The organism is Streptomyces pyxinae (assembly GCF_024756275.1).
In the GTDB taxonomy this organism is placed as follows: domain Bacteria; phylum Actinomycetota; class Actinomycetes; order Streptomycetales; family Streptomycetaceae; genus Streptomyces; species Streptomyces pyxinae.
Window position 1 is genome coordinate 288,014 of sequence record NZ_JANUGQ010000003.1, and the last position, 115,343, is coordinate 403,356.

Here is a 115,343-nt window from a genome sequence, read left to right on the forward strand (position 1 = left end):
CGCCGACGACGACCGGGGTGTCACTGAGCTGCCCCGCCATGGTGTCGCCGCCGTCGACGTCGAGCACATCCGCGATGATCACGGTGATGTTGTCCGGGCCGCCGCCGCGCAAGGCGAGCTGGATGAGGTCCTGCACGGTCTCCTGCGGGCGCTGGTAGCCCGCGAGGGTCTCCTCCATCGTCTGGTGGGAGACCACCCCGGAGAGACCGTCGGAGCAGATCAGATACCGGTCGCCCGGCCGGACCTCGCGGATCGACAGGTCGGGCTCGACATGGTCGCCGCTGCCCAGGGCGCGCATCAGCAGCGAGCGCTGCGGGTGGGTGGTGGCCTCCTCCTCGGTGATCCGGCCCTCGTCCACCAGCCGCTGCACCCAGGTGTGGTCCTGGGTGATCTGGGTGAGCGCGCCGTCACGGAGCAGATAGGCGCGGGAGTCGCCGACGTGCACCAGGCCGAGACGCTGGCCGGTCCAGAGCAGGGCGGTCAGCGTGGTGCCCATGCCCTCCAGCTGCGGGTCCTCCTCGACCATGACCCGGAGTTGCTCGTTGGCGCGCTGCACCGCGGTGCCGAGGGAGGTGAGGAGGTCCGAGCCGGGAACGTCGTCGTCGAGCGTGACCAGGGTGGAGATCACCTCGGACGAGGCCACCTCGCCGGCGGCCTGGCCGCCCATGCCGTCGGCGATGGCGAGCAGGCGCGGACCGGCGTACCCGGAGTCCTCGTTGCCCTCGCGGATCATTCCCTTGTGCGACCCGGCGGCGAAGCGCAGTGACAGACTCATGCGCACCTCGCCCGTCGGCTCGGGGTACAGCCGCTCCTGAGCCACCCTGCCCACCCTCCGGTCGGGAGCCGGCGCGGATCCCCTTGCTGGCCCGCCGCGGCTCGCTCGCTCCGCTCGCTCATTGTCGTACTACTTCCGCAGCTCGATGACGGTCTTGCCGATGCGGATCGGCGCGCCCAGCGGAATCGGTGTCGGGGTGGTGAGCCGGGTCCGGTCGAGATAGGTGCCGTTGGTGGACCCGAGATCCTCGACGATCCACTGGCCGTCACGGTCCGGGTAGATCCTGGCATGCCTGCTGGACGCGTAGTCGTCGTCCAGCACGATCGTGGAGTCGTGCGCCCGGCCCAGCGTGATGGTCTGGCCCTGGAGGGCGACCGTGGTGCCGGTCAGGGAGCCCTCGGAGACGACCAGCTTGGTCGGTGCCCCCCGGCGCTGACGGCCGGACTGCTGGCGCTGCTGCGGTGGCGCCGAGGCCCCCCGGGCGGGCTGCTGGGCACGCGGCGCCTCGCGGCGCGAACCGCGCTGCGTGACCCGCGTCCCGAACAGGTCGCTCCGGATGACCTGGACGGCCACGATGACGAACAGCCACAGTACGGCGAGGAAACCCAACCGCATGACCGTGAGGGTCAGCTCTGACATTGCCCCCGCTTCACCCTTCGGCTTGCCGGTAAACGATGGTGGTACTGCCCACGACGATCCGCGAGCCGTCGCGGAGCGTAGCGCGGGTGGTGTGCTGCCCGTCCACCACGATGCCGTTGGTGGACCCGAGATCCTGGATCGTCGGGGGCGTTCCGGTCCGGATCTCGCAGTGGCGGCGTGATACGCCGGGGTCGTCGATCCGCACATCGGCGTCGGTGCTGCGGCCCAGCACCAGCGTCGGGCGGGAGATCTGGTGGCGGGTGCCGTTGATCTCGATCCAGCGGCGCGTCTGGGCGCCTGGCCCGGGTCCGGGGGCGCCCGGCGGGCGCCCGGCGGCGGGCGGACGGTTCATGCCGGGCGGCGGGGCCGCCGGCATCGGAGGCGCGCCGGCCGGGGCGTACCCGTGCCCGCCGGGGCGGCCGGAGGCCTGTCCCGGGTCGGGCGCCGACTCGGCCGACTGTGACGAACTCGACGCCAGCGTGCGGCTGCGCACCCGGTACAGCCCGGTGTCGAGGTCGTCGGCCTTCTCCAGATGGACCTTGATCGGTCCCATGAAGGTGTACCGCTGCTGCTTCGCGTAGTCGCGGACCAGCCCGGAGAGCTCGTCGCCGAGCTGGCCGGAGTACGGGCTGAGCCGCTCGAAGTCGCCGGTGCTCAGCTCGACGATGAAGTCATTGGGGACGACCGTCCGGTCCCGGTTCCAGATCGTCGCGTTGTTGTCGCACTCCCGCTGGAGGGCGCCCGCGATCTCGACCGGCTGGACCTCGGACTTGAAGACCTTGGCGAAGGTGCCGTTGACCAGACCTTCGAGACGCTGCTCGAAACGCTTCAGGACTCCCATGGGGCACCTCCTCCGTCGCTGCCGTCCTGGTACTGCTTACTGATCGTATCCACGCGTCGGGAAATCGGCTGGTTCCCCTTCTCTGCCCTGTGGACGAGTGTCACCTCTCACAAGGATCGTAGAGGTGGCCTTCTCTTAGTGTCCCGCACCCGGCGGACACCCCGGAGGAGTGGGTGCGAAGGCGTTCCGTTCCCGTTCGGTTCCGGCCGTGACGCGGTGCCGGCCCGGTTCTGGTCCGGTCCCGGTCCGGGTTCCGGTCCGCTTCCGGTTCTGTCGGGGCCTCGCCCGGTCCCGGTTCTGTCGGTCACCCGCCGGTTTCCCGTGGATACGGGGCCCGCGAGGGCCGGGCGGCGGCTCCGGGTTCCCGGGGCGGCCGGGGCAGGGACCGCGGGGGCCGTACGGGCCGGGGGCACGGGGTCCGGGTCGGGCGCGGGACCCGCGCCCGCCGGCCACGGCCGGGACGGGTTCGGGCCCGGGGCGGGCGTGGGCGATGCCGCCGTGCGGGGCGGCGCGCGGTGGCGAAGGCGGGGCGGTGCGCGTGGCGGGAAGCCCGGGCGGCGGCCGGCGCGGGCGGTGGTCCGCGCGGGCCCCCGTGCGGGCGGCGGGTCGACGGGACCGGGGACGCGGTGGGGTGCGACGGAGCGGGGACCGTGTTCCGGGCGGACCGGGTCCGGGCGGGGCCGTGGTCCGTCCCGGGCCCCCGGACGGGCGCGCCGTCTCCCCCGTCCGTCCTCGCGCTCCGTCCCCGGGGGGCGGGACGAAGGGATGTGAAGCCACCCCCGGCGACGTGCTAATCTTCTGATGTCGCCAAGCGAACGCACCGAAAAAGTGCGGGAGACAGCGGCAACACCCAATGCGCGGGTGGCGGAATAGGCAGACGCGCTGGATTCAGGTTCCAGTGCCCGAAAGGGCGTGGGGGTTCAACTCCCCCCTCGCGCACCAGGATCACCTCAGGTGTTCCAACGCACGGAAGAAACGGGCGGATCGTCAAGACGATCCGCCCGTTTCGTCATGTCCGGGTCGGTCGGCTCCCGGCCTCGGACGTGGGCCGGGTCCCGGCCTCGGACATGAGGCGGGCCGAGGCGGCAGCGCGGGAGACCGCCGGTGGCTCGTCGCCCGGGGCTCGTTGCCCGTGGCGGACTCGCTGGTCGGCTGCCTCAGAAAAATGACCCGGCCCGAAATGTGATGAGCCTCTCATGGGCCTCCGAGGGGTGGCCCGGGACCGGGGCCGGCTTCCTGCCCGCAGCGGTCGGACCACGCCTCTCGCGCGCCGGTGGGGAGTCGGGGCCGGGAGCGACCTTCGTCGGTGGGACGCGCGACGAAAGAGAGCCGCGAGGGCCGGTGTGCGGTCCCTAGGGTGCGGGCGTGGATGTTTCTTCGAGGATCAGGGCGGGCCGGCGGTGGCTGGTCGCGCCCGGGCCCCGGTCCCGCCGCGGTGTCGCCGGGGAGGCGGTGCTGGCGCTGGTCGTCGGACTGCTCGCCGCCGGTACGGAGCAGCTGCTGGCGGCCGCCGGTGCGCGGACGGTGCTCGTGGGCGCGGGAGCGGCGCTGCTCGCCCTGCTGCGGCGGCGGCTGCCCGCCGGGGTGCTGGTGCTCGCCGGCGGACTGGCGCCGGTGCTCGGCGGGTTCGGGGTGGTGCTGTGGCTGGCGGGGTGGTCGGCGGGGCGCCGGATCGCGGGCGTGGGGCGGGCGTTGGGGGTGTTCACCCTCTCGTACGCGGTGTTCGTCGGCGGCTCGGTGCTGGACGCGGGGGCGTGGCGCGCACCGCTGGTGCTGGTCCTGTTCACGACGTTGTACTACTTCACCACGACGGTCGTGCCGGGGCTGGCCAGCCGGTACTGGACCCAGCGGCGCACCCTGCTGGACGCCCTGCGGGAGCGCAACGCCCAACTGGTGCGGGAGCACGCGATGGTGGCCGGGCAGGCACGGCTGCGGGAGCGCCAGCGGATCGCGCAGGACATGCACGACAGCCTGGGGCACCGGCTGGCGCTGATCTCGGTGCACACCGGGGCGCTGGAGGTCGACCAGGAACTCACCACCCGGCAGCGGGCGGTGGTCGGAGTGCTCAGGGACGCCTCGGTGACCGCGATGCGGGAGCTGCGCGAGGTGGTGGGCATTCTGCGGGACGGTGTGGAGGCGCCGGTCGCCGGGAAGGCAGGGCGGGCGGCCCGGGGGACGGCGGGCATACCGGAGCTGGTGGCGTCGGCTCCGGCGGGGAATGAGATCGAGCTGTGCTCCAGCGGGGAGGCCCGGGTGCTGGCGCCGGCCGCCGATCACGCCGCCTACCGGATCGTGCAGGAGGCGCTGACCAACGCGTACAAGCACGCCCCGGGGGCGCGGATCACCGTCTCGTTGCGGTACGAGCCGGACTCCCTGGTGGTGGAGGTCGTCAACGGCGCCGGTGGGCCCGTCGGCGGGGAGGTGGTGAGCGGTGGCCAGGGGCTGACCGGACTGCACGAGCGGGCCCGGCTGGTCGGTGGCCTGGTGCACGCCGGTCCGGTGACGGGTGGCGGCTTCCGGGTGGCGGCGATGCTCCCCTACGGCTTCGGAGGCACGGCCGGCGGAGAACCGGGGCAACTCGCGCCTTTCGTCGCTGAGGGGAACGACTTCCGGGTGAAGACACCGGAGCTCGTGCCGGGGGAGGGTGATCCGGTCGCGGTCCGGCAGGTCTGGTCCGCTCCGGAGAGGGAGTGGCCGGACGGTGGAGAGGAGGCGCACAGGTCCGGCAGGTTCGCTCTCGGCTGCGGTATGGCCGTGGCGGCTCTGGTGGTGTTGCTGGTCGCGGCGGGCGTCGGCCTCGTCTACCTGCTGGGAGTGCTGGACCGGGGCATGATCGAACCCTCGCGGTACGAGGCCCTCCGGGTCGGCATCGCCGAGGAGGAGGCCCGGGACCGGCTGCCGAGCGGTGATTCGGTGGCGACTCTGGGGCTGAGCGGCAAGGGGCCCGCGGAGCCCGCGGGCGCGGAGTGCCTGGTGCTGATGTCGTCCGAGACCGGGGGCGACCGGGACACCGAGCCGGTTTTCCGCTTCTGCTTCAGGGACGGCAAGCTGATCGAGAAGAAGTCGTACGACGTGGCGCGGTAGGGCGATGGGCCCGGGTGTCACGGGAACCGGGGGAGGTCCGTGTGGAAGCACGCATCCGGGTGGTCGTCGCGGACGACGAGGCGCTCATCCGGGCCGGTATCCGCCTGATTCTCACCTCCGATCCGGGACTGGAGGTGGTCGCGGAGGCGGCGAACGGACGGGAGGCGATCGAGGCCGCGCGGGCGCACGCCGCCGACGTGGTGCTGCTCGATCTTCAGATGCCGGTCCTGGACGGGCTGGCGGCCCTGCCGGAGCTGCGCCGCGTGGTGCCCGGGGCGCGGGTACTGGTGCTGACGACCTTCGGTGAGCGGGAGAACGTGCTGCGGGCGCTGGAGAGCGGGGGCGCGGGGTTCCTGCTCAAGGACACGGCCCCGGCGGAGCTGATCCAGGCGGTACGGGCGGCCGCCGCGGGAGACGCCTATCTGTCACCGGGCGCCACCAGACATGTGGTGGAGGAGCTGGCGGGAGGCCGGGTGGGGGCCCGTGCGGAGCAGGCCCGGGCGCGGGTGGCGGTGCTCAGCGAGCGGGAGCGGGAGGTGCTGGGGCTGCTGGGCGAGGGGCTGTCCAACGCCGATGCCGGGAAGCGACTGCATATGAGCGAGGCGACGGTGAAGACCTATGTGAGCCGCATTCTGGCGAAGCTCTCCTGCGAGAACCGGGTGCAGGCCGCCCTGCTGGCGCGGGACGCGGGGCTCTGACGGGGAGGTGGGGAAGGAGTGACAGCAGGCCGGAGTGCGGGGCGGAGCCTCGGCGGGATGCGGGGGTGGTGCGCAGCCGGGGCCGTGAAGGAAGGGGGCTGGGGCAGGTGGGGCCGGTCCAGGCAGAGGGTTGGTGCAGAGGTGGGGGCCGGTGCGGGAAGGGGACCGGCCGATGGCGTCGGTGCCGGGCGGTGTCAGTCGGTATCAGCCGTGGGTGCCCGGGGCGTTGTAACGGAGAAGGTAGGCGGCGAAGCGGCCCAGGTCCTCGGTGGACCAGTCGGCCAGGCGCTCCTGGTAGGCGGCGCGGCGACTGGCCTGAGTGGAGGAGAGCAGCGCGGAGCCCTTCTCGGTGGGGTGCAGTACCTGTACCCGGTGGTCGGCGGGGTCCGAGCGGCGCTCGACCAGGCCCAGCTTCTCCAGGGCGGTGATCTGGCGGCTGACCGTCGACTTGTCGAGCAGATAGTGGGCGGCGAGGTCGGTGGCCCGGCAGCCCTGCCGGTCCTCGATGTGGGCCAGGAGGGTGTACGAGACAAGAGGCAGCTCCGGGTGGAGCCGGGCGGCCGCGGCGCGGGCACGTCGGGCGAACGCGGTCAGCTCGCGCTGGATGGTGTCCACGGACTCGTCGCGCGCGGCGGGCATGATGCGGTTCTCCCTTGTGTCCCGTGGCGTGGTGTCCTCGTGGGTCCGGGGACATCCGCCTTCACCGATATCGAGCAGGTTGATTGCGCCATACACGCTATATGGGGTGCGGAGCGACCGTCGGCGGCTTCCCGGTGTTCGTCCGGTCGTCCGTGCCGGCCATGGACCCGGGTACCGCGCGAGCGCCGTGCCATGTGCGGGGCCCCGGCCTGCCGGGGCGACGCGGGGCCGGACCGTGCCGGCGGCGGAGGTGTCCCTGGCTGAAATCCGGCGGGGCGGCGCCGGCCGGTCCGCCCCGGGCTTCGCGGCCGGTGCGGAGCCGCGACCGGGCGGCCGCGTCCTCGCCACCGGGCGGGCGGACCCGCGGGCGGCGCGGGCAGGACGCCGGGCCACCGGCCACCGGGGGAGAGGGGGCGGGAAGTGGATGGCTCCGGTCGCGGGCCGATGGATGAGTGATCCGGGGGTGATCTGGTGCTTTACCGCGATGGCACGGGTTTCCACGGCGGGAGCCAAGGCTGGGTCATGGTTGTCCACAGGGGAAGACGGAAGCGCCGGGGCGGCGGTACGTTCTGCGCACACGCAGGTGGGAGACAAGGGGGGCTCGTGGACGAGCAGCCGGGCGGGACGACGGATTCGGGTGCGGGCGCGGCGGACGGCCGCATTCCGGTGGTGGCCGGATTCGCGTGGTGGTCGGGCGGCCCGGCGGATTCGCCGAAGAAGCGGGGCAAGGCGCTGCGGGAGCGGGTGGCCCGGTCCGCGCACGCGGCGCTGGACATCGGTCCCGGCCGGCCGGACGCGGTACGGGCGGTCGAGGAGTCCAACCTCGGCCGGGTGGAGGCGCTGACGCCGATACGGGTGGGCCGGATGGCGGCCACCCCGTTCGCGTTCCTGCGCGGGTCCGCCGGACTGATGGCGCACGACCTGGCCGGTACCCCGGTCACCGGGGTGACGGCGCAGATATGCGGGGACGCGCACGCGGCCAACTTCGGGCTCTACGGGGACGCCCGTGGCCGGCTCGTCATCGACCTCAACGACTTCGACGAGACCGTCGTCGGCCCCTGGGAGTGGGATCTCAAGCGGCTCGCGACCTCTCTGGTGCTGGCCGGCCGGGAGGCGGGCGCGGACGAGGACATGTGCCGGGAGGCCGCGTACGACGCCGTGGGCGCGTACCGGCGCACCATGCGGCTGCTGGCCCGGATGCCGGTGCTCGACGCCTGGAACGCGATCACGGACGAGGAACTGGTCTCGCACGCCGACGCCAAGGATCTGCTCGGCACCCTGGAGCGGGTGTCGGAGAAGGCGCGCAGCAACACGAGCGCCCGGTTCGCCGCCCGTTCCACCGAGACCTCGGCGGAGGGCGCCGGCCGCCGGTTCGTGGACGCGGCCCCGGTGCTGCGCCGGGTGGAGGACGAGGAGGCCGGCGCCGTGGCCGCCTCGCTCGGTGGCTATCTGCGGACGCTCCAGGAGGACCGGCTGCCGCTGCTCGCCCGGTACGCGATCCACGATGTGGCGTTCCGGGTGGTCGGCACCGGCAGCGTGGGCACCCGGTCGTATGTGGTGCTGCTGGTCGACCACCGGGGCGAGGCGCTGGTGCTCCAGGTGAAGGAGGCCCGGCCGTCCGTGCTGCTGCCCCATCTGCGGACGGCGGGGTTCACGGCGGAGGAGGCGGACCACGAGGGCCGGCGGGTGGTGCTGGGCCAGAAGCGGATGCAGGTGGTGAGCGACAACCTGCTGGGCTGGACCACGGTCGAGGGAAGGCCGTACCAGGTGCGGCAGTTCCGCAACCGCAAGGGCAGCGTGGACGCGGCGGCGCTCCCGGCCGACCAGGTGGACGACTACGGGCGGATGACCGGGGCGCTGCTGGCCCGGGCGCACGCGCACAGCGCCGACCCCCGGCTGATGGCCGGGTACTGCGGGAAGAACGACGAGCTGGACACGGCGGTGGCCGGCTTCGCGATGGCCTACGCGGACCGTACGGAGGCGGACCACGCCGATCTGCTGGCGGCGGTGCGGAGCGGGCGGCTTCCCTCCGAGCCGGGGGTGTGATCGGGGAGGGTGACAACCGGGGGCCGTTCGCCCGTAGGCTGGTCGGGTGACGACTCCGAGCGACGACGTGACCGGCGCCCCGGCACCCGAGACAGGCCCCGCCGGACCCGTCGGCGGCGCGCATTCCGCCGCCGGGCCGGTGTCCGGTGGACCGGGCGCCGGCGGGCCGGAGGCGGAGCGGCCGGAGGCCCGGCTGGAGCGGGCGGTGCGGGCGGCGGAGCAGGCGCTCATCGAGTTCGAGATCGCGGTGGAGACCTTCCGGGTCGAGGTGGACAACTTCTCCCGGCTGCACCACCAGAAGCTGGGCCCGATGTACACGCGGCTGGACGAGCTGGACGCGCTGATCGCGGAGGCCCACGCGGCCCGGACCGGTGACCCGGAGGATGCCGCCCGGGCCCGGGAGGCCCGGGCGATGGTGCTGCCGATGCCGGGTGTGGAGGAGCTCTTCCACGACTGGATGGACGCCGACGGCCTCTCCCCCGAGGCTGAGGCGATGCTGAGCGACCGGTCGGTGCGGCCGCCCAAGCGGGTCCGGCCCAGCGACGAGGTGCGCAAGCTCTACCGCGAGCTGGCCCGTAAGGCCCACCCGGACCTCGCGCGGGACGACGAGGAACTGCGGCGGCGCGAGGAGTTCATCACCCGGGTCAACGCCGCCTACGCGCGCGGCGACGAGGCCCTGCTGCGGGAGCTGCTGGAGGAGTGGGAGGCGGGGCCCGCCCCGGCCGGTGCCGCGCTGAGCGAGAGCGAGGAGCTCTATGCCCGGCTGGACTGGCTGGCCCGCCGCAAGGAACTGCTGACCGTGGTCGCCCAGGACCTGGAGGGCAGCGCGATCGGTGCGATGCTGCGGATGGCGCCGGACGACCCCGACCGGCTGTTGGACGAGATCGCGGAACAACTGCTGGCGCAGGTCGCCGAGCGCGAGGCCCAGCTCGCCGCGCTGATCGCGTAGCGGCTGCCGGCGGGCCGCCGCGGGTGCCGCGGGGCGTCCGGGACCGCTCCGGCGGGACGGCGCCGCGGGCGGCGGCCCGGGCCGTGTCCGGGCGAGCCGACGGGCCGGGGTGTTCCCCGCCCCGATGAAGTCCTGCTTCACCGAAAGAACCGACGAGAGAAGGCGTGACGACCCATGAACTTCGCAGCCCTGCCCACGACGGATGCCGCCTCGGTGCCGGCCGACGGCCTGGTGCTGGACGTCCGGGAGGACGACGAGTGGGCGGCCGGGCATGTCGAGGGCGCGCTGCATGTGCCGATGAGCGACTTCGTGGCCCGCTTCGGTGAAGTGACCGAGGCCGTGGCGGACGGTCGGCGCGCCTATGTGATGTGCCGGGTCGGCGGCCGGTCGGCCCAGGTCACCCAGTACCTGGTGGGGCAGGGCATCGACGCGGTGAACGTCGACGGCGGCATGCTCGCCTGGGAGGGCGCGGGACGCCCCATGGTCACCGACCACGGCGGTCCCGCCGCCGTTCTCTAGGCGTTCCGGGGGCCGGGACCGGCGGGTGGCGGCGCCGGGCGGTCAGCGGTCGAAGTCCAGCTCCACCTCCGGGCTCACCGGGTGCGACTGGCAGGCCAGCACATAACCGGCGTCGGTCTCCTCCGGCTCCAGCGCGTAGTTCCGGTCCATCCGCACCTCGCCGCCGGCCAGGAACGCCCGGCAGGTGCCGCAGACCCCGCCCTTGCAGGCGTACGGAGCGTCGGAGCGGGCCCGCAGCACGGTGTCGAGCAGGGACTCCCCCGGCTGCACCGGCCAGTTGCCCGAGCGGCCGTCCAGCGTCGCCGTCAGCCGGGCCCGCGCCGCCACCGGGGCGGCCGCCGGGCGGTCATCCCCTCCGGTGGTCCGGCCGTCGTCCACATGGAAGATCTCCTGGTGGATACGGCCGCGGTCCACTCCCAGGTCGCGCAGGGCCCGGTCGGCGCCGAGGACCAGCCCGAGCGGACCGCACAGGAACCAGCCGTCCACCTCGCCCACCGGCAGCAGCGCGGGCAGCAGTTCCGTGAGGCGCGGGCGGTCCAGCCGGCCGGACGGCAGCCCGGCCTGCTGTTCCTCCCGGGAGAGCACGGTGACCAGCTGGAAGCGGTCCGGGTACCGGTCCTTGAGGTCCGCCACCTCCTCCAGGAACATCGTGGAGGCCGCCGAGCGGTCGCTGCGGATCAGACAGAACCGCGCCCCCGGCTCGCGCTCCAGCAGGGTCGTCGCCATCGACAGCACCGGTGTGATCCCGCTGCCGCCTACCACCGCCGCGAACCGCCCCGGGCGCGGCGCCAGCAGGAACCGGCCCATGGGTTCCATGACGTCCACCGTGTCCCCGGCCAGCAGCTCCTTGAGCGCGTAGGTGGAGAAGACGCCGCCCTCCACCAGCCGGATGCCCACCCGCAGCACCGGATCCTCCCCCGGGCCGGCGGCCGGGGAGCAGATCGAGTAGGTGCGCCGGATCTCCTCCCCGGACGGCCCGTCCGGGCCGTCCGGGTCGGTGGCCGTCCCCTCGCCGCCGCCGGTGGCCGGCGCGCTCCGGCGCAGCGTGAGGTGCTGGCCCGGGACATGGCGGAAGGCGTCGCGCAGCTCGGGCGGCACGGCGAAGGTGACGGCCACGGAGTCGTCCGTGAGCCGCTCGACCTCGCTCACCCGGAGCGGATGGAACATCTACAACTCCTTGAAGTGGTCGAATGGTTCACGGCAGGCGGTGCAGCGCCGCAGCGCCTTGCACGCGGTGGAGGAGAAGCGGCTCAGCAGCTCCGTCTCCGTGGAGCCGCAGTGCGGGCAGCGGATCGCCAGCGAGACGGACACCGGCCCGCCGCCGGGCCCCTGGGGGCGGGGCGGGGCTATGCCGAACTCGGCCAGCTTCCGCCGTCCCTCCGCGCTGATGTCGTCGGTCGACCAGGCGGGGGAGAGAACGGTGACCACCCGGACCTCGGGCACCCCGCTGCCGCGGAGAACCCGCTCGATGTCGGCCGACATGGTCTCGATCGCCGGGCAGCCGGTGTAGGTCGGGGTCAGCTCGACCACGACCCGGCCCGGTTCGAGCACCCGCACCCCCCGCACCACGCCCAGCTCCTCCAGCGTCAGCACCGGCAGCTCGGGGTCGGGCACCGAACCGGCCAGCCGGAGCAGCTCCTCCTCCACCGGCGTCGTGGTCACCATGTCGCCCCCGGGTGGCTCCGGTGAAGGTGCTGCATCTCGGCGAGCATCCGTCCGAACGGCTCGGTGTGCAGGCCCTGGCGCCCGGCGCCCGCCCGCCACGCCCCGGTGCGCGGGCCCTCCGGGAGGGTGAGCGTCGCCCGCTCCAGCACGCCGGTCACCGAGGCCAGCCAGTCGGCCTCCAGCTCCGCCCAGTCGACGTCCACCCCCTCGACCGGCCGGAACAGCTCGCCGGTGAACCGCCAGAGCGCCTCGCATCCCGCCCGCATCCGGTCATGGCTCTCGGCGGTGCCGTCGCCGAGGCGCAGGGTCCACTGCTCGGCGTGGTCCTGGTGGTAGGCGACCTCCTTGACCGCCTTGGCGGCGAGCCCGGACAGCGGGCTCTCCCCGGCGGCGGCCAGCCGCCCGTACAGCAGCCGCTGGTAGGTGGAGAAGTAGAGCTGACGGGCGATGGTCCGGGCGAAGTCGCCGTTGGGCTGCTCCACCAGCTGGACGTTGCGGAAGGCGCGCTCCTCGCGGAGGAAGGCCAGCTCGTCCTCGTCCCCGGCGAGCGAGAGCAGCACCCGGGCCTGGCCGAGCAGGTCCAGCGCGATATTGGCGAGCGCCACCTCCTCCTCCAGGACCGGGGCGTGCCCCGCCCACTCCCCCAGCCGGTGCGAGAGCACCAGCGCGTCGTCCCCCAGGGCGAGGGCGGCACCGGTGAGCGCGGGTGTCGTGGCGGTCACAGGTGCCGCACCCCCTCCGGGATCTCGTAGAAGGTGGGGTGGCGGTAGGGCTTGTCCCCGGCGGGTTCGAAGAAGGGGTCCTTCTCGTCCGGCGAGGAGGCGGTGATCGCGGCCGACGGCACCACCCAGAGCGAGACGCCCTCGGAGCGGCGGGTGTAGAGGTCCCGGGCGTTCCTCAGGGCCATCTCGGCGTCCGGGGCGTGCAGGCTGCCCGCGTGGGTGTGGGAGAGCCCGCGGCGGGAGCGCACGAACACCTCCCACAGGGGCCAGTCGCTGGTGGTCATCGGGTCGCCTCTCCGTGCTTGGCGGCGTGGGCCGCGGCCGCCTCCCGGACCCAGGCGCCGTCCTCGTGGGCCCGGCGGCGCTGGGTGATCCGCTGTTCGTTGCAGGGGCCGTCGCCCTTGAGGACCTCGCGGAACTCGGCCCAGTCGATGGCACCGAAGTCGTAGTGGCCGCGCTCCTCGTTCCACCGCAGCTCGGGGTCGGGCAGGGTGAGCCCGAGCGCCTCCGCCTGCGGCACGCAGATGTCCACGAACCGCCGGCGCAGCTCGTCGTTGGAGTGGCGCTTGATCTTCCAGGCCATGGACTGCGCCGAGTGGGACGACTCGTCGTCCGGCGGGCCGAACATCATCAGGGACGGCCACCACCAGCGGTCCACCGCGTCCTGCGCCATGGCGTGCTGTTCCGGCGTCCCGCGCGAGAGGGCGAGCAGCGCCTCGTACCCCTGGCGCTGGTGGAAGGACTCCTCCTTGCAGATCCGGACCATCGCGCGGGCGTAGGGGCCGTAGGAGCAGCGGCAGAGCGGCACCTGGTTGGTGATCGCGGCACCGTCCACCAGCCAGCCGATGGCGCCGACGTCGGCCCAGGTGAGGGTCGGGTAGTTGAAGATCGACGAGTACTTCTGGCGGCCGGTGTGGAGCTTGTCCAGCAGCTCGTCGCGGCTGACGCCGAGGGTCTCGGCCGCGCTGTAGAGATACAGGCCGTGTCCCGCCTCGTCCTGCACCTTGGCCATCAGGATCGCCTTGCGGCGCAGCGAGGGGGCGCGGGTGATCCAGTTCGCCTCCGGCTGCATGCCGATGATCTCGGAGTGCGCGTGCTGGGCGATCTGCCGGACGAGTGAGGCGCGGTACGCCTCCGGCATCCAGTCGCGCGGCTCGATGCGCTCGTCGGCGGCGACGGCGGCGTCGAACACCGCCTCGGGCGTCTCCCGTGCGCCCGCCGGTCCTGCCGTCGCTGCCGGGGACGCCGTCGGTGCCGTCGGTGCTGTCGGTGCTGTCGGTGCCGTCGGTACTGTCATCGGGACTCTCCTACCGACCGATCGTTCGGTTGAATGTCTTCAATGGTGGGTCGGCGGCCCGTATGGTGTCAACCCTGTGGATAACCGGGCCGGGCGGCGGCCGGGCCGGGGCAAGGGGCCGGGCCGGGAGATCCCGGACGTCGGCAGGAGAACCCGGACGGCCAGGGACCCCGGACGGTGCCGGGTAGCGCCGGGCGGGTGATGCCGGGTGGCCGAGCGATGAGGGAACGGTGCGATGGACTCGTACGGTGGGGAGGGCCGGCACGCCGGTGCCCCGGTGGACGCGGAGCACGTGGAGCCCGGGGGACCCCGGCCGTCCGCGCAGTCCGGGGATCTCCGGGCGACCGGTGGGCCCGGGCGGTCCGGCGGCGCCGGAATCCAGGCGCTCTCGCTGCCGTACCAGGTGGTCGCCGCCGTCTCGCTCGCCGTCGTCGGGGTGCTGGCCGCCGTCCATCTGGGCATGGTGTTCCTCCATGTCGCCCCGGCCAACACGCTGAGCAAACAGCACGGCGAGGCGGTGGACGACTGGGTGCTGCCGGAGTTCGAGCAGAACTGGAAGCTGTTCGCCCCCAACCCCCTCCAGCAGAACATCGCCGTCCAGGCGCGCGCCGAGCTCACCGTCGCCGGCGGACGCCGGACCACCGGATGGATCGATCTCTCCGCAGAGGACGCCGCGGTGATCCGGGGCAACCCCTTCCCCAGCCATGTGACCCAGAACGAGCTGCGCCGCGCCTGGGACTTCTTCGCCAACTGGCACACCGACGACAACCGGCCCAATGGGGTGCGCGGCGAGCTCTCCGAGCGCTATCTGCGGCGTATCGCGGCGCTCCGGCTCGACGCCCACCGGGAGGGCGGCCGGATCGAGCGGATCCAGCTGCGCTCCGCCACCCGGGCCGTCGTGGCGCCGGTGTGGAGCGACGCCGGCAAGACGGACACCCGGACCTACTACCGGGTGCTGCCCTGGTGGCCGGTGACGGTGGCGGACCTGCCCGGCGGGGCGGACGCGGGCCGGGGCGCGGCGCGGGCGGCCGGCGAGCACCCGGAGGAGGGCCGATGAAGCGCGTGGACCACGGGGTCGTGACCGTGAATCCCCGGGCGGATCTGCCCGGCGGCTCGCACCGGGCCGACTGGGCGGAGCGGGCCGGGCGGGGGCTGGCGGGTGCCATCCAGCGGGTCACCGCGGGCGCCCTCGGGCCGTATCAGAGCGCCGTGGTCCGGATCGGCTTCTCCGGCGCCTGGCTGCTCTTCCTGTTGCGGGAGTTCCCGCACCGGCGCGAGCTGTACGGACCGGACGGCCCCTGGTCCTGGGGGATGGCCCGGGAGCTGATCGCGAACAACCACGCCTTCTCGGCACTGCTGTGGTCGGACTCGGCGGTCTGGTTCGAGTGCGTGTACGCGCTGGCCGCGCTGGCGAGCCTGCTGCTGCTGGTGGGCTGGCGGGTCCGGGCCACCTCGGTGCTGTTCCTGGTGGGTGTGCTCTCGCTCCAGAACCGCTCGGTCTTCATGGGGGACGGCGGTGACAATGTCGTTCATCTGATGGCGTTCTATCTGGTCCTCACCCGCTGCGGACAGGTCTGGTCGCTGGACGCCCGCCGCGCCCGGCGCCGCGCCACCGGGACCGGGCCGGGCGGCCCGGGACCGACGCCGGACGGGGCGGCACCGGCACCGGACACGACGGACAGCGGTCCGGACGAGGCGGAAGCCGGTCCGGGCGGGACGGAAGCCGGTCCGGGCGCGGCGGAGACGGGAGCGGCGGAGACGGGAGCGGGCGGGGCGCACCGGCCGGTGGCGGGGCGAGCCGCCGCCGATCGGGTGGGCCCGGCGCTGTGGGTGGTGCTCGGCTGCGGTCTGCCGGTGGCCACCTCCTTCGCCGGCCGCACCGGTGAGTCCTGGCTGCTGGCGCTGTTCTGGCTGCTCTGGCTGGCGCAGGGGCTCTGGTGGGTGGTCTGCCGGTACGCCCCCGGGCAGCCGCGGGTACTGCTCGACGTGCTGGCCAACCTCGCCCACAACGCGGCCCTCGGGGTGATCATGGCGGAGGTCTGCCTGATCTACGCCACGGCCGGCTGGTACAAGGTGCAGGGCGACCGCTGGCAGGACGGGACGGCGTCCTACTACCCGTTCCGGCTGGACTACTTCACGCCCTGGCCCGCCCTCTCCGGTCTGCTGGCCGGCAGCGGACTGCTGATCATGCTCGCCACCTATGGCACGGTCGTGGTGCAGGTCGCCTTCCCCTTCACGCTCTTCAACCGCAGGGTCAAGAACGTGCTGCTCGCGGTCATGATGCTGGAGCACGCGACCATCGCGGTCCTGCTGGGACTGCCGTTCTTCTCCCTGGCGATGATCGCCGCCGACGCGGTCTTCCTGCCGACGGTCTTCCTGGTGTGGGCCGGCCACCGGCTGGTCCGCGCCCGGGACCGGCTGCGCCCGGCACGGCGGGGGAAGGTGCCGGGCCCCCGGGAGGCCGACGGGGAGCCGGCCGCGCCCCGTACCCTCGTCGGGTGAGCAGCGAGACCCCCGTACCGTCCGCCCCGGAGCGCCCCGCCGGGCCGGAGTCCGCCGAGCCGAGCCAGGGCCGGGCCCTTCGGCCGGCCCAGCCCCTTCAGTACGACGACGGCTACGGGGACGGCATCGGCGTCGGGCCGCACCCGGGCCCCTGGCCGGAGGGCGAGCGGTACGACCCGGAGCTGCTGGCGGCCGGTGACCGGCGCAATGTGGTCGACGGCTACCGCTACTGGACCCGGGAGGCGATCGTCGCCGACCTGGACACGCGGCGCCATGACTTCCACGTGGCCGTGGAGAACTGGGGCCACGACTTCAACATCGGCTCCGTGGTGCGCACCGCCAATGCCTTCCTGGCCAAGGAGGTGCACATCGTCGGCCGGCGTCGCTGGAACCGGCGGGGCGCCATGGTCACCGACCGGTACCAGCACGTCCGCCACCACCCGGACACCGCGTCGCTCACCGCCTGGGCCGCCGCCGAGGGGCTGCCGGTCGTGGGCATCGACAACCTCCCCGGTGCCGTACCCCTGGAGCGCACCGAGCTGCCCCGGCGGTGTGTGCTGCTCTTCGGCCAGGAGGGACCCGGGCTGACCGAGGAGGCGCGGAAGCACGCCGCCATGGTCTGCTCCATCGCGCAGTTCGGCTCCACCCGCTCGATCAACGCCGGGGCCGCGGCGGCGATCGCCATGCACGCCTGGATCCAGCGGTACGCGGAGATCGACGCCCCGTCCCCGGGGGCCTGACCGGCGAGCCGCCGGGGCACCGGGCAGCCGCCGGGCACCGGGAGCCGGCCCCGGAGGCGTACCGGCCCCGGTCTGGAGGCGTACCGGCCCCGCGCCGCCGCTCGTGCGCCCGGGGGCTTGTGCGGTCCGGGGCCCTGGTGTCAGCTGCTCACGCCTGGCGGCGGACCTCGACCATCCGGAAGCGGTTGGCCACGAAGGCTCCGTCGCACAGGGCGGCGTTGGCCGCCGGGTTGCCGCCGGAGCCGTGGAAGTCGGAGAACGCCGCCGTCTGGTTCACATAGACGCCGCCGGTGAGGTTCAGCGACAGCTGGGCGGACTCCTCCAGACAGACCTCCTCCACCGCCCGCTCGGTCTCCGCCGACGTGGTGTAGGCGCCGACCGTCATGGCGCCCTTCTCCCGGACCGTGCGGCGCAGCAGGTCCAGCGCGTCGGCGGTCGAGTCCACCGCCACCGCGAAGGAGACCGGGCCGAAGCACTCGGAGAGGAAGGGCACCTCGTCCTCGCCGCTCTCCCAGACCTTCCGCGCGCCGTCCAGCTTGACGATCACCGGCGTCCGCACCGCGGCGTCCGGGAAGTCGGGGTGGGCCACCTCGCGCGAGGCCAGGGCCACTTCGCCCAGGCCGCCGGCCGCTTCGAGACGGCCCCGGACGTCCGGGTTGACCAGGGCGCCGAGCAGGGCGTTCGCCCGGTCGTCGTCGCCCAGCAGCTTTCCGACAGCGGTGGCGAGATCGGCTACCACCTCGTCGTACGACCGGGGGCCCGCGTCCGTGTCGACGCCGTCGCGCGGGATCAGCAGATTCTGCGGGGTGGTGCACATCTGGCCGCTGTAGAGGGAGAGCGAGAAGGCGAGGTTGCCCAGCATGCCCCGGTAGTCGTCGGTGGAGTCGATCACCACGGTGTTGACGCCGGCCTTCTCGGTGTAGACCTGCGCCTGGCGGGCGTTGGCCTCCAGCCAGTCACCGAAGGCGGTGGAGCCGGTGTAGTCGATGATGCGGATCTCGGGCCGGACGGCCAGCGTCTTGGCGATGCCCTCGCCCGGCCGCTCGGCGGCCAGCGCGACCAGGTTCGGGTCGAAGCCGGCCTCGGTGAGCACCTCGCGGGCGGCCCGGACGGTGAGCGCCAGCGGGAGCACGGCGCGCGGATGCGGTTTGACCAGCACCGCGTTTCCCGTGGCGAGGGAGGCGAAGAGGCCCGGGTAGCCGTTCCAGGTGGGGAAGGTGTTGCAGCCGATCAGCAGGGCGACGCCCCGGCCGACCGGGGTGAACGTCTTCCGCAGTGCCAGCGGGTCCCGCTTGCCCTGCGGCTTGGACCAGTCGGCCGAGCCCGGCACCCGGACCTGCTCGGCGTACGCGTACGCCACGGCCTCCAGGCCCCGGTCCTGGGCGTGCGGGCCGCCCGCCTGGAACGCCATCATGAACGCCTGTCCGCTGGTGTGCATGACGGCGTGCGCGAACTCATGGGTCCGGCCGCTGATCCGGGCCAGGATCTCCAGACAGACCAGTGCCCTGGTCTCCGGGCCCGCGTCCCGCCAGGCGCCGAGCCCGGCGCGCATGGCGGGGAGCAGCACGTCCGGGTCGGCGTGCGGATACTCCACGCCCAGCTCGGGGCCGTATGGCGAGACCTCGCCGCCCACCCAGCCGTCGGTGCCCGGCTGCTCCAGCTCGAAGCGGCCGCCGAGCACCGCCCGGTGCGCGGCGAGGCCGTCGGCGGCGCTCAGCGAGCCGTCCTCGCCGTACGCCTTGGGGTGCTCCGGGTGCGGGGACCAGTAGGCCCGCGTACGGATCGCTTCGAGTGCCTGATCCAGCGTGGCGCGGTGCCTCTCGGTCAGGTGGTCGGTGGTGAGCTGCGCGGCGGCCATGACGGACCAACTCCTCGGCGAGCTGGGCAGGGACGTGCGGACAGGGATAGAGTAACCGAACGGTCGGTCGGGACAAGGGGGTCTCCCGGGCCTGTGGAAAACTCATCGGGGAGGATCACTGCCATGACCGAGACCGAGACCACCGAGCCCAGCCGGCCCGAGGACCTGGGCGGGGCGGGCGGACGGGCCGGAGCCGTCGGGCGTCACCGGACCGTCGCCGTGGTGGGCACCGGCACCATGGGCCGGGGCATCGCCCAGGTCGCGCTGCTCGCGGGCCACCCCGTCCGCCTCCACGACACCGCCCCCGGCCGCGCCGAACAGGCGGCGGCGGACGTGCTGGCGCGGCTGGACCGGCTGGCCGCCAAGGGCCGGCTGACCCCGGCGGAGCGGGACGCGGCCGCCGCCCGGCTGCACGCGGCCGGGGCGCTCACCGAGCTGGCGGACGCGGCCCTGGTGATCGAGGCGGTCGTGGAGGACCTGGCGGTGAAGCAGCGGCTCTTCGCGGAGCTGGAGACGATCGTTCAGGACGATTGTCTGCTCGCCACCAACACCTCCTCCCTCTCCGTCACCGCGATCGCCGGCGCGCTGCGGCTCCCCGGCCGGTTCGCCGGGCTGCACTTCTTCAACCCGGCGCCGCTGCTGCCGCTGGTCGAGGTGGTCAGCGGCTTCGCCACCGACGAGGCCGCCGCCGACCTCGCGTACGCCACCGTCCTGACCTGGGGGAAGACACCGGTGCGCTGCGCCGACACCCCCGGCTTCCTCGTCAACCGCCTCGCCCGGCCGTTCTACGCCGAGGCGCTCCGGCTGTACGAGGAGCGCGCGGCCGACCCGGCCACCATCGACGCCGTCCTGCGGGAGAGCGGCGGCTTCCGGATGGGCCCGTTCGAGCTGACCGACCTGATCGGCCAGGACGTCAACGAGGCCGTCACCCGGTCGGTGTGGGAGGCGTTCCACCAGGACCCCCGCTTCACCCCCTCGCTCGCCCAGCGGCGGCTGGTCGAGTCCGGCCGGCTGGGCCGCAAGTCGGGCCGGGGCTGGTTCGCGTACGCCACCGACGGCACCGGTGACGCCGGGGGCACCGGCGGCACGGCCGGTACGGGCGCCGGGCCGCGCACCGAGGCGCCCGCCGCGCCGCCCGCGTCGGTCACCGTCCACGGCGAGCTGTACCACGCCGCCGTGCTGGCCGACCTGATCGCGGAGGCGGGCATTCCGGTCGAGCGCGGCGACGCGGCGGTGGCCGGCCATCCGGGCTGGATCGAGCTGCCCGGCGGCGTCCGGCTCTTCGCCGCCGACGGCACGGCGGCGGACGACGCCGAGATGCCGGTCGTCCACTTCGATCTGGCCCTGGACTACCGGGCGGCCGGCCGGATCGCCCTCGCCCCGGCCGCGAGCGTCCCGGCGGAGGCCCTGACCGCCGCCGTCGGGCTCTTCCAGGCCCTCGGCAAGCGGGTCAGCGTCATCGCGGACGTGCCCGGCATGATCGTCTGCCGGACGGTGGCGATGCTGGTGGACTTCGCGCTCGACGCCGTGGCGCGGGGCGTGGCGGACCCGGCGGACGTCGACACCGCGATGCGGCTCGGCGTCAACTACCCGCGCGGGCCGCTCGCCTGGGGCGGGGAACTGGGCGCCGAGTGGGTGCTGAACGCCCTGTCGGCGCTGCACGAGGAGTACCCCACCGGGCGGTACGCCCCCTCCCAGGCGCTCCGCCGCCGGGCCGCGGCCGAGGAGGCCGGGCGCGTGGAGCCCGCAGGGGCCGCCGGGGCCGGGGACCGGGACGGGGAGCGGAACGACCGGGAAGGGGCCGGCTCATGACCACCGCCAGGCGCGACACCTACACCCCCGAGACGCTGCTCTCGGTCGCCGTGCAGGTCTTCAACGAACGCGGTTACGACGGCACCTCCATGGAGCATCTCTCCAAGGCGGCGGGGATCTCCAAGTCCTCGATCTACCACCATGTGACCGGCAAGGAGGAGCTGCTGCGGCGGGCGGTGAGCCGGGCGCTCGACGGCCTCTTCGGCATCCTGGACGAGCCCGGGGCGAACCGCGGCCGGGCCATCGAGCGGGTCGAGCACGTCACCCGCCGCACCGTCGCCGTCCTGATGGACGAGCTCCCCTATGTGACGCTGCTGCTGCGGGTCCGGGGCAACACCCGGACCGAGCGGTGGGCCCTGGAGCGCCGCCGCGAGTTCGACCACCGGGTCGCGGACCTGCTGAAGGCGGCGGCGGCCGACGGCGACCTCCGTACGGACGTGGACATACGGCTGGCCACCCGGCTGCTCTTCGGGATGGTCAACTCGCTGGTCGAGTGGTACCGCCCGCTGCCGGGCGGCGCGGGCGACCGCGAGCAGGTGGTGGACACCGTGGTCCGGCTCGCCTTCGACGGGCTGCGCACGGGGCACTGAGGGGCCGCCGGGCCGGGGCGGGGCCGGGCGCTTTCGTGCCCGGCGTACGTACGCGGTCCGCGCTCACGACGCGCCGGACGCGGGCTCCTCGGCGGGCGGCGAGGCGGCCGGGGCCGGCGAGCGCCGGTCGATGTCTGTCTCCTCGAAGACCAGCAGAGTGCGGGTGGACAGCACCTCCGGAATGGCCTGGATCCTGGTCAGCACCAGCTCGCGCAACGTCCGGTTGTCCGGCGTGTGCACCAGCAGCAGTACGTCGAAATCGCCGCTGACCAGCGCGATGTGCGCCGCGCCCGGCAGCGCCTGGAGCTGCTCCCGCACGCTCCGCCAGGAGTTCTGCACGATCTTGAGCGTGATGTACGCGGAGGCGCCCTGCCCCGCCCGCTCATGGTTGATCCGCGCCCCGAAGCCCCGGATCACCCCGTCCTCCACCAGCCGGTTTATCCGGGCGTAGGCGTTGGCCCGGGAGACGTGCACCCGGTCCGCCACCGAGCGGATCGAGGCCCGCCCGTCGGTCCGGAGAATACGGAGGATGTCCCGGTCGACCGCGTCCAGCGGGCGGGGCGCCGGCTCCGGGGTGTCCGCGTCCGGCGGGCGGAGCTCCGGGTCCCGGGCGTCCGCGTCCAGGGGGCGGAGCTCCGGTTCCCGGCCGCTCCCCTCGGGCTCCGGCTCGCGGCTCGCGGCCATTTGTTCAGCTGCCATGTGCCCCCGCCTTTCCGCCATGGACGACCTGTTCTCATCCCATGCTGTGGAGAACCGTTTGTCCACAGGCTGGAGGTGCCTGTAGCCAAATTGCCTCCCTGACCGAACAATCGGTAGGTGAGACGCGCCACACTCGCGCCGTCTCCGGGTCGCGTGCCCGCGTCCCCCGGGCTCCGTGCCCGCGTCGTTCCCGGGCCCCGTGCCCGTCTCGCACGAGGAGGTGCTCCCATGACGGTCCAAGAGCTGCCCGGTGCGGCCTCGTACCGGCCCACCCCGCCCCCGGCGTGGAAGCCGCGCACCGACCCCGCCCCGCTGCTCCCCGACCCCGAGCCGTACCGGGTGCTCGGCACCGGCGCGGTGGACGGGTTCGCGCCGGAGCTGCTCCGCCGGCTCCACGCCGAGCTGGTGCGCGGCCGGCGGTACAACGCGCAGGCCACCGCCCTCACCAAGCAGGGCCGGCTGGCGGTGTACCCGTCCAGCACCGGCCAGGAGGCGTGCCAGGTGGCCGCCGCGCTGGTGCTGGAGGAGCGGGACTGGCTCTTCCCGTCGTACCGGGACACCCTCGCGGCCGTGGTGCGCGGGCTCGATCCGGCGGCGGCGCTCACCCTGCTGCGCGGCGACTGGCACACCGGCTACGACCCGCGCGAGCACCGGATCGCCCCCCTCTGCACGCCCCTCGCCACCCAGCTGCCGCACGCGGTGGGCCTGGCGCACGCCGCCCGGCTCAAGGGCGACGACGTGGTGGCGCTCGCCCTGGTGGGGGACGGCGGCACCAGCGAGGGCGACTTCCACGAGGCGCTGAACTTCGCGGCCGTCTGGCAGGCGCCGGTGGTCTTCCTGGTGCAGAACAACGGCTTCGCCATCTCCGTGCCGCTCGCCAAGCAGACGGCCGCCCCGTCCCTGGCGCACAAGGCCGTCGGGTACGGCATGCCGGGCCGGCTGGTCGACGGCAACGACGCCCCGGCCGTGCACCAGGTGCTCGGCGAGGCGATGGCCCGGGCCCGGCGCGGCGGCGGCCCGACGCTGGTGGAGGCCGTCACCTACCGGATCGACGCCCACACCAACGCCGACGACGCCACCCGGTACCGGGGCGACACCGAGGTGGCGGCCTGGCGCGACCACGACCCGGTCCGGATCCTGGAGCGCGAGCTGACCGGGCGCGGCCTGCTCGACGAGGCCGGGATACGAGCGGCCGCCGAGGAGGCCGAGGCGATGGCCGCGCGGCTGCGCGAGCGGATGAACGCCGACGCCGTCCTCGTCCCCGACGACCTCTTCACCCAGGTGTACGCGGAGCCGACCCCGCAGCTGCGGGCGCAGGCGGAGCAGCTGCGCGCCGAACTGGCGGCGGAAGTGGAAGGGGACACCCGATGAGCGGGGCGACGAGCCGGGCGACGGGCGGGACGACCGCCACGGCGGTGAAGCCGGACCGCGCCGCCAGACCGGCGACCATGGCCCAGGCGCTCCAGCGCGCCATGCGGGACGCCATGGCCGAGGACCCGGCGGTCCATGTCCTCGGGGAGGACGTCGGCACGCTCGGCGGTGTCTTCCGGGTCACCGACGGCCTCGCCAAGGAGTTCGGCGAGGACCGCTGCACGGACACCCCGCTCGCCGAGGCGGGCATCCTGGGCACCGCCGTCGGCATGGCGATGTACGGGCTGCGACCGGTGGTGGAGATGCAGTTCGACGCCTTCGCCTATCCGGCGTTCGAACAGCTCATCAGCCATGTCTCCCGGATGCGCAACCGCACCCGGGGCGCCATGCCGCTGCCGCTGGTCGTCCGGGTGCCGTACGGCGGCGGCATCGGCGGGGTCGAGCACCACAGCGACTCGTCCGAGGCGTACTACATGGCGACTCCGGGGCTCCATGTCGTCACGCCCGCCACCGTCGAGGACGCCTACGGGCTGCTGCGCGCCGCCATCGCCTCCGACGACCCGGTGGTCTTCCTGGAGCCCAAGCGGCTGTACTGGTCGAAGTCCGACTGGTCGCCCGAGGCCCCGGCGGCGGTCGAGCCGATAGGGCGCGCGGTGGTCCGCCGGACCGGCCGCAGCGCCACCCTGATCACCTACGGTCCGTCGGTCCCGGTCTGTCTGGAGGCCGCCGAGGCCGCCCGGGCCGAGGGCTGGGAGCTGGAGGTCGTGGATCTGCGGTCGCTGGTGCCCTTCGACGACGAGACGGTCTGCGCGTCGGTACGGCGCACCGGGCGCGCGGTGGTCGTCCATGAGTCCACCGGCTTCGGCGGCCCGGGCGGGGAGATCGCCGCCCGGATCACCGAGCAGTGCTTCCATCACCTGGAGGCACCGGTGCTGCGGGTCGCCGGCTTCGACATCCCCTACCCGCCGCCGATGCTGGAGCGGCACCATCTGCCCGGTGTCGACCGGGTGCTGGACGCGGTCGCCCGGCTCCAGTGGGAGGCGGAGAACTGATGCCCCAGGTGCTGGAGTTCAAGCTGCCGGACCTCGGTGAGGGCCTGACCGAGGCGGAGATCGTGCGGTGGCTGGTGGCCGTCGGCGACGTGGTGGCCGTGGACCAGCCGGTGGTGGAGGTCGAGACGGCCAAGGCCATGGTGGAGGTGCCCTGCCCGTACGGCGGTGTGGTCACCGCCCGGTTCGGTGAGGAGGGCAGCGAACTCCCGGTCGGTGCCCCGCTGCTGACGGTCGCGGTCGGCGCGGCGGCGGCCCCGGGCGACGCCCCGGGAGCGGACGCGGCCGGCGCCGCCGGAGCCCCCGCCCCGGAGCCGGCCACCGGGGCGGCGCACGAGGGCTCGGGGAATGTGCTCGTCGGGTACGGCACCGCCGCGCCCGCCGCCCGCAGGCGCCGGATCCGCTCCGGCGGCGGTACGGGCCTGCTGGGCACCGCCGCGCCGGACACGGCTCCGCTGGACGGAGCGCCCGCGACCGGCGCCCCGGGCACCGGTGGCGGGGACGCTTCCGGGCCGAACGCCCGGATACCGGCGGACCGGCCGCCCGCGGTGACCGGGCCGGACGCCGTGGCGGGGCCGTACTCCGACGCGGGGCCGGGTGCGCTGCCGGAGGCGGACGCCACGGCCGGGACCGGCGCCGGGCCGGGGACGACCGGGGGCGGTACGGCCCTGCCGGACGGACCGGTTCCGGTGATCTCGCCGCTGGTGCGGAAGCTGGCCCGGGAGGGCGGGATCGATCTGCGCCGGCTGCGCGGCTCGGGGCGGGACGGCCTGATCCTGCGCGCGGACGTGGAGCGGGCGGTTGCCGTCGGGGCCGTCGCCGCCGGGGCGGTCGCCGCGCCGGAGACCCGGGCGGCTCCCCGCGCCCGGCCGGCCCCGGAGACCGGCGCCCGGCCCGCCGTGGCGGCCACCGCCGCCGGAGAGCGGGTGCCGCTGCGGGGCGTACGGGGTGCGGTGGCGGACAAGCTCTCCCGCAGCCGGCGCGAGATCCCCGACGCCACCTGCTGGGTCGACGCCGACGCCACCGAGCTGATGGCCGCCCGTGCCGCCATGAACGCGGCCGGCGGCCCGAAGATCTCGGTGCTGGCGCTGCTGGCCCGGGTCTGCACGGCGGGTCTGGCCCGCTTCCCCGAGCTCAACGCCACGGTGGACACCGAGGCGCGGGAGATCGTGCGGCTGCCCGGGGTGCATCTCGGGTTCGCCGCCCAGACCGACCGGGGCCTGGTGGTACCGGTGGTGAAGGACGCGCACGGGCGCTCGGCCGAGTCGCTGACGGCCGAGTTCGCCCGGCTGACCGAGGCGGCGCGCACCGGGGCCCTCACCCCGGCGGACCTCACCGGCGGGACGTTCACGCTCAACAACTACGGGGTGTTCGGGGTGGACGGCTCCACGCCGATCATCAACCACCCGGAGGCGGCGATGCTCGGGGTGGGGCGGATCGTCCCCAAGCCGTGGGTGCACCGGGGCGAACTGGCGGTACGTCAGGTCGTCCAGCTGTCACTGACCTTCGACCACCGGGTCTGCGACGGCGGCACGGCGGGCGGCTTCCTGCGGTATGTGGCGGACTGTGTGGAGCAACCCGCGGTACTGCTGCGGACCCTGTAGCCGGGCGTCCGGCCGGCGGAGCGTCCGCCGCCCGGGCGGCGCGGGCCGCGACCGGCCGGCGCCGGGCGCCCGCCGGTCCGCTCGGCGCCGGTGAACGGCTTCGCGGTGGGGGCCCGCCGGTCCGCCGACTGGTCGGCCGGCGGCCGCTCGGGCCCGCCGGGCCACTGGCCGGGCTCTTTCGTTACGGGGCCCACGGGCCCGGTGGCCCGCCGGCCCTTCGCCGGACGGCGGCTCCGGGGACCGGGACGGGTCGACGGGCCCGCCGCCGGGGCCGGTTGGCGTGCGGCGGCGGATGTCCGTGCCGTGCCGTCGGCAGCGCGCCATCGGCGGCCGGCGACTCGTTACCGGCGAGCGGCGGGGACGGCCTGGGGCTGCCCGCCGGACGATGCGCTTCGGGCCGGGTGGCTGCCGGCCCGGCCCGGGTGGCTGCCGGGCCGCCTGCCTCTCGCGGGGCGGGAGTTCCGCCGGCCGGGGGGCCGGGCGGGGCTCGCGGGGGCGGCTCGGCGGAGTGCCCGGGCGGTGCGGGGGTGCCCGGGGGGTGGGGTGGGCGGCGCACCATACTGGTGGGGTGACCCGTTTCGACGTCGTCGTGCTCGCCGGGGGTGCCGCCAAGCGGCTGGGCGGAGCGGACAAGCCAGGGCTGAGCGTGGGCGGGCGCGTCCTCCTCGACCGCGTGCTGGGGGCGTGCCGTGCCGCCGGCCGCACCGTGGTGGTGGGCGCCCGGCGGCCCACGGCCCACCCGGTGCGCTGGGCCCGTGAGGAGCCGCCCGGCGGCGGGCCGCTCCCCGCGCTGGCCGCCGGGGTACGGCAGGTCGAGGCGGACGCGGTCGTGGTGCTCGGCGGTGATCTGCCGTTCCTCACGGCCTCCTCGGTACGGCGGCTGACGGAGGCACTGGCCGCGGCGGGGGACGCCGAGGCGGTGCTCTCGGTCGACCCCGGGGGCCGGGACCAGCCCCTGGTGGCGGTGTACCGCACCGAGCCGCTCCGGCGTGAACTCGCCCTGCTGGCCACCGAGTACGGGGCGCTCGCCGGGCTGCCGCTGCGGCTGCTGGTGGCGGAGCTGGCGGTGGCGCGGACGGGGCTGGATCCGGCGGCCACCTTCGACTGCGACACCTGGGAGGACCTGGCGAACGCCCGTGCGCGCATCAGGGAGCATGGGCATGTGCTGGATGAATGGATCACCGCGGTCAAGGACGAGCTCGGCATCGAGCTGGACGTCGACACCACCGGACTGCTCGACCTGGCCCGGGACGCCGCCCACGGGGTGGCCCGGCCGGCCGCGCCGCTGACCACCTTCCTGGTCGGGTACGCGGCGGGGCGGGCGAGCGGCGACGGGCCCGAGGCGGTCGCGGAAGCCACCCGGAAGGCCGTCGCCCTGGCTCGGCGCTGGGCCGATGAGACGGCGGACGGCGGCGGGACGGCGGACGGCGGCCGCCCCGACGGTACCGGTGACGGCCGGCCCGGTGGCCCCGGCGACGGTCCGGGCCGCCCGGGTGGCGGTCCGGCATGACCGGCCAGGATCCCGCTCCCGGCCCCTACGGCCCCGACAGCACCGACGGCTTCGACGAGGCGCTCGCCCTGCTCGGGCCGCCGCCCCACGCCCGGTCCGGCGGCGCCCGGGCCGGGACCGGCGGGCACTCCGGCCCGGCCGGCCACCAGGCGCACCGCTCCGAAGATCCGGTCGGCGCCGCCCCCGGGGACGAGGACGACCGGGCCCGGTACACCCCGACCCGGGCCGGGGCGGCCGCCGGCGACCACCCGGCGCCCCCGGCCACGCCCGCCGGCCGGTCAGGGGAGCACCGGGCCACCGCCTGGGAGGCCGCCCGGGCCACCGCCGAGCGGGCCGGGCACCGGGCCCGGGCGGCACGGCCCCCGCGCACCCTGCGCCTTCCGCTCACCGAGGCGCTGGGGCACACCCTGGCGGAGCCGCTGACCGCGCTCACCGATCTGCCCCCGTTCGACACCTCCGCCATGGACGGCTGGGCGGTCGCCGGACCCGGGCCCTGGACGATCCACGAGGACACCGCCGTGCTCGCCGGGCACGCCGCCCGGGAGGCCCTGCCGGACGGCGAGGCGGTGCGCATCGCCACCGGCGCCCGGGTACCGCCGGACGCCACCGCCGTGATCCGCGGTGAGCACGCCCGCGCCGACGCGGCCGGCCGGCTGTACGCCCGGCGGCCGGTGGTGCACGGCCAGGACATCCGGCCGCGCGGCCAGGAGTGCCGTACCGGCGACCGGCTGCTGCCCGCCACGGCCGAGGTGACGCCCGCCGTGCTGGGGCTCGCGGCGGCGGCCGGGTACGACGAGCTGACCGTGGCCGCGCGCCCCCGGGTGGCGGTGCTGGTGCTGGGCGACGAGCTGCTCACCGAGGGGCTTCCGCACGACGGACTGGTCCGGGACGCGCTCGGCCCCATGCTCGCCCCCTGGCTGCGCGCGCTGGGGGCGGAGGTCACCGCCGTGCGCCGGGTGACGGACGACGCGGACGCCCTCCGGGCGGCGATCACGGGCGCCGAGGCCGAACTGGTCCTCACCACCGGGGGCACCGCAGCGGGGCCGGTCGACCACCTCCACTCGGTGCTGGACCGGGCCGGGGCCGAACCGTTGGTGGACGGGGTGAAGGCGCGCCCCGGCCACCCCATGCTGCTCGCCCGGCTCGCGCCGGACCGTCACCTGGTGGGGCTGCCGGGCAACCCGCTGGCGGCCGTCTCCGGGCTGCTCACCCTCGCCGCCCCGCTGCTGCGGGCCCTCACCGGCCGGCCGGCCCCGGAGCCGTACTGGCTGCCGGTCCGGGAGGAACTGCCGGGGCATCCGTACGACGTCCGGCTGGTGCCGGTCGTCCGGCGCTCCGGATGGGCCGAGCCGCTGCGGTTCCGGGGGCCCGCGATGCTGCGCGGGGTCGCCGCCGCCGACGGGCTCGCCGTCGTCCCGATCGATGGCGCCCGCGCGGGCGAGCCACTGGAGATTCTCGCCCTGCCCTGGTCGGGCCCCACCGAAGGGTGTTTCACGTGAAACTTCCCGGCCATGACGCGATGGCCCGCAACGCCGACGAACATCTGGTCGCCAGCCGCATCAAGCTGCCGCGCCGGATCGTCGAGCGCCCGCTCCGGCAGGTGGCCAAGCGGCTGCTGATGGCGCTGTTCGTGCTGGTGCTCACGGCGATGATCGTGGCGCTGGACCGGGAGGGCTACCACGACAACGCGGACGACCGGGTGGATGTCCTCGACGCCTTCTACTACGCCACCGTGACCCTCTCCACCACGGGTTACGGCGACATCGTCCCGTACAGTGACTCGGCCCGGTTGATGAACATCCTGCTGATCACGCCGTTGCGGGTGCTTTTCCTGATCATTCTGGTCGGCACCACTCTTGAGGTTCTCACCGAGCGGACCCGGGAGGAGTGGCGGCTGAACCGCTGGAGGTCCACCTTGCGTGACCACACCGTCGTCATCGGCTTCGGTACGAAGGGCCGTTCCGCGATCCAGACGCTCTGCGCCACCGGGTTGACCAAGGAGCGGATCGTCATCGTCGATCCGAGCAGCAAGGCCATCGACGCGGCCAACGCGGACGGCTTCACCGGGGTGCTGGGCGACGCCACCCGAAGCGATGTGCTGCTCCGGGCCGAGCTCCAGAAGGCCCGGCAGATCGTCATCGCCACCCAGCGGGACGACACCGCCGTACTGGTCACCCTGACCGCCCGGCAGCTCAACCGGAGCGCCAAGATCGTGGCGGCGGTCCGCGAGGAGGAGAACGCCCCGCTGCTGCGGCAGTCCGGCGCCGATGCCGTGATCACCAGCGCCAGCGCCGCCGGGCGGCTGCTCGGTCTCTCGGTGCTCAGCCCCAGCGCGGGCACGGTCATGGAGGACCTGATCCAGCAGGGCAGCGGCCTCGATCTGATCGAACGGCCGGTGATAAAGGCCGAGGTCGGCAAGAACGTGCGGGAGACCGACGATCTGGTGGTCAGCGTGGTGCGCGGCCACCGGCTGCTCGGTTACGACGACCCCGCGGCCAGTCCGCTCCAGCTGACCGACCGGGTGATCACCATCGTCCGGGCCCGCCCGGTGGCCGGGCCGGGGCTGTCCGGGGAGTAGGGCCGGGCCCACCGGAAGGGGCCGGAGGGGGCCGGCGGAACGAGCCATGGACCGGGTGCCCGGTCCTCCGGCAACCCGGCAACCGATACCCGGCCCGTCCGAGGGGCCCGGCGGTCAGTACCCGGTCCGGGCCCGGCGGCCGGCAGGCCCGGGCACTTGGGCGCGTCCGGCGTTCGGGCGGCCCGGTGCCCCGGGTGCCCGGCGGGGCGGGAGTAGCCTCGCGGGCATGCATGCGATCACGATTCCGGAACCCGGCGGTCCCGAGGCGCTCGTATGGGCCGAGGTACCCGACCCCGTGCCCGGCGAGGGCGAAGTGCTCGTGGAGGTGGCGGCGGGCGCCGTCAACCGTGCCGATGTACTCCAGCGGCAGGGGTTCTACGACCCACCGCCCGGCGCCTCCCCCTATCCCGGCCTGGAGTGCTCCGGCCGGATCACGGCGCTGGGCGCCGGGGTCTCCGGCTGGGCCGTCGGCGACGAGGTGTGCGCCCTGTTGGCGGGCGGCGGTTACGCGGAGAAGGTCGCGGTGCCGACCGGGCAGCTGCTGCCGGTGCCGGAGGGCCTGGACCTGGTGACGGCGGCCACGCTCCCCGAGGTCACCGCCACGGTGTGGTCCAACGTCTTCCTGACCGCCGGACTCCGTCCCGGTGAGACGCTGCTGGTGCACGGCGGTTCCAGCGGTATCGGCACCATGGCCGTCCAGCTGGGCAAGGCGGTCGGCGCCCGGGTGGCGGTGACGGCCGGCGGACCCGAGAAGCTGGCCCGCTGTGCCGAGCTGGGCGCGGACATCCTGATCGACTACCGCGAGCAGGACTTCGTGGCGGAGCTGCGGGAGGCGACCGACGGGGCGGGCGCGGACGTCATCCTCGACATCATCGGCGCCAAGTACCTGGACCGGAACGTACGGGCGCTCGCGGCCAACGGCCGGCTCGCGATCATCGGGCTCCAGGGCGGCAACAAGGGCGAACTGAACCTCGGCGCCCTGCTCGCCAAGCGGGCCGCGATCACGGCCACCTCGCTCCGGGCCCGGCCCCCGGCCGAGAAGGCGACCATCGTCGCGGCGGTGCGCGAGCACGTCTGGCCGCTGATCGCCGCGGGCACCGTGCGGCCGGTGGTGGACCGGACCTTCCCGATGGCCGAGGCGCCCGAGGCGCACCGGACGATGGAGGCGAGCGGCCACATCGGCAAGATCCTGCTCACCACCGGCTGATCCGGCCGGCTCTGGGTGCCGGGGGCGACCCCGGCCGCGGAACGGCGAACGGTGCGGGCGGGTGCCCCGGAGGACACTCGCCCGCACCGTGTGTGTCGCCGTGTCCGCCGCGCGCCGCGACGGACACGGCTCGGGACGGACCGGGCCCGCTGCCCGCCCGTACGGATGACGGCAGCGGACCGAGGCAGTCGGACGCGATCCCAACACGCGCCCCGGCCGTACGGATGCCGGCCCCGGTACGGACGAGCCCCGCTACAGGTACGGACCCGAGCGGACGGGGCCCTGGCCGTGCCCGTGGTCGTCCTCGTGCGGAAGGCCGGGCGGCAGGGCCCGGCGCATCTGCTCCAGCTGGGCTCGGGCGGCCATCTGCTGGGCGAACAGGGCCGTCTGGATGCCGTGGAACAGGCCCTCCAGCCAGCCGACCAACTGCGCCTGCGCGATCCTCAGTTCAGCCTCGGAGGGGATGGCCTCGTCGGTGAAGGGGAGGGAGAGCCGCTCCAGCTCCTCGACCAGTTCGGGAGCGAGACCGTCCTCCAGCTCCTTCACCGAGCCGGCGTGGATCTCCTTGAGCCGCACCCGGCTGGCCTCGTCCAGCGGAGCCGCCCGCACTTCCTCCAGCAGCTGCTTGATCATGCTGCCGATCCGCATGACCTTGGCGGGCTGCTCGACCATCTCGGTCACCGGGATCTCGCGCGCCTCGGCATCGCCGTCCCCCGCACCGCCGCCACCGAGCGCCATGCCGTCCTGTCCCACCACGAGGACCTGGGGGCTCTCCTGCGACCGTTCATTCCTCGGCATCTCCATGCCGCCATTCTCTCGCACCGGTTCGCCACCCAGGGGCGTGCCCCCGGAGCCGGCCGGCCACCGGCTCCGGGGGCACCAGCGGCCACCCCGGTACGGCCCCGGCGGATTCGCCGGAGCCGCCGGGCGGGGGGCCCACTCGTCCGTCAGGCCGCCTCGCGGCGGGCCAGTGCCCCGCGCGAGCGGGTGACCAGGGCGGCGAGGAGCGCGGCGCCCAGCGGCACCAGGATCAGCAGGGTGCCCAGGGTCTCCCAGGGGACCGTGATCGGGATGTGCGGGACATCGGGTACGAAGCCCTGGTCGAGCGACTTCTCGTAGTCGGCGGTCGCCTGGCGGGCCTCGCTGAGCCGCAGCCCGATCGCGGGCAGTACCCCCGCCGCCGAGCCGAGCACCACGCCCATCGCGGCGACCACCCCGCACTGGAACCCGCTCAGCGTCCGGCGCACCCGGGGCGGGGCACCGACGGCGGCCAGCGTCTTGAGATCGGCCTCCGCGTCGGCCTGGGCGAGCCCGGTGGCGATTCCCGCCGCGCCGATGGTGATCAGACCGGCGAAGATCGTCAGCGAGAGGAGCACGATATTGCTCTCCCCGACGAAGCCCTCCTCGATGTGCAGGTCCGCTCCGGCGGCGGTGCGGTCGAGGTCGCCGTCCAGACGCTGGCGCTGCTCGCTGTCCACCGGCTTGTCGGTGGTGAAGAAGGAGCCGAGCGGAGCCGTGGCCAGCCCGGCCGTCCTGGCCGTCGCCGGGGAGATGATGCCGGCCAGGCCCCAGCCCTGGACCCCGTCGGGCACCTGGTAGGCAGCGAGCTTCTTGATCTCGCCCGGGACCTCCTTGCCTGCCGCCTGCGCGTTGTCGGCCGCTTCCTGGTCGGTGATCAGCCGGATGGCGATGGTGCCGTCCTTGTCCCGCTGGGGCTTCTCGAAGGACACCACCTTGCCGTCGGCCAGCGCCCGGGCGGCCCCGGGGTCCTTGATGCCGAGCACCGTCAGCAGCTTGGCGTCACCGATCACCAGACCGCTCTCACTGGTGAACACGCGCTCGGTGTCGTTGGTCTTGCACCGCCAGTCCTGGCCCAGCTTGCGGCGTTCCGCCACCGTGAACTTCTCGGCCGGGTCGGAGCCGTCGGGGGTGTCCACGTAGAGCGGACACTCATTGGCCTTCGGGATGACGATCTCGTGCCGTCCGCAACCCTCCTTGCTGTCCCACAGGGCGCAGCTCTCCCTGCCCACCAGGATCCGGTCCACATCGGCGCGCACGGCGACCGAGAGATCCCGCTGCACCGCGTCGCGCACCGCGGAGACATCCCGCCCGCCGCCCTCGCGGACCATCACCGAGCCGACCCCGTAGGGCAGCTTCGCCTCGTAGCCCGCCCGCTGACCGGCCTCGTCGCTCGCCGCGTAGGTGGCGACGGCGACCGAACCGGCGACGGCGGCGAGCACGGCGGCCACGGCCGGAGCCGTACGTCCCCGGTTGCGCACCGAGTCCCGCAGCGCCAGGCGGGGTGAGAGCGGCAGCCAGCGGCCGGTCCGGCCGAAGAGGCCCACGAGTGCCGGAGTCAGCGCGACCACGCCCAGCTCGGCGAGGGCGCTGCCGGCCGCGACGATCGTCGGCTGGGTCGTGTAGAGGGAGCCGGCCAGGGCGATGGCGGCGCCGGCCGCGACGACGACCAGACCGATCGCCGGCAGCACCCGGCTGGCGGCGCGCACCCCCCGGCGGCCGGTGAGCGACGCGAGCACGGTCTGCCGGGAGGCGGTGACGGCGGGCACGATGGCGGCGAGCAGCCCGGTGACCACGGCCAGCAGGGCGATGCCGAGCAGTTCCAGCGGCCGGATCTCGAAGGCGCCGAACCGCTTGCCCATCGTCTCCTCCAGCACCGGCTGAAGGGCGCGGGTGAGGCCGATGCCCAGCACCGTGCCGGTCACCGCCGCGGCGGTACCGATGACCAGGCCACCGGCCAGCACGATGGCCCGGATGTGCCGCCGGTCACCGCCGTTGGCGCCGACCAGCCCCAGCTGCCGGCGGGAGCGACGGGCGCCCACGGCGAAGGCGGGGCCGGCCAGCAGACAGATCTCCAGCATCGCCAGGCCGACGATGGTGGCCAGGATCGCGAGCATTTCCTTGCCGAGGGGGCCGTCCGATTCCCAGCGCTGGTAGTCGGGGCGCTGGTAGAGCGGGACATCGGCGTCGGCGGGCGGGTCCAGGATGACCGCGCGCGACTCGACCCGCACTCCCTTGGCGTTGGTCTCCTTCACCATGTTCCACGTGAAACCGGCCGCGCCGCCGTCCTTCAGTCCCACGAGATAAGTGGTGTCCGTGTCGACGCCGGTCATCCCGGCCTTGTCGAGCGCCTCCCCGAGCGGCTTGAGCAATGCCCCGGGCAGAGCGTTGACCTGATTGGCCTTCAGGTCGCCGGGCAGTTCGTAGGAGCCGACGATCCGGTACTCGCGGTCGAGCCCCCGGGCCGCCAGGGCGGAGCCGACCTCCAGCCCGCTGGCCTCCAGGAAGTGCGTGGTCGCGGCGACCTCGTCGGCCTTCTGGGGGAGACGGCCCTCGACCGGGGTGAGCAGGCCTGCGGCGAGCGGATCGGTCGCCTTCAGCTCACGGATCTCGCCCTGGAGCAGCCCATGGGTGGTGCGGAGCTTGGCGGTACCGAGGGAGTCCGTCAGTACGGTGGCACCTGCCGGGAAGCCCTTGGACACATCGCCGGGGCCGTCCGGGTACGGCTTGTTGTCATAGTCCCCGACCGGCCGGTAGTCCTCCCCGTCCGGCTTCTGCTCGATCGCGACACCGCCGTACTCCGGGTCGGAGAGCCGGGCGTCGGCGGCGCCCAGCGAGCGGCTGAGCTTCTCCGTGGTGGACAGCTCGGCGCTGCGCAGGGTCACATCGAGGGCACTGACTCCCAGGATCGGCAGGGCGATCATCGCCAGGACCAGGAAGCTGCGCCCCTTGAAGCGCCAGGCGTCCCGGCGGGCTATGCGCACCGCCGCGCGCCAGGAGTGGAACCAGTTCGTCACCGCTCTGCCGCCTGCCCGGAGAGAAGGGAGTCGGCGTGGCTCCGTACGGTCTGGTCGACCACGGCGCCGTCCCGCAGGAAGACGACCCGGTCGGCCCAGGCGGCGAACCGGGGCTCATGGGTCACCAGCACTCCGGCGGCACCCGCGTCGCACCGGGCGCGCAGCAGCGAGAGCACCGACTCGCCGGTCTCGGAGTCCAGGGCGCCGGTCGGCTCGTCGGCCAGCACCAGCCGCCGGTCGCCGACCAGCGCCCGGGCGATGGCCACCCGCTGCTGCTGGCCGCCGGACATCTCGTCCGGGAACCGGTCGGCCAGGTGACCGAGGTTCATCTCCTCCAGCGCGGCGACGGCCTCACCGCGCGCCTTGCGGGCGGAGACGCCGTCCAGTTCCCGGGGGAGGGCCACGTTCTCGGCGGCGGTGAGCGCCGGGACCAGGTTGTAGTCCTGGAAGACATAGCCGATGCTGCGGCGGCGCAACGCGGCCAGGGTCTTGCGGTCGGCGGTGGTGATGTCGGTGTTCTCGACGATCACCCGGCCGGAGGTGGGGGAGTCCAGACCGCCGGCGATGGTGAGCAGCGTGGACTTGCCGGAGCCGGACGGGCCCATCACGGCGACCAGCTCGCCCGGGAACACGTCGAGGTCGATCCCGCGCAGGGCGTGCACCTCGGTGGCGCCGGTGCCGTGCACCCGGGTCAGCTGCTGGAGCCTGAGCACGGGCTCCCGGGACGACGGCGACGAGGCCGCGGACGGCGATGACGCCGGAGACAGCGATGAGTGGGATGACGGTGACGACTGCGGTGACTGCGGTGATTGCGGTGACGACGAAGCGAACGATGACATGGGAGTCGGCCCCCCTCTGGGACACATGTGGGACGCACCACCGGCACGGTGCTCGGGCACGGCCGGCGGGGCGATGAGCGGATGTACGGAAGCGAACGCGCGAGCGGGGATCGCGCGGCCGTCATGTGTGGGGTGTGGAGCGCGGAGGTACGGAGCCCGCAGGGCGCGGCAGCCGGGCGCGGTGGCCGGGAGGTGCGGCGCCCGGTTCGGCAGGGCCCCCGGGGTCGGCGGCGCCCGGCTCGGCGGCGCGAGCGGGCCGGTGGCCTACCCGACGGGGCGGCCCGAGGGATGCGGCCCCGGGACGCCGGCGCCGGCCGCCGGAGGGTCGGACGCGGCGGCCGTGGGGTCGGCGGGCGGCGGGGTCGGCGGGGTCACCGCGGCGGGCCGGGCGGCGGCCGTGGTGGCGAGCCTGATCAGCCGGGCCTCGCAGTGGTCGAGCCAGCGGGCCTCGGCCTCGGTCTGGAAGATCAGCTGCTCCAGCACCAGCAGCCAGGCCACGTCGTCGCGCTCGTGCGCGGCGCCGGTCTCCAGGGCGGTGAGGGCCCGGGCCTTGAGCCGGGTGTAGTCCTGCATCGCCCGGACGGTGTGGCGCCGCTGGGACTGGATGACCTCGCGGATGTCGACGCCCGGGGTCCCGACCGCCATCGCCAGTTTGATGGCCAGCTCGTCGCGGGCCGGGCTGGTGCGGTCCACCGGCCGCCCGAACCAGGTCCGCAGCTCGGCACGGCCGGCCTCGGTGATCGTGTAGAGGACGTGTCCGGCTCCGTCCTCGCCGCTCTGCGCGACCAGCCCGTCGCGTTCCAGCCGGCTGAGGGTGGTGTACACCTGCCCCACATTGAGCGGCCAGGTGGAACCGGTACGCGACTCGAACTCCGAGCGGAGCTGAGAACCGTAACGCGGGCCCGGTTCAAGAAGGGCGAGCAGCCCGTGACGGATCGACATACTCAGTATGTATACCGAGTATGTCCGTCGCCACAACCCACTCCGGAGGGACCCCGGGGGTCCGTCTCAAGGAGGAGGACCAGGGAGAGAGCAGGCAAGAACGGGGGAGAGCGGGACGGAAACGGGGGCGAGAACGAGGCGAAGGCGGAGGGCGGGGGCAGCGGGACGACGAGCGGGCGGCGTCAGCGGCGGCGCATCCGCAGGCCCAGGAAGCCGAGCCCGAGGCCCATCATCGAGAAGCCGACTCCCAGCGTGAGCACCGGAATCTGACGCTCCACGGCGCTCTCGGCGGCCCGGGCGGCCGCCGGTTCGTACGCCCCCTCCGGCGGGGTGCCCTGCGGGTCGGCGGCCGTCCGAGCCTCCTGCCGGGGGGCGGCCCGCTCCCAGTCGTGACCGTGGCGGCGGCGTTGGTGCTCTGTCGCCGTTCTGGTACGTACCGGGTCGGCGGCGTCCTGCTCCACGTCCTCCGCCGAGGCGCTCAGCGAGGGCTCGGGAGACCGTCCCGGCCGCTCCCGCCCTTCCCCGGCGGGGCGCCCGGCCAGCGAGGGCGAGGGCACCGGGCGCGCGGGTCCGTGGGCGGAGGGCGAACCGGTCGGCGACGGCTCCGGCGCGGGCACGGCCGGCCGCAGTCCCGCGTCGGGGTCCGCCTCCTCGGCGGGACCGGGCGCACCGAGCCCCTGGCCGGCCTCCGGAGCGGCGGCCCCGCCCTCGTCGGGTGCGGGGGTCGCGGGCGCGGGCCCGCTGGGACTGACGGCCGGTTCGGTGGCGCCCCCCTCCCCGTCGGCGTACCCGGGGGGCGGGGCGGCCGCCACGGCGAACAGGAGGGAGGCGCACACCACCGCGCACCGTGAGCCGAGTCCTGGAGTCACCGGGTGACCCCCTCCCGTGCCGAGCCGCTGGGGTGAGCAGTCGTCATGGCGGCTGCCGGCCGCGACGACGGACTCAGCGTCACACGGCCGGACCCCTCCGGCATCCCGGACGCCCCCAGGGCCACCCGCAGGGGTTACCCGCCGACCGCTCCGGCGACGAGGACCGCTCCGGCGACGAGGGCGGGCCGTTCCGGCGACGAGGACCGGTCCGTCCACCGGCCGGCTCCGGCGACGACGAGGCCCGGCCCGTCCGTCGACGGCTCGGGCACCGGCTCCGGCGACGAGGACCGGCCCGTCCACCGGTCGGCTCCGGCGACGGAGACCACCGGCGGGTCCGGCCATCCAGGCGCTGGCACCGGCCGGCTCCCGGCCGACGGCGGGGCCACCGGCCGGCTCCCGGCCGGCGGCGACCACCGGCGGGTACGGCTGCCCCGGCGCGGCACCGGGCGCCCCGGCCGCCAGCGGCAGCACTGCTCACCGGGCGCCCCGGCCGGCGGCGGCCACCGGCGGGCGCGGAATGTCCCGGTGCGGGCACCGGGAGCGGCCGTTCCGGCTACTGTCCCGGGTCGCCCGTGGCCACGGTCAGCTCGAAGGTCTGGTTGCCCGGGACCACGGCGGTGCTCTCCGTCGGGAACTGGGCGATCACCTGGTCCTCGGCGTACAGCGGGTCGTCGACTTCCTTGATCTTGAACTGCCAGCCCGCCGCCTGGATGCAGCTCTTCACCGAGAGGACGTCCTTGTAGATGAAGCTCGGCGCCCGTACCTTCGCGGGGTCGTTGGTGTCCTCGCTCGCGTCGCTGCACTTCTCGGGGTCGATCGTGCGGTTCCGCTCCGGCGGCTTGTGCTCGCCCGTCGCCGGCGCCGGCGCCGCCGAACCGCTCGCCCCACCGCCCGCGCGGGTGGCGGTCGTGTCGTCGTCGCGGTTCATGGCCACCGCCGTCACCACGCCCCCGACCACCAGCAGCGCCACCACCAGGGCGCCGACCAGGAGCGGGGTGTTGCGCCGGTTCGTGGTCCCCGGCCCGGCGGCGGGCACCGGCTGCGGAGCGGTCTGGTACGGGGCGGGCCCCGGCGGCGGGTAACCCGGCTGCGGATAGCCGTAGCCCGGGGTGGGAGCCGGGGTCGGCGGGCCGTACGGGCCGGCGGCCGGAGCCACGGCACCATGTCCCCCGGCATGTCCCCCGGAACCGTGCGCCGGCGGCGGTCCCGGCTGGTACGGGGTCCGGACCGCGCCCGGTGCGGGGGCCGGGGCGGCTGCGTCCAGCGGCGGGAAGACGGCCGAGCCCACTCCCGCACCGCTGTTGGTGGCCGGGGCCCCCGGCACGATGGCGGGCGTCCCGGCCTGTCCGGCGGCCAGCAGCCGCAGGCACTCGTCCCGCATGACGGCGGCGGACGGGAAGCGCTCGTTCGGGTTCTTCTTCAGTGCCCGGGCCACCAGCGCGTCCATCGCGGGCGTCACCGACCGGTTGATGGAGGACGGGGCGACCGGTGCCTCCTGCACATGGGCGTACGCGATGGCCAGCGGCGAGTCCGCGTCGAACGGCAGCCGCCCGGTGAGCAGCTGGAAGAGCATGATGCCGACCGAGTAGAGGTCGGAGCGGGCGTCGACCCCGCGCCCGAGCGCCTGCTCCGGCGAGAGGTACTGTGGGGTGCCGACGACCATGCCGGTCTGGGTCATGGAGGTGACGCCGGACTGCATGGCGCGGGCGATGCCGAAGTCCATGACCTTGACCACATCGCGCTTGGTGGTCATCACATTGCCCGGCTTGATGTCCCGGTGCACCAGGCCCATCTCGTGGCTGGTCTCCAGCGCGGCCAGCACATCGGCGGTGATCCTCAGCGCCTTGTCGGCGGGCATCGCCCCGTACCGCCGGATGTCCTCCTGGAGCACCGAGCCGAGCGGACGGCCCTCCACGTACTCCATGACGATGTACGGCATCAGCGTCCCGCCGAGGTCGTCCTCGCCGGTGTCGAAGACCGAGACGATATTGGTGTGCTGGAGCTTGGCGACCGCCTGCGCCTCCCGGCGGAACCGCTCCCGGAAGGACTGCTCGCGGCCCAGCTCGGTGTGGAGGGTCTTGATCGCCACCTGGCGGTCGAGCGCGCTGTCGTACGCCAGGTAGACCGAGGCCATGCCGCCCTCGCCCAGCAGGTCGCGCAACTGATACCGGCCGCCCGCCACCGAACCGCCGGCATAACGGCCCCGTGCGCCGTCCTGGCTCATGTCGTGCTCCCCCGTGCGCGCGTGGTGGCCGCGTGTTCCGTCGTGACCCGGCCAAGTCTGCCCGAGGGCCCGGACACGTCAAGCCGGGCGCCCGTTCCGTGACCGTACGCGCCAGAAGCGTCTCGCAAGCGTTACCGGACCCGCATGGAATTTGCACAGGTGTACGCGGGACGGGTTTGATGGCCGGTCCATCTCGGACCGGCGCGCCTCGTGGAGGCTGTAGCGTGACGTGGCGTAGGGCCCTCGGTCCCGCGCGGTCCCGCACCCGCGGCGCCCCTCTTCCGGGGCGGCCACCGGGCGGAGTCTCCGGGCCCTGCCACCGTAGTACCCCGCTACCCCGGGCCCGGCCCGGAAAGCACCCGAGCGGCACCGGCAGTACCCAGCAGGACCGAGAAGCAGGATCCACAGCAGTACAGCAGGATCCACAGCAGTACAAGCAGGCAGCAGTACACGTAGTACGAGCAGTGCAAGCAGTACGAGCAGTACCGGCAGGACCCCCGGGAGGCACCGGCACCCGGGGAGCGAGACACGGCGGCCCACCGCCCGCGTCGCACAGCACGCGGCACAGAAACGACGGCGAGGACTGATGGCATCCGAATCCGAGGCAGGCGGCGGCGGGATGTCGGATGCCGCGGAGTGGGGCGCCGGCGGACTGGTCGGTGACGGCCGCTACCGGCTGACCCACCGTCTCGGCCGTGGCGGCATGGCCGAGGTGTTCGCGGCCGAGGACGTACGGCTCGGCCGCACCGTGGCCGTGAAGCTGCTCCGTCCCGACCTCGCCGAGGACCCGGTCTCCAAGGCCCGCTTCACCCGCGAGGCACAGTCGGTGGCCGGGCTCAACCACCACGCGATCGTGGCGGTGTACGACTCCGGCGAGGACCTCGTGGGCGGCCGGTCCGTCCCGTACATCGTCATGGAGCTGGTCGAGGGCCGCACCATCCGCGACCTGCTGATCAACGCCGAGGCGCCGCCGCCCGAGCAGGCGCTGATCATCGTCTCGGGTGTGCTGGAGGCGCTGGCCTACTCCCATCAGCACGGCATCGTGCACCGGGACATCAAACCGGCCAATGTGATCATCACCAACAGCGGTGCCGTCAAGGTGATGGACTTCGGCATCGCCCGGGCCCTGCACGGGGCGCAGTCCACCATGACCCAGACCGGCATGGTGATGGGCACCCCGCAGTACCTCTCCCCGGAACAGGCGCTCGGCAAGGCCGTCGACCACCGCTCCGACCTGTACGCCACCGGCTGCCTGCTCTACGAGCTGCTGGCGCTGCGGCCCCCGTTCACCGGTGAGACCCCGCTCTCCGTGGTCTACCAGCATGTCCAGGACATCCCGGTGCCGCCGTCCCAGGTGGCCGACGTGGCCCCGCCGGAGCTGGACGGGCTGGCCATGCGCGCCCTCGCCAAGGACCCGGACGACCGGTTCCAGAGCGCCGAGGAGATGCGCGGGCTGGTCCAGTACGGCCTCCAGATGCTCCAGCAGCAGGGCGGCCACACGGGCATCTGGAACACCGGCCCGGTGGCGGTGCACGAGGGCGCGCACACCCCGGTCGGCGGCGTCGCGGCCACCACGGCCATGGGTCACCCGATGCACGGCGACACCTCGCAGGGCCCGATACTGCCCCCGCTCAACCCGGACGACGGCGCGTACACCTACGACGGCGGGCGCGGCGCGTCCGGCGGCGGCCGGAAGCTCTGGCTCTTCGTCGCGCTGGCCCTGGTCGCCATCCTGGGCGGCACGATGTACGCCTTCGGCAATGTGGGCGACACCGCCAAGACGCCGGACAAGAACAAGACCTCCGTCTCGCCCTCGCCCTCCTCGTCGGGCAGCTCCTCCCCGTCGCCCTCGCCGTCGGAGTCGAAGTCCGAGGGGACCGGCGACGAGGGGGACGGCTCGGACGGCGGCGGCAACGGCGGCTGGGACCCCAAGCCCTCCCACGACTGGCCCTCGCGGTCCTGGTCCCCCTCCCCGTCCGCGTCCGAGGGCTCCTCCTCGTCCTCCGGCAACACCACGGACGGCAACACCACGGACGGCACCGGGGACGGCGGGAACACCACCGACGGGAACACCGGGGACGGCGGCAACACCAGCACCGGGACCAGCCAGGGGACGACCGAGGGGAACACCACGGACGGCACCGGGGACGGCGGTCAGACCAGCACCGGCACCAGCCAGGGCACCGGGGACGGCGGTCAGGCCAGCACCGGGACCAGCCAGGGCACCGGCAATCAGGGCAACACCAGCCAGGGCGCGGAGACCGAGGGCACCGGAACCGGCACCTGAGCCCGGCTCGTTCGGCAGTCCCGTGGGGTCGGTACGGAGAGGTCCGTACCGGCCCCACGGCCGTCCGGGTCCCGAGCTTCCGGGCCCCCGGGCCCCACGGCCCTCCGGTCCCGGGCCCCCGGCCCCACGGCCGTCCGGGCCCCGAGCCCCCGGCCCCGCGACCGTCCGGGCGGCGGCCGTCCGGGCCCTGGGCTTCCGGGCTCCGGGCTGCCGGGCTCCGGGCTGCCGGGCCCCCGGCCGTCCAGGGTGTCGGCTCCTCCGGGCTTCCGGCCCCTGGCTTTCCCGGGGTCACCCCGCGAAGGCGGCCCGGACGGCCTCGTACTCCCGGGTCCACCAGACCACCAGGGCCGAGGCAGCCGGGAACTGCGCGTCCGGACGGCTGTCGCCCAGCTCGTAGCGCCAGCGCAGTATCCAGAAGTCGTTGAGCCGCTCCCACCAGACCCGGTGCGCCGCCGCGGCCAGCTCGCCCGGTGCGGCGCCGGCGGCCCGCCGGTAGGCCCGGGCGTAGGCCCGTACCTTCGTCAGGTCCAGGCGCCCGTCCGGCTGTACGAAGAAGATCACCGCCGCCCGGACCGCCTCCTCCGCCCGGGGCTGGACGCCGAGCCGGTCCCAGTCGACGATCGCGGCGGGTTCCGCGCCCCGGTAGAGCAGGTTCAGGGGGTGGAAGTCCCCGTGCACCCAGCCGCCCGTCGCGGCCGGCGGCGGGCGCCGGTGCGCCTGCTCGGCCAGCAGCCGCCGGCGCTCCAGCAGCCGGTGCTCGGCCAGCTCGTCGAAGCAGCCGCGCGGCCTCCGGTCCCGCACCATCGTCAGTAACCTGCCGATCAACCGGAGGGTCTCCTCCGGATCGGCGCTCCGGTGCGCGCCCCCCGGGGCCGTCCCCGGTCCCGCGTCCGGTCCGGAGCCCGGCCCGGCGCCGGCCGGGAGTGCCGGTCCCGCCTCGGGCTCCATGACCCGCTCCAGACAGGTGTGGACCAGGCCGAGCAGTGCGCCGAGCCGCCGGGAGCCGGCCGGGGTCAGCTGGGCCCCGCCCCGGTGGCGGCCCTCCACCCAGGGGTGCAGGGCGTAGCAGTGCCCGCCGATGACCGCGACCGTCCGGCCCTCGGCGTCCGGCAGCGGCGGGGCGACCGGGACGCCGAGCCCGTGCAGCCGCTGGGTGGCACGGTGCTGGCGGACGATGGTCTCCCGGTCGGCGGTGGGGGCGTCCAGGTGCTGCTTCAGGAAGTACGCGCCGCGCGTGGTGGCGAGGCGGTAGCCCCGGTTGAGCAGGCCCTGGGCGACCGGGACGCAGGAGAGCGGCTCGCCCGCGTCGGCGTAACGGCGCAGCAGCGCGCGGACGGGGGGCCCGTGGGCGGGAGGGGGAGGAACGGCCGGAGCCGCGAAGCCGGTGCGGCCGGAACCGGGGGCGGCGGCCGGAGCGGGGAAGCTCGGATGGGCGGGGAGGAGGCGTTCCGTACGGGTGGGGAGAGCGGACGCCGCGCGTACGGGAGCGGGCGAGGGGGTGGGGAAGGAAACGGGGAAGGGGGCGGGCAAAGCAGCGGGGAAAGTTGCAGATGAGCGCGGCACTCCCCACATGCTAGATCACGGAGAGTGTCGGTTGCGCATCGCTATGTGATTGGTGTAATGAGTTTGCGGCCCTGCGGCCCTGCGGCTTGCCACGGCGGCCGCCGGCCCGCCCCGGGAGCGGCCTGTTCCGGGCCCGGCCCCGGCTCCGGCCTTCGGGGGCCACGCCGGGCGGGCTCGGCGCCGGACGGCCTTCGAGAGCCATGCCCCGAGGGCGGCCGCAGCGCCAGGCGGATGCCGTCCGGGCTCAGCGTCGGCCGGCCTCGGCGCCGGGCGAGTGTCGTCCGGGCCCGGCGCCGGACGGCCCCGGCCGCCGGGAGCCGGGCCCGTTCGGTTTCGGCACCGTTCGGTCTCAGCGCCGTTCGGCCTGGAGGCGGGCGACATAGGCCGCCGCCTGGGAGCGGCGCTCCATGCCCAGCTTGGACAGCAGGCTGGAGACGTAGTTCTTGATGGTCTTCTCGGCCAGGTGCAGCCGCTCCCCGATGGCCCGGTTGGTCAGCCCCTCACCGATCAGGTCCAGGATCTTGCGCTCCTGCTCGGTCAGCCCGGCCAGCCGGTCGTCCCCGCCGCCGCCGGCCCCGCGTCCGCCCCGGAGGCGCTCCAGCACCCGGGCGGTGGCGACCGGGTCCAGCAGGGACTTGCCGGCCGCCACGTCCCGTACCGCGGTCAGCAGTTCCTCGCCCCGGATGGCCTTCAGGACGTACCCCGAGGCCCCGGCCATGATCGCGTCGAAGAGCGCCTCGTCGTCCGCGAAGGAGGTGAGCATCAGGCAGGCGATGCCCTCGTCCCGCGAGCGGATCTCCCGGCAGACCTCCACCCCGCTGCCGTCCGGCAGCCGGACGTCGAGCACGGCCACGTCCGGCCGGGTGGCCGGAATCCTGACCAGCGCGTCCGCCGCCGTCCCCGCCTCACCGACGACCTCCAGGTCCCGCTCGCCGGAGAGCAGCTCGTGCACGCCTCGCCGCACGATCTCATGATCATCCAGCAGAAATACGGTGATTTTTCCATCCTCGCGCACGGAATCAGTTTCACATACTGACTCTTCCCGTGCCCGGGGTGAGCGGGATAACGTGCCCCCTGTTCCGGCGGCCCGCCGTGAGCGTGCCCGGCGCTGTGACCAGCAGGTGTTCCCGCTTTTCTGGATTTACTTGGAAATCCAAGCAAAATCGCAGGTCAAAGGGGGTTTCGCAGGAATGCGGCGCACTGGGTAACGTGCTTTTGGACAGGGCCTCGCCGGAGCACCTGTCACGCCTGTTCCCGACCGCATGGGCACCCACCCCGTGCCCACGCCCGGACAGGCGAGCCGCACTGGCCGCCCGGCGGACCCCGGGGGCCGGACAGACGGAGGAGCACGCACGTGACCGTGGAAAGCACTGCCGCGCGCAAACCGCGACGCAGCAGCGGCACCAAGCGCAGTGCCGGAGCGAGCGCCGGGACCGGCGCCAAGAAGACGGCGGCGGCCGACCCGACGACCTCGGCGACGACGGCGGAGACGCCGGCCGGGACGGCGGAGCCGCAGCTCGTGCAGCTGCTCACCCCCGAGGGCGAGCGGGTCGAGAGCGCCGAGAACGCGCGGTACGACGAGCTGGTGGCCGACATCGGCCGGGACGAACTGCGCGGGCTCTACCGGGACATGCTGCTGACCCGCCGGTTCGACGCGGAGGCCACGTCCCTCCAGCGTCAGGGCGAGCTGGGGCTCTGGGCCTCGCTGCTCGGCCAGGAGGCCGCCCAGATCGGTTCGGGCCGTGCGCTCCGTGACGACGACTACGTCTTCCCGACCTACCGTGAGCACGGTGTGGCCTGGTGCCGGGGCGTCGACCCGACCAATCTGCTCGGCATGTTCCGCGGCGTGAACAACGGCGGCTGGGACCCGAACGGCAACAACTTCCACCTGTACACGATCGTCATCGGCTCCCAGACCCTGCACGCCACCGGATACGCGATGGGCGTGGCCAAGGACGGGGCCGACAGCGCGGTCATCGCGTACTTCGGCGACGGCGCCTCCAGCCAGGGCGATGTGGCGGAGTCGTTCACCTTCTCGGCGGTGTACAACGCGCCCGTGGTGTTCTTCTGCCAGAACAACCAGTGGGCCATCTCCGAGCCCACCGAGCGCCAGACCCGGGTGCCGCTCTACCAGCGCGCCCAGGGCTACGGCTTCCCGGGCGTCCGGGTGGACGGCAACGACGTGCTGGCCTGTCTGGCCGTGACCCGCTGGGCGCTGGAGCGGGCCCGCCGGGGCGAGGGCCCGACGCTGATCGAGGCGTTCACCTACCGGATGGGCGCCCACACCACCTCCGACGACCCGACCAAGTACCGGGCCGACGAGGAGCGGGCCGCCTGGGAGGACAAGGACCCGATCCTGCGGCTGCGCGCGTACCTGGAGCGCCAGGGCTTCGCGGACGCCGACTGGTTCGCGGAGCTGGAGGTCGAGAGCGAGGCGCTCGGCAAGCGCGTCCGGGAGGCGGTCCGGGCCATGCCCGACCCCGACCACCTGGCGATCTTCGAGAACGTGTACGCGGACGGGCACGCGCTCGTCGACGAGGAGCGGGCCCAGTTCGCCGCCTACCAGGCGTCCTTCGCCGACGCGGCCGAGACGGCCGGCGCGACCGGCGGCGCCGCGACCGGCACTGCGACCGGCCCGGCGAGTGGCACGGCGAACGGCTCCGCGAACGGGGAGGGCAACTGACCATGGCCGCACAGAAACTCCCGATCGCCAAGGCGCTCAACGAGTCCCTCCGCAAGGCGCTGGAGACCGACCCCAAGGTCCTGATCATGGGCGAGGACGTCGGAAAGCTCGGCGGCGTCTTCCGGGTCACCGACGGTCTCCAGAAGGACTTCGGCGAGGACCGGGTCATCGACACCCCGCTCGCGGAGTCCGGCATCGTCGGCACCGCCATCGGTCTCGCCCTGCGCGGCTACCGCCCGGTGGTGGAGATCCAGTTCGACGGGTTCGTCTTCCCGGCGTACGACCAGATCGTCACCCAGCTCGCCAAGATGCACGCCCGCGCGCTGGGCAAGGTCAAGATGCCGGTCGTGGTGCGCATTCCGTACGGCGGCGGCATCGGCGCCGTCGAGCACCACAGCGAGTCCCCCGAGGCGCTCTTCGCGCATGTGGCGGGGCTGAAGGTGGTCTCCCCGTCCAACGCCTCGGACGCCTACTGGATGCTCCAGCAGGCGATCCAGAGCGATGATCCGGTGATCTTCTTCGAGCCCAAGCGCCGCTACTGGGACAAGAGCGAGGTGGACACCGAGGCCATCCCGGACCATCTGCACCGGGCCCGTACGGTCCGGGCGGGCACCGATCTGACGCTGGCCGCCTACGGCCCGATGGTCAAGGTCTGTCTGGAGGCCGCGGCGGTCGCCGCCGAGGAGGGCCGGTCGGTGGAGGTGCTGGACCTGCGCACGGTCTCCCCGCTGGACTTCGACGCGATCCAGGCGTCGGTGGAGCGGACCGGCCGGCTGGTCGTGGTCCACGAGGCGCCGGTGTTCTTCGGCTCCGGCGCGGAGATCGCCGCCCGGATCACCGAGCGGTGCTTCTATCACCTGGAGGCCCCGGTGCTGCGGGTCGGCGGCTATCACGCCCCCTATCCGCCCGCGCGGCTTGAGGAGGAGTACCTGCCGGGACTCGACCGGGTGCTCGACGCCGTCGACCGCTCGCTCGCGTACTGAACAGGGGAGTGCCGTGACCATGACTGACACCGCCACCCGCTACCGCGAGTTCAAGATGCCCGACGTGGGCGAGGGGCTCACCGAGGCGGAGATCCTCAAGTGGTACGTCCAGCCCGGTGACACCGTCACCGATGGCCAGGTCGTCTGCGAGGTGGAGACCGCCAAGGCGGCGGTCGAGCTGCCGATCCCGTACGACGGGGTGGTGCACGAGCTGCGCTTCCCCGAGGGCACCACGGTCGACGTGGGCGAGGTCATCATCGCCGTCGACGTGGCGCCCGGCACCGAGGCCGAGCAGCCCCAGACCGCGCAGCCCGCCGCCGAGGAGCCCACCGCCACCGAGACCGGACCGGTCCCGGAGGCCGAGCCGCAGGGCCGGCAGCCGGTCCTGGTCGGCTACGGCGTCGCCCAGTCCTCCACCAAGCGCCGGCCCCGGAAGGCCACGGCCACGGCCCCCTCCGGGCCCGCCGCGCCCGGGTCCACGGCGCCCGCCGGGCTCGCCGCCTCCGCGACCCCGGCTCCCGCTCCCGCGCACCCGGCCCGGGCCGCCGTCGCCGCCGAGCTGAACGGCCACGGGGCCGCCGCCCCGGCCGCTCCGACCGCCCCGGCTTCACGGGGGGCGGGCGCGCCCGGCTCCCGGCCGCTGGCCAAGCCGCCGGTGCGCAAGCTCGCCAAGGACCTCGGTGTGGACCTGGCGGCGGTCACCCCGACCGGGCCGGACGGGATCATCACCCGCGAGGACGTCCACGCGGCCGCCGCCCCGGCGCAGGTCCCGCCGCAGGCGGTTCCGGCCGCCTCGGCCGCCGTCCCGGAGGCCCCCGCGCCCGCCGTGACCGCCGGGACGGCCCCGGGCGCGTACGACTCCGGCCGGGAGACCCGGATCCCGGTCAAGGGCGTCCGCAAGGCCACCGCCCAGGCGATGGTCGGCTCGGCCTTCACCGCGCCGCATGTCACCGAGTTCGTCACGGTGGACGTCACCCGCACCATGAAGCTGGTCGAGGAGCTGAAGGCCGACCGGGACATGGCCGGGCTGCGGGTCAATCCGCTGCTGCTGATCGCCCGGGCGCTGCTGGTCGCGATCAAGCGGAACCCCGGGGTCAACGCGAGCTGGGACGAGGCCAACCAGGAAATCGTCCAGAAGCACTATGTGAACCTGGGCATCGCGGCGGCCACCCCGCGCGGGCTGATCGTCCCCCACATCAAGGACGCCCACGCCAAGACGCTCCCCGAGCTGTCGGCCGCGCTCTCCGAGCTGGTCTCCACCGCCCGCGAGGGCCGGACCACCCCGGCGGCCATGCAGGGCGGCACGGTGACCATCACCAATGTCGGGGTCTTCGGTGTGGACACCGGTACGCCGATCCTCAACCCGGGCGAGTCCGCGATCCTGGCGGTCGGCGCCATCAAGCTCCAGCCCTGGGTGCACAAGGGCAAGGTGAAGCCCCGCCAGGTCACCACCCTGGCGCTCTCCTTCGACCACCGGCTGGTCGACGGCGAGCTGGGCTCCAGGGTGCTGGCCGACGTCGCCGCCGTCCTGGAGCGGCCCAAGCGCCTGATCACCTGGGGCTGATCCGCCCGGCGGCCCCGGTACCGGGCCGCGTCACCGGCGCCCCGCCACTCGGAGGAGTGGCGGGGCGCCGTGCTGTTCGGCGCTGTCGGCGCTCTCCGTGCTCTCCGGGCTGTCGTTCCCGGACGGAGGGCCGTGGTCCGGTTCGGGGCTCGGCCCGGCCGGCCGGGGCCCAGGGGCGACGGCGGCTCGGCCCAGGACCCGGGCCCCGGCGGCGACGGCTCAGGCCTCGTGGGTGTAGATCACATAGAACACCGCCACCGTGGTCGCCAGCGTCACGATCACCGACAGCACCACCGCCGACAGCACACTGGCCCTGGTCAGGCTGTAGAGCCAACCGAGCGCGACCCCGGTGAGCGCCCCGTACGCCGCCGCCCGCAACTCGCGCGGCAGCCGGTGCCGGACACCGACCAGCGTGAGGGCGAGGGCGCCGAAGACCACGGCGCTCGCCACGCCGAGCACGACCTGCCCACCGGTCACCGGGCCGTCGCCGGAGCGGTCGATGAACTGGGCGTAGAAGCCGTAGAAGACCGCGAGGGCGAGGGACAGGACCACGGCGTTCCGGCCACCGGGCCGGGTCCGGGGAGCGGGCCGGAGGGCGCGGCGGTGCCGGCCGGCCGACGGTGCGTGTGTGGCCATGGCGGAACTCCTTCGCTCATCCCGTCGCCCCCCGCTTCCTCCCAGGGCACACCCGGCCCCGCACCCCGGCAAGTGGATCAGCGCAGGAGCGGCGGTCCGTGATCCGTGATCCGCGGTGCGGGGTCTGCGGGGCGCGGGGTCCGCGGTGCGGGGTCTGCGGGGTGCGGGGTCCGCGGGGCTTGGTCCGCGATGCCTGATTCGTGGTGGGTGCCCGTGGTGCGTGATCCGCGATGCCTGATCGTGGTCGGTGCCCGTGGTGCGTGATCCGCGGTGTGACGGACGCCTCCCGGCCGACCTGCGGGCCGGGCCGCCGTCCGGGAAGGTGGACTCCATGGAGACCAGTGCCGTGCCCCGCACCGCCGGAGCCCCGGAGGGGTGCCCGAACTGAACATGTCGCCCCGCTCCAACCGCCCGGGCGGTTCCACCCGGGCCGCCGCCCGGCTCGCCCCGCCCGAGTGGCTGACCCACGGGCTCCGGCCGGGGCCCGCGCCCGTGCCCTGGGCGGCCGCCCTCCGGGCCGGGATCGCGCTGGCCGCGCCGCTCGCCGTGGGTCTCGCCGCCGACCGGACCGCCTATGGGGCGCTGGTCTCCATGGGCGCCCTCTCCGGCGTCATCGGGGACACCGCCGACGCCTACCGGATGCGGGTGCTCAACATCGCCGTCCCGCAGCTCTTCGGCGCCCTCGGCGTCACCCTGGGCACCCTGGTGCACGGCGAGGGCTGGGCCGCCGTCGCCACTCTCACCCTGGTCGCGCTGATCTCCGGAATGATCTCGTCCATCGGTGCCGTCGCCTCCGCCGCCGGGCTGCTCCTGCTGCTCAACTCCGTGGTCGGCGCCGGGCTGCCGATGCCGGAGCCCTGGTGGACCGCGCCGCTGCTGCTCACCGCCGGGGGCGCGGTGGTGCTGCTGCTGACCCTGCTGGGCTGGCCGCTGCGGGGCGGGGTGCCCGAGCGCTCGGCGGTCGCCGCCACCTACCGGGCCGTCGCCGGACTGCTCGCGGCGGCCGGCACCCCCGCGTACGAGCGCGAGCGGCAGGCGGTGACCGCAGCCCTGGATACCGCGTACGACCTGGTGCTCGCCCGCCGGGCCCGGGACCGGGGCCGGTCGCCCAGCCTGGTCCGGCAGCTCGCCCAGCTCAATGCCGTGATCCCGGTCGTGGAGGCGGCACCGGCCGCCCATCAGCGCGGCCGGCCGCTCCCCCCGGCCGTCCCCGCCGCCGCCTCCGCCCTGGCGGCCGCCGTCGCGGAGAGCCGCACCGGCGACCCCGCCCTGGACCTCCCGGCGCCGGACACCCCCGCCGAACGGGCCGTGGACCACGCCCTGCGCCATGCCGCCACGGTCGTCCACAGCGCCGAGCCCGACCCCGGCAATGTGGACGACCGGCTCGGCCGACCCGCCGCCCTGCGGGTCCGGGCCCGCCGCGCCGCCCGGAACGCTCTGCTCTCCGCCGCCTCCTGGCGGTACGGGCTGCGCCTGGCGCTCTGCGTAGGCCTGGCCCAGTCCCTGGTGTCGGTGGTCGCGGTGCCGCGCTCCTACTGGGTGGCGCTCACCGTCACCTTCGTCCTCAAGCCCGACTTCGGCTCGGTCTTCTCCCGGGCGGTGCTCCGGGCGGCCGGTACCGCCGCCGGGCTGCTGATCGCCGCCGCCGTGCTGGCCGAGGTCCCGCGCGGCTGGTGGGACGTGCCGGTGATGCTGGTGCTGGCGGCGCTGATCCCGGCGCTGACGGTGAAGGGGTACGCCTTCCAGACGGCCGCCATCACCCCGGTGATCCTGCTGCTCTCCGATCTGCTCAGCCGACAGGGCTTCGACCTGGTGCTGCCGCGTCTCTACGACTCGCTGCTCGGGTGCGCGATCGTGCTGGTCGCCGGGTATCTGCTCTGGCCGGAGAGCTGGCACGCCCGGATCGGGGACCGGCTGGCCGACGCCGTCGCGGACGCCGCCCGCTACACGGCCGCCGCCTTCGGACCGGACGCCGGGCGGGACCCGGCCGGCCGGGCCCGGGCACGGCGGCGGCTCTACCGGGACCTGTCGGCGGTGCGCACCGAGTTCCAGCGCGCCCTGACCGAGCCTCCGCCGGTGGGCCGCCGGGCCGCCGCCTGGTGGCCGCTGTGCGTCGCCGTGGAACGGATCGTCGACGCCACGACGGCGGCCCGGGTACGCGTCGCCCACGGAGCCGTCCCGCCCCCGGCCGCCGAGGTCGCCGAGGTGGAACGGGAGCTGCGCGAACTGGCGGCGGGGCTGCGCACCGGACGGCCGCCGGTCCGCGCCGGCGCCGCCCCGGGCGCCGGGGCCTTCCCGTACGACGGCGGTACGGCCCCGGGGCCCGGCGCGGTCCCGTACGACGGCGGTACGGCTCCGGGGGCGGGCCCCGGCAGCGGGGGCGTGCCCCGGGACCCGGCCACCGGCGCCCCGGGCCCGGCCGCCGGCGGCTCCCCCGCCCCGGCAACCGGTGACGGCGAGCGGGAGGTGCTGGAGCCGCTGCGGCAGGAGGTGGCGGCCGCCCGCGCCATCGCCGGGCCGCGCATCTGAACCGTCGGCGCATCCGGGTCGAGCCGGGCCCGGCCGCCAGGCGCGAGCCCCCTCGGCAGGACCGCCCGGCGCGGTCGCCCGGGACAGACGAAGGCCCCGGACGAACGCCCCGGCAGGACCGTCCGACGCGGACTCACGGCCCTGACGGGCGGCTGTCCGGTCCGGACGAACGCCCCGGGAGCGCCGCCCGGCCGGAGGCGGACGATCCGGCGGACACCGCCCCGCGGCGGTGAACGGCCGGGGAACGCCGGTCGGCCCCCGGCCAACCTGGCGGGCGGCGGCGACGCAGGGTCCGTACCCGACTACGATGCACGATCCGGCACACCGATCACCGTTCCGAAGCCCTGGCCCCACCCCCCATGTGCCCTGCCACGCAAGGACATTCGCCATGCGCACTTCCTCCGGCAGAGGGCTCAGGCCCAATGTCCTCGGCACCTTCGACACGATCGTGATGGCAGTCGCGGGCAGCGCCCCCGCCTACACGCTGGCCGCCACCACCGCCGTACTCGTCGGAGCCGTCGGATTCGCCGCGCCCGCCGCCCTGCTCTCCTGCGCGATACCCATGCTCGGCATCGTCCTGGCCTACGGCCGGCTCGGGCGGATCGACGTCAGCGCGGGCGCCGGCTACTCCTGGGTGGGCCGCACCCTCCACCCCTTCCTCGGCTTTCTCGCAGGCTGGGCCCTGGTGGTCTCGGCCACGATCTTCATGGTCGCCGGTTCGCTGCCGGCCGGGCAGCTCACCCTCTGGCTGACCGATCCGGCGCTGGCCGGGAACACCGCGCTGGCCAGCGCGGTCGGCGCCGGCTGGTTCCTGGTGATGCTGCTGGTGGTGCTGGGCGGCGCCCGGCTCACCGTACGGGCGCAGATCATCATGTCGGGCGTGGAGCTGCTGATCCTGCTGGTCTTCGTGCTGGGCGCGCTGGCGCACCACGGGACGGCCGCCGCCTTCGACTGGTCCTGGCTGAGCCCCTGGCACTTCGGCGGGGCCTCCGGCTTCGCGTCCGGCGCGCTGATCGCCGCCTTCTACTTCTGGGGCTGGGACGTCACCAGCAACCTCAGCGAGGAGACCCGGAACAGCCGCCGCACCGCCGGACTGGCCGCGCTGGTCGGGGTGGCGGTGGTCTTCCTGATCTTCGAGGCGTACACGATCGCCGTCAATGTCGTCGTACCCGCCGGTGAGGTCAGGTCCGGCGGGGCGCACGCGCTGACCCTGCTCGGTGAGGAGATCTGGCCCGGTGTGGGCGGCCGGCTGCTGGTGCTGGCGGTGCTGCTGTCCACCGTCGCCACCCTGGAGACGACCCTCATCCAGGTCACCCGCTCGCTCTTCGCAATGGGCCGGGACCGGACGATGCCGGCCGCGCTCGGCACCGTACACCGCCGCTGGAACACCCCCTGGGTGGCGATCGCCGCGGTCGGCGCGGCGGCGCTGGCGCTCTTCGCGGCGGCGACCGCTCTCGGCTCGGTCGGGGACATCCTGGCCGAGGCGGTGCGCGCGATGGGACTCCAGGTCGCGTTCTACTACGGCCTGGCCGGGCTCGCCGCCGTGGTGGCCTACCGGCGGCTGCTGCTCACCTCGGTACGGGAGTTCCTGCTCGGCGGGGTGTGGCCGCTGCTGGGCTCGGCGTTCCTGTTCTGGGCGTTCGCCGAGGCGCTGGGGTCACTGGACGGGGTCTCGGTGGCGATCGGCCTCGGCGGGCTGGCGCTCGGCCTCGTCCCGCTGCTCTGGTACTGGCGCCGGGGCAGCGCCTACTACCGCCCGGCCCGGCTGGACGCGGCCCGGACGCTGGCGACGGCGGGGCCGTACGCCTCCGCGCCGTACGGCTCCGCCGTCCCGGGCGCCCGGCGGGACGACGGGGAGACGCTGGCGACGGACTTCTGACCGGGCGGCGCGCGTACCGGTACGGGACCGCGCGGCACGGTGCCGGAACGGTGCAGCGTATTTTCACAACAACCTTGCGGAATCGAGGGCCGCTCCTCGTCCCGCGCGGGAACGGACCCCGGAACGGCCCGGCCGGGGCCGGAACGGCCCGGTCGGCGGCCTCGGGACGCCCGGACTCCGGGACGGCCCCGGTGCGACGGCTCACCGGTTCAGCACGCATCCGGAACGGAGGCAGTTCGATGGCAGCACGGCGTCGCCCGTCGCGCTTCGCGCCGGAGTTCGATCCCGACTTCGGCGACCGGGCGCTCACCGAGGCCCGGCACGACATCGTCATCGGCCGCTGGCAGGGCGTACGGGATCTGCTCCGCGACACCGGGGACCACTGGGGCCGCCGCACCCACCGGATCCGGCTGCTCTCCCACGCGGCGGCCGGGAGTTCGGCGGCCGAGTCCTGGCGGGCGGCCGAGCCGGAGGACCCGGACGCGCGGGTGCTGCGGGCCGCCACCGAGGTGGTACGGGTCTTCGACCGGGCCATCGCGGCCGGCCGGGGCGCCCCGGTGGACCGGCAGCTGCTCGACGCGGCGGTGCTCGGCTGTCTGGAGGCGGCGGACGCCCGGCCGGCCGATCCGATGCCCTGGGTCTCCCTGCTGACGGTGGCCCGGCTCTACGAGGGCGGGGTCGGCCGGCTGGAGTTGCGGAGCTGGTGGGACGAGCTGCGCCGGCGCGACCCGCACAATCTGGAGGGCCATGTCCAGGTGCTGCGGTACTGGTCGGCGCGGTGGCACGGCACCCATGGCTCCATGTACGACTTCGCCCGGGACGCGGCGGGCGCGGCGCCGCCCGGGTCGCCGCTGGCGGTGCTGGTGCAGATCGCCCGGGTGGAGGAGTACCGGTACGTCGCCGACGCCACCCGGGGCCGGGCCCCGGTGCGCGGCTTCGACCAGCACTGGAAGCACGAGCTGGCCGCGACCGAGGTGTGCCGGAGCCGGGAGCGATGGCTCGGCGGCCGGGCCCCCGCCCCGGTCCGGCCGGAGGAGGTCGAGCCGCTCAACTACCTGCTCCACGCCGCCTGTCACGCCCAGCTGGCCGAGGTGGCCGGCGAGCTGTTCGGGCTGCTGCGCACCCGGGCGGCACGGGTCCCGTGGATCTTCACCGGAGACCCGGCCGACCAGTTCACCCGCTGGCGCGCCCAGTGCCCCGCCGGGTCGCGCGACGGCTCCGGCGCCCCCGGCGGCTTCGCGGGACCCGGCGGTCCCGGCGGCTTCGAGGGCTGAGGCTCCGGGAAGCCCCGGCGGCTGGGGGCCGAGGCTCCGGAACCCGGGCGCCCGGGCGGCCGGGCGGCCCCGGCCCCGAGGCCCCGGCCCCTCGAAGCCCGGGCCCCGGCCCCCGGAAGGTCCGGCCTCCCGGGGGCCCGGGCCCCGGGGAGCTCACACCCCGATGTCCCGGCCGTCCTTCCGGTAGACCACCACCACGGACGGCCGGACGATCCGCCCCGGCCCGTCCGGCCAGGCCGAGGCGGGCTTCTCCACCGACGCCCCGTCCACCTCGCCCGGGTGCTGTACGGAGACGAGCACCCGGCGGTCCTGCACCAGCGGCCCGCAGGTCTCGGCGCCGGTCGGCACGGTCAGGAACTGCTTCAGCTCACCGCGCCGGTCGCCCCGGGTCGCGACCCCGAACAGCCCGTCGTGCGAACCGAGCTGGTTGCCGTCGGTGGAGATCCAGAGGTTGCCGTGCGGGTCGAAGGCCACATTGTCGGGGCAGGAGATGGGGCTCACCCGCTCCTTGGGGTACCCGGCGAAGTAGGTGGCCGGGTCCTCCGGGTCGCCCGCCACCAGGAACAGCCGCCAGGCGAAGCGGTCCGAGGCCGGGTCGTTCCGGCGCTCGGCCAGCTCCAGGATCTGGCCGTGCTTGTTGAGGGCACGCGGATTGGCCTCGTCGGCGGGCGCCTTGCCCGGCTTGCCCCGGTCGGTGTTGTTGGTGAGGGCGACATAGACCCGTCCGGTGCGCGGCGAGGGTTCCACGTCCTCCGGGCGGTCCATCGTGGTGGCGCCCACCCTGTCCCCGGCGAGCCGGGTGAAGACGTACACCTCGTCGGCGGTCATCCCCGGCACGTGCGAGACGTCCCCGGTCGCCAGCGGGATCCAGTGGCCGGAGCCGTCGAACTCCCCGTCGGCGGGCAGCTTCCCGGTGCCGTCGATCTCCCCCGGGGAGTCGCCGGTGAGCCGGGCGACATAGAGCGTGCCCTCGTCGAGCAGCGTGAGGTTGTGCTCGCGGGCGCGGCGCGAGGTGCCCCGCATCATCCGCCTGGCGGAGACGAACTTGTAGAGGTACTCGAAGCGTTCGTCGTCGCCCATGTAGACCACCGGGCGCCCGTCGTCGGTCAGCCGGGGCTGCGCCGCCTCGTGCTTGAACCGGCCGAGCGCGGTCCGCTTGCGGGGCGTGGAGTCGGGGTCGTACGGGTCGAGTTCGACCACCCAGCCGAACCGGTGCGGCTCGTGCGGCTCCTGGGCGGCGTCGAAGCGCTTGTCGAACCGCTCCCACTTGCGCTCGGTGGCGCCGGCGCCGATCCCGTACCGCTTGTCGGTGGTACCGGAGCCGTGCGCGAAGTACTGGTTGATGTTCTCCTCGCCGTGCAGCGTGGTGCCCCAGGGGGTGGTGCCGCCCGCGCAGTTGTTGAGGGTGCCGTACACCTTCCGCCCGGTGGGGTCGGCGGAGGTGCGGAGCAGCGGTGAGCCCGCCGCCGGACCGGTCAGCCGGAACTCGCTGGTGGCGGTGAGCCGTCGGTTGAGCGGATGGCGGCGGACCGGGGTGAGCCGCCCGGTCCGGTGCTCGCCCTGCACGACGACCACCGACAGGCCGTGCGCCGCCCAGGCGACCTCCACCTGTTCCCGGGTGGGGTGTTCGGGGTCGTAGCCCCGGAACATCAGCACCTCGTCGGTGTACTCGTGGTTGGCGACGAGCACCTGGCGGCCGGGCTCGCCCGGGAGCGGCAGCAGCGAGAGGAAGTCGTTGTTGTACCCGAACTGTCCGGACTGGGCCTTCGCCGTCTGCCGCTCGGGGTCGAAGTCGGGCGTCCCGCGCAGGATCGGGTCGCCCCAGCCGATGACCACCTGTTGGGTGTAGCCGTCCGGGACGGTGACCCGGTCGTCCCGGTTGGGTGCCACCGGCGTGAACCGCAGCCCCCGGGCGCCGTCCCGGCCGGACACCCCCGGGCGCCCGGCACCGGTGGCGGCGGCGGGCGTGGCGGCCCGGGCGGGCGGGGCGCCGTGGACGGCCAGGGCGCTTCCGGTGGCCGCCGCGACGGTGACCACGGCGGCGCCGCGCACCAGGGAGCGGCGCGACAGGGCGTCGGCGATCACATCCCCGGCGTACTCGTTGCCGCTGGTGTTGGGCACCTCGGCGAAGCAGGCGTCACCGCAGCGGTAACGGCAGGTCAGGGCGGACCGGCCGCCCGGGTGGGCGGTCAGCAGCGGGAGCAGCTCGGGCACGTCGTCCTCCTCCGGCGCACTCCGCGCCGACACCGTGTCGGGAATCTCGTCCGGCGGCGACGCTAGGACGGTCCGGGAGTACGGCGGCGGCGACGGCATGAACGACGGGTGAAGGAGATCCGTACGGGACGGGGTTGGCGCGAACGCACCTTGCCGTTCCGGGGCCGCACGGGGCGGCTAACCTTACGTGACCGTCATGGCCAGGGATGATTCCCGGCGGTACGGACACGGAGGCCCCACCCCCACCCCGTGCACCCGGCTGCACCCCATACGCAACCCAGCTGCACCCCACTTGCACCCCACATGCGAAAGGTCTCGCCCATGGGCATTCGGAGCTTGATGCGCAAGGTGTTCGGACGCGAGCGTGCGGAGCACGAGGAGACGGCGAACGCCGCCACCGTGCCGCCCCAGACGGAACGCACCATGCCGGCCGAACCCGAGGAGCCCGCCGCCTCCGCGCCGGCCGGGTCCGAGGACTCCGCCACGTCTGCTTCGGCCGACCCCGAGGAGCCCGCCACGTCCGCGCCGGCCGGGTCCGGGGAGCCCGCCTCCGCGCCGGCCGGGAAGCCCGCCGCCTCCGTACCGGCCCCGGCGCGGCCCGCCCCGGCCGAGCACGCCGACGAGGGCCCGTCGGCGGCGGAGCTGGTGGCCGCCTCCTTCGACAACCCGCAGCCCGCCGCCCGCCCCACCGTCCCGGCCGCCCGCGAGGCCGCCGACGCCGCCCCCGACCCGGCGCCGGAGCCCGAGGCCCCGGCGGCTCCGGGCGACGAGGCCGAGTCCGCGCCCCGGGAGGCGGCGGCCGCGCGGGACGAGGCCCCGGAGGCGAAGCCGGCCGAGACCCCGGAGGCACCCGCTTCCGAGGAGCCCACCGCGGAGAAGCCCGCTGCCGAGGAGGCCGCCGCCGAGGAGGCCGCCGCCGAGGAGCCCGCGACTCAGGAGCCCGCCGCCGAGGAGCCCGAGGCCCGCGAGCCCGGGGCCCAGGCGAAGGGCGCCTCCGAGGCCGACGAGGCCGACGAGCCGGAGGCCCCCGCCTCCGAGGTGGTGGCCGGACAGCCGTCCCCCGAGCCGCGGTCCGAGGCCGCGCCGGAGACGGAGCCCGCCGAGGTGGAGGAGCCCGAGGCGGAGGCCCCGAAGGCGCAGGCCCCCGAGGCGGAGGCCCCCGAGGCCGACGAGCCCGAGGACCGCGAGGAGGACGCCCCCGAGGGAGAGGCCCCCGAGGCGGAGGCCCCCACCGCCGAGCGGCCGGCCGGGGCGGAGGCCCCCGAGGCGCCGGAGACGGAGGCGCCGGCCAGGCCCGCCCTCTCCGCCGCGCGCGTCAAGTCGCGGGCGCCCCGCCTGGCGGAGCCGTACAAGGCGGCCGGCGCGGCCCTGCGGAAGTACGGCCTGACCGGCACCCGTGCCACCGTCTATCTGGTCCTGGACCGCTCGGGCTCGATGCGGCCGTTCTACAAGGACGGCAGCGCCCAGCACCTGGCCGACCGGGCCCTCGCGCTCGCCGCCCATCTCGACGAGAGCGCCACCGTGCCCGTGGTCTTCTTCTCCACCGAGCTCGACGGCACCGCCGAGCTGACCCTCACCGATCCCGAGGACCGGATCGAGGTGCTCCACGACGGCCTCGGCCACATGGGCCGTACCCACTACGACCGGGCCGTCCTGGAGGTGCTCAGGCTCCATGAGGAGTCGGCCGACCCGGAGCGCCCGGCCTTCGTGCTGTTCCAGACCGACGGGGCGCCCGAGTCGCGCACGGCGGCGACCGAGGCCCTGGAGCGGGCGGCGGCGTCCGGCCGGAACCTGCACTGGCAGTTCGTGGCGTTCGGCGCCGAGGACGCCAAGGCGTTCGACTACCTCCGCAAGCTGGACCTGGAGCGGACCGGCTTCTTCCACGCGGGCCCCGAACCGCGCGAGGTCCCGCAGCCGGCGTTCTACCGGGAGATCCTGTCCACCTGGTCCGGATGAACGGGCGGGGCGGGAACGGCCCGGACCCGAACCGGCCGGACCCGAACCGGCCGGACCCGAACCGGCCGGACCCGAACCCGGCGGGGCGGGAACGCCCGGCACCGTACGGCACGACACCGCGTCGCCCCCGGCCGCCACACCCCGGTCACCACACCCGGCCACCCCGCCCCGGGCGCCCGAAAACCACAGGCGGGCGCCCGGAAAGGGCCGGATACGATAGGGAGGATCGGGACGGACACCACAGACGAGTTCCGTCCCCCCTCGTATCGACCTGGGAGCAGCCCGCGATGGCTCAACACCTCATCACCAGCGCCCTTCCGTACATCAACGGGATCAAGCACCTGGGCAACATGGTGGGGTCCATGCTCCCGGCCGACGTCTACTCCCGGTACCTGCGCCAGCGTGGCCATGACGTGCTCTACATCTGCGCCACCGACGAGCACGGCACCCCGGCCGAGCTGGCCGCCAAGGAGCGCGGCATCCCGGTGGCCGAGTTCTGCGCGGAGGCGCACGACGCGCAGAAGGCGGTGTACGACGGCTTCCAGCTGGCCTTCGACTACTTCGGCCGCAGCTCCAGCCCGCAGAACGTCGAGATCACCCAGCACTTCGCCCGCCGCCTCCAGGAGAACGGCTTCATCGAGGAGCGGGCGATCCGCCAGGTCTACTCGCCCGCCGACGGCCGTTTCCTGCCCGACCGCTATGTCGAGGGCACCTGCCCGCACTGCGGGTACGACAAGGCGCGCGGCGACCAGTGCGAGAACTGCACCCGGGTCCTGGACCCCACGGATCTGATCGGGCCCCGCTCGGCGATCAGCGGCTCCACCGACCTCGAAGTGCGCGAGACCACGCACCTGTTCCTGCTCCAGTCGGCCCTGCAGGGCGAGGTGGAGGAGTGGGTGGCCCGCCATGAGGACGAGTGGCCGCAGCTCGCCTCCTCGATCGCCCGCAAGTGGCTGACCGAGGGCCTGCACGACCGGGCGATCACCCGTGACCTGGACTGGGGCGTCCCGGTGCCGGCCGACACCTGGCCGGAGCTGGCGGCCGAGGGCAAGGTCTTCTACGTCTGGTTCGACGCCCCGGTCGAGTACATCGGCGCCACCAAGGAGTGGGCGGACCAGGACCCGGCGAACCGCGACTGGAAGTCCTGGTGGTTCGAGGCGGCGGACGTCCGCTACACCCAGTTCATGGCCAAGGACAACGTCCCGTTCCACACCGTGATGTTCCCGGCCACCGAGCTGGGCGTGCGCGAGCCGTGGAAGATGGTCGACTACGTCAAGGCGTTCAACTGGCTGACGTATTACGGCGGCAAGTTCTCCACCTCGCAGAAGCGCGGCATCTTCACCGACCAGGCGCTGGAGATCCTCCCGGCCGACTACTGGCGCTACTTCCTGATCGCCAACGCCCCCGAGTCCGACGACACCTCCTTCACCTGGGAGCACTTCGCCGCCACGGTGAACAAGGACCTGGCGGACACCCTGGGCAACTTCGTCAACCGGGTGCTCTCCTTCTCCCGCAAGCGCTTCGGCGACGAGGTGCCGGCGGGCAAGGAGGCGGGCGACGCCGAGGCGAGGCTGGGCGAGGAGATCGCCCGGCTGCTGGGTGAGTACGAGTCCCAGATGGAGGCCCTCCAGTTCCGCAAGGCCGCGTCGGCGCTGCGGGCGCTCTGGTCGGCGGGCAACTCCTACCTGGAGGAGAAGGCCCCCTGGCTGGAGATCAAGACCGATCCCGAGGCCGCCGCGCTCACCCTGCGCACCGCGATGAACCTCATCCACCTGTACGCGGTGGTCTCCGAGCCCTTCATCCCGGCCTCGGCCCGCTCGATGCGCTCGGCGTTCACCCTGGCCGCGGGCGACACCGCGACCTGGGTCACGGCCGAGGAGGCCCGCTCGCTGGCCACCGTCCCGGCCGGTACGCCGTTCACCGTCCCGCCCGTGCTCTTCGCCAAGATCGCGGAAGAGGACCTGGACACCTACCGGGCCCGCTTCGGCGCCGCCGAGTAGCGTCCCGGCCGGCCCGCCCCGACGGCCACGACAGGGCGCCCGTTCCCCACCCGGGGGCGGGCGCCCTCGCCGTACCGCCCGCTCCGGGCCGGCTCCCCGGCGACACGAAGGCCCCGGACCCCACCGCTCGACGGCGGTACGGTCCGGGGCCTCCGGTGGTTCGGTGGCTCCGGCGGCTACTTCTCGACGGGCTTGCGGAGCTGGATGTTCAGCTCTCGCAGCCGCGCCTCTTCCAGCTCGGTCGGGGCGCCCATCATCAGGTCCTGGGCATTGCCGTTGAGCGGGAAGGCGATGGTCTCGCGGATGTTCGGCTCGTCGGCCAGCAGCATCACGATGCGGTCCACGCCCGGGGCGATGCCGCCGTGCGGCGGGGCGCCGAACTGGAAGGCGCGGAGCATGCCGGCGAACTCGCGCTCGACGGTCTCCCGCGAGTAGCCCGCGATCTCGAACGCCTTGAACATGATCTCCGGCTCGTGGTTCCGGATCGCGCCCGAGGACAGCTCGACGCCGTTGCAGACGATGTCGTACTGCCAGCCCAGCACGTCCAGCGGGTCCTGGTTCTCCAGGGCCTCCAGACCGCCCTGCGGCATCGAGAACGGGTTGTGCGAGAAGTCGATCTTCCCGGTCTCCTCGTCCTTCTCGTACATCGGGAAGTCCACGATCCAGGCGAACCGGAAGACGCCCTCCTCGAAGTGGCCAGCGCGCTTGGCGGCCTCCACGCGGACCGCGCCCATGATCTTCGAGACCTCGCCGAACTCGCCGGCGCCGAAGAAGACGGCGTGCCCGGCGGCCAGCCCGAGGCGCTCGGTCAGGACCTTGACGTTGTCCTCGGTGAGGAACTTGGCGATCGGGCCGCTGAGCGTCCCGTCCTCGCCGACCCGCACCCAGGCCAGGCCCTTGGCGCCCTGCTCCACGGCGAACTCACCGAGCCCGTCGAAGAACTTGCGCGGCTGGGCGGCGGTGTCCGGCACTGGCAGGGCGCGGACGTGCTTGCCGGCGAACGCCTTGAACTCCGAGCCCGCGAAGACGTCGGTGATGTCCACCAGCTCCAGCTTGGCCCGCAGGTCCGGCTTGTCGTTGCCGTACTTCAGCATCGACTCGCGGAACGGGATGCGCGGGAACGGCGAGGTGACATGACGGCCGCCGCCGAACTCCTCGAACAGCTCGGTCATCAGCTTCTCGATGGGGCGGAAGACGTCCTCCTGCTCCACGAAGCTCATCTCGACGTCGAGCTGGTAGAACTCGCCCGGCGAGCGGTCGGCGCGGGCGTCCTCGTCGCGGAAGCAGGGCGCGATCTGGAAGTAGCGGTCGAAGCCGGAGATCATCAGCAGCTGCTTGAACTGCTGCGGCGCCTGCGGCAGCGCGTAGAACTTGCCGGGGTTCAGCCGGGACGGCACCACGAAGTCGCGCGCGCCCTCGGGGGAGGTGGCGGTGAGGATCGGGGTGGCCATCTCGTTGAAGCCGAGCGCGGTCATCTTCTGCCGGATGGCGGCGATGACCGCCGTGCGCAGCATGATGTTGCGGTGCATGCGCTCGCGGCGCAGGTCGAGGAAGCGGTACTCCAGGCGCCGCTCCTCGTTGACGCCGTCGTCCGCGTTGATGGTGAAGGGGATCTGCTGGGCCGCGCCCAGGACCTCGACCTCGCCGGCCTCGATCTCGATCTCGCCGGTGGCCAGCTCCGCGTTGACGTTCTCGGCGCCGCGCGAGACGACCTTGCCGTCGACCCGGACGACGGTCTCCTTGGTCAGCTTGTCCAGCGCCTCGAAGGCGGCCGTGCCGGGCCGGGCGACGAGCTGCGTGATGCCGTAGTGGTCGCGCAGATCGATGAAGAGGATGCCGCCCAGGTCGCGCCGATTGTGCAGCCAGCCGCTCAGCCGGACGTCGGTGCCGACGTCAGAGGCGCGGAGCTCGCCGCAGGTGTGGGACCTGTACCGATGCATCGTCGTTCATCCACTCTTCGGGGTAGGGGGTATGGCTCGACCCGTCAAGGTTACCGTCCACGCCAAGATCCCCCGGCGGTACGGGAAACCCACCGGGGGCACCCGGGAAGCGCTCGGCAGGCATCCGGGAGGCGGATCCGCGGGCGCTCGGCGGGCTTCCGGGGATCGGGTTGGCAGATGCGCCGGGGTGTCCGGGGGACCGGGTCCGCAGATGGCCGGGGGGTCCGGGGGAGCGGGTCGGCAGCGGCCCGGGGCGGAGTCCGGGGAGGGATCGGATCGGCAGGAGCGCGGGAGCCGTCCGGCACCCCGCTACCGGACGGTTTCCGTACGGTGTCCGCCCGGCTTCCGCACGGTCTCCATACGGCTCCGGAGCCCCGCCGCGCCCTCGCCCGGCGTCCGATACGCTCGGTGGCGCCCGATCCGCTCATCTTCCTAAAGTGGGGCAATGCGCACCGAGGACGTCCTGGCCGCGATCGCGACCGGCCTGTGGCGCTGGGACAACGCCGCCGGAGTCGTCACGCTGGACGCGGAGGCGGCCCGGCTGCTGGGCCTGCCCGCGGAACCCGCCAGGCTCTCCGAGGCGGCCGTGCGCTCCCGCTTCCACCCGGTCGACTGGAACGAGCTGGACGGCACCGTCAATCTCGCCATCGCGGAAGGCACCCTCGCCGAGGCCCGGCTGCGGATCATGGATGTGAGCGGCCGGGTGCTCCGTACCGTCCGCAGTCGGTCCAGGCCGCTGCTGAAGGCGGGCGGCAAGGACGGCTCCAAGGAGGGCGCCTTCGAGCTGGTCGGCACCCTCCAGGAGGTGGCCGAGCCGCAGCCCGGCACGGCGGCCCGGACCCCGGTCACCGGCGACTGGCGCCGCTCCCGCGAGGCGTTCCTGCTGGACGCGGGACGGGCGCTGGCCGAGGCGCGGTCCACGGCCGAGGTGCTGCGGGTGGCCGCCTCGCTGTCGATGCCCGGTTTCTCGCCGGACGGCCTCGCCGTCTTCGGTGTCTCGGGTGACCGGCTGCGGATCATCGGCCACCACGGGCAGGAGGCGGCCGACGCCGATCCGTTCACCGAGATACAGCTGGACACCGACTACCCGGCGGCCGAGGTGGTGCGGACCGGCCGGGCGATCTATCTGCCGACCCCGGACGAGTACCGGACCCGCTATCCGGCGACCTGGCCGCTGGTGCGCCGGTTCGAACGGCACTCCTGGGCCTTTCTGCCGCTGATCGTGGCGGGTCGCACCATGGGCGCCTGGATGGCGGCGTTCAGCTACCCGGTGGGTTTCACCCCGGACGAGCGCTCGGTGCTCACCACGGTGGCCCGGATGCTGGCCCAGGCGCTCGCCCGGGCCGGGGTGGCCGAGTCCGAGCGGGAACTCTCGCTGGGTCTCCAGCGGACAATGATGCCGGTGCTCGGCCCCGCCATCCCCGGCATGGAGGTGGCCGCTCGGTATGTGCCGACCGGCGGCGGGCTCCAGGTGGGCGGTGACTGGTACGACATGATCCAGCTCCCGGGCGGCCGGATCGCCCTGGTCATCGGGGACGTCCAGGGCCATGACGTCCGGGCCGCCGGGCTGATGGGCCAGCTGCGCATCGCCCTGCGCGCGTACGCCTCCGAGGGCCACCGGCCGGACGCGGTGCTCTCCCGGGCCTCCCGGTTCCTCTACGGCATCACCGACGGGGCCGAGGGCGACCACGGGGCGGCGCGCTTCGCGACCTGCCTCTATCTGGAGGTGGACCCGGCCACCGGGACGCTGGACATCGCCCGGGCGGGCCATCCGGAGCCGGCGGTGCGGATGGCCGACGGCACGGTGCTGCTGCGGCCCACCTCGGGCGGGCTGCCGCTGGGCATCGTCCCGGACACCGACTACCCGACGACCCGGCTCACCCTGGAGCCCGGCGAGACGCTGATGATCTGTACCGACGGCCTGCTGGAGACCGGCGGCCACGACCTCGACTCCGGCTGGCTGCGCATCCGGGCGCTGCTCGAACAGCACGACGACGTGGCCGACACCCTGGAGGTGCTGGCCGACCGGCTGGTGCAGGCGGTGCACGGACCCGGCTCGCACCACACCACGGGCCCGCTGGTGGACCGCCGCGAGGACGACATCGCGGTGCTGCTGCTCTCCCGGACCGGTACCCCGCTCCGTACCGCCGCCCCGCGCCGGACCGTGATGACCGTCGCCCAGGCCGAGCCCGAGCGGATCGCCGCCGCCCGGGGCCATCTGCGGGACCTGCTGCACGACTGGGCCGACCCGGAGCAGGTCGACTCGGCCGTGCTGATGGTCTCCGAGATGGTCACCAATGTGCTGGTCCACACCGACGGGGACGCCCTGCTGGTGGCCGAGGCGAGCGGCGACCACGGCAAGCGCCGGCTGCGGGTGGAGGTCGCCGACGGCAGCGACGAGCTGCCCCACAAGCGCCGCCCCGGCGAGATGGCCTCCTCCGGCCGGGGCCTGATCCTGATGGAGCTGCTCGCCCACTCCTGGGGCGTCGACCCGCGCGGCGAGGGCAAGTCGATCTGGTTCGAGCTGTACGAGAACCAGGGCGCCGAACCGGCCGGGGAGATCGACCTGGACGCCTTCCCGGCCCTCTGAGCCGACCCCGGGCCCCGCTCCAGTTCCACCGCTCCGCCTGTTTCACGTGAAACACCCGCCCCCGCGCGTCTCACCCCCCGCCCGCCCCGCCGCCGTACCGTTCCCGGGCCTCGCCCAGGACGCCGAAGGCGGCGGCGGTGACCGGGACGGCGAGCAGCATGCCGAGGATGCCCGCGACGGAGGCGCCGGCGGTGATGGCCAGCAGCACGACGGCCGGGTGCATCTGGACGGTACGGCTCTGCACCACCGGCTGGAGCACATGGCCCTCCAGTACCTGGACGGCCAGCACCACCCCCAGGGCCCAGAGCGCGATCACGAACCCCCGGTCGGCCAGGGCCACCAGGATGGAGACCGCCCCGGAGATGAAGGCGCCCAGGTAGGGGATGTAGGCGCCGACGAAGACCAGGGCGCCCAGACCCAGCGCCCCCGGCACCCGCAGGATCAGCAGTCCGACCGTGATGCACACGGCGTCGATCAGGGCGATGAAGGTGGTTCCGCGCATGAACCCCTCCACCGCGCCGAACGCGCGCCGGGCCATCGCCTCCACGGTGTCGCCCGTGCCGTGCGGCACCATCCCGCGCAGCGCGCCCAGCGCCCGGCCGGAGTCCCGCAGGAAGAAGAAGACCAGCAGCAACGCCAGGACCGCCATGGCGACCATCTCGGCCACCACACTGATCCCGCTGATCACTCCGGAGGCCGCCGTCCCGCCGAACTTGCCCAGCAGCTCACGGGCGTTTCCCGCCAGATCGTCCACGGACGTCCCCAGCGCCCCGAACCGCTCGGAGAGGTCCCGTGCCGCCCGCCGCACCGAGGCCACGATCTGGTCCCCGGACTGGATCAGCGCGTGCACCACGATGTACCCGGCACCGCCCACCACGACCAGCACGGCCGCGCAGGTGAGACCCGCGGCCAGCGAACTGTTCACCCGCATCGCCACCAGCCGCCGGTGGAGCGGCCCGAGCAGCGCCGCGCCGAGCAGGGCGAGCAGTACCGGGATGACGGCCGTCCGCAGGATGACGCACAGCCGTACCCCGACATACGCGACGGCCGTCACCAGCAGCACCACCACGCACCAGGCGGCGAGACGACGGACGGGCACCGGAAGGCTCTGCATCCCCCCACGCCACCATGCTCCCGGTGCCCCCGCCCCCCGAACGGACCCGCCCGGGGGAACGGGTGCTCCGTTCCCCCGGGCGGGGTGCTCGCGCGAGCGGGGCGCTCCCGTGCGGGCGGTGCCGGGGCTGTGCGGGCGGTGCCGGGCCTACAGGCTGCCGTCCATGCCGTGGACGGCCGGGATCCGGCCGAGGCGGCCGGCCTGGAAGTCCTCGAAGGCCTGCTTCAGCTCGTCCCGGGTGTTCATGACGAACGGCCCGTAGTGCGCCATCGGCTCCCGGATCGGCCGGCCGCCGAGGAGGACGACCTCCAGGTCCGGGGTGTTGCCGTCCTGCTTCTCGTCGGCCCGCACGGTCAGGGCGCCGCCCTCGCCGAAGACCGCCGTCTGGCCCAGGTGGACCGGCCGCCGCTCGGCGCCGACCGTGCCGCGCCCGGCCAGGACGTACGCCAGGCCGTTGAAGTCCGCCCGCCACGGCAGGGTGATCTCGGCGCCGGGGCGCAGGGTCGCGTGGACCATGGTGATCGGGGTGTGGGTGGCCCCCGGCCCCTGGTGCCCGTCCAGCTCCCCGGCGATGACCCGGAGCAGCGCGCCGCCGTCCGGGGAGGCGAGCAGCTGCACCTGGCCGCCCCGGATGTCCTGGTACCGGGGCGCCTTCATCTTGTCGGCGGCGGGCAGGTTCACCCAGAGCTGGAGGCCGTGGAACAGCCCGCCGGACATGACCAGCGACTCCGGCGGCGCCTCGATGTGCAGCAGCCCCGACCCCGCGGTCATCCACTGGGTGTCGCCGTTGGTGATGGTGCCGCCGCCCCCGTGCGAGTCCTGGTGGACGAAGGTGCCGTCCAGCAGGTACGTCACGGTCTCGAAGCCCCGGTGCGGGTGCCAGGGCGTGCCCTTGGGCTCACCGGGCGCGTACTCCACCTCGCCCATCTGGTCCATCATGATGAACGGGTCCAGGTACCGGTAGTCGATCCCCGCGAACGCGCGGCGCACCGGGAAGCCCTCCCCCTCGAATCCGCTCGGCGCCGTGGTGACGGCGAGCACGGGGCGGGGCACCGCGTCGGCGGAGGCGGTGACACGGGGCAGGGTGAGCGGATTCTCGACGGTTACGGCGGGCATGACGCGTCCTCCTCGGGTGCGGCGTACCAGCAGAGTAGTTGAATTCTGAACTTCTTGCCACCGGAACACGAGAAGGGCCCGGAGGTATTCCCCCGGGCCCCGCCCGCTCGTCCCTGCCTCTGAGTACCGCTTCCCCGGCCGTACATGCGCCCGCGCCGGCCGTACGCACGCGGCGCCGGCCGTACGCGCGGCGTGGCGTCAGCCGTACATGCGCCGCATCGCGAAGTCGACCATCTGCTCGACCGCCTTGGCGTCGAAGACCATCCGGTGCTCGCCCTCCATGTCCAGGACGAAGCCGTACCCGGTGGGCAGCAGATCGATCACCTCGGCGCCGGTGATCACGAAGTACTTGGACTCCTTGCCCGCGTACCGGCGCAGCTCCTTCAGCGAGGTGAACATCGGGATCACCGGCTGCTGGGTGTTGTGCAGCGCCAGGAACCCCGGGGTGTCGCCGCGCGGGCAGTACACCTTGGAGGTCGCGAAGATCTGCTGGAAGTCCTCGGCGGCCAGCGCGCCCGTGGTGAAGGCGCGCACCGCGTCCGCGAGCGAGGGCGGCGACGGCTCCGGGTACAGCGGCTGCTGCTGCCCGTACCCCTGCTGGGGCTGCCCGTACTGCTGCTGGGCGCCCGCGTTCTGGTCGTAGCCGTACATGTCCCTAGCGTACCGAGCCCGCGCCCCGGCCCCCGCCCCCGGCCCGCCCTTCCGGCCGCCGGTCCGCCGCGGTCCGCCACCGCGTCACCGGCGCCTGCCCGACGGGATGTTGGCGTCCGGGCGTGTCCCCGGCCGGGCGGGAGAACGCCGGCCGGAGGAACGCGGCCGGGACGGCGGAAGACCCGATTTCCGGGCAGGCCGCCAGCCCGGCGGCGCCGGCGGGGTCGGCCGGCCCGCTCGGTGTCGGACACGGCAGGAAACCGGCCCGGCCGCAAGACCGCCGCGCGGCCCGCGTCACAGATCGGCTCATAGGGGTTGCTCTTATTACCGGTGGGTAGCATCATCGGAGCTACTAGCTGGTACGTGTACGAGGATTCCGCCTCCCCGACCCATACGGAGCCTTTCGCCATGGGGCACTACAAGTCGAATCTCCGCGACATCGAGTTCAACCTCTTCGAGGTGCTCGGGCGCGACAAGGTGTACGGCACCGGTCCGTTCGAGGAGATGGACGTCGAGACCGCCAAGAGCGTCCTGGACGAGCTGCGCCGCCTCGCGGAGAACGAGTTCGCCGAGTCGTTCGCGGACGCCGACCGCAACCCGCCGGTCTTCGACCCGGAGACCAACACCGCGCCGGTCCCGGAGACGTTCAAGCGCTCCTACCAGGCGTACATGGACTCCGAGTACTGGCGGCTGGGGCTGCCGGAGGAGATCGGCGGCACCACCTCGCCGCGCTCGCTGATCTGGGCGTACGCGGAGCTGATCCTCGGCTCGAACCCGGCGCTCTGGATGTACTCCTCGGGCCCCGCCTTCGCGGGCATCCTCTTCGAGGAGGGCAACGACACCCAGAAGAAGATCGCGGAGATCGCGGTCGAGAAGCAGTGGGGCTCCACCATGGTGCTCACCGAGCCGGACGCGGGCTCGGACGTGGGCGCCGGCCGGACCAAGGCGGTCCAGCAGGAGGACGGCTCCTGGCACATCGAGGGCGTGAAGCGGTTCATCACGTCCGGTGAGCACGACATGTCGGAGAACATCCTCCACTACGTGCTGGCCCGTCCCGAGGGTGCCGGTCCGGGCACCAAGGGGCTCTCGCTCTTCCTGGTCCCGAAGTACCACTTCGACTGGGAGACCGGCGAGCTGGGCGAGCGCAACGGCGTCTACGCCACCAACGTCGAGCACAAGATGGGCCTCAAGGCGTCCAACACCTGCGAGATGACCTTCGGCGACCAGCACCCCGCCAAGGGCTGGCTCATCGGTGACAAGCACGACGGCATCCGCCAGATGTTCATGATCATCGAGTTCGCCCGCATGATGGTCGGCACGAAGGCGATCGCCACCCTCTCCACCGGCTACCTCAACGCGCTGGAGTACGCCAAGGAGCGCGTCCAGGGCGCCGACCTGGCCAACTTCATGGACAAGACCGCGCCCAAGGTCACCATCACGCACCACCCGGACGTGCGCCGCTCGCTGATGACGCAGAAGGCGTACGCCGAGGGCATGCGCGCCCTCGTCCTCTACACCGCCGCCGTCCAGGACGAGATCGCCGTCAAGGAGGCCGGGGGCGAGGACGCCAAGGCGCTGCACGGCCTCAACGACCTGCTGCTCCCGATCGTGAAGGGCTACGGCTCCGAGAAGTCGTACGAGCAGCTGGCGCAGTCGCTCCAGACGTTCGGCGGCTCCGGGTACCTCCAGGAGTACCCGATCGAGCAGTACATCCGGGACGCCAAGATCGACACCCTCTACGAGGGCACCACCGCCATCCAGGGCCAGGACTTCTTCTTCCGGAAGATCGTCCGCGACCAGGGCGCCTCGCTCAACGCGCTGGCCGAGGAGATCAAGAAGTTCCTCGCGCTCGCCACCGGCGGCGAGGAGCTGGCCCCCGCCCGCGAGGCGCTGGCCAAGGCGGCCGTGGACCTGGAGGGCATCGTCGGCGCCATGCTGACGGACCTGACGGCCACCGGCGAGGACGTCAAGAACATCTACAAGGTCGGCCTCAACACCACCCGCCTCCTGCTGGCCTCCGGTGACGTGGTCGTCGGCTACCTGCTGCTGCGCGGCGCCGCCGTGGCCGCCGAGAAGCTGGAGACGGCCGCCGGCAAGGACCGCGCCTTCTACCAGGGCAAGATCGCGGCCGCGAAGTTCTTCGCCGCCAACATGCTGCCGGCCGTCTCGACCGAGCGCGCCCTCGCCGAGTCGGTCGACGGCTCGCTGATGGAGCTGGACGAGGCGTCGTTCTGACCCTCGGTGCCGCTCGGGCCGCCTGACCGCCGCCCGGCTCCCGGAGCCGGCCCGGTCACACCGGGCGGCCCACGGCCCGCTCCCGCCGCTCACCGAGCGCGCGGGGGCGGGCCGTCCGTCGTGGTGGCGGTATCCGCAGGCACGCGGCCGTCACCGGCAGCAGATCGCCCAGCAGCACCGGCTCGCGATCCGTCGTGTCGGTCGCCGCCCGGGCGCAGCCCGCGCAGAGCGGCAGGCCCAGCGCGGCGCTCCACCGGGCGTCCGGCGCCGCGCAGGCCGCGCAGGGGACACGGCCGGGCGCGGGGGCGGACAGGGTCGCGGGGGCGGCGGGCACCACCGCGGTCGCCGTCGTGGTCATCAGGGCACCTCCGGTCGTGGACTCGTGGACTCGTGGACTTGTGGGCTCATGAGCTCGCCGAGTCGTGAGCCCATGGAGTTGTGGAGCCATGGAGCTGTGGAGTCGTGAGCGGATGCCCGTGATCTCCGTGATCTCCGTGGTTCTGGTGGTCCCAGTGATCGCCGGTGATCACCGGTCGTCCGCGTAAGGCGTCTCTTTCCGTCCCCCAGGTCTTCCGGTACCGCGGGTCTTCCGGTCCCTCGGCGGCCGTGGCGACAGGGCACCACCACTGCTTCCGCATCGTCGCAGCCACCACTGACAACGCCCTCCGGAGCCGGGCGGCCCCGCCCGTACAGTGGGCCGCATGACCAGCTCGATCGCCCGCTTCGACCGCGGCCACACCGACGACCTGATGACCTTCCTGGCGGCCTCCCCGTCGCCGTACCACGCCGTGGCGAACGCGGCGGAGCGGCTGGAGAAGGCCGGTTTCCGGCAGCTCTCCGAAACCGACGCCTGGGACGGCACCAGCGGCGGCAAGTTCGTGATCCGGGGCGGCGCCCTGATCGCCTGGTACGTCCCCGAGGGCGCCGCCGCGCACACCCCATTCCGGATCGTCGGCGCCCACACCGACTCGCCCAACCTCCGGGTCAAGCCCCGCCCCGACAGCGGCGCGCACGGCTGGCGGCAGGTCGCCGTGGAGACGTACGGCGGCACCCTGCTCAACACCTGGCTCGACCGCGACCTCGGGCTCGCCGGCCGGCTGACGCTGCGGGACGGCTCGCACCGGCTGGTGAACGTGGACCGGCCGCTGCTGCGGGTGCCACAGCTCGCCATTCACCTGGACCGGCAGGTCAACGAGGGCCTGAAGCTGGACCGCCAGCGGCACATGCAGCCGATCTGGGGGCTGGGCGAGGACGTGCGCGACGGCGACCTGGTCCGGTTCGTCGCCGACGAGGCGGGGCTCGACGCCGAGGACGTGGCCGGCTGGGACCTGATGGTCCACTCCGTGGAGGCGCCCGCGTATCTGGGCCGGGACCGCGAGCTGCTGGCCGGTCCGCGCATGGACAACCTGCTGTCGGTGCACGCGGGTGTCGCGGCGCTGGCCGCCGTCTCGGCCGCCGACGGCCTGGAGTGCGTCCCGGTGCTGGCCGCCTTCGACCACGAGGAGAACGGCTCCGAGTCCGACACCGGCGCCCAGGGCCCGCTGCTCGGCACGGTGCTGGAACGATCCGTCTTCGCGCGCGGAGGCGGCTACGAGGACCGGGCCCGGGCCTTCGCCGGGACGATCTGCCTCTCCTCCGACACCGGTCACGCCGTGCACCCCAACTACGCGGAGCGGCACGACCCGACGCACCACCCGCGCGTCAACGGCGGCCCGATCCTGAAGGTCAACGTCAATCAGCGGTACGCCACCGACGGCGGCGGCCGGGCCGTGTTCGCGGCGGCCTGCGAGACGGCGGACGTGCCCTGGCAGAACTTCGTCTCCCACAACGACATGCCGTGCGGCACGACCATCGGTCCCATCACCGCCGCCCGGCACGGCATCCGGACCGTGGACATCGGGGTGGCCATCCTGTCCATGCACAGCGCCCGTGAGCTGTGCGGCGTGGACGACCCGCACCACCTGGCCAACGCCCTGGTGGCGTTCCTGCGGTAGCCCGCCGGCCGCCCGGACCTCTCCGGCCGTCTCCGCCCGCCGCCGCACACCGGTGGCGGGCGGCGGTGTTTCCGCAGGTCGGGGCCGTTGTCAGTGGGGTGGTGCAGTATCGGTCCCGTCGCTTTCCGAAGGAGTCCTGAGGCGTTCTCAGGGGGCCTTGCGAAGGGTGGGGAGGCGGCACGGAGCGGGAGAACGGGGGACTTGCCGTGGTGATCGCCAACCAGCGGGTGGTGGGCCACACCTTTCTGCGCCGGCTGTACGCGGACGCGTACTTCCCGGACCAGGTGCTCGACCGGGCGCGGGTGATCCTGCTGCGGCTCTGCGCGTGGATCGAGGCGGAGCCGCCCGACGACCTGGCCGGGCTGTACGCGCTGACGCGGACGGCGACCGAGGAATTCAACGCGCTGGAAACCGAGTTCGAGGCGGCCGGCGGCATGATCGATACGGTCGCCCGCGAGGAGATAGCCGAGGAGTTCGCGTTCGTGGCCTCGGCGTACGGGTTCGCGGACGCGGACGTGGAGGAGCTGGTCGCCGCACGCGAGTGGTGAGCCGGGGGCAGGTCTGCCGACGGTTTCGCGAACGGCCGTACGAACAGTGTCGGTTGACGGCTCATAGGGCGCGCGGTACGGGGTACCCGATCCCCCTCAGCTTACGAGGAGGCGGGAATCATGGGCCTGGGTGGCTGCATCATCCTCATCGCGGTCGGAGCGATCCTCACCTTCGCGACCGACTGGCACGCCGAGGGGGTCAACCTCACGGTGGTCGGGGTGATCCTGATGGCCGTCGGCATCATCGGCGTCACCGTGTTCACCAGCATCGCCCGGCGGCGGCGCGCGGTCGTCCCGCCGGTGGCGCCGACCGTGGTCGACACCGACCCGACCGCCGACCGCCGCTACTGAGTCGAACGGCCGCGCGGTACGGGTCCGGGCCGCCCGGGACCGACCTCCCGGGTCCCGATGTGTGCCCCGGGTCCGGGGCGGCCGTGCCTCCGCGCCCCGGGACCATGCCCGGGGCGCGGGGCTACCCTTCGGTGTCCGTGTCCAGGCCCGCGAGGATCAGCGGGAGACGGGCGGTGGCGCCCTCGGTGAGCTTCACCGGGACGCCCCAGTCCTGCTGGTGCACATGGCAGGCGGGGTACTCGTTGGCCGGGTCGTCGTCGCAGGAGGCGGCCATCGCCGAGACGTGCAGCACGCCCTCGGGAACCGCCGGGTTCAGCGTCAGCTCGCGGGAGAGGTCCGTCTCGGTGCCCTCGCCGGCGGCGAGCAGCTCCGGCGGGGTGGCCGAGACCAGCAGCCGAGTGGAGGGGCCGTACCGCTCGTCCAGCTTCTGGCCGGCCGGGGCGCGGAAGATCACCTCCAGCCGGAGGGCGCCCGGGGCGACCTCGGTGGCCTGGCGCCGGGTGCGGTGGGCGACCGCCTCCACCCGGACCGCCTCCTCGGGCAGCCGGAGCCGGGTCAGCCGGTGCCGGGCGGACTCCACGACCACGATGTCCTCGCCCAGCAGCACGGCGTCACTGGGCTCCCGGAGGTCGGTGGCGAGGGTGGTGACCTCGTCGCTCGCCGGGTCGTAGCGGCGCAGGGCATGGTTGTAGGTGTCCGCGACCGCCACCGAGCCGTCCGGGAGGGCCGTCACGCCCAGCGGGTGCTGGAGGAGGGCCTGCCCGGCCGCGCCGTCCCGGTGGCCGAAGTCGAAGAGACCGCTGCCGACGGCGGTGTGCACGGCACCCTCACCGTCCACGTACCGCAGCGCGCTGTTCTCGGAGTCGGCCACCCAGAGCCGGTCCTCGCCGGCCGTGGCGAGCCCGGAGGGCTGGGCGAACCACGCCTCCTCGCCGGGCCCGTCGACCAGGCCCTCGTTGGTGGTGCCCGCCGCCACCCGGACGGTGCCGGACTCGGGGTCGTACGCCCAGAGCTGGTGGACACCGGCCATGGCGATCCAGACCTCGCCCCGCCACCAGGCCACGTCCCACGGCGAGGAGAGCGCCACCTCGCGGGCCGGGCCCGAGGTCGGTGAACCCTGCCACCACTGGGCGCCGGTCCCGGCGACCGTGCTGGTCACCCCGGTGCCGGGGTCCAGCACCCGCAGGGCGTGGTTGACGGTGTCCGCCACCACGACCCGGCCGTCCGGCAGCGCGGTGAGGCCCTGCGGCTCGTTGAAGGACGCCTCGCCGGGCCCGCCGTCGGTGAGGCCGCGCTCCCCGGAGCCGTACCGGCGGACCACGGTCTCGCCGTCCGGTTCCAGCTCGACCAGCTGGTGGCGGGTGGTGTCGGAGACCAGGAACCGGCCGTCGGCCAGCAGCAGCGCCTTGCCGGGGAAGCGGAGGTGGGTGGCGACCGGCTCGGGCGGGACGTACGGCCCGTCGCCGCGCCGCAGGGTGCCCTTGGCGGCGTGCTCGGTCTCCAGCTCCTCGACCAGCCGCTCGATGGCGGTGGCATGGCCCTCGCCCGCGTGCTGGGCGACCACATACCCCTCGGGGTCGATCACGACCAGCGTCGGCCAGGCGCGGACGGCGTACTGCTTCCAGGTGGCCAGCTCGGGGTCGTCCAGCACCGGGTGGTGCACCCCGTACCGCTCGACGGCGTCCACCACGGCCTGGTGCTCGGCCTCGTGCACGAACTTCGGCGAGTGGACGCCGATGATCACCACGGTGTCCCGGTGCTTCTCCTCCAGCTCCCGCAGCTCGTCCAGGACATGCAGACAGTTGATGCAGCAGAAGGTCCAGAAGTCGAGGATGACGATACGTCCCCGCAGGTCGGCGAGGGTGTACTGCTTACCGCCGGTATTGAGCCAGCCGCCCTTGCCGATCAGTTCGGGGGCCCGGACGCGCGCACGTGTAGCCATGCCTCCATCCAACCTCATGGGGGCAGGTGCGCATTCCCGCCATGATCCGGGGCCGGAGGGAGTGGTTCCGGTTCGGCGGAGAGGTCCCGCGCGGCCTCGTTCATGCTTCAAGCTTGCCATTGGCCCATGAACACCGGATCACGGCCGTACGACGCCGTTGTCCTGCGCAGCTACGGGATCCGCTCCACCACGGACTAGCCTCCTTGGAGGCCCCGGACGAACAGGGTTCCGGTGCGCCGACTACCGGGGGGTGGGGCAAGCACGGACGCTGATACGTCCACGAAGCCGTGTTCCTGGAGGATCAGCGCCCACACATCGGGTTCGTAGTCCCACCGCTTGACGACAGCGGGGTCTTCTTCGGGCCCGCGCGGGATGTACGACGCTTGGCAGCCGTAGCACCCTTCCACCGGGGGCCGCTGGGAGAAGGCGAACACGCCACCCGGCTTGAGGCTCGCGTGAACCATCGGCAGCAGCAGACCGGGATCGGTGAACCAGGTAGCGCCGAACACGCTGTAGACCGCATCGAAGATCGTGAACGTGTCTCCGAGGTAGGTGAGGGCGTCGGCCTGGTGGAGTTCCATCCCGTCCACGCCCGGCCACCGCTCGCGTGCCTTGTCGAGCTGCTTGGCGGAGAGGTCGATCCCGACGGACTTCATGCCGAGCGTTGCGAGGTGAGCGGCGTTCCCTCCAGACCCGCACCCGAGATCGAGCACGCGGTCTTCCGGGTTGAGGTTGAGCACGTCGGCCCTGGGGCCGTGGTCCGGGTACTGGGTCCAGTTGAACCATGTGGTCTCGCCCTTGGCGTTGGCCTTCCGCCGCTGGGGCTTGCTCTGCGAGTAGGTGTCCCATGCGGTGCTGCGAGCGTCAGTCACTACCTGTCCGTTCTCGTTCACGGCGACAGCCGCCCGGCACGATACCGGGCGGCTGAAGCTCCCGTGGGTCAGTCGCTCCGCTTGAGTCGGAGCTACTTGGCGACGGGGCTGTCGGAGCAGCCCGCGTAGCTCTGGGTGCAGTCGGCCACGCCGTCGATCGGCCAGAACTCCGGGTCCACGTCGAAGCCGGCCGATCGGATCATCTCGGCCGTCCGACGCATCGCGGCCCGGCCCTCGGCCGGGTTGTGGCCGCTGTCGCGGTCGGGGACGTGGTGGATGAACCCGCCGCCGAGCGCGTCGCAGAACTCGGCGTAGTGCTTGGTGTGGAGCAGGAGCGCGTGCCAGAAGAGGTCCACGCGAAGGCTGGGCGTGGCCCTCTCCGTGGTGTTCGCGGCGACGGCGAGGAAGGCCGCCACCTGGTTGACACCGCGCTCGCCCTGGTTGTCGGTCATCTCCGGCCAGGAGTCCTCGCGGACCATGGTGATGAGGTCGGCCCTCAGTCCCGGAGTGATGAGGTCGTACACGGTCTTCGTCGGGTCGGTGATCGTCACGTCTGTGCCTTCCTGGTCTGTGAGGAACATCGGGGGCACTTGCAGGGGGGCCAGGCGGCGGAGGCCATGGGGGTCAACGGCTTCTCAGCGCTGCTGCTGGGGTAGATCACCTCAGAGCCGAACGTCTGGCCGGAGTAGCGAGACACCCGCACGGTCATGGTCATCGTTGGCCTTCCGCTTACCCGGTCCGGTTGGTGAAGCGATGTTCCCGCCGCCGGTCGGTCCGAACGACGACACTTCGGGCGTCGCCTGGGCGTCACTCAGTGGGGTGTCAATGACGCCCTCCAGGGCGTCAAACCGGTGTCATTGCATGGCTGTTCGGTCTAGCTTTGACGTCATGACGACGACCGCCGTGGTGCCGAACGATGTGCTGCGGGCCGTGCGTATCGGCCTGCGCTTGAGCCAAGACGACTTCGCCAGGGCGCTCCGCCGGGCAGGTGTGGAACTGGGGGAGCCGAACGAGGCTTCCAAGCGGCTGGTGCAGCGCTGGGAGTCCGGCACGAGCAAGACGCCTCGGGGCGTGTACGCCAGGGCCTTAGAACGAGTCACCGGCCGTCCGGTCGAGGCACTGGGGTTCGCCCTGCCGGTGCCGACGGCACGAGTCCACGCAGACGGGAAGGGAGGACATGACATGGAAACCGCTACAACCGGTTTCGCATCTGCCGCTGTAGGCGCGCAGCCCGCCGCACAGGGGAGTGAGGAGACGTTTTCGGGGGTGTGGCTCAGCCGCTACGAGTTCTTCTCTTCGAGCCGGGGCGACTCGTACGAGGGCAAGCACTACGTAGTGATCGTCCAGCACGGGAACCGGCTGACCGTTCAGAGTCTGCCCGGGGCGAGCAGCAACCCGGACAGCCCGCTCACGCTGGATCTCACTGTCGATCGCAACGTGGTCACGGGTACGTGGGTCGAGCAGACTGCCGCAGACGGCTACTACAACGGGGCCCGCTACCACGGGGCCATCCAACTCCTGGTCGAGCCGACCGGACGGCGCATGGCCGGAAAGTGGGTCGGCTTCGGCAAGGACTTCGACGTGAATACCGGCCCCTGGGAACTGCGGCTGGTGGACCGGTCCACGAGCAAGGCGACGCTGGAGAGGTACAGCCAGCCGCCGGAGTGATGCGTCAGGCAAGCCGAGAGGCGGCCCCGAGCAAGTGCCTGGCCCCGACCGGGGACGATTGGTCCGGACCTGAGTCGCCCGGGGCTAAGGCCGGTGTTATGGGTGGCTGACATTGGTGGGCGGGCGGGGAACCGTCCCATACTCCTGTCGACGGCAGGTTGACGGGTCACGAACAGCAAGTGGCCGCGGGTGTGACTCGTCCCGGCCGCCGTCGCACGGCCGCCCCGGCAGCGGACGCAGGGGATCCGGCCGTCGGGGGGCCGTGCCGGCCGGCGGCCCCACCCCCCACCCTGCCGTCCCCCCCACCCTCACCCCCCCCGATTCCCCCCACCCCTCCGATCCCCCACACCCGCACACCCCGTGTTCCTCCACGGCGCCCCTGTTTCGCGCCGCCGCTCAAGAGGTGTCCCTGGCTGTCCGCGGCCGTGCACGGCTGCCCGGGCTCTCGCGCGCCTGCCCCCTCACCCCCCACCGCGCCCGGCCTCCCCGACGTCTGCCGGGCGCGCGGCACCACTGAAGGGAATCCCCCATGCGTCTGACCAGACCGCTGCTCGCCTCCGGGCTCGCCCTCGGCCTGGCGATCGCCGCGCCCGCCTTCGGCTCCACCGCCACCGCCGCGCCGGCCCCCATCGTCGGTGGCGGCCAGGCCACCTCCACGTACTCCTTCATGGGCTCGATCCAGGTCAACGGCGGTCACTACTGCGGGGCTTCGCTGGTCAGCCCGCAGTGGATGGTGACCGCGCTGCACTGTACGTACGGCCAGGGCGGCGCCCTGCCGGCCTCGGCGATGCGGGTACGGATCGGCTCCAACGACCACCTCAGCGGCGGCACCCTGGCCGGAGTGAGCCAGATCGTCCGGCCCTCCAGCAGTTCCAGCACCACCGGCCAGGACATCGCCCTGCTCCGGCTGAGCGGCCAGGTCTCCAACACCCCGGTGCCGGTCACCTCGGCCACCCCGGCGGACAACTCGGCCACCCGGCTGCTCGGCTGGGGACAGACCTGCCCGCAGGCCGGCTGCTCCACCGGCGCCCCCCGCTACCTCAAGCAGCTCGACACCAAGATCCTGCGGGACTCCTCCTGCTCCGGCATGGTCAACAGCCGGGAGCTGTGCGTCTCCGGCACCACTTCCAACACCGCCTGCTACGGCGACTCCGGCGGCCCGGCCCTGGTCAACCGGAACGGCCGGCTCGAACTGGCCGGGGCCACCAGCCGCTCCGGCGACGGCAACTCCACCTGCGGGACCGGAAACGCGATCTACACCGATGTGGCGGCCTGGCGTTCCTGGATCCAGCAGTACACCGGGGCGCTGTAGGCCCTGTGGCGCCGGCCCCGGCCCGTCCCGGACCAGGGCGGGCCGGGGCCCCGACTCCGGGCGGACCGGGAACACAGCCCCGGGCGGACCGGGAATCCGGCCCCGGGCGGACCGGGAACACGGACTCCGGGCGGGCCGATGAGCCGCGACGCCTCGGCCCCTCCGTGACCGGCCCTCCCGCGCACTGGCGTGCGGACCATGTGAACCATGCAGACCCTGCAATCCATGGACATGCCAGGCGCGGGAGGGCTACTCTCGGCCAGTCATGGAGCTGGAACTGCGGCACCTCCGCATTCTGCTGGCGATCGCCGAAGCAGGCAGCCTGAGCCGGGCCGCCGCCGCCCTGATGCTGTCCCAGCCCGCGATGTCCACCCAGCTCCGGCGCATCGAGGCGTCCTTCGGCCGGCCCCTCTTCGAACGCACCGCGCGCGGAGTGGTGCCCACCCGCACCGGCGAGCTGGTGCTCGCCCACGCGCGGGACGCGGTGGCCAGCGCCGAACGGATCCGCAACTGCCGTTCCAGCCCCGGCACCGGCCATGAGCCGGTCACCTTCGGCGGCACCCCGGGGCCGCTGCTCGGCCAGCTCACGCTGCATCTGCCCGGGGCGCTGAGCAATCCCGTGCACTTCACCCAGTTCTCCTCCACCGGTGAGGCGCTGGCGGCGGCGGCCGACCGCTCGGTGGACGCGGTCTGTCTGGTCGACATGGACGGCTTCGGCGCGGTACCGCCGGACGGGGTGTACCTCGATGTCATCGGGGTGGAGCCGGTGGCCGTGATGCTGCCCGCCGGACACCGGCTGGCCGGCCCGGAGAGCGCCGACCGTACCGGTGGCGCCGACCGTATCGACGGCGCTGACGGCATCGACGGCGCCGACCGTATCGACCGTACTGAAGGCGGGGAACGTGCCGACCGCACCGGATGTGTCGAGCTCGCGGAACTCGCCGGGGAGACCTGGCTGTTGCCGCCCGACGACCCCGGGTGCGACGACTACGGGGCGCTGGTGGACGCGTGCGCGGCGGCCGGTTTCGTCCCGCGCGTCTCACCGCACCGGCTCCAGGACGTCGGCCTGCTCTGCGATCTGATCGCCCAGGGTATGGGGATCACCGTCGCCCAGGGCTCGGCCCGGCCCCGCGAGGGCGTGGCGCTGCGGCGGCTGACCGGCGACCCGATGCGCGCCCGCCATGTGCTGGTGGTCCACCGGGACTCCCCACTGGCGCCCGCCCGGCCGCTGCTGACCCGGCTGGCCGAGGACGCCTTCCGGGCCCGCTGCCTGAGCGCGGGCCGGCAGCCGTCCCGGTGAGCGGTGAACGACGGCCGGCCGCCGGGGGCCCCGGTGACCGTCAGCCGTCCCGGTGAGCGGTGAACGACGGCCGGCCGCCGGGGGGACGACCCCCGGGCCCGGCTCGGAGGTTCACCGTCCCGGCGGCGGGGGAGTGCCGAGGAGGCGGTCCTTGAGGGCCGGGAACTGCTCGCGGGTCTCGGCCACCCGGGCCGGGTCCAGGGTGACGGTCAGGATCTCCTCGCCCGTCCCCGCCTCGGCCAGCACCTCGCCCCAGGGGTCCACCACCAGGCTGTGCCCGGCCTGCTCCACACCGGCGTGGCCGCCAGCGGTGCCGCAGGCCAGAACGTACGCCTGGTTCTCCACCGCCCGCGCCCGGCTGAGCAGCGTCCAGTGCTCGCGGCGGCGGGCGGGCCAGCCGGCCGAGACCACGAAGCCCAGCGCCCCGGCGTCCACCAGCCCCCGGAACAGCTCCGGGAAGCGGAGGTCGTAGCAGGTGGCCAGGCCCAGCGGGAGGTCCGGCACCGGGGCGGTGACCAGCTCGTCGCCCGGGGCCATCATGACCGCCTCGCCCTTGTCGAAGCCGAAGCGGTGGATCTTGCGGTAGCGGGCGACCGGTTCGCCCGACGGCCCGAAGACCAGGGCCGTGTTGTAGAGCCGGCCGTCCGGGGCGCGCTCCACCACCGAGCCCGCGTGCAGCCAGACGCCCGCGTCCGCCGCCGCCTCGCTCATCGCCCGGTACGTCGGCCCCTCGGCCGGTTCCGCCTCCGGCTCGAACAGGTCGTAGGCGAAGGCTCCGACGGGCCAGAGCTCGGGGAGAACCACCAGGTCCGCCACCCCGCGCCGGGCGCGTACCAGCGTGGCCACCCGGGCCCGCCGGGCGGCGACCGGTTCATCCTGGTCTACAGCGATCTGGAGCAGAGAGACGCGCACACTACCACCGTCCTGGCACGGATGCCGTCGATACGGGCCTACGATCGTCACACGAAAGCACTGCCGGGGTGCTCAAGGGCAGCGTAATTTAGCTGTGCGGCCGCGCCACGGCCATGACCACGCCCGCTGCCTCCGACAGTCCGCCGAGGGGACCCGTGACCGTCCACCCCAGTCTCCAGACCTACGCCGACGCCTGGACCCACTCGATCGAGGCGATAGCCGAGCTGGTCCAGCCACTTGTGGAGGGGGAGTGGAACCGCGCCACCCCCTGCCCGGGCTGGTCGGTCCGGGACATCGTCTCCCATGTGATCGGCATGGAGTGCGAGATGCTGGGGGACCCGCGCCCGATCCACTCGCTGCCGCGCGATCTCTACCACGTACGCGGGGACTTCGCCCGCTACATGGAGGTGCCGGTGGATGTGCGGCGGCACCACACCGGGCCCGAGATGACGGCCGAGCTGGAGTATGTGCTCATCCGCCGGGCCCGGAAGCTGCGCACCGAGAACCGTGCCCCCGACACCCTGGTACGCGCCCCGCTGGGCGCCGAGCAGTCGCTGGAACTGGCGTACCGGATGCGGGCGTTCGACGTCTGGGTGCACGAGCAGGACCTGCGGACCGCGCTGGGCGTCCCGGGCAACCTGGACTCGCCGGGCGCCCATGTCGTCCGGGACACCCTGCTGCTGACCCTGCCGAAGGTGGTCGCCCGGGACGCGGGCGCGCCGCCCGGCTCGGCGGTGGTGCTCGACGTGCACGGCCCGGTGGAGTTCCTGCGGACGGTCCGGGTGGACGCCGACGGGCGCGGCACCGTCGACGGCACCCCCTCGCTGGGCCCGGCGGCGACGCTCGCCATGGACTGGGAGACCTTCGTGCGGCTGTCCTGCGGCCGGGTCCGGCCCGCCGCGGTGGCGGACCGGGTCAAGACCGACGGCGACGAGGAGCTGGCGGCGGCGATCCTCGCCTCGCTCGCGGTGACGCCCTGACGCCCTGCCCCCCCGCCGTACTGACACCGGTTGCCTGACTCCCCGCCGCTCCGGCCCCTTGCCGGTTCGGCCCCCTGCCCGCCCTGCCCCCCTGCCGGTCCGGGCCCCTGCCGGTCCGGGCCCCTGCCGCCCCGCCTGCCGCCCCGGCACCGGTTGCCTGACTCCCGGAGAGCCGTACCCGGGCCTCCGGGGGAGCCGTACGTGCCGCTCAGGCGGGTACGTGGACCGCCTCCACCCGGCTGGCGACCAGCCGCTCCCGCTCGCGCCGGGCGGTACGGGCCCGCAGCCGCAGGATCTGGGTGAGGCCGAGCGCCTGGAGGACGAAGACGGACGAGAGCGCGACCCGGTAGTCGTCGCCGGTGGCGTCCAGCAGCACCCCGATCGCCAGCAGGGTCGTCATGGAGGCGATGAAACCGCCCATATTGACGATGCCGGACGCGGTGCCTTGACGCTCCGCCGGGTTGGCCGGCCGGGCGAAGTCGAAGCCGATCATGGACGCCGGGCCGCAGGCGCCGAGCACCAGACAGAGCACGACCAGCAGCGCCGCCGGGGCGTGGTCGCCCGGCCAGTAGAGGGTCACCGCCCAGAGGGTCGCCGTGGCGAGGACGGTGCCCACCGCCAGCGGGGCGCGGGCGGCGTGGTGCCGGGCGATGATCTGGCCGTACGCGAGACCGACGGCCATGTTGGAGAGCACCACCAGGGTCAGCAGCCCGCCGGCCGTCTCCCGGCTCAGCCCCTGCGCCTCGACCAGGTACGGCAGCCCCCAGAGCAGCAGGAAGACCATGGCCGGGAACTGGGTGGTGAAGTGCACCCACATCCCGAGCCGGGTGCCGGGCTCCCGCCACGACTGGGCGATCTGCCGCCGGACGAACCCGGGGCCGGTCTGGGCGGGCGGGGGCGGCTCGTACCCCTCGGGGTGGTCACGGAGGAAGAGCAGGGTCAGCAGCAGCACCACCAGCCCGGCGGCCGAGCTGCCCGCGAAGGTGACCGTCCAGCCGATGCCGTGCAGGGCGCGGGCGATGACCAGGGTGGAGATCAGATTGCCCGCCATTCCGATGAGCGCGGCGACCTGGGCGATCATCGGCCCGCGCCGGGCCGGGAACCAGCGGCTGCCGAGCCGCAGCACCGAGATGAACGTCAGCGCGTCGCCGCAGCCCAGCAGGGCGCGGGAGGCGAGCGCGGTGGCGTACGAGGGGGAGAGCGCGAAGCCCAGCTGGCCGAGGGTGAAGAGGGCCGCGCCCAGCAGCAGCACCTTCTTGGTGCCCAGCCGGTCCACCATCAGGCCGACGGGTATCTGCATGCCCGCGTAGACCAGCAGCTGGAGTATGGAGAAGGTGGAGAGCGCGGAGGCGTTCACCCCGAAGCGGTCGGCGGCGTCGAGACCCGCCACCCCCAGGGACGTACGGAAGATGACGGCGACGAAGTAGACGGCGACGCCCACGGACCAGACGGCGACGGCGCGGCGCCCGCCGGGCGGGTCACCGGGCAGCCGGACGGCGGAGCTGCTCACCGCTCCTCCCCTCGCACCAGGTCCCGGACCCGGCTGACGTGCCGGTGGACGCAGTCGGCGGCGGCGTCGGCGTCCCCGGCGCGCAGCGCGGCGAGGATCTCGGCGTGCTCCGTGATGTTCTTGGCGATCCGGTCGGGGTGCGCCTCCATCACCGCGACGCCCATCCGGAGCTGGCGGTCGCGGAGCTGGTCGTAGAGGCGGGCGAGGATCTGGTTGCCGGCGTGCGCCACGATCTCGGCGTGGAAGCTGCGGTCGGCGAGCGAGACGGCCGCCAGGTCGCCCGCCTCGGCGTGCCGCCGCTGCTCGTCCAGCAGCTCCGCCAGCCGGGACAGCAGCCGCTCGGGGGCGGGGGCGGAGTCCTGGACGGCCTTGTGGACGGCGAACCGCTCGACCAGCAGCCGGGTCTCCACCACGTCCGCGATCTCCTGGGCGGAGACGGCGAGGACCAGGGCGCCCTTCTTCGGGTACAGCTTGAGCAGACCCTCCATCTCCAGCTTGAGCAGCGCCTCCCGCACCGGGGTCCGGGAGACGCCCACCGCCTCCGCCAGCTCGCCCTCGGTGAGCAGGGTCCCGCCCTCGTAGCGGCGGTCGAGCACGGCCTGCTTGATGTGGCTGTAGACGCGGTCGGCGGCGGGCGGCCGCTTGCCGGCGGCGCGGGTGCCGGCGGGCGGGCCGGCCGGGGCGTCGGGCGTGGCGGCCGTGGCAGCGGTGGGGGAGGTGGCGAGCGTGGACATGCGTACAGGATAGATACAAGTAGCGGCCATCCAAGAGGGGCGTCCGGGATGCGGACACTCTCCGGGGCCCTTCGGGACCGGTGGCCCTTGCGCGGTACGGCCCGCGCCGTCCGTCCCGTGCCGTCCGTGCGGCTGTCCGACGGCCCACGCCGTCGGTCCGGCTGTCCGACGGCACGGGCCGTCCGTGCGGCTGTCCGATCGCCCCTGGCCGCCGTGCGGTACGGGCCCCCGGGCCTCCCGGCCTCTCTCCGGCGGTGCGGTACGGGCCTTCGGCGTCGCGTGCGGTACGGGGCCTCCGGCCGGGTTCCGGTGCCGGCGGCGGCGCCGGTCGGCCGGTCACCGGTCGGCGCCGGCCGCTGCCGCTCGGCCGGTCACCAGCGGACGGGCAGCCGCAGCGGGAAGCGCCGGATGGTGTGCTCGTCCCACTCCACCTCGTCCGGCGGGGCGGCGAGCCGGAGCTCCGGGAAGCGGGCGAAGAGACTGCCGACCGCGATCTCCAGCTCGGTGGTGGCCAGCGAGGCGGCCGGGCAGTGGTGACCGCCCCAGCCGAAGGTCATGTGCGCCCGTGCCGGACGGTAGGGGTCGAGCACATCGGGGCGGACGTACCGGCCCGGGTCGCGGTTGGCGGCCAGATAGGAGACGTGCACGTACTCGCCCGCCCGGATGACCACCCCGCACAGCTCGACGTCCTCGGTGGCCACCCGGGGGATGCCCACGCCCTTGCGGAACGGGATGTAGCGCAGCGCCTCGGCCACCATCGCCGGCAGCATCTCCGGATGGGCGCGGAGCAGCGCGGAGAGGTGGGGGCGGCTGAGGAAGAGATAGCCGATGTCGCTGATCTGGCAGGTGGAGGTGTCCAGTCCGCTGAGCAGCAGGGTGGCCGCCATGACCGCCAGCTCCCGGTCGGTCAGCCGGTCGGCGCCGTCCGCGTCCTGCCGGGCCCGGGCGAGCGCGCTGATCAGGTCCTCGCCGGGCGTCCGGTGCCGCTCGGTCACCAGACCGGCGAAGTAGGCGTGCAGGGCCGCCTTGGCCTCCGCCGCCGCCCGTCCGGCCCCGGCGCCGGTGGCCAGCAGCCGGTGGGCCTCCCGCCGCAGCCGCTCCCGGTCGGCCGGGGGGACGCCCAGCAGCTCGCAGATCAGCTGGTGCGGCAGCGGGTCGGAGAGGTGCCGCACCAGATCGGCGGGGGGGCCGTGGTCGGCCATCCGGTCCAGCAGTCCGTCCGTGATCCGCTGGACGGCCGGCCGGACGGTCTGCACCGCCTGCGGGGTGAACGCCTGGGCCACCAGGGCGCGCAGCCGGGTGCTCCGGGGCGGGTCCATCACATTGATCGACTCGGGCGAGACGATCGGCTCGGGAGTCAGCCGGGGGTAGTCGCGGCCGGCGACGGCGGCCCGGCTGAAGCGCGGGTCGGTGGTGACCTTCCGTACGCCCTCGAAGCTGGTGACGAGCCACGCCTCACCCGCGCCGTGCGGCAGCCGTACCCGGGAGATGGGCCCCAGCCGCATGAGGCGGGCGAGTTGCGGGTCGAAGTCGAGTTCGCGGCTGTGGTGGAAGGTGCACGTGACTGCGCGCGGAGGGGGAAGCACCGGAGAACTCCACGGGGGACGGGGCACGGGGGCGGGTGCGCGGGCGGTGGGGTGGTGGTGAAAGTCCGCATGTGCGGCGGGTGATGACGGTGTCTCGGCGGGAACGGCGGGAGGGAGCGAGCACGGGGAGAGCCGGGGAGGGTGGGAGATCGAGGGGGGCGGGGAGGGCGGAGAGGGGGTGGAGAGGGAGGCGTGTGGGGGGGGGTGCGGACGCGGGTCGCCGGGGGTGATCGGAGGCGTTGGGGGTGTGGGGGTGGCGCGGGGGGTGATATTCCCATCGGAGGCTGGGTGGTGGCGGCGCCGTGAACGGGCGAGACAGGGATCCTGACCCGCACAAAAGCTGCCAAACCACCCGTACTGGGCCGATCGAATTCACTCTTTCGAGATTCCCCGGTTCTCGGGCGCATCCATCCGGGCTGTTCAACTGTCTACTGAACGGGCCTGTTTTTCCTGGGCTCTCCCCACAACATTCGCCTCACCGGAGTGTTCTCCTTGAAGATCAGCACAGCGACCCTGCGCAGGACCACGACGACCGTGCTGGCGAGCGGCCTGATAGCGCTGGCATCGCCGCTGGCCGCCACCACCGCGCACGCCGCCGCGGCCCCGGCGGTCAGCGGCGCGGGTGCGTACCTGCTCGACAACGCCAAGGGCACCAAGCTGTACGGCAAGGCCGACAACACGCGTCGGCAGATGGCCAGTACGACGAAGATCATGACCGCCGCCGTGGTGCTCTCCCAGCCGAAGGTCGACCTCAACCGCAAGGTGACCATCAAGAAGGAGTACCGCGACTACGTCAAGAAGGAGGGCGCCAGCACGGCCGACCTCCAGATCGGTGACAAGGTGACGGTCGGTCAGCTGCTCTACGGGCTGCTGCTGCCGTCCGGTTGCGACGCCGCCTACGCGCTCGCCGACACCTATGGCACCGGCTCCACGCCGGCCGCCCGCACCAAGTCGTTCATCGCCAAGATGAACCAGCAGGCGAAGTCGCTCAACCTGAAGAACAGCGGCTTCGACTCGTTCGACGGCATCTCCGGCGGTGGCAAGAACTACACCACCCCGGCCGACCTGGCGCAGATCGCCCGGTACGCGATGAGCAAGCCGGCCTTCCGCAACGTCGTGAAGTCCCCGTCGTACAGGGGCAACGCGGTCGCGAGCACCGGCAAGACCCGTACGTACACCTGGTACAACACCAACCAGCTGCTCAAGTCCTACAAGGGCGCCATCGGCGTGAAGACCGGCACCGGCACCGCCGCCGGCCCCTGCCTGGTCTTCGCCGCCACCCGGGGCAACAAGACGCTCATCGGCGTCGTCCTCAACGGCAAGGACCGCTACAAGGACGCGGCCAAGCTGCTCGACTACGGCTTCGGCACCAAGAGCGCCACGTCCATGAAGCTCGCCCCGCTGCCCAAGGGCGCCCAGCGCGACTGACGCGCACGCGCACCGGGCCGGGACCGGATCATTCCCGGTCCGGGCTGGGCCGGGTCCCTCCGGGCCGGGCTCCCGCGAGACCGGAACCGGGTGGTGACGGGAGAGACTCTCCCGTCACCACCCGGTTTCTGCGTCTTCCGTGTCGGCGGCCTAACTCCGCCCGGCGCCCCGCACCACGACCACCGGGCAGGGGGCGTGCTGGGTGACATGGAGGCTCACGGAGCCGAGCAGGGCGGCGCGGAAACCGCTGTGGCCCCGGTCTCCGACGACCAGCAGGGAGGCGCCCTCGGCGGACTCCAGCAGGGCCTGGGCCGCGTGGCCGTTGACGGCCCGGCGCTCCACCGCGGCGGCGACGGCCGGGTCGAGGGTGGTCTTCAGGGCCTCGTCCAGGGTGCGGCGGGCCAGATCCTCGGGGTCGAAGTCCGGCGGCGGCATCGGGACCGGGCCGCCCGGGGCCATCCCCGCCCAGGAGGTGGCCGGGTACTCCCAGGCGATCACCGCCTGCAGGGGCTCACCGGTCAGCGCGGACTGCCCGGCGGCCCACCTCAGTGCCGCCAGAGACGGTTCGGAGCCGTCCACGCCCACGACGATCCTGCCTGTCGCCATCTTCGCCTCCAGCCTGGTTGTACAGGGCATCGGTCACCCTTCGATTACCCCTGGCGCGGCGGTTCAGGCGGGCGGATGATCCTCCCGGCCACCGGCAGGCGGGCGGCCGGGCCGGGCTGGACCGAGTGACCCGCGCGTCCCGGGGTTCGCGCCCCTGGTGCCCCGCCCGCCGGGCACCCGCCGGGTCGCCGCCGGTAGGGTTCGGGGCCGTGAGCAGCAGCGACTCCCGGCCGCCGGAACCCGGCCCGGGCCCAGCCCCGGAACCCGTCCCGGGCCCAGCCCCGGAACCCGTCCCGGACTCCGTCCCGGGCCCCGGTCCGGCCGGCGGCGGCGCCGGCACCTCCGCCGGTGGCCGACCGGGCGACCGGCCCGCCCCCGGGTCCGAGCCGGGTGCGCCGGCCGCCATCGGGTCCGGACCGGGTGCGCCGGCCTCCCTCCCGGCCGGACCGCCCGTCACCGTGGTGGGCATCGGCGCGGACGGCTGGGCGGGGCTGACCGACGCCGCGCGGGCCGCCCTGCGCGGGGCCGGGGCGATCCTGGGCGGGCCCCGGCAGCTCGCCCTGCTGCCCGCCGACTGTCCGGGCGAGCGCGTCGCCTGGCCCTCACCGCTGCGGCCCGCCGTGCCGGGGCTGCTGGCCGCGCACGCCGGGCGCGGTCTCGCCGTGCTGGCCAGCGGTGACCCCATGTTCTTCGGCATCGGCCGGGCGCTCGCCGAGACCGCGGGGCCCGGGCGGCTGCGCGTCCTGCCGCACCCGTCCTCCGTCTCGTACGCCTGCGCCCGGCTCGGCTGGCCGCTGGAGGAGACCGTGACGGTCTCGCTGGTCGGCCGCCCGCTCGCCGCCCTGGCCGCCGCGCTGCACCACCGGCGCCGGCTGCTGGTGCTCAGCGCGGGCGCGGCGACCCCCGGCGAGGTGGCCGCCCTGCTGACCGGGCGCGGCTACGGGCCCAGCCGGCTGCACCTGCTGGAACAGCTGGGCTCGGACCGGGAGCGGCACGCCGTGTCCACCGCCCGGGACTGGGACCGGCCGCCCGGCGACCCGCTGAACGTGCTGGCCGTCGAGTGCCTCCGGGAGCCGGGAGCGCCGCGCCTCGGCGCCGTACCGGGGCTGCCGGACACGGCGTACGAGCACGACGGGCAGCTCACCAAGCGCCATGTCCGGGCCGCCACCCTCGCCGCCCTGGCGCCCGCGCCCGGGGAACTGCTCTGGGACGTGGGCGGAGGCTCGGGCTCGATCGGCATCGAGTGGATGCGGGTGCACCCCTCCTGCCGGGCCGTCGCCGTGGAGCGGGACCCGGAGCGGGCCGCCCGGATCGTCCGGAACGCCGAGACCCTGGGGGTGCCCGGGCTGCGGGTGGTCACCGCCGCCGCGCCCGGCGGGCTGGCCGGTCTGGAACGGCCGGACGCCGTCTTCGTGGGCGGCGGCCTCACCGCGCCCGGGCTGCTCGACGCCTGCTGGGAGGTGCTGGGCCCGGGCGGCCGGCTGGTCGCCAACACCGTGACGCTGGAGTCCGAGGCGCTGCTGGCCGACCGGTACCGGCGGTACGGCGGCGAGCTGGTCCGGCTCGCGGTGGCGCACGCCGTCCCGGTGGGCGGCTTCACCGGCTGGCGCCAGGCCATGCCGGTCACCCAGTGGACCGTGACCAAACCGACGGCCCGACCGGACAGCGACCCCGGCGCCGGTCCTGGCGCCGGGCCGGACATGGGCGCCGGCGCCGGGCCGGCCGAATCCCCGCACGCGGGCCCCGGCCGGGCCGGCGCGTACGAGAGCGAGTGAGTGAGAGACAACGATGACCGTCTACTTCATCGGGGCCGGCCCCGGTGCCGCCGACCTGATCACCCTGCGCGGCGCCCGGCTCCTCGCCTCCTGCCGGGTGTGCCTGTACGCTGGGTCGCTGGTCCCGCGCGAGCTGCTGGCCGAGTGCCCCCCGGAGGCCCGGCTGGTGGACACCGCCCGGCTCGACCTGGACGCCATTACCGGGGAGCTGGTCCGCGCCCATGAGGCGGGTGAGGACGTGGCGCGGCTGCACTCGGGCGACCCGTCCGTCTTCAGCGCGGTGGCCGAGCAGATGCGCCGTCTCGACGCGGCCGGGGTGCCGTACGAGATGGTGCCCGGCGTTCCGGCCTTCGCGGCGGCCGCGGCGGCGCTCAACCGGGAGCTGACCGTGCCGACCGTGGGTCAGACCGTGGTGCTGACCCGGCTCGCCCAGCAGGCCACGCCCATGCCGCCCGGCGAGGACCTGGCGACCCTGGGCCGCAGCGGTGCCCTGCTGGTGCTGCATCTGGCCGCCCGCTACGCCGACCGGGTGGTCGCGGAGCTGCTCCCGCACTACGGCGCCGACTGCCCCGCCGCCGTGGTGGCGATGGCCAGCCGGCCGGACCAGATCGTGCTGCGCGGCACCCTGGCGGAGATCGCGGACGCGACGAAGGCCGCCGGGATCACTCGTACGGCGGTGATTCTGGTGGGCCGCACCCTGGGCGCCACCCAGTTCCGGGACAGCCATCTCTACTCGCCGGAGCGCGACCGGCACACCTGCTGAGCCCGCCGGGGCCCCGACCGGGTCCCGGCCGGTGGCCCGGGACGGGCAGGGCGGCGGGCCATGATGCCGGGCGTGGAAACCTTCAGCTACTCCGCCGCCTTCATCACCTTCTTCTCCGTCATCGGCCCGCCCAAGGTGCTGCTCTCCTTCGCCGGTCTGGCGCAGGCCCATCCGATGGACCGGCTCCGCCGGATCGCGCTGATCTCCTCCGGGGCCGCCGTCCTGGTCGCCGTGGTCGTCGGCATCGGCGCGCCCTGGCTGCTCGACCTGTTCCACATCAGCACCTCGGCGCTGCAACTCGCGGGCGGCGTCATCTTCTTCCTCTACGCCGTCGGCCTGGTGCTCGGCATCCACCTCGGCACGGACGGCCCGCACGGCACCGCCCCCGATCTGATCAGCGGGGTGCGCGAGCTGCTGATGCCGTACGTGGTGAGCCCGCTGGCCATGACGGGGGTGCTGATCGAGGCGTCCGCCCGGGACAGCTGGACCTGGCGTTCCACCGTGGTGGCCGCCTATGTCACGGTCATCGCCCTGGACCTGGCCTGCGTGCTGCTGCTCGCCCGGGTGCTGCGCCGCACCCACCACGCCACCATCGAACTCCTGGGCCGGCTCCTGGGGTTGCTGCTGGCGGCCGTCGGCGTCGACCTGTTCCTCGACGGCCTCTCCGCCCTCGGCGTCCCCGGCCTCGACGACCGCCCCTGACCCGGGCCCTGACCGGCCGGCGGACCATCACTTTCCACTCTGGAAAGTGATGGCCATAATGGCAAGTGATGATCTGTCGGGCGCTCCTCCGGGGAGCGGGCGCGCTGAAGGGCAGGGGAACAGAACATGGGAAAGCGGGGAACGGCCGTGGGGGAAACGGGTATCGGTGCCGAGGCGGCGCGGCGGGCACTGGGGCGGGTGTCCGGGGTCGAGGCGGTCGCCCGGTGGCGCGGAGGCTGGTACGGACGCTATCTCTGGGTGTACGCGGCGGGTCAGCTGCTGCTGGTGCCGATGGCCCTGCTCTGGCACGGGCCCGTGCCCAGTGGGGTGTACGGGCTGTCCCAACTGGCGCTGGTGACCGGCCTCAGCCTCTACGCCCTCCGGCAGCCGGTGGTGCGCCGGGGACTCGGCCGTACCGTGGGGGCGGTGATCGGTGTCTGGGGCGTCCTCTTCGGGGCCTCCGTCGTCCTGGGGCTGACGGTCTGGCGGGAGAGCCCGGTCTTCGCGGCCGTCGCCGCGGTGTGCTGCGCCCTGCCGCCGACCGTGGGTGCCTGGTGCGAGGGACGGCGAGCCGGATGACGGAACGGCGCGTATCAGAAGAGCAGATGACGGAACGGCAGGCGCCGGGCCGGGAGCCGGTGGGCGGGTGGGCGACGGAGCGGCGGGTCGCGGAGAAGGAGGCGGGCGGGCATCCCCGGCACGCGCTGGCGCCGTTGCTGACCGCGCCGGTCCGGCTGTCGGTGATGGCGGCCCTGGTGGCGGCGGAGAAGGCCGAATTCGCCTTCGTGCGGGACTTGGTGGAAATTTCCGACTCGGTCCTCTCCAAGCAGCTGGCCGCGCTGGAGGAGGCCGGCTGGCTGGAGGTGCGGAAGGTCCGGGCCGGGCGGCGGGTTCGTACGTGGGTCTCGCTGACCGGGGAGGGGCGGGAGGCGTATGCCCGGCATCTCGCGGCGCTGCGGGCCATCACCGGCGGAGGCTGAGGCTCCGGTGGGAAGGGTTCGGCGGGGCGGGGGCGCGGGCGGGATGACAACGTTCACAGAGAAAGTCGCCGGGGGTGGGCAACTGCCCCGGTTGTGCTGGTTTGTTCGGTGGATGGCCGGCCACCGGGGCGGGCCCGGCGGGAATCGCCCTTTCTGATCCATGACGCCGGTCATACGATCATCGCCCGTTCGTGCCGTTCTCACCGCCCAGGAAGGGTCCCCGTGCAGATCCGCCGTACCCTCGCGACCGCCGTCGCGGCAGCCGTGACCGCGCCCGTCGTGCTGCTCTCCGCCGCGTCGGCCACTCCGGCCTTCGCAGCCCCCGCGCCGCCGGCCGCCGGTACCGGAGCCACGAGCGGTAAGGGAGGCACCGCCGGTACGGGTGTCACGGCGGGCGCGGGTCTACCGGAGGGGTCCGGCGGTGTCCCGCTGCTGTGCGAGCAGCCCGGCACGCCGGGGCTCAAGGAGCTGGAGAAGGCCGTCGCGGAGGCCACCAAGGCGTGGCAGGACGCCGTCGCCGCCCGGGACACCGCCCGCCGGGCCCGGGACGACGGCAAACTGTCCACCGCGCCGCACCATGTCGCGGCCGGGCAGGCGAAGGAGCGCGCGGCCGCGGCGGCGACCGTCAAGGAGGCCGCCGACAAGGCGGTGACCGATGCCGAGGCCGCGCTGAAGGACCTCCCCGGCACCGCCACGGACCAGGAGCGGGCCGCGGCCGGGACGAAGGTCACGGAGGCCAGGGCCGCCGCCACGGCGGCCGCCGAGGCGAAGCGCACCGCCGGCACCGAGGCCGACCGGGCGCAGACGGCGGCCGACGAGGCCGAGTCGGCGCTCGACCGGAAGTATGTGGACGCTCTCCGGGCGGCCGAGACCGCGCTCACCCGCAAGGAGAACGCCGAGCGGGCCCTCACGGAGGCTCGTGAGCGGCCCGGGGGCGAGACCGACGCGCGGATCGCCGTCACCCTCACCACGCCGCCCGCCGAGGTGGTCGCGGGCAAGCAGGCCGAGTTCGGGCTGCGGATCACCAATGGCTCCCCGGAGACCCTGGAGCGGGTGGGGCTGTTCGGTGACGTCTACCACGACGGCACGGCGGAGGCCCCGGGTGAACCGGAGGACTCCAACGAGACGTCCGGGTTCAACCGGTTCCTGAAGCTGGAGTGGTCCTCGGACGCCCAGCCCGGCTGGGCCGCCCTCACCGAGGAGAGCCGGGTGGGCGGCATCCCGGAGCTCAAGTCCGGCGGGCACGCCGATTTCAAGCTGCGCCTCACACCGGACGCCGCCACCCCGGCCGGCGAGGCCTCCCTCTTCTACGGCGCCGAGTACCACAAGGCGAAGGGCGCCTGCGGGGTGACCGCCAACCTGGCACCGTTCCGGATCCTCGCCAAGGACGGCGGCGGCGCCGGGACCGCGTCCCCCTCTCCGTCGCCGTCGGTGTCGGCCTCCGCCTCCGCGACGCCCTCCGCCGGGCCGAGCGCCCAGGGCGGCACCTCGGACACCCCGGTGAACGGCGCCTCCGGGGCCCTCGCCGAGACCGGTTCCTCCTCCGCCACCACCCGGCTCGCCCTCGCGGCCGGTGCGGCCGTGCTGGCGGGCGCGGGCGCCATGGTGCTGGCCCGCCGCCGCCGGACGGCCGCCCCCGCCGGGTCCGCCGCATCCGCCGGGGACGGCGCGGGCGGCGGGAACGCCGGGGTCTGACGGGGACGCCGACGGCACCGGGCCCGGCCCGGTGCCGGGCCCCGGCGGACGCGGCGCCGGTCAGCGGGTGGCGGCGATGAACCGGCGCAGCTCCGCCGCCAGCGCCTTCGGGTTGTCGAGCTGGACCAGAGTGCCGGCGTCCGGGATCTCCACGTACCGGGCGTCCGGCAGCAGTTCCGCGAGACGGCGCCCCGTGGCGTGCGGCATCATCCGGTCCTCGGCGCCCCAGGCCACCAGCGCGGGCCGGTCGAAGCCGCGCAGCCGCTCCGCCGCCCGGAGGTACGTCCCCCGGTCGGTGCCGCGGCAGAAGGCGGTGAAGTCCCGGCGGATCGCCCGGCTGGACAGCACCGGCCGGTACCAGCGGCGTACCAGCGCGAACGGGATCGGGCGCGTGGCCATCCCGCCCAGGGAGAAGGACCGCCGGACGAGGAAGGGCACCCGGAAGCTCTGGAGCAGCAGAAGGAGCCCGCCCGGGATCCGCGAAGCGGCGAGCAGGGTACGGCCCTGGACGCCCGGCGGGTAGTTGTCCAGCGCCTCGCAGGAGGTGAGCACCAGCCGGCCCACCCGCTCGTCCCGGACGCCCACCAGGAGCTGGGCGGTGCCCGCGTCGTTCTGGACCAGGGTGACGTCCCGCAGGTCCAGCCGCTCCAGGAACTCCGCGAGCAGGTTCGCCACTCCCTGGGCGGAGAGATCGGCGCCGGGACGCATGGGCCTGCGGTGGCTGCCGAGCGGCAGCACCGGCACCACGATCCGGTACTCCCCGCTCAGCTCGGCCACCAGCCGGTCCCAGACGGACCCGTCGAACCCGAGGCCGTGGACGAGCACCACGGTCTCCGCTCCGGCCGCCGTGCCGGTGACGGGACCGGTGCCGGCGCCCGAACCGGTGCCGATGCCGGAACCGGTGCCGATGCCGGAACCGGTGCCGTCGTGGGTGTCGGTGTATTCGATGGTTCCTGCACTCAGGTCGATCTCTGGCATACGGCACCGCCTCCGGAAGAGAAGAGCAGGGAAGGGGGGAAGGGCAGGGAAGAGCAGGACCGAGCGCGACCAGCCTGGGCGGACGGGCGGTCACTGTCCAGCCGCGCAACGGTCGGTGACGGGCCGACGGGGTGACCGCAGGCCCGGGAGCTACATGACCAGCACGATGATGGTGATCAGCAGCGCCACGATCAGCCCCACGGTGACGCCCACCACCGCGTACCCCAGACGGTCTCCCGGCCTCGGACGCTGGTCCGGCGGGCGGGACGGGTCCCCACGCCATCGGCCCTCCACCGCCCGGAGCCACTTCCGCTCCGGTGGCCGCTCACCGGACCGGTACGGCTCCCGGCCCTGCTCACGGGCGGGTCCCCGGGGCGCCGAGGGGTCGCGGTCGTGGCCCGGGTACGGATCGTGTGCCGGGTACGGCTCCGGATCCGGGTACGCGTACGCGTCCTGGGTCGGGGCCGGGGCCGGACGGCGGTCCGCGGGGGCGGCCCTGGGAGGGGTGCGCGGGGACTCGTCCGTCCGGTCCAGCAGCTCCCGGACGAGCTGCTGCCAGAGCGCGGGGTGCAGCTGCGGGGCGTTCCCGTCCGGCGAGCGGAGCAGGGCCTCCTGAAGCCATGCGGCGGCGGCCGGATCGCCGCTCCGGTATTTCCGGAGAATCCGGTGCAGCAGCTTGTGCAGATCCTCCAGGTGGGTCTCGTCGCGGGCCAGCGGGACGACCGCCCAGGCGAAGAGGTCGGCCGCCCGGCGGGCCCGGCCGGTGGCGGACTCGCCCGGCTCACCCGGTGGGGGGAGGCACAGCTCGCGCTGGACGACCTCCCGGCACAGCCGGTGCCGGAGTTCCGGCGTCCGGGTCTCGCGCCGGTCGGGTTTCCGGAGCTCCGCCAGCGCCCGCTGGACGGCGTTGGGCGACAGCTGCCCGGCCCCCAGCTCGGCCACCAGCTCCTCGTCGGAACGGCCGGTCGGCCACTCGGGCACCGGCCGGGCCGGGGCGGAGCTCTCCCGGGACCACGCCGGGGGAGCCGGAGCGGAGGCGGCCGGCTCCGGGCCCGGCTCGCGCGCCGGTCCGGAGGCGCGGTCGGGTCCAGGGGCACGGTCCGGTCCGGAGGCACGGCTCGGGGCCCCGTGGGTGGGGGGTGCGGAGACCGGATCCGGCCGGCGGGCGGACGCGGGCCGGCGGGCCACCGCGTGCCGCTCGGCCTCCAGCAGGCCGCGCAGCAGCTCCCGGCGGTCCGGCCAGTCCAGCGCGGCACCGCCCCGGAGCCGGCCGGTCAGCTGGGGAACGCCGGGGCCGGCCGCCGGGTTGGCCAGCAGCTGCCGTACCAGCAGGTCCGCCACATGGTGTTCCAGCCCCGCCTTGGTCAGCGGCTGGTCCTCCACCCGGGCGAGCTGCCCGGCGCCGCCCGCGTCGGGTTCCCAGCGCGGTACGGAGACGAGCCGGACCGGGTGGGTGTCGACCGCGTCGTACGTCGCGAAGGACCACTCCTGGTTCAGCCAGTCGGCGAAGAGCCGGAAGAGCCCGAAGCCCACCAGGGCGGCGGTGTCGCCCCGGTCGTCGGGCGGGCCCTGGGCGAGCAGCGACACCCGCCGCCGGGGGTCGCGCAGCCACTCCGCCGCGATCAGCGTCAGGGGCCGGGCGACCTCGGGGAGCCGCCGAACCATCTCGGGCAGCCGCCCCTCGGCCAGCCTTCGCAGCCGCTCCCGCTCGACGACCCGCAGCTCCCCGGCCGCCTCCTCGGCCCCCTGGGGAGAGCCCCAGCCCTGGTACGCCAGGGCGAGACAGAGTTCGGGCGGCAGGCTGTGCCGGTCACCGACGAACGCGTGGCTCAGGGTGCTGGGCCGGCCGGTCCGGTCGGTGAAGGGCCGGCGCTGGACCAGCAGGATGTCCCCCCGGTGGGAGGGGACGCGTACGACGCTGGCGCGCCGGACGCCCGGCACCCACAGCAACGGGCCGAGCTCCCCGGCCAGTTCGGTGGCGCGCTCCGGGCCGCAGGAGTGTGCCACGGCCGCCATGCCGCTGCCCTGCGGCCCCCGGCTGGCGTCCCAGCGGAAGAAGACCTGATGCACCCCGCCCCCGGGGGAGCCCCCCCGGTCCGGCGGGTTCTCGTAGCCGTTGCCGCCCGCGCCCGAGCGGTCGTCGTACCCGGCGCCGTACGGGTCGTCATACGGGTCGCCGTACGGGTTGTCGTACGAGCTCCCCTGCCGGTCGCCGGCCCGGTCGTCGTACCCGTTGCCGTGCCGGTCGCCGGTCCGGCCGTCGTACCCGTTGCCGTGCCGGTCGCCGGTGTGACTGTCGCGCCGGTCGCCGTGCTGATGGCCGTACCGACTACCGGGCTGACTGCCGTACTGACTACCGGGCTGACTGCCGTACTGGCTGCCGGGCCGCTCCTCGTGCCGGTCGCCGGGCCGGTGCTGGAACTCGCTCACCGGGCTTCCCCTTCCTCGAACTCCCTGGTGGCCCCGGGATCACCCGGATGGCCGGACGCACCGCGATCCCCGGGCGGCCCGGAGCCGTCCGCGCCCCCGCCGCCCGGCACCTCGATCAGGCCGTGCATGGCCAGCAGCGAGACGAGCGGCTCCAGCACCCGCCGGGGCCCGGTGCCCGCCGGGTAGCGGCCACGGTTCTCCTGGCTGCCGGTGGCCGAGGCGATGTGCAGGGTGCACCGGCGGATCGAGTCGAACGGCCGCAGCCAGGCGGGCCCCGCGTACTGCCGCAGCAGCCCGTAGACGTCCCCGCTCTCGGCCCGGACCCGTGCGGGGTCCAGCGAGGTGGCGGGGGGCTCGGCCAGCCACCGGTCCACCGGGGGCCGGAACCGCAGCAGATCGGACTTGGCCAGCACCATCGCCGACGCCACCTCCAGATAGGGGCCGTTCCTGGGCAGCCGGTCCAGCACCGTCCCGAAGGCCAGGTCGCCGCCCCGGTGCGCCTCCACCCGCTGTCGCCGGCGGGTGTGGTCCAGCTCCGGCAGCGGCAGCGCCGTCACCGGGTCGACCACGAAGAGCAGGGCGTCGATGCCCAGCAGGAACCGGAGGACCTCGTCGGTGCGGACCAGGTCCTCACCGGCGAGGTCGAAGAAGGCGACCGGGCGGGTCCGGCCACGGGCGTCGGTGAGCAGCAGCGACGACACGAACCGCGCGAAGGAGTTGCCGACGGCGGCGGTGTGGCCGAGCACCGCGCCGCCCCGCAGCGGCTGCACCCGGTCCCGGATGAACCGGTTGTGCTGCTCCGGGTTGACGGGCCGGGAGTCCAGACCGAACGGCTTCAGCCCGCCCTCGATGATCCCCGCGATCATCTGGGTCAGCAGATGGCTCTTGCCGGACGTGGACTCGCCGACCATGGCCACCGTCAGCGGACGGCCGTAACTGAGATAGGGCACCGGGATGTGGTGCTCGGGGAAGTCCGGGTCCGCCGCGCACCGCTGCACGGCGCGGCGCATCACGTCCGGGCGGCGCAGCGGATTGGTGTGCCGGGCCAGGTCCAACTGCTCGTACTGCATCAGGCTGTTGGTGACGTAGAGCGCGTCCAGGTCCAGCTGGATGGGCTCCAGGCAGTACGGGCAGAGGACCGGGCCGTCGCCCCCGGCGCGCGACGCCTGGTCCCCGGCCGCTGGCCCCGGACCGGGCTCCGCCCCGGGTTCCGGCCCGGACGGCGGCCGGGGCGTCTCCCGCTTGAGCCGCAGCGCCTGTTCGAAGGCCGCCCGGTGGTGCGCGGTCTCGTCCGGCGGACCGGCCGGTCCGGTGACCGCGAGCCGCCGGGCCGCCTCCGGGGCGAGCCGTTCCAGCAGGGCGGCCGGGCCCGGGCGGTCGGCCGCCCGCGGGGCGAAGGCGTCCCCGAGCCGCTCGGCCAGCGCCCGGTGGCCGGCCAGGTCGGCCGGTACCCCGTCGGCGGGCCCCGGCCGCCCCGTCGCCAGCTGGTACAGCACCTGGGCCGCGCTCCACACCGCGTCCCGCGCGTCCACCCGGCCCTCCGCCCGGCGCTGTTCGGGCGCGGCGTAGGGCGGCCGGCCCCACCGGGTGCGGGCCCGGCCTGCGCGCTCCACCGCCTCCAGCCCCCACAGCTGGGCCGAGGTGCCGTCCCAGAACACCGTGGCGGGGGAGACCCCGCGCGCCACCAGCCCCTGGCCGGCCAGGAACGAGAGGGCCAGCAGCAGATCCCGGGCGAAGGTCCGCTGGTCGGTCGCGGACATCACATGGGTGCGGGCGACGGCGACGCCCCGGGGCGGGGCGTACAGCAGGAATGGCTCGTCGGCGTCCAGGTCATGGCCGATCAGCTCGGGGAAGAGCCGTGCGTACTCGCCGCCGGCCAGCGTCCGGTGCATCCGCAGCACCGCGCCCGCCTCGGTGTCCAGCAGCGCCCGGGCCCGCGGGTGGGCGGCCTCGGCGCCGGCCAGCCGCACCTGGACACAGGGCCGGCCCTCGTCGTCGAGCATTCCGTTGCGCACCAGCTGGGGCAGGCCCGGGTCGCGCCGGGAGTCCGGGCCGAACCGCACCGGGGCGGCGCGCCGGTGTCCGGACGGCAGGGTGAAGGCGAGGGTGGCGGCACGCGGCGGGCCGCCCGCCCCGGCCACCCGGGCCTGGCGGCCGAGATCCTCGGCGGGGTGCTGGGGGTGGGGCGTGCTGGGCACCGGCGGTCGCCGTCCTTCCGTGCGTACGTGGTTGTGCCCCGGCTCGGGGAGCGGCGGGCCGGTCACCACGGGTCGCCGTCCGTCCGGCCGGAGCGGCCGTACGGGTCACCGCCGTCGTACGGGTCGGTGCCGGGCGCATGGGTGCCGGGCCGGCCGGTACCCCGCGGACCGGTGTCACGCCGCCCGCCGGTGTCGTACGGCCCGCTGTCCGGGCCGTCGCCGTCACCGTCGTCGCCGCCGTCGGGCCGCCGGTCATTGTGCCTGCGGCGGCCGGCCCGTGAACCGCCCTCGTACGGACGGTCGTTGTGGGTTTCGCTGTCGTACGGGCCGTTGTCGTAAGGCCGGTTGTCGTACGGGCCGTCGTCGTAAGGCCGGTTGTCGTACGGCCCACGCCCGTACGCGTCGCCGCCGTGCGAACCGCCGTCATGCGTACCGCCACCGCGTGAACCACCGCCGTACTCGAAGCTGTTGGACGAGCCATCGTCGTACCGACCGCTGTCGGGTGGGCCGTCGCCGTACCGACCGTCGCTGTGCGAACCACCGTCCCGTGGAACGCTGTTGCGCGAACCGCCGTCGTACGAGACGTCGTTGAGCGAACCGGCGTCGGGACGGTCACCGCTGTACGAACTGCCGTCGTACGCGGCACTGTTGTACGGGCGGTCGCCGTACGGGCCGCCCTCGTACGCACCGCCTTCGTACGCGTCCCTGTCGTACGGGCGGTCGCCGTACGAGGGGGAACCGTCGTACGGACCGGCCGGGCCGTCGTACGGATTGGCGCGGCCCTCGTACGGATTGGACCGGCCCTCGTACGGGAAGGCCGGCTGTCCGGGCTCCCCGGTGTCGTCGCGGTGGTCGGTGGGGTCGCGGTCCGGCTCCTGGCGGGGCCGTACGGTGTGCACCACGCCCATCCGGAGCGGGGCGAGCCGGATCAGCCCGGCGTACCGGCCGGAGGAGGTCCAGCGGACCTCGGGCGGCGGCACCGTGCCCTCCGCCTTCCAGACCTTCTCCACCTCCTCCTGTACCGCCTCCGGGGCGAACCTGACCCAGACCGCCGCGTCCCGGTCGCGGTTGAGCAGGGTGGTCTGGTCGGGCGACGACAGCTGGACCACCGCGCGCGGCCCGGCCTCGGCCGAGATCAGCCGGGCGACCCGGTTCTGGTCGGTGCCGAGCAGCGCCGCCGCGCCCGGCCGGACCCGGCGGGGCGCGGCGAACGGCGGCGGCACCAGCACGCCATGGGCCCGCAGATGACCCCGGGCGGTGGCCAGCAGTTCGCGGACCCGGGCCTCGGTGCGCTGCACGGCGAGGGTGCCGGCCTGGCCGCGTTCCACCGAGCCCCAGTAGTCCCGCATGGCGCGCAGGGCGGCGTCGGCCAGGTCGCCGACGAGGGTGGCGACCAGTTCCGGGCCGCCCTCGCCGGGCTCCCGGACCAGCCAGCGCGGTCCGGTGCCGGACTCCGGCCGGCCGCCGTACCCGGAGCCGGGTCCGGTCGCGGCCCCGCTCCCGGTCCCGGGCCCGGAGACCGGGTCCTGGCCGCCCCCGGTGCCGTACCCGGGCGCCGTGCCGTAGCCGGTACCGGCGCCGGTGCCGTACGGGCGCCCCGCGCCGTATCCGGGTTCCGTGCCGTACCCCGGGCCCGGTCCATGGCGGGGGCCGTCGTCGGTGGAGCCGGGACGCGGGTCGTCCCAGGAGTAGTCCCGGGCCCAGGCGTCGTCCCCGTCCCGGCGGGCGCCGCCACCGCCGCCGTCCCCGGTACCGCCGGCGAAGAGGAACTCGCCCGTCTCCAGGGCGGAGGCGCCGGTCAGCCAGTCGTCCCCGGCGGTCGGCCCGGCACCGTACAGCCCGTCCGGGACGGCCGGCCGCTCCGGCTCGGGCACCGCACCGGCATCGGCCGCCGAGGCGGTGGCCCGCAGCATGCCGGCCACCGAGCGGGCCGCGTCGGCGCAGTACAGCCGCTCCTCGGCGGCCCAGTGCTCCCGGACCGCCTCGGCCAGCAGGGCGTCCAGTTCCCTCAGCGCGGCCCGCAGCGGTGCCGGGTCGTGGCCGGCCGCCCAGGAGTCCGCCGCCGACCGCCAGAGCCGGCGCTCCGTCTCGACCGCCACGACCAGGCCGAGCAGCAGCCCGGCGCAGCCCGCCCAGACCGGTGGCCCGGCCGCGTACGCCAGCGCCACCCCGGCCGCCGCGCCGCAGACCGCCGCCGGCACCGGGCCGAGCGGCATCGACACCGGATGCCCGGCGCCCCGCAGCCGCGCCCCGCCGAGCAGGGTGGCCCCGAGGAGGAGCAGCGGTACGACGAGGGCGCACAGCGCGAGCGGCCCCTGCCACACCCCGCCGAGCAGCCCCGCCCCGGCCGCCGCCGGCAGCGCGGCGGCCGCCCCCGGGACCCGGGCCGCCGGTCCGTTCCCGGCGGGCGCGCCGGGCACCCGCAGCCGGGCGAGCCTCGGCAGCAGCGCCGAGCCCGGCACCGGCTCCACCCGCCCGGCCAGTCCGGTGAAGCGGGCGGCCATCGCGCGCAGCGACATGCCCTGCCGCAGCAGCAGATCCGCGAAGTCCCGCAGGCCCTCGCCGATCCGCTCCCCGACCCCCTCGGCCGACGGCACCCGCAGCCCCAGGGCAGTCAGCCGGGCGGCCGACTCGGCACCGGCCGGCTGGTCCCCGCCGCTTCCGCGCAGCGCCGTCCGCACCAGGTCCCGGTACTCCTCCAGCGCCTGGCGGGCCCGCTCCGTCCGCTCCTCCAGCACCTCCCGCCGGACCGGGCCGAGCAGCCCCGGCAGGGTGCGCAGCGCGGCCAGGGCGTCGGCCATGTCCTCGACGGCCTCGGCGCACTCCCCGTGGGCGGCGTCCGCGACCCCGCCCGGCTGCCGGTGGTCCCGGTCGCGCCCGCCGCGCCCCGCCACCAGCGCCCGCAGCGGCTCGGGCAGGTCGGCGGCGGACCAGGCGGTGGCCGGCAGCTCGGCCGTCAGGTCGCTGTCCCGGCCCGCGAACCGGGCGAGCGCGTCCCGCCAGGCCCGGTCCCGCACCTCCGGCGGCAGGTCCTGGGCGAGCAGCCGCACCCCGGGCGCGGCCACGCCCTCGGGCAGCGCCTGGAACCGCTCCAGCACCTCCAGGAACACATCCGGCACCGACAGCGCGTCCACCAGCGCCGCCAGCGCCTCCGGGTCGTCCGGCGCGGTCCGCTCCAGCGCCGTACGGGCGGCCCGCAGTTCGCCCGCCCAGAGCAGCGCGATGCCGTCGCCCCGGAGCGTGGCGGGCCGCAACAGCCGCCGGTCCGGCTGGTAGTTCTCGCTCGGACCGGCGAACGCGCCCGGGGCGCTGCCCACCAGCAGCACCAGCAGCCGGACCCGCTCCGTCGCCCGGTAGCCGGTGAGCAGCTCGTACTGGCGCTGGTGGTCGGTGAGCCCGGCCGGGGTGTCGACCACCAGGAACAGCGGTTCCTCCGGCTCCGGCAGGTCCGCCCGCCCCAGCGCCTCGGCCACCCGGGCCCGCAGCGCCGGGGCGGTGGCCAGTCCGGCCGCCCCGGTGCGCAGGTCGAGGTGGACGACCATACGGGTGTCCTCGTCGAGGCTCATTCCGCGTCACCGCCCCAGAAGTCGTCCCCGTGGCCGCCGTCGCGCCCGCTCGCGCGACCACCGCTCTCCCGGCCGCCGGCCTCGCGTTCCCTTTCCCGGCCGCCGCCTTCGCGTTCTCTCTCCCGGCCACCGTCCCGGCCGCCGCTCGCGAAGCCGTTGTCCCGGCCACCGTCCCCGCCGTCTTCCCAGCCGCCGTCGCGGTCACCCTTGCCGAGGCCGTACGCGCGGCCGTCTCCCCGGTCGCCGCCGTCGAGGCCGTACGTGCGGCCGTCTCCCCGGTCGCCGCTCGCGAGGCCGTACGCGCGATCGCCCTCGCGGCGGGACGCGTAGTCGGTCTCATGACGCGAGGCGAAGTCGCTCCCGGGACCCTCTTCGCGGCGCGGAGCGAAGTCGCTCTCCCGGCCGCTCTCCCGGCCGCCACGCTCGCGCGCCCGGTCGGCGGCCCATTCGCCGGTCCGCTCGCCGGCCCGGTCCGGCGCTCCGGCCGACGGCTCCGCCTGCGGGTCCGCGTACCGGCCTTCCCGGTCCCACTGCCGGTCCCGGGCCCCGGATCCCGTGCCCGGGTGCTCCCGGTCGCGCTCCCGGTCCCGGAAACCGTCCGGATCGAGGTGCCGGTATCCGTTCCGGTCCCGGGGGCCGGCGGCCGGCTCCCGGCCGTCGTCGAAGGCCCGGCCCCCGTCGTACGCCCGGTCCTCCTCGCCGTAGACCGGACGGCCGTTGTACGCCCGGGTCCCCTCGCCGTACGCCGGGCGGTCCTCGTCGTACGGCCGCCGGGCGGTGCCGTACGGCTCGTCCTCGCCGCGCCCGGGAGAGTCTCCCTGCCCCCTGCCGTACCCGGCAGGGGGAAACCCCCGGTCGTACACGTTCACGTAGACATCCCCCCGCCCGTAGACATCTCCCCGCCCGGGGGCACCCCCGGCCCCGGAGGAATCCCCCGCCCCGGCGAGCGGGGCGGTGCCCCAGTCGTCGTCGGCGGCCGGGGCGCGGGGGGCCGGCGGCTCGGGGCGGGGGCGCGCCTCCGGCACCCCGTCCCGGGTGTACTCCAGCAGCGTGCGCAGGGTCGGCTGGATGGCCCGCTGGTCCGCGAACGGCATGTCCAGCGCGGCCGGCAGGGTCTCCGCCCAGAACTCCCAGAGCGGACGCAGCCAGCCCTCGATCCGGTCGCCGTCCCGCTCCCGGCGGTCGGCCAGCAGCCGGAGCTGGTGCGGGGCGATCCGCTCCACCAGCTCCACGAAGAGCGGGTGCGGCCGGCTGCCGGACCGGCCGAGGTCCAGCGGCTGGGTGCTCATCAGCTCCCGGCAGTAGTCCTCCACCGTCCGTTCGTCGTCCAGCACCGTCCAGCGTTCGTACGAGCGCAGCAGCTCGGCCCAGCTGGACACGCCGCCCGGGTAGCCGCCGAGCCGCAGCCGGACGCCCGGCGCGTCCCCGCCGGCCCCCGGGAACAGCCGCAGCCGCACCCGGTCCGGGGAGGTGGTGTCGCCCTCCACCACCTCCACCTGGCCGTTCCACAGGCAGCAGAGCAGCCGGTGCAGGATGGTGCGGCGGTCGTCCTCGCCGCTGACCAGCCAGGTGTCCCGGTAGCCGAGCCGCTGCCGCCAGCGCAGCACGTCCTGGGACTGTTCCGACTCCTTGGCCCGGGCCCACTGGCGCAGCACCTTCCGGGCCTCGGGCACCTGGGTCAGGCTCATCTCGCTGCGGAAGAGGACCACCGTGATGGTGTCGCTGTCCACCCCCCGGTACTCCACCGAGTGCTTGGCGTCGGCCGGCAGCCGGAGCGACTTGGCCAGGTACTCCTGCACCTCCTCGGTCGCCTGCACCCGGGGGTGGGTGACCAGGATGCGGAGCGGTCCGGTGCCCTCGGGGGTGAACCCCACCGGCAGTAGACCTGCCAGCTTCAGGGTGAAGAGGTTGAGCGCGTCCTTGCTGACCTGCTCGGTGGCCTCCTCGTCACCGGCCGCCGCGGCGAGCAGGGTGCTCATCGACGGCAGCAGCGGGCGCTCCTCCAGCCGGGCGCCGCTCTCCGCGAAGAGCAGGGTGATCCGGGACTCCAGCAGCGCCTTGACGGTCCCCACGGCCCCGTCCGGGTCGCGCCGGCTGCGGCCGTGCACCTCCCGCCAGGTGTCGCCGCCGACCAGCTTGAGCACCAGCGCCGCCTCGTCGTCGGTCTCCCGCAGCCCCTCCCGGCGGATCAGCCGGGCGACCAGGTCCTCGTAGAAGTGGTTGAGGCTGCGCTGCGGCGGCAGCAGATACGAGATCCCGGTGCGGTCCTCGTAGAGTTCGAGGCCCTTCTGCTGGGAGAGCTTGCGCTCCTGGTCGGCCTGCTTGCGGAAGGCGCCCACCAGCCGGCCCAGATCGGTGCCGGCCGCGTCGGCCTGCGGCTGCCACCGCTGCTGCTGCTCCCGCCACGCCTCGTGCCAGAGCACCCTGCTGCGCCACTGGTACCAGGCGTCCTGTTCCTGGAGGGCGGCCTGCACGTCCTCGTCGCCCCACCGGGCGGGGGACATCCCGGCCAGCCGGCTCTTGATCCGGGGCACCTTGGGCGGCTGGTCGGTCACCCCGGGCGGGCGCTGCGGGGCGCGGGCCCGGCTGTCGAGCATGCCGAGGAAGCCCAGCCGGAGGATGGTCTCGGCACTGCCCGGGGCGCCCCGGACGATCCGCTCGGCCAGGAACGGATCGACGGAGCCGAGCAGCTTGTCGATGGCGGGGCGCGGGGCGAACCGGTCGGCCATGGTGGAGGTCTGGCGCTCCACCACGTTCCGCAGGTCGGAGAGGAGCCGCTGCATGTCCTGGACCCGCTCGCCCAGCGCGCGTTCGATCGCCTTGGAGCCGCGCGGCAGCGGCTCGGGGTCGGGCACGTCCAGCGTCTTCCGCTCCCAGAGCTCCTCCAGGTTGGCGTCCGCGAAGAGCTGCCGGACCAGCGGGACCACGGCCGTGGCCCGGTGCGCGCTGCGCGGCCGTTCCACCAGGTCGGTGATCGCCTCCCGGAGCAGCCGGCCGGCCACCAGGTCGGCCAGCTGCTCGATGGGGGCGGTCATGGAGGCCACCAGGCTGGTGGAGACGCCCTGGCGGCCGATGCCGGTGGGGGAGACGGCGCTGCGGTGCACGCCCCGGTTGATGAAGCTGGCGGCGAAGGTCTGGTAGTCGTCGTCGGCGGCGGTGGTACGGCCCTGGGAGCGGCCGTCGCCCAGTTCGGTGCCGATCAGCGACATCACCAGCGAGACGACGGACCGGCGCAGGTCGTCCGGGCGGATGCCGGCCGTGGGGCTGAACAGGAAGGCGGTCGGCAGGATGCCGGTGCGCAGCCGGATCGGCGGGGTGTTGGGGTAGCGGACGCCGGAGCCGGGCCCGTGGTCCAGGTCCCCGATCTCCGCTCCCTCGGCGGGCGCGTTCTGCCCGTCCACCATCCGGAAGAGGTCCACCAGCGCCCGGGCCGCGTTGAGGTCGGCCTCCCGGCCGCCGCCGCCCGCCGGGGCGAACGAGGACGGCATGACGACCAGCGGGTAGATCTTCACTCCGTCGAACTGCCGCAGCTGAAAGGCGTAGTTGATGAGGTGGAGGTAGTCCAGGAAGATGCCCGCCCCGGTGCCGCCCGCCACCGAGAAGGCCACGAACACGTCGCAGCCGGTGACCCGGCCGCCGCCCAGCTCGCTCAGCTCGCCGGCCGACCTGGCGATGGCGTCGATGGCCTGGAGCAGCGGTTCCAGGACCGGTGCCAGGCTGTGCCGGAGGGTGGCGAAGAGCGCGGCCCGCCCGACCGTGGGGAGTTGGCCGGCCCCGTTGTGGAGCGGGGTGACCTTGGGCTCGTCCAGATGCGGCGGCAGCCAGCTCGCCACCTCGCCGCGCAGGCTCGCCCGGAGCATCTTGGTGACCTCGGGCGAACTGTCGAAGTTCGGCAGCAGGTTGTGGGTGGCGCGGGAGGTCCGGGCGTACGCGGGCCGCACCGACGGGTCCACATTGAACTGCGGCAGCCGCTGGAGGTCGGTCTCGCTGTAGTCCGCGTACACGAACTGCAGGCAGTCCGGCAGCTGGTGGGGCGCGTGGCCGGCCAGATGGGTGAGGGCGGCGCCGTCCGGCCCCAACAGCTCGGCGCGGAGCTTGCGTTCGAGTTCGGCGCCGACCAGACCGCCGGTGCCGCCCAGGCCGACGAAGAGCATCGGCTGGAAGATCTTCATGATTGCCTCCCGTTGTGGCCGTTCCGGCGGCCGTCCGTCGTCCCGGACGCGACCGCGGTGTCCGGCCCGCCCGTCCTTCCCGCCGCGCGCGACGCCGTGGCCACCCCCGCGCCCGTCCCCGACCCCGTGTCAGGGACCACCTCTGTGGCCGGGGCCGGAGCCGGAGGACGAGCCGGAGCCGGGGCGGTGCCCGGGGCCGCCCCCGTGAAGGCGTCCGCCCCCGTGTCCGCGGCCGTGTTCGCGTTCGTGTCCGTGTTCGTGGCCTCCCCGGCGGCGGTGGCCCTGGCTGCGGCCGTCCCGGTGTACGTCTCCGGGCCCGCCCCCGCCCCGTAGGGCTTCGCCGTGCCCGTGCCGGGGGACACCCCCGGGTCCGCGGGGGTGTCGGCGTACGTCTCCGCTTCCGCCGGGCGGCTCATTCCCAGACCTCGTACTCCTTGCGCGGGGCCGCGTCGGCCGGCGCCGGGGCCGGCCGGCGGTTCGGGGCCGGCCGGGACCACGGCCACCAGCCGGCGCTCCGGCGCCCCGGGCGGCGCGGCTCGTCGCCCAGCGCGAGATACAGCTCGTCGGTGAGCACGGCACGGCCCTGCGCGGGCACCTTGGTCCGGCCGCCGCCCCGGGTGCGCAGCACCGCGCCGCCCTCCGGGCTGCGCTGGACGGCGTACGGGCCGTTGGCGCGCTTCTCGATGCGCGGGCTGCGGTGGGTCTCGGTGAGGCCGAAGCCGTACCACGGGGTGCGCACCAGGCCGACCCGGTGCTCGGCCAGCTGCTCGCCGTCCCCGGAGACCAGCCGCAGCACCAGGCCGGACGGCCGGACCCGGACCCGGCGCTGACGGATCACCAGGACCACCGTCACCGCCAGCGCCACCAGCAGCAGCGCGCCGCCGGCCAGCGCCCACCAGTTCCGCTCCAGGAACGTCGGCTCGGGTGTGACCCGCACCGAGAGCGGGGAGCGCACCAGCGCCCGGTTCCCGTCGGTGGTGTCGGTGACGGTCACGGTGGAGCCCAGCCGCAGTCCTTCATCGGTCAGCCGGTCCCCGAAGAGTGCCTTCTCGGCCACCCGGACGGTGACTCCGACGCTCACCGACTCGCCCGGCTTGAGCTTCACCTCGCCGGGGGAGACCGTGAGCAGCCCGGCCTGGACGTCGTCGGCGGAGAGCCGCAGGGTGTGCGGGGCGTCGTCGGTGTTGTGCAGCGCCAGGGTGCCGGTGATCCCGGCCCCGGGGTGCGCCTCCGCGTCCCGCAGGGTGAGCCCGGCGACCACGTCCGCGGCCGCGGTGGCGACCGTCCCGGTCTCGCTCCGGGTGTCCGCGCGCAGCCCGGCCGCCGTCAGGGTGGCGCTCGCGGTCAGGGCGCCGGTCGCGGACGAGGGGATCCGGACCGTACCGGTGAAGGAACCGTCGCCCTCGGCCGCGTCGGCTCCGGTGCCGCTGTCGGACAGGCCCACGGCCAGCGGCGCGAACCCGGCACCGGACAGCCGGCCGGCCACCGCCAGCCCGGCGTAGTCCGCCGGGTCGCGGATCTCATAGCCCTCCCGGGTCTGGAGCCGCATGGTGACCGTGGTCTTCTCGCCCGGCCGGGGCGACGGCGGGTTCATGGTGATCGCTCCGCGCAGCTCGCCCTGCCACAGCACACTCACCCCGACCGGCAGTGCGCGATGGTCCTCGTCGGCCTCCGCCCTGATCTTCCAGCGTCCCGGCACCGGGTCCACGATCTTCAGCGCCTCGACCACACCCCCGGCCCCGGCCAGTTCGAACGTCGACTTCTGGTACGCGCCGGAGGTCGGCACCTGGTGACCGCTCGGGTCGAGATAGCTGATCCGTACCGCCGGATCGCCCTTGTCCACCACGATGCTCCCCACCGTGGCGAGCGGGGAGATCTCCACCTCCAGGGTGGCGGGCGGCCGTTGGGCGGTGGGTCCGGACTGGTAGCGCAGGCAGTGCGCGGCGGCGAAGACCCGCTCCAGGGTCGGGCCCACGTCACCGGCTCCGGACACCTTCTCGGCCCGGGGCCTGGCGGAGGGCAGGGCCACACAGCCCCGCTGGTAGCCGCCGGCCGCCATCCGGTCGAGCTGCTTCTTGTCCGGCGCGTCCCCGAAGCCCAGCGGCCAGATCTGCACCCGGGCGGCGGCGGCCTCCCGGAGGGCGAGCGTCAGCTGTCGCTCGCCCTCGGCGGCGCGGTGGGCGGGGTCGCCGTACTTGTCGCTGCCGCTCACGTCCATCTTGCCGTCGGTGAGCAGGAAGAGGACCCGGGGAGCGGTGGCGTCGGTGCCGGCGGTCAGGTCGTGGACGCCCTGCCGGATCGCCGTCGGGAAGTCGGTCCCGGTGCCCTCGTCCTTCTTCCGGCTCCGCAGCTTCTCGACGCAGCCGCCGACCGCCTCCCGGCCGGCCGCGTCCAGGGTGGTGCGCGGGCAGACCGGGTCCACGGCCCGCTGGCCGGCCCGCTCGGCCGCCGCGAAGCCGAAGACCGAGACCGTGGAGGAGGCGGAGACATCACCCAGCGCGATCCGGGCGGCGGCGGCCTTCTCCGCCTTCATGTCCTCGGGCGCCAGGCTCTCCGACTCGTCCACGGCGACCGCGTAGTTGACCGCCGGGAAGGCCGGTTCGGCCGCCGCCCGGCCCGGGACCCGGGCGCTCGCCGCCGGCGCCGCCGCCGAGCCGAGCAGCGCGGCACAGCCCAGCGCGGCGAGCGTGCCGCGATACGCCCTGCCTCTTCTCGTCCGCCGTTGTTGCCAGAGTGTTCCCACGGCCGTCCCCTTTGTGTGCCGTCTGTGCGTGGTGCGCGCCGCGAGCGGTGCGCGGGTTGTCCGGACCCGTGCGGTGTCGCGCGGTGTGCGCGGTGTCGCCCGGTCTTGTTCGGTGTCGCTCGGTGTCGCTCGGTCTCGCTCAGTGCGGCTGTGGCGCCGCTCGGTGCGGTGCGGTGCGGAGTGGTGCGGTGTGTTGCCGTGTGGCGTGCTGTCGCTCGTGGGGCGTGGTGCCGTTCGGCGGGCGACCCGTCCGGGTTGTGTGCGGTGTGTGGTGTGCGGTGTGCGCGGCCGTGCGGGCTCGTGCCGGAGGCGGTACGAGTCGGTGCGGGGTGGAAGGAGGCGTACGAGGTGGGAGGGAGGCGGTACGGGGTGGGCCCGGGGCCGTTTTTGGCACCGGGGGCGCCCCGGCACCGGGCGGTCGGGTCAGCGGACGGTGAAGCTCCAGGTCAGGGCCAGCACCGCGGCGGGTGCCAGGGTGGCCACCGCCCAGCGGATGGCCTGGTACTTGGCGGACAGGATCGAGCTGACGTCCACGGCCTGGGTGAGCAACCAGCCGGCCGGGTCGCGCCCCGCCTCGGCCACCTCGGCGGAGAGCCGGCCGAAGTCGAGCGGGGGCAGCAGGTCCCGGAAGAACGTCACCCCGCCCCCCTCCCGGACCGTCCCGGTGCGCGGCAGCAGCGCCCGTACCAGAGCGATCACCGCCGTCACCCAGAACACCCCGGCCACCGCCAGCACCACGTCGGCCGGCCGCTGCCAGCCGGGCGCCCCGTGCCAGCCGATCAGGAAGGCGGGCAGCGCCAGCGCACCGGAGAGGAGCACCGCCGCCTTGGAGTCCGCCCGGCCCAGGTCCTCCCGGATCGTGCTCAGCAGCCGCTCGGCTATGCGCTCCCCGGGCGCCTCCATCCGTCCCCCCGTGCCTTCGGTGATGTGGTGCTCCCCCGACCGGCCGTGGCTGTGCCGACCCCCGTCCGCCGCTGCCACGACCGGGTCGGGGGAGGTTCCGGTGCCGTCGCCGGCAGTCGTCATCAGTCCTCCTCCGCCCAGGACCAGCCGTCGTTCCGGCCGCGGTTCCGGCGGCGCGGCGGCTCGTCGTCCGCCGGCCGGGCCGCCGGCGGTCCGTCGTCCGCCGGCTTGTCCCGGCGGCCGCGGCCGCCAGGCCCGGCGTCCGGGTCCCCGGCCCGGTCCTCCACCACCCAGTCGGGGGTGAAAGCGTCCCCGCCCCGGCGGTGCCGGCCGCTTCCCCTCCCGCCGGTCCGGCCGTCTCCGTCATCCACGAACTCCGCGTATTCCGCGTACTCCGAGCCGTTCGGGTGGTCCGTGTAGTCCGCGTAGTCCGTGTAGGGGCCGGCGCCGCCGGTGTCATCGGTGTGCTCACCACGGCCGGAGCGCCCGTCACGGCTGGAGCGATCGGCGTAGCCGGGATGCTCGGTGTGGTCGGTGCGGTCGGCGTACCCGGGATGCTCGGTGCGGTCGGTGCGCTCGGCGTATCCGGCGTACGCGCCACGGCCGGACTCGTCGTCGCGGCGCGGCCGCCGGCCGGACTCCAGCTGCGGCCGGTCCCGGTGGGCGGGGAGCGAACCGATCGGCCCCTGGACCCTCTGGTGACCGCCGTTGAGCAGTCCGAGCACCTGGTCCTCCACCTGGTGGGAGTGGATCTGACCGCCGGCCATCAGCCCGAAGACCCGCTCGACGCGCTCCTTCTCGTCCTGCCGCCCCTCCTGGCGGATCTTCTCCAGGAACTCCTTGGCCGCCTCGGGCTGGGCCGCCAGCATGTAGCTCAACTGCTCCAGCTCGCCGCCCTGGAGCATGGCCCGGAAGGTGTTCTGGTGGACCCGGGTGACATTGGCCGAGGCGTGCGCGTCCCGGATCTCGTTGACGTGCGTGATGGTCCGGTCGTCCACCCGCAGCCGTACGTACAGCCGCACGCGCAGGCCCAGTTCGGAGCCCAGGTCGTCCCAGCGGCCGTCGGCGCAGCGCTGGGTGACGGCCCGGTTGGCCCGGTCGGCGCTGTCCACCGGGAAGTCGGCCGTCACCTCGCGCAGCCGTTCCAGGACCGGGGCGGTCAGCCGCTGGGCGACATCGGTCACCACCTCGACGGCGGCCAGATGCGGATCGACCACCGACCACTGGAGGTCCACCTCGGCGTCGAAGAAGGTGGTGCCGCCCGCCGCCGGCAGCTCCATCCGGAGGGTCCGGACGAAGGTGCCGAGCGCGATCTCGCAGACGGTGTGCGGCCGGGCCAGCGCCCGCCGGCCGAAGTGCTCGACCCCGGAGACCGTGGCCACGCTGTAGCCGCCGCTCCGGTAGAACATCACCGAGGCCACCCGGGCCCGGGCCCCCCGGAACGGACCGGTCGGGGCGTACTCACCGAGGAACGGTCCGGCGGGGGCCCCGTCCCCCGTCCCGTCCCCCGTCCCGTTCCCTCCTCCCTGGCCGTTTCCGTTTCCGTACCCGTACCCAGGTCCGTTTCCGTACCCCTGCCCGGCTCCGGGTCCCGCCCCGTGCCCGCGTCCGGAGTTCGCCCCGTGCCCCGCTCCGCCCCCGTACTGCCCCTCAGCCATTTCTCCGCCTCTCGTTCCTCTCCGTCCGGTCCGGCGGGACCGCGAGCCACCACAGGGAGCGCGCCCCCGCCTCGGGGAGCGGATCGTCCGGGTCCTTCATCATTCGGCGCAGCAGCCAGTCGAGGCGGCGCCGGTCGTGCTCCTCGGTGATCAGCGCCGGCAACAGCGCCGCCAGCCCCCGCCGGGTCCGTTCGGTGCCGTCGGTGCGCACGGCCGAGCGCAGCCACGACTCCAGTGCGTCGACAGCCACTTCCTGGGACCGCGGGGTGTTCAGCGCGGTCCACATCAGGTCCGCGAGCGGCCGTACCAGACCCGGCCTGGTGGCGGCGAGCGCCAGCGGCAGCGGCCAGTCCCCCCATCCCGCCGGCACCGCGCCGGTGTACGTGTCCACGCTCCCGCCGCCCGCGTCGGTGCCCCGCGCGTCCCCGCTCCCGCCGGCCGCGTCGGTGCTGTCACCGGTGTGGCCGGTGTGACCGGTGTCATCGGCGTCACCGGTCCGGCCGGTGGGGCCGGTGTGACCGGGGCCGCCGGTCCGAGCCGTCGCTGCGGCCCCCGTCCCCGCAGCCGGTCCCGTCCCCGCCCCCGTGCCCACCGGCGTTCCCGCCGCCGTCTCGTCGTCCAGCACCTCGTCCACCGAGGTCACCGCGAGCCGGGCGGTGGTGACCAGGCCCAGGTCCTGGTACGCCTCCCGCCGGTCGCGGGTCCAGCGGTCCACCCGGCGCAGTACCCGGAGCCCGTCCGGCCGGGCCAGCAGCCGTACGACATTGAAGGAGGCGACCGCCAGCTGGTCACCCGAGTCCCGCACCCCGATCCGGGCCAGCGCGTCCAGGGCGTCGTCCGTCGTCGCCGCGCAACTCCCGTAGCCGAGCGCCATCGCGGCGGTCCAGCGCAGCGCCTTGGAGCCGGTCCTGCTCCACTCGCCGACCAGCCCCCGTACGGCCTTCCGGTGTGAGGCGTGGCTCGCCGCCTGGTCCAGCGCGGTGGCGGCGAAGACCCGGCGGCGCGGGGCACCCGCCTCCGCGAGCGGCCGGATCAACTCCGCGTAGCCGTGGTCGAAGTCGCGTACGCACAGCTCCCCGGCGGCCACCGCGGCCCGCATCCACACCTGGGGGCGCGGATCGTCCGCGAGCAGTCGCAGCCAGCGCACCATCGGGGCCCGTACCGGGAAGTGCCGGTCCCAGAGCTCCGCGAGCACCGCGGCGGGCAGCGCCGAGCCCCGGTACCAGATCTGCCGGGCCGGCACCTCCACCCCGGCCACCTCCGCCCGGCCGTCGGTCAACTCGGCGCGGGAGAGGGCCAGATCGGCCTCCGGGTCGTCACAGAACAGCGGCCGGGCGGGCGTGTGGTCCGGGTCGCTCTGGACCGACAGCTCCCAGGTGAGCAGATGGGCGGCGGAGGCGACCGCGCTGTGCGAGGCACCGCCCAGCACGGCGAGCGCGATCCGGAACGCCACCGGGTGGAAGAGCGCCGCCGTGCCGGAGCGCCCACCGCCCGCGCCGTCCCGTCCCCCGCCGCCCTCCGTACCGGCGGGGAACGGGACCAGCGCCCGGTCGACACCCGCGAACCACTCCTGGGCCTGGGCGGCGGCCAGGCTCCGGCAGCCGGCCAGCAGCTGCGGTCGGGTGACCTCGCCCAGCAGATGTCCGGCCAGCAGCGAGGCGAGCAACTCCGCCTCAACCGGGCGCAGATCGTCCAGCCCGACCGCCTCCGTGACCTCCGCGCTCTCCGCCAGTTCCTCCG

The 115,343-nt window shown here is 74.4% G+C and carries 85 protein-coding genes and 1 tRNA gene (2 of these 86 running past the window's edge); 43 read left to right on the forward strand and 43 right to left on the reverse strand.

Translation table 11 applies throughout. From position 1 onward, the window contains the following. The 3 genes from NX801_RS06100 to NX801_RS06110 form a co-directional block, all read right to left on the reverse strand. Positions 1 to 775: the 5' portion of a Stp1/IreP family PP2C-type Ser/Thr phosphatase gene (locus NX801_RS06100; RefSeq protein WP_258785984.1), read on the reverse strand. Its footprint begins 665 nt before the window's first position; the window shows 775 of its 1,440 coding nt (coding positions 1–775); its start codon is at positions 773 to 775; the stop codon falls past the left edge of the window. 129 nt (positions 776 to 904) lie between these two features. Continuing rightward, positions 905 to 1,414: an FHA domain-containing protein FhaB/FipA gene (locus NX801_RS06105; RefSeq protein ID WP_258785985.1), complete on the reverse strand. Its 510-nt coding sequence runs from the start codon at positions 1,412 to 1,414 to the stop codon at positions 905 to 907. A 10-nt stretch (positions 1,415 to 1,424) separates the two neighbouring features. Further along, entirely contained in the window at positions 1,425 to 2,255 is an 831-nt protein-coding gene (locus tag NX801_RS06110) for an FHA domain-containing protein (protein ID WP_258785988.1), read from the reverse strand. A gap of 855 nt (positions 2,256 to 3,110) precedes the next feature. Between NX801_RS06110 and NX801_RS06120 the strand changes: the two genes are divergently transcribed. The 3 genes from NX801_RS06120 to NX801_RS06130 all read left to right on the forward strand — a co-directional run bounded on the left by NX801_RS06120 (position 3,111) and on the right by NX801_RS06130 (position 6,037). Continuing rightward, positions 3,111 to 3,197, forward strand: a tRNA-Leu gene (locus NX801_RS06120). 423 nt (positions 3,198 to 3,620) lie between these two features. Next, positions 3,621 to 5,339: a sensor histidine kinase gene (locus tag NX801_RS06125; RefSeq protein WP_258785989.1), complete on the forward strand. Its 1,719-nt coding sequence runs from the start codon at positions 3,621 to 3,623 to the stop codon at positions 5,337 to 5,339. Between the two features lie 41 nt (positions 5,340 to 5,380). Beyond that, entirely contained in the window at positions 5,381 to 6,037 is a 657-nt protein-coding gene (locus NX801_RS06130; RefSeq protein WP_258785990.1) for a response regulator transcription factor, read from the forward strand. 204 nt (positions 6,038 to 6,241) lie between these two features. On the opposite strand, the gene NX801_RS06135 is transcribed toward NX801_RS06130, so the two are convergent. Next, positions 6,242 to 6,676, reverse strand: a complete 435-nt coding sequence (locus NX801_RS06135; protein ID WP_258785991.1) for a MarR family winged helix-turn-helix transcriptional regulator — start codon at positions 6,674 to 6,676, stop codon at positions 6,242 to 6,244. A 522-nt stretch (positions 6,677 to 7,198) separates the two neighbouring features. On the opposite strand from NX801_RS06135, the gene NX801_RS06140 reads away from it, so the two are divergent. From NX801_RS06140 to NX801_RS06150, 3 genes are all read left to right on the forward strand, one after another. Then, complete coding sequence (locus NX801_RS06140) at positions 7,199 to 8,722, forward strand: DUF2252 domain-containing protein (protein ID WP_258785993.1); 1,524 nt, start codon at positions 7,199 to 7,201, stop codon at positions 8,720 to 8,722. A gap of 46 nt (positions 8,723 to 8,768) precedes the next feature. Next, positions 8,769 to 9,671 (forward strand): J domain-containing protein, encoded by a 903-nt coding sequence (locus tag NX801_RS06145; RefSeq protein ID WP_428986069.1) that lies wholly within the window; start codon positions 8,769 to 8,771, stop codon positions 9,669 to 9,671. Between the two features lie 174 nt (positions 9,672 to 9,845). Next, the gene (locus NX801_RS06150) at positions 9,846 to 10,190 is read left to right on the forward strand and encodes a rhodanese-like domain-containing protein (protein WP_258785995.1); all 345 of its coding nucleotides are present in this window, start codon (positions 9,846 to 9,848) and stop codon (positions 10,188 to 10,190) included. A 42-nt stretch (positions 10,191 to 10,232) separates the two neighbouring features. Here NX801_RS06150 and NX801_RS06155 read toward each other — a convergent pair whose 3' ends face one another. From NX801_RS06155 to paaA, 5 genes are read right to left on the reverse strand one after another with little or no spacing between them, the layout of a single operon-like run. Further along, complete coding sequence (locus tag NX801_RS06155) at positions 10,233 to 11,357, reverse strand: 2Fe-2S iron-sulfur cluster-binding protein (protein ID WP_258785998.1); 1,125 nt, start codon at positions 11,355 to 11,357, stop codon at positions 10,233 to 10,235. Further along, on the reverse strand, positions 11,358 to 11,855 hold the full coding sequence (gene paaD / locus NX801_RS06160) for a 1,2-phenylacetyl-CoA epoxidase subunit PaaD (RefSeq protein ID WP_258786004.1): 498 nt from the start codon (positions 11,853 to 11,855) through the stop codon (positions 11,358 to 11,360). Further along, positions 11,849 to 12,577 (reverse strand): 1,2-phenylacetyl-CoA epoxidase subunit PaaC, encoded by a 729-nt coding sequence (paaC, locus tag NX801_RS06165; protein ID WP_258786007.1) that lies wholly within the window; start codon positions 12,575 to 12,577, stop codon positions 11,849 to 11,851. The genes paaD and paaC overlap by 7 nt, the downstream gene beginning before the upstream one ends. Further along, entirely contained in the window at positions 12,574 to 12,861 is a 288-nt protein-coding gene (gene paaB / locus NX801_RS06170) for a 1,2-phenylacetyl-CoA epoxidase subunit PaaB (RefSeq protein WP_258786008.1), read from the reverse strand. The genes paaC and paaB overlap by 4 nt, the downstream gene beginning before the upstream one ends. After that, positions 12,858 to 13,874, reverse strand: a complete 1,017-nt coding sequence (gene paaA, locus NX801_RS06175) for a 1,2-phenylacetyl-CoA epoxidase subunit PaaA (protein ID WP_258786009.1) — start codon at positions 13,872 to 13,874, stop codon at positions 12,858 to 12,860. Before paaA ends, paaB begins: the two co-directional genes overlap by 4 nt. A 235-nt stretch (positions 13,875 to 14,109) precedes the next feature. Here paaA and NX801_RS06180 point away from each other — a divergent pair, with 235 nt between their 5' ends. From NX801_RS06180 to NX801_RS06190, 3 genes are read left to right on the forward strand one after another with little or no spacing between them, the layout of a single operon-like run. Further along, positions 14,110 to 14,931 carry a DUF5819 family protein gene (locus NX801_RS06180; RefSeq protein WP_258786010.1) on the forward strand — a complete coding sequence of 274 codons (822 nt, stop codon included), beginning with the start codon at positions 14,110 to 14,112 and terminating at the stop codon, positions 14,929 to 14,931. Beyond that, positions 14,928 to 16,376, forward strand: a complete 1,449-nt coding sequence (locus NX801_RS06185; protein ID WP_258786011.1) for an HTTM domain-containing protein — start codon at positions 14,928 to 14,930, stop codon at positions 16,374 to 16,376. Before NX801_RS06180 ends, NX801_RS06185 begins: the two co-directional genes overlap by 4 nt. Next, positions 16,373 to 17,116 carry a TrmH family RNA methyltransferase gene (locus tag NX801_RS06190; protein ID WP_428986070.1) on the forward strand — a complete coding sequence of 248 codons (744 nt, stop codon included), beginning with the start codon at positions 16,373 to 16,375 and terminating at the stop codon, positions 17,114 to 17,116. Before NX801_RS06185 ends, NX801_RS06190 begins: the two co-directional genes overlap by 4 nt. A 148-nt stretch (positions 17,117 to 17,264) precedes the next feature. On the opposite strand, the gene paaN is transcribed toward NX801_RS06190, so the two are convergent. Beyond that, entirely contained in the window at positions 17,265 to 18,974 is a 1,710-nt protein-coding gene (gene paaN / locus NX801_RS06195; protein WP_258786013.1) for a phenylacetic acid degradation protein PaaN, read from the reverse strand. Between the two features lie 123 nt (positions 18,975 to 19,097). Between paaN and NX801_RS06200 the strand changes: the two genes are divergently transcribed. Both NX801_RS06200 and NX801_RS06205 read left to right on the forward strand, forming a co-directional pair. After that, on the forward strand, positions 19,098 to 20,786 hold the full coding sequence (locus NX801_RS06200; RefSeq protein ID WP_258786014.1) for a 3-hydroxyacyl-CoA dehydrogenase: 1,689 nt from the start codon (positions 19,098 to 19,100) through the stop codon (positions 20,784 to 20,786). After that, on the forward strand, positions 20,783 to 21,376 hold the full coding sequence (locus tag NX801_RS06205; RefSeq protein WP_258786015.1) for a TetR/AcrR family transcriptional regulator: 594 nt from the start codon (positions 20,783 to 20,785) through the stop codon (positions 21,374 to 21,376). The genes NX801_RS06200 and NX801_RS06205 overlap by 4 nt, the downstream gene beginning before the upstream one ends. Positions 21,377 to 21,439: 63 nt before the next feature. On the opposite strand, the gene NX801_RS30700 is transcribed toward NX801_RS06205, so the two are convergent. Continuing rightward, on the reverse strand, positions 21,440 to 22,075 hold the full coding sequence (locus NX801_RS30700) for an Lrp/AsnC family transcriptional regulator (RefSeq protein ID WP_309505789.1): 636 nt from the start codon (positions 22,073 to 22,075) through the stop codon (positions 21,440 to 21,442). Positions 22,076 to 22,303: 228 nt separating this feature from the next. Here NX801_RS30700 and NX801_RS06225 point away from each other — a divergent pair, with 228 nt between their 5' ends. The 7 genes from NX801_RS06225 (at position 22,304) to NX801_RS06255 (ending at position 31,394) form a co-directional block, all read left to right on the forward strand. Beyond that, positions 22,304 to 23,446, forward strand: coding sequence for a thiamine pyrophosphate-dependent dehydrogenase E1 component subunit alpha (locus tag NX801_RS06225; protein WP_258786016.1), 1,143 nt, complete (start codon positions 22,304 to 22,306; stop codon positions 23,444 to 23,446). A gap of 77 nt (positions 23,447 to 23,523) precedes the next feature. Continuing rightward, a complete protein-coding gene (locus NX801_RS06230; protein ID WP_258786122.1) occupies positions 23,524 to 24,498 on the forward strand; it encodes an alpha-ketoacid dehydrogenase subunit beta in 975 nt (324 codons plus the stop codon). Then, on the forward strand, positions 24,498 to 26,099 hold the full coding sequence (locus tag NX801_RS06235; RefSeq protein WP_258786017.1) for a dihydrolipoamide acetyltransferase family protein: 1,602 nt from the start codon (positions 24,498 to 24,500) through the stop codon (positions 26,097 to 26,099). Before NX801_RS06230 ends, NX801_RS06235 begins: the two co-directional genes overlap by 1 nt. Positions 26,100 to 26,667: 568 nt before the next feature. Further along, positions 26,668 to 27,609, forward strand: coding sequence for a molybdenum cofactor guanylyltransferase (locus NX801_RS06240; protein WP_258786018.1), 942 nt, complete (start codon positions 26,668 to 26,670; stop codon positions 27,607 to 27,609). After that, complete coding sequence (locus NX801_RS06245) at positions 27,606 to 29,108, forward strand: molybdopterin molybdotransferase MoeA (RefSeq protein ID WP_258786019.1); 1,503 nt, start codon at positions 27,606 to 27,608, stop codon at positions 29,106 to 29,108. The genes NX801_RS06240 and NX801_RS06245 overlap by 4 nt, the downstream gene beginning before the upstream one ends. A 20-nt stretch (positions 29,109 to 29,128) precedes the next feature. After that, the gene (locus NX801_RS06250) at positions 29,129 to 30,187 is read left to right on the forward strand and encodes a potassium channel family protein (RefSeq protein WP_258786123.1); all 1,059 of its coding nucleotides are present in this window, start codon (positions 29,129 to 29,131) and stop codon (positions 30,185 to 30,187) included. Between the two features lie 226 nt (positions 30,188 to 30,413). Continuing rightward, on the forward strand, positions 30,414 to 31,394 hold the full coding sequence (locus NX801_RS06255) for an NAD(P)H-quinone oxidoreductase (protein ID WP_258786020.1): 981 nt from the start codon (positions 30,414 to 30,416) through the stop codon (positions 31,392 to 31,394). Between the two features lie 252 nt (positions 31,395 to 31,646). On the opposite strand, the gene NX801_RS06260 is transcribed toward NX801_RS06255, so the two are convergent. From NX801_RS06260 to NX801_RS06285, 6 genes are all read right to left on the reverse strand, one after another. Then, positions 31,647 to 32,198 (reverse strand): bacterial proteasome activator family protein, encoded by a 552-nt coding sequence (locus NX801_RS06260; protein ID WP_309505790.1) that lies wholly within the window; start codon positions 32,196 to 32,198, stop codon positions 31,647 to 31,649. Between the two features lie 143 nt (positions 32,199 to 32,341). Next, positions 32,342 to 35,209, reverse strand: a complete 2,868-nt coding sequence (locus tag NX801_RS06265) for an ABC transporter permease (protein WP_258786021.1) — start codon at positions 35,207 to 35,209, stop codon at positions 32,342 to 32,344. Further along, positions 35,206 to 35,922: an ABC transporter ATP-binding protein gene (locus NX801_RS06270; RefSeq protein WP_258786022.1), complete on the reverse strand. Its 717-nt coding sequence runs from the start codon at positions 35,920 to 35,922 to the stop codon at positions 35,206 to 35,208. The genes NX801_RS06265 and NX801_RS06270 overlap by 4 nt, the downstream gene beginning before the upstream one ends. A gap of 390 nt (positions 35,923 to 36,312) precedes the next feature. After that, the gene (locus NX801_RS06275) at positions 36,313 to 36,990 is read right to left on the reverse strand and encodes a PadR family transcriptional regulator (RefSeq protein WP_258786024.1); all 678 of its coding nucleotides are present in this window, start codon (positions 36,988 to 36,990) and stop codon (positions 36,313 to 36,315) included. 182 nt (positions 36,991 to 37,172) lie between these two features. Next, positions 37,173 to 37,826, reverse strand: coding sequence for a hypothetical protein (locus tag NX801_RS06280; RefSeq protein WP_258786026.1), 654 nt, complete (start codon positions 37,824 to 37,826; stop codon positions 37,173 to 37,175). A 586-nt stretch (positions 37,827 to 38,412) separates the two neighbouring features. Then, entirely contained in the window at positions 38,413 to 40,083 is a 1,671-nt protein-coding gene (locus NX801_RS06285) for a protein kinase domain-containing protein (RefSeq protein ID WP_258786027.1), read from the reverse strand. 586 nt (positions 40,084 to 40,669) lie between these two features. Here NX801_RS06285 and NX801_RS06290 point away from each other — a divergent pair. Continuing rightward, positions 40,670 to 42,370, forward strand: a complete 1,701-nt coding sequence (locus NX801_RS06290; protein WP_258786028.1) for a protein kinase domain-containing protein — start codon at positions 40,670 to 40,672, stop codon at positions 42,368 to 42,370. A 288-nt stretch (positions 42,371 to 42,658) separates the two neighbouring features. On the opposite strand, the gene NX801_RS06295 is transcribed toward NX801_RS06290, so the two are convergent. Both NX801_RS06295 and NX801_RS06300 read right to left on the reverse strand, forming a co-directional pair. Then, the gene (locus NX801_RS06295; RefSeq protein WP_258786126.1) at positions 42,659 to 43,696 is read right to left on the reverse strand and encodes a phosphotransferase; all 1,038 of its coding nucleotides are present in this window, start codon (positions 43,694 to 43,696) and stop codon (positions 42,659 to 42,661) included. A 586-nt stretch (positions 43,697 to 44,282) separates the two neighbouring features. After that, complete coding sequence (locus NX801_RS06300) at positions 44,283 to 44,948, reverse strand: response regulator (protein WP_258786029.1); 666 nt, start codon at positions 44,946 to 44,948, stop codon at positions 44,283 to 44,285. A 339-nt stretch (positions 44,949 to 45,287) separates the two neighbouring features. Between NX801_RS06300 and pdhA the strand changes: the two genes are divergently transcribed. The 3 genes from pdhA to NX801_RS06315 are packed head-to-tail and all read left to right on the forward strand — an operon-like array spanning position 45,288 to position 49,163. Further along, complete coding sequence (pdhA, locus tag NX801_RS06305; RefSeq protein ID WP_258786033.1) at positions 45,288 to 46,616, forward strand: pyruvate dehydrogenase (acetyl-transferring) E1 component subunit alpha; 1,329 nt, start codon at positions 45,288 to 45,290, stop codon at positions 46,614 to 46,616. A 2-nt stretch (positions 46,617 to 46,618) separates the two neighbouring features. After that, the gene (locus NX801_RS06310; RefSeq protein ID WP_258786034.1) at positions 46,619 to 47,599 is read left to right on the forward strand and encodes an alpha-ketoacid dehydrogenase subunit beta; all 981 of its coding nucleotides are present in this window, start codon (positions 46,619 to 46,621) and stop codon (positions 47,597 to 47,599) included. A 19-nt stretch (positions 47,600 to 47,618) separates the two neighbouring features. Next, on the forward strand, positions 47,619 to 49,163 hold the full coding sequence (locus NX801_RS06315) for a dihydrolipoamide acetyltransferase family protein (RefSeq protein ID WP_258786036.1): 1,545 nt from the start codon (positions 47,619 to 47,621) through the stop codon (positions 49,161 to 49,163). A 219-nt stretch (positions 49,164 to 49,382) separates the two neighbouring features. On the opposite strand, the gene NX801_RS06320 is transcribed toward NX801_RS06315, so the two are convergent. Continuing rightward, the gene (locus NX801_RS06320) at positions 49,383 to 49,799 is read right to left on the reverse strand and encodes a hypothetical protein (protein ID WP_258786038.1); all 417 of its coding nucleotides are present in this window, start codon (positions 49,797 to 49,799) and stop codon (positions 49,383 to 49,385) included. A 390-nt stretch (positions 49,800 to 50,189) separates the two neighbouring features. Here NX801_RS06320 and NX801_RS06325 point away from each other — a divergent pair, with 390 nt between their 5' ends. From NX801_RS06325 to NX801_RS06335, 3 genes are all read left to right on the forward strand, one after another. Next, positions 50,190 to 52,328, forward strand: a complete 2,139-nt coding sequence (locus NX801_RS06325; RefSeq protein WP_258786127.1) for an FUSC family protein — start codon at positions 50,190 to 50,192, stop codon at positions 52,326 to 52,328. Between the two features lie 388 nt (positions 52,329 to 52,716). Beyond that, the gene (locus NX801_RS06330) at positions 52,717 to 54,207 is read left to right on the forward strand and encodes an APC family permease (RefSeq protein ID WP_258786039.1); all 1,491 of its coding nucleotides are present in this window, start codon (positions 52,717 to 52,719) and stop codon (positions 54,205 to 54,207) included. A 239-nt stretch (positions 54,208 to 54,446) separates the two neighbouring features. Next, entirely contained in the window at positions 54,447 to 55,481 is a 1,035-nt protein-coding gene (locus NX801_RS06335; RefSeq protein WP_258786041.1) for a hypothetical protein, read from the forward strand. Positions 55,482 to 55,634: 153 nt separating this feature from the next. On the opposite strand, the gene NX801_RS06340 is transcribed toward NX801_RS06335, so the two are convergent. Further along, on the reverse strand, positions 55,635 to 57,695 hold the full coding sequence (locus NX801_RS06340; RefSeq protein WP_258786042.1) for a PhoX family protein: 2,061 nt from the start codon (positions 57,693 to 57,695) through the stop codon (positions 55,635 to 55,637). A 321-nt stretch (positions 57,696 to 58,016) separates the two neighbouring features. On the opposite strand from NX801_RS06340, the gene NX801_RS06345 reads away from it, so the two are divergent. Both NX801_RS06345 and metG read left to right on the forward strand, forming a co-directional pair. Next, the gene (locus tag NX801_RS06345; RefSeq protein WP_258786043.1) at positions 58,017 to 59,651 is read left to right on the forward strand and encodes a VWA domain-containing protein; all 1,635 of its coding nucleotides are present in this window, start codon (positions 58,017 to 58,019) and stop codon (positions 59,649 to 59,651) included. Positions 59,652 to 59,938: 287 nt separating this feature from the next. Beyond that, a complete protein-coding gene (metG, locus tag NX801_RS06350) occupies positions 59,939 to 61,651 on the forward strand; it encodes a methionine--tRNA ligase (protein ID WP_258786044.1) in 1,713 nt (570 codons plus the stop codon). Between the two features lie 176 nt (positions 61,652 to 61,827). Here metG and aspS read toward each other — a convergent pair whose 3' ends face one another. Continuing rightward, positions 61,828 to 63,591, reverse strand: coding sequence for an aspartate--tRNA ligase (gene aspS, locus NX801_RS06355; protein WP_258786046.1), 1,764 nt, complete (start codon positions 63,589 to 63,591; stop codon positions 61,828 to 61,830). Between the two features lie 445 nt (positions 63,592 to 64,036). Between aspS and NX801_RS06360 the strand changes: the two genes are divergently transcribed. Then, positions 64,037 to 66,181, forward strand: a complete 2,145-nt coding sequence (locus tag NX801_RS06360; RefSeq protein WP_258786048.1) for an ATP-binding SpoIIE family protein phosphatase — start codon at positions 64,037 to 64,039, stop codon at positions 66,179 to 66,181. A gap of 70 nt (positions 66,182 to 66,251) precedes the next feature. On the opposite strand, the gene NX801_RS06365 is transcribed toward NX801_RS06360, so the two are convergent. The 3 genes from NX801_RS06365 to NX801_RS06375 form a co-directional block, all read right to left on the reverse strand. Further along, the gene (locus tag NX801_RS06365) at positions 66,252 to 67,295 is read right to left on the reverse strand and encodes an AI-2E family transporter (protein ID WP_258786050.1); all 1,044 of its coding nucleotides are present in this window, start codon (positions 67,293 to 67,295) and stop codon (positions 66,252 to 66,254) included. 147 nt (positions 67,296 to 67,442) lie between these two features. Next, a complete protein-coding gene (locus tag NX801_RS06370; protein WP_258786051.1) occupies positions 67,443 to 68,411 on the reverse strand; it encodes a pirin family protein in 969 nt (322 codons plus the stop codon). A gap of 198 nt (positions 68,412 to 68,609) precedes the next feature. Then, complete coding sequence (locus NX801_RS06375; RefSeq protein ID WP_258786058.1) at positions 68,610 to 69,062, reverse strand: SseB family protein; 453 nt, start codon at positions 69,060 to 69,062, stop codon at positions 68,610 to 68,612. Between the two features lie 408 nt (positions 69,063 to 69,470). Here NX801_RS06375 and NX801_RS06380 point away from each other — a divergent pair, with 408 nt between their 5' ends. Next, on the forward strand, positions 69,471 to 71,297 hold the full coding sequence (locus NX801_RS06380) for an acyl-CoA dehydrogenase (RefSeq protein WP_258786128.1): 1,827 nt from the start codon (positions 69,471 to 69,473) through the stop codon (positions 71,295 to 71,297). A 55-nt stretch (positions 71,298 to 71,352) separates the two neighbouring features. Here the strand turns inward: NX801_RS06380 and NX801_RS06385 are convergent, their stop codons facing one another. Beyond that, on the reverse strand, positions 71,353 to 71,655 hold the full coding sequence (locus NX801_RS06385) for a hypothetical protein (protein WP_258786059.1): 303 nt from the start codon (positions 71,653 to 71,655) through the stop codon (positions 71,353 to 71,355). A 343-nt stretch (positions 71,656 to 71,998) separates the two neighbouring features. Here NX801_RS06385 and NX801_RS06390 point away from each other — a divergent pair, with 343 nt between their 5' ends. From NX801_RS06390 to NX801_RS06400, 3 genes are all read left to right on the forward strand, one after another. Then, entirely contained in the window at positions 71,999 to 73,291 is a 1,293-nt protein-coding gene (locus NX801_RS06390) for a M18 family aminopeptidase (RefSeq protein ID WP_258786060.1), read from the forward strand. A 206-nt stretch (positions 73,292 to 73,497) separates the two neighbouring features. After that, positions 73,498 to 73,839: a DUF5713 family protein gene (locus NX801_RS06395; RefSeq protein ID WP_258786061.1), complete on the forward strand. Its 342-nt coding sequence runs from the start codon at positions 73,498 to 73,500 to the stop codon at positions 73,837 to 73,839. 120 nt (positions 73,840 to 73,959) lie between these two features. Then, the gene (locus NX801_RS06400; protein ID WP_258786062.1) at positions 73,960 to 74,190 is read left to right on the forward strand and encodes a DUF6458 family protein; all 231 of its coding nucleotides are present in this window, start codon (positions 73,960 to 73,962) and stop codon (positions 74,188 to 74,190) included. Positions 74,191 to 74,311: 121 nt separating this feature from the next. On the opposite strand, the gene NX801_RS06405 is transcribed toward NX801_RS06400, so the two are convergent. From NX801_RS06405 to NX801_RS06415, 3 genes are all read right to left on the reverse strand, one after another. Then, on the reverse strand, positions 74,312 to 76,132 hold the full coding sequence (locus NX801_RS06405; RefSeq protein WP_258786063.1) for an NHL domain-containing thioredoxin family protein: 1,821 nt from the start codon (positions 76,130 to 76,132) through the stop codon (positions 74,312 to 74,314). A gap of 194 nt (positions 76,133 to 76,326) precedes the next feature. Next, positions 76,327 to 77,004 carry a class I SAM-dependent methyltransferase gene (locus NX801_RS06410; protein WP_428986075.1) on the reverse strand — a complete coding sequence of 226 codons (678 nt, stop codon included), beginning with the start codon at positions 77,002 to 77,004 and terminating at the stop codon, positions 76,327 to 76,329. A gap of 92 nt (positions 77,005 to 77,096) precedes the next feature. Next, positions 77,097 to 77,555 carry a glycine-rich domain-containing protein gene (locus NX801_RS06415; RefSeq protein WP_258786065.1) on the reverse strand — a complete coding sequence of 153 codons (459 nt, stop codon included), beginning with the start codon at positions 77,553 to 77,555 and terminating at the stop codon, positions 77,097 to 77,099. 337 nt (positions 77,556 to 77,892) lie between these two features. On the opposite strand from NX801_RS06415, the gene NX801_RS06420 reads away from it, so the two are divergent. The 3 genes from NX801_RS06420 to NX801_RS06430 all read left to right on the forward strand — a co-directional run bounded on the left by NX801_RS06420 (position 77,893) and on the right by NX801_RS06430 (position 81,284). Then, positions 77,893 to 78,672 (forward strand): helix-turn-helix domain-containing protein, encoded by a 780-nt coding sequence (locus NX801_RS06420; RefSeq protein ID WP_258786067.1) that lies wholly within the window; start codon positions 77,893 to 77,895, stop codon positions 78,670 to 78,672. 529 nt (positions 78,673 to 79,201) lie between these two features. Then, positions 79,202 to 79,984 carry a S1 family peptidase gene (locus NX801_RS06425; protein WP_258786069.1) on the forward strand — a complete coding sequence of 261 codons (783 nt, stop codon included), beginning with the start codon at positions 79,202 to 79,204 and terminating at the stop codon, positions 79,982 to 79,984. 265 nt (positions 79,985 to 80,249) lie between these two features. Next, entirely contained in the window at positions 80,250 to 81,284 is a 1,035-nt protein-coding gene (locus NX801_RS06430; protein ID WP_258786070.1) for a LysR family transcriptional regulator, read from the forward strand. A gap of 111 nt (positions 81,285 to 81,395) precedes the next feature. Here NX801_RS06430 and NX801_RS06435 read toward each other — a convergent pair whose 3' ends face one another. Continuing rightward, positions 81,396 to 82,196: a carbon-nitrogen family hydrolase gene (locus NX801_RS06435; RefSeq protein WP_258786071.1), complete on the reverse strand. Its 801-nt coding sequence runs from the start codon at positions 82,194 to 82,196 to the stop codon at positions 81,396 to 81,398. 155 nt (positions 82,197 to 82,351) lie between these two features. Between NX801_RS06435 and NX801_RS06440 the strand changes: the two genes are divergently transcribed. After that, entirely contained in the window at positions 82,352 to 83,176 is an 825-nt protein-coding gene (locus NX801_RS06440; RefSeq protein ID WP_258786072.1) for a maleylpyruvate isomerase family mycothiol-dependent enzyme, read from the forward strand. A gap of 208 nt (positions 83,177 to 83,384) precedes the next feature. On the opposite strand, the gene NX801_RS06445 is transcribed toward NX801_RS06440, so the two are convergent. From NX801_RS06445 to NX801_RS06455, 3 genes are all read right to left on the reverse strand, one after another. Continuing rightward, the gene (locus NX801_RS06445; protein WP_258786073.1) at positions 83,385 to 84,686 is read right to left on the reverse strand and encodes an MFS transporter; all 1,302 of its coding nucleotides are present in this window, start codon (positions 84,684 to 84,686) and stop codon (positions 83,385 to 83,387) included. Further along, positions 84,683 to 85,420 (reverse strand): GntR family transcriptional regulator, encoded by a 738-nt coding sequence (locus NX801_RS06450; RefSeq protein ID WP_258786074.1) that lies wholly within the window; start codon positions 85,418 to 85,420, stop codon positions 84,683 to 84,685. The genes NX801_RS06445 and NX801_RS06450 overlap by 4 nt, the downstream gene beginning before the upstream one ends. 371 nt (positions 85,421 to 85,791) lie before the next feature. Then, positions 85,792 to 87,006, reverse strand: a complete 1,215-nt coding sequence (locus NX801_RS06455; protein WP_258786075.1) for a cytochrome P450 — start codon at positions 87,004 to 87,006, stop codon at positions 85,792 to 85,794. 483 nt (positions 87,007 to 87,489) lie between these two features. Between NX801_RS06455 and NX801_RS06460 the strand changes: the two genes are divergently transcribed. Then, complete coding sequence (locus NX801_RS06460; protein ID WP_428986071.1) at positions 87,490 to 88,434, forward strand: D-alanyl-D-alanine carboxypeptidase family protein; 945 nt, start codon at positions 87,490 to 87,492, stop codon at positions 88,432 to 88,434. A gap of 150 nt (positions 88,435 to 88,584) precedes the next feature. On the opposite strand, the gene NX801_RS06465 is transcribed toward NX801_RS06460, so the two are convergent. Continuing rightward, complete coding sequence (locus NX801_RS06465) at positions 88,585 to 89,040, reverse strand: universal stress protein (protein WP_258786076.1); 456 nt, start codon at positions 89,038 to 89,040, stop codon at positions 88,585 to 88,587. A 404-nt stretch (positions 89,041 to 89,444) separates the two neighbouring features. Here NX801_RS06465 and cbiE point away from each other — a divergent pair, with 404 nt between their 5' ends. The 6 genes from cbiE (at position 89,445) to NX801_RS06495 (ending at position 94,955) form a co-directional block, all read left to right on the forward strand. After that, positions 89,445 to 90,815, forward strand: a complete 1,371-nt coding sequence (cbiE, locus tag NX801_RS06470) for a precorrin-6y C5,15-methyltransferase (decarboxylating) subunit CbiE (RefSeq protein ID WP_428986076.1) — start codon at positions 89,445 to 89,447, stop codon at positions 90,813 to 90,815. A 13-nt stretch (positions 90,816 to 90,828) separates the two neighbouring features. Beyond that, positions 90,829 to 91,578 (forward strand): precorrin-4 C(11)-methyltransferase, encoded by a 750-nt coding sequence (gene cobM / locus NX801_RS06475; protein ID WP_258786078.1) that lies wholly within the window; start codon positions 90,829 to 90,831, stop codon positions 91,576 to 91,578. A 72-nt stretch (positions 91,579 to 91,650) separates the two neighbouring features. After that, the gene (locus NX801_RS06480; protein WP_258786079.1) at positions 91,651 to 92,280 is read left to right on the forward strand and encodes a MarC family protein; all 630 of its coding nucleotides are present in this window, start codon (positions 91,651 to 91,653) and stop codon (positions 92,278 to 92,280) included. A gap of 147 nt (positions 92,281 to 92,427) precedes the next feature. Further along, complete coding sequence (locus NX801_RS06485) at positions 92,428 to 92,859, forward strand: hypothetical protein (protein WP_258786080.1); 432 nt, start codon at positions 92,428 to 92,430, stop codon at positions 92,857 to 92,859. A 26-nt stretch (positions 92,860 to 92,885) separates the two neighbouring features. Next, entirely contained in the window at positions 92,886 to 93,260 is a 375-nt protein-coding gene (locus NX801_RS30705) for a winged helix-turn-helix domain-containing protein (RefSeq protein ID WP_309505791.1), read from the forward strand. 222 nt (positions 93,261 to 93,482) lie between these two features. Then, the gene (locus NX801_RS06495) at positions 93,483 to 94,955 is read left to right on the forward strand and encodes a peptidase (protein WP_258786081.1); all 1,473 of its coding nucleotides are present in this window, start codon (positions 93,483 to 93,485) and stop codon (positions 94,953 to 94,955) included. Positions 94,956 to 95,015: 60 nt separating this feature from the next. On the opposite strand, the gene NX801_RS06500 is transcribed toward NX801_RS06495, so the two are convergent. The 9 genes from NX801_RS06500 to NX801_RS06540 all read right to left on the reverse strand — a co-directional run. After that, positions 95,016 to 95,933, reverse strand: coding sequence for an alpha/beta fold hydrolase (locus NX801_RS06500; RefSeq protein WP_258786082.1), 918 nt, complete (start codon positions 95,931 to 95,933; stop codon positions 95,016 to 95,018). A 150-nt stretch (positions 95,934 to 96,083) separates the two neighbouring features. Further along, entirely contained in the window at positions 96,084 to 98,363 is a 2,280-nt protein-coding gene (locus NX801_RS06505) for a hypothetical protein (RefSeq protein WP_258786083.1), read from the reverse strand. Beyond that, positions 98,360 to 100,561 carry a serine/threonine-protein kinase gene (locus NX801_RS06510; protein ID WP_258786084.1) on the reverse strand — a complete coding sequence of 734 codons (2,202 nt, stop codon included), beginning with the start codon at positions 100,559 to 100,561 and terminating at the stop codon, positions 98,360 to 98,362. The genes NX801_RS06505 and NX801_RS06510 overlap by 4 nt, the downstream gene beginning before the upstream one ends. 62 nt (positions 100,562 to 100,623) lie before the next feature. Then, positions 100,624 to 104,127, reverse strand: coding sequence for a hypothetical protein (locus NX801_RS30710; protein ID WP_309505792.1), 3,504 nt, complete (start codon positions 104,125 to 104,127; stop codon positions 100,624 to 100,626). Next, a complete protein-coding gene (locus tag NX801_RS06520; protein ID WP_258786085.1) occupies positions 104,124 to 108,299 on the reverse strand; it encodes a tubulin-like doman-containing protein in 4,176 nt (1,391 codons plus the stop codon). Before NX801_RS06520 ends, NX801_RS30710 begins: the two co-directional genes overlap by 4 nt. Before the next feature lie 412 nt (positions 108,300 to 108,711). Then, positions 108,712 to 111,042: a VWA domain-containing protein gene (locus tag NX801_RS06525; protein ID WP_258786086.1), complete on the reverse strand. Its 2,331-nt coding sequence runs from the start codon at positions 111,040 to 111,042 to the stop codon at positions 108,712 to 108,714. Between the two features lie 423 nt (positions 111,043 to 111,465). Next, positions 111,466 to 112,068, reverse strand: a complete 603-nt coding sequence (locus NX801_RS06530; protein WP_258786087.1) for a Pycsar system effector family protein — start codon at positions 112,066 to 112,068, stop codon at positions 111,466 to 111,468. Next, the gene (locus NX801_RS06535; RefSeq protein ID WP_258786089.1) at positions 112,068 to 113,354 is read right to left on the reverse strand and encodes a hypothetical protein; all 1,287 of its coding nucleotides are present in this window, start codon (positions 113,352 to 113,354) and stop codon (positions 112,068 to 112,070) included. Before NX801_RS06535 ends, NX801_RS06530 begins: the two co-directional genes overlap by 1 nt. A 241-nt stretch (positions 113,355 to 113,595) precedes the next feature. Then, on the reverse strand, positions 113,596 to 115,343 hold the 3' portion of the coding sequence (locus NX801_RS06540; protein WP_258786090.1) for a hypothetical protein. Its footprint extends 1,150 nt past the window's final position; only the last 1,748 of its 2,898 coding nucleotides appear in the window; the start codon falls outside the window, past its right edge — the gene reads right to left on this strand; it ends in the stop codon at positions 113,596 to 113,598.

Excerpts from the sequence above, each read along its gene's own strand:
- NX801_RS06105 (WP_258785985.1), bottom strand. The coding sequence starts at position 1,414 with ATGTCAGAGCTGACCCTCACGGTCATGCGGTTGGGTTTCCTCGCCGTA.
- NX801_RS06110 (WP_258785988.1), bottom strand. The coding sequence starts at position 2,255 with ATGGGAGTCCTGAAGCGTTTCGAGCAGCGTCTCGAAGGTCTGGTCAAC.
- NX801_RS06135 (WP_258785991.1), bottom strand. The coding sequence starts at position 6,676 with ATGCCCGCCGCGCGCGACGAGTCCGTGGACACCATCCAGCGCGAGCTG.
- NX801_RS06140 (WP_258785993.1), top strand. The coding sequence starts at position 7,199 with ATGGTTGTCCACAGGGGAAGACGGAAGCGCCGGGGCGGCGGTACGTTC.
- NX801_RS06150 (WP_258785995.1), top strand. The coding sequence starts at position 9,846 with ATGAACTTCGCAGCCCTGCCCACGACGGATGCCGCCTCGGTGCCGGCC.
- NX801_RS06155 (WP_258785998.1), bottom strand. The coding sequence starts at position 11,357 with ATGTTCCATCCGCTCCGGGTGAGCGAGGTCGAGCGGCTCACGGACGAC.
- paaD (WP_258786004.1), bottom strand. The coding sequence starts at position 11,855 with ATGGTGACCACGACGCCGGTGGAGGAGGAGCTGCTCCGGCTGGCCGGT.
- paaB (WP_258786008.1), bottom strand. The coding sequence starts at position 12,861 with ATGACCACCAGCGACTGGCCCCTGTGGGAGGTGTTCGTGCGCTCCCGC.
- paaA (WP_258786009.1), bottom strand. The coding sequence starts at position 13,874 with ATGACAGTACCGACGGCACCGACAGCACCGACAGCACCGACGGCACCG.
- NX801_RS06180 (WP_258786010.1), top strand. The coding sequence starts at position 14,110 with ATGGACTCGTACGGTGGGGAGGGCCGGCACGCCGGTGCCCCGGTGGAC.
- NX801_RS06185 (WP_258786011.1), top strand. The coding sequence starts at position 14,928 with ATGAAGCGCGTGGACCACGGGGTCGTGACCGTGAATCCCCGGGCGGAT.
- paaN (WP_258786013.1), bottom strand. The coding sequence starts at position 18,974 with ATGGCCGCCGCGCAGCTCACCACCGACCACCTGACCGAGAGGCACCGC.
- NX801_RS06200 (WP_258786014.1), top strand. The coding sequence starts at position 19,098 with ATGACCGAGACCGAGACCACCGAGCCCAGCCGGCCCGAGGACCTGGGC.
- NX801_RS06205 (WP_258786015.1), top strand. The coding sequence starts at position 20,783 with ATGACCACCGCCAGGCGCGACACCTACACCCCCGAGACGCTGCTCTCG.
- NX801_RS30700 (WP_309505789.1), bottom strand. The coding sequence starts at position 22,075 with ATGGCAGCTGAACAAATGGCCGCGAGCCGCGAGCCGGAGCCCGAGGGG.
- NX801_RS06225 (WP_258786016.1), top strand. The coding sequence starts at position 22,304 with ATGACGGTCCAAGAGCTGCCCGGTGCGGCCTCGTACCGGCCCACCCCG.
- NX801_RS06230 (WP_258786122.1), top strand. The coding sequence starts at position 23,524 with ATGGCCCAGGCGCTCCAGCGCGCCATGCGGGACGCCATGGCCGAGGAC.
- NX801_RS06235 (WP_258786017.1), top strand. The coding sequence starts at position 24,498 with ATGCCCCAGGTGCTGGAGTTCAAGCTGCCGGACCTCGGTGAGGGCCTG.
- NX801_RS06245 (WP_258786019.1), top strand. The coding sequence starts at position 27,606 with ATGACCGGCCAGGATCCCGCTCCCGGCCCCTACGGCCCCGACAGCACC.
- NX801_RS06250 (WP_258786123.1), top strand. The coding sequence starts at position 29,129 with ATGGCCCGCAACGCCGACGAACATCTGGTCGCCAGCCGCATCAAGCTG.
- NX801_RS06255 (WP_258786020.1), top strand. The coding sequence starts at position 30,414 with ATGCATGCGATCACGATTCCGGAACCCGGCGGTCCCGAGGCGCTCGTA.
- NX801_RS06260 (WP_309505790.1), bottom strand. The coding sequence starts at position 32,198 with ATGGAGATGCCGAGGAATGAACGGTCGCAGGAGAGCCCCCAGGTCCTC.
- NX801_RS06275 (WP_258786024.1), bottom strand. The coding sequence starts at position 36,990 with ATGTCGATCCGTCACGGGCTGCTCGCCCTTCTTGAACCGGGCCCGCGT.
- NX801_RS06285 (WP_258786027.1), bottom strand. The coding sequence starts at position 40,083 with ATGAGCCAGGACGGCGCACGGGGCCGTTATGCCGGCGGTTCGGTGGCG.
- NX801_RS06290 (WP_258786028.1), top strand. The coding sequence starts at position 40,670 with ATGGCATCCGAATCCGAGGCAGGCGGCGGCGGGATGTCGGATGCCGCG.
- NX801_RS06310 (WP_258786034.1), top strand. The coding sequence starts at position 46,619 with ATGGCCGCACAGAAACTCCCGATCGCCAAGGCGCTCAACGAGTCCCTC.
- NX801_RS06315 (WP_258786036.1), top strand. The coding sequence starts at position 47,619 with ATGACTGACACCGCCACCCGCTACCGCGAGTTCAAGATGCCCGACGTG.
- NX801_RS06320 (WP_258786038.1), bottom strand. The coding sequence starts at position 49,799 with ATGGCCACACACGCACCGTCGGCCGGCCGGCACCGCCGCGCCCTCCGG.
- NX801_RS06325 (WP_258786127.1), top strand. The coding sequence starts at position 50,190 with ATGTCGCCCCGCTCCAACCGCCCGGGCGGTTCCACCCGGGCCGCCGCC.
- NX801_RS06330 (WP_258786039.1), top strand. The coding sequence starts at position 52,717 with ATGCGCACTTCCTCCGGCAGAGGGCTCAGGCCCAATGTCCTCGGCACC.
- NX801_RS06335 (WP_258786041.1), top strand. The coding sequence starts at position 54,447 with ATGGCAGCACGGCGTCGCCCGTCGCGCTTCGCGCCGGAGTTCGATCCC.
- NX801_RS06345 (WP_258786043.1), top strand. The coding sequence starts at position 58,017 with ATGGGCATTCGGAGCTTGATGCGCAAGGTGTTCGGACGCGAGCGTGCG.
- metG (WP_258786044.1), top strand. The coding sequence starts at position 59,939 with ATGGCTCAACACCTCATCACCAGCGCCCTTCCGTACATCAACGGGATC.
- aspS (WP_258786046.1), bottom strand. The coding sequence starts at position 63,591 with ATGCATCGGTACAGGTCCCACACCTGCGGCGAGCTCCGCGCCTCTGAC.
- NX801_RS06360 (WP_258786048.1), top strand. The coding sequence starts at position 64,037 with ATGCGCACCGAGGACGTCCTGGCCGCGATCGCGACCGGCCTGTGGCGC.
- NX801_RS06365 (WP_258786050.1), bottom strand. The coding sequence starts at position 67,295 with ATGCAGAGCCTTCCGGTGCCCGTCCGTCGTCTCGCCGCCTGGTGCGTG.
- NX801_RS06370 (WP_258786051.1), bottom strand. The coding sequence starts at position 68,411 with ATGCCCGCCGTAACCGTCGAGAATCCGCTCACCCTGCCCCGTGTCACC.
- NX801_RS06375 (WP_258786058.1), bottom strand. The coding sequence starts at position 69,062 with ATGTACGGCTACGACCAGAACGCGGGCGCCCAGCAGCAGTACGGGCAG.
- NX801_RS06380 (WP_258786128.1), top strand. The coding sequence starts at position 69,471 with ATGGGGCACTACAAGTCGAATCTCCGCGACATCGAGTTCAACCTCTTC.
- NX801_RS06385 (WP_258786059.1), bottom strand. The coding sequence starts at position 71,655 with ATGACCACGACGGCGACCGCGGTGGTGCCCGCCGCCCCCGCGACCCTG.
- NX801_RS06390 (WP_258786060.1), top strand. The coding sequence starts at position 71,999 with ATGACCAGCTCGATCGCCCGCTTCGACCGCGGCCACACCGACGACCTG.
- NX801_RS06400 (WP_258786062.1), top strand. The coding sequence starts at position 73,960 with ATGGGCCTGGGTGGCTGCATCATCCTCATCGCGGTCGGAGCGATCCTC.
- NX801_RS06405 (WP_258786063.1), bottom strand. The coding sequence starts at position 76,132 with ATGGCTACACGTGCGCGCGTCCGGGCCCCCGAACTGATCGGCAAGGGC.
- NX801_RS06420 (WP_258786067.1), top strand. The coding sequence starts at position 77,893 with ATGACGACGACCGCCGTGGTGCCGAACGATGTGCTGCGGGCCGTGCGT.
- NX801_RS06425 (WP_258786069.1), top strand. The coding sequence starts at position 79,202 with ATGCGTCTGACCAGACCGCTGCTCGCCTCCGGGCTCGCCCTCGGCCTG.
- NX801_RS06430 (WP_258786070.1), top strand. The coding sequence starts at position 80,250 with ATGGAGCTGGAACTGCGGCACCTCCGCATTCTGCTGGCGATCGCCGAA.
- NX801_RS06450 (WP_258786074.1), bottom strand. The coding sequence starts at position 85,420 with ATGTCCACGCTCGCCACCTCCCCCACCGCTGCCACGGCCGCCACGCCC.
- NX801_RS06465 (WP_258786076.1), bottom strand. The coding sequence starts at position 89,040 with ATGGCGACAGGCAGGATCGTCGTGGGCGTGGACGGCTCCGAACCGTCT.
- cobM (WP_258786078.1), top strand. The coding sequence starts at position 90,829 with ATGACCGTCTACTTCATCGGGGCCGGCCCCGGTGCCGCCGACCTGATC.
- NX801_RS30705 (WP_309505791.1), top strand. The coding sequence starts at position 92,886 with ATGACGGAACGGCAGGCGCCGGGCCGGGAGCCGGTGGGCGGGTGGGCG.
- NX801_RS06500 (WP_258786082.1), bottom strand. The coding sequence starts at position 95,933 with ATGCCAGAGATCGACCTGAGTGCAGGAACCATCGAATACACCGACACC.
- NX801_RS30710 (WP_309505792.1), bottom strand. The coding sequence starts at position 104,127 with ATGAGCCTCGACGAGGACACCCGTATGGTCGTCCACCTCGACCTGCGC.
- NX801_RS06520 (WP_258786085.1), bottom strand. The coding sequence starts at position 108,299 with ATGAAGATCTTCCAGCCGATGCTCTTCGTCGGCCTGGGCGGCACCGGC.
- NX801_RS06530 (WP_258786087.1), bottom strand. The coding sequence starts at position 112,068 with ATGACGACTGCCGGCGACGGCACCGGAACCTCCCCCGACCCGGTCGTG.
- NX801_RS06535 (WP_258786089.1), bottom strand. The coding sequence starts at position 113,354 with ATGTTCTACCGGAGCGGCGGCTACAGCGTGGCCACGGTCTCCGGGGTC.